This is a genomic window from Haloarcula halobia, from assembly GCF_029338255.1.
Lineage (GTDB): Archaea > Halobacteriota > Halobacteria > Halobacteriales > Haloarculaceae > Haloarcula > Haloarcula halobia.
Map to the genome: position 1 here is coordinate 1,922,470 of NZ_CP119787.1, position 113,698 is coordinate 2,036,167.

Genomic DNA, 113,698 nt, shown 5'->3' on the forward strand with positions numbered 1-113,698 from the left:
ATCGGTGGGTGCAGCCCCCGATGCAACGGCGTGTAACACACCCTCGGAGGTAGACGTCGGGACGAACGTGGTCGGCGCTCACGTCGAGCCAGTCGGACCGGTCTCGGGATCAAAAGGCGGCCAGGCGTTCGTCGACTCCGACATGGGAACCACCGACAGGAGCATGTCGCGTCTCGGGTGGGCGGCCATCGGCGAAGGTGACGACCCGCTCGACGACGCACAGATAGATCGCATCGACGACGAACTGCGGTTGCCATCGGACCTCTGGGCCGCCGGACGGAGCCTCGAGTCGGACGTTCCCGGTGGCGCCCACGGTCGTAGCGGCCGCGTCAGTCAGGCCCGACCGTGGCACTCTGTCAGCTCGGCGAGGCGACCCTGCACGTCGGTGTCGTCCAGGGCCTCGCCGGTAACCCGCCACGTCCAGTTGCCCTCGGCCGTCCCCGGGGTGTTGAAACGCGTCTCGCCGCCCAGCCCCAGGAGGTCCTGCATCGGCGCGACGGCGAACACCGACTCCGAGGCCCAGACGGCCTCGATGACGTCCCAGTGTATCGCCGTCCCGTCGGTGTCGAGAGCAAACTGGAGGCAGCCACGCTGGCGGTCGGAGGCGACGTCCTCGTACCACCCCACCACGGTGGTCGTGTCGTGGGTCGAGGTGTAGGCGACGGCGTCCTCCGGGTAGCGGTGGGGCAGGTACTCGTGGTCCTCGGCACACCAGTCGGCGTAGACGGCGACTTTCGTGCCTGGCAGCCCCAGGCGCTTCCGGAACGCGCGCAGCGCTTCCGTCACCCCGCCGAGGTCCTCGACCACGAGCGGGAGGTCACCCAGCGCGGACTCGACGGCCTCGAACAGGGCCTCCCCCGGTCCGTCGCGCCACTCGCCGTCGGCCGGACTCGTGGCGTCGGCCGGGATGGCCCAGTACTGTTCGTACCCCTTGAAGTGGTCGACGCGGACGACGTCGACCCGGTCCAGCAGCGACTCGAACCGACGAATCCACCAGGCGTAGCCGTCGGCCCGCATCGCGTCCCAGTCGTACAGCGGGTTCCCCCACCGCTGGCCCTCGCCGTGGCCGTCGGGGTTCGTCGGCATCCCCGCGACCGCGGCCGGTTCGTTGGCCTCGTCCAGGTCGAACAGGTCCGGATTCGCCCAGACGTCGGCGCTGTCGAGACCCATGTAGATCGGCATATCGCCCACGAGGGTGACGCCCCGCTCGCTGGCGCGTTCGTGGAGCGACTGCCACTGGCGGTCGAAGCAGAACTGACAGAACTTGCGGAACCGGATCTCCTCGGCGGGGTCGGCACGGTACCGGGACAGTTCCTCGGGGTCACGCTCCCTGACCCCCTTCGGCCAGCTCCGCCAGCCCTCGTCGTCGAACACCGTCTTTATCGCCCGGAAGAGTGCGTAGTCGTCGAGCCAGGCCGCGTTGTCCGCCGCGAACGCCTCGAGGGCTGCCCGGTCTTCGTCCGTCGCCGTCGTCCGGAACCGCTCGAACGCCCGTCGCAGGCGGTCAGTCTTGAACGCGTTCACCCGGTCGTACTCCACCCAGTGCTCGTCGAAGTCGGGACGCTCCGCGAGGTCGGCGTCGGTCAGCCAGCCGGCCGCCCGGAGCGCCTCGAGGTCGACCAGCAGCGGGTTGCCGGCGAACGCCGAGTAGGTCTGGTACGGCGAGTTGCCGAACCCGCCGGCGGTCGGGCCGAGCGGGCAGAACTGCCAGAGCGACTGGTCGGCGGCCGCGAGCGCGTCGACGAAGTCGTGGGCCGGAGCGCCCAGCGTCCCGACGCCGTCCGGACCAGGCAGTGCCGTGAGATGGAGGAAGACGCCGCTCGAACGGTCGAACGTCATTCGAAGGTGTTCGACAGCCCCGGGTAAGAATCCCGTGGCTCCCTAGAGGTCGAAGGCGTCGCCGACCTGGGTCTCGACGACGGTCTTCTCGGCGGCGTCGTAGGTGACGACCCCGTAGTCTGCCAGTTTGGGGAGGTGGTTGTGGTGGAGGGCGATCTTCAGGTTCTCGGGGCCCTGGCGCTGCATCTGTCCGTCTGCCGTCACCCAGATGGTGTGTGCGAGGTCCTGTAGTGTCAGTGGTGGCGCTGCCCGGCCAAGTACCGAAATCGTCTCGCGCCGCAGTTCGTCGGCGAGCAGTTCGTGGCGCTCGGTCTCCGTGAGTCTCAGTCGTTGGGTGCCGTTTGTATTGTCGCCGTTGACCATGATTCAGTCCTGCGGGATGTCTCTCCGGAGTCGCCGGGGCCCCGCATGTACCCTATCGAGGTTGCAGTGACCAATAAGAAAACAACCTAGATGTCTAGGCTCTCCGGTCGTCACTCGCCGAACCGCTCGACGACGGCGTCCCGGTCTATCTTCGAGGGGCCGGACGTCGGCATCGTCTCGACGAACGCCAGCGAGCGCGGGTGTTTGAACCGGGCGAGACGGCCATCGAGGAAGTCCCCGAGTTCCTCGACGGTCAGGTCCGGGTCGCCCTCGACGACGGCGCGCCCGACCTGGCCCCACCGGTCGTCGGACACCGCGACGACGACTACCTCGTCGACGTCCGGGTGGTCGGCGATAACGTCCTCGACCGCCGACGGATAGACGTTTTCGCCGCCGCTGACGAACATGTGTTTCTTGCGCCCCTCGATGTGGTAGTAGCCGTCGTCGTCGACGCGGGCGAGGTCACCCGTGGCGACCCACCCGTCGACCCCGAACGTCGCCGCCGTCTCCTCGGGGGCGTCCAGATAGCCGGCGGCGGCGTGGGGCGACCGCAGCTCCAGTTCGCCGACCTCACCGCGGTCGACGGGTGTGCCGTCGTCGACGACGCGCGCGTCGACGTGTATGGCCGGTCGCCCCACGCTGTCGGCCTTCTCCGGGGGCCACCCGTCCGGCATCGCGAAGTTGTTCGGTCCACACTCGGTGAGGCCGTATCCCTGCGAGAGGTCGACGCCGCGGTCCCACCAGGCGTCCATGACGGCCTGTCGGCACGGTCCTCCACCGGACTTGACGACCCGCAGCGTCGAGAGGCCGGTGTCCGACCAGGCCGCGTGCTCGGTCATCGCCCGCAGGACGGCAGGGACGGCCACGAGCACCGACCCGTCCTCCGCTTCGAGGACCCGGAGGACCCGCCCCGGGTCGAACTCCCGGGCGACGACGACGGTCCCTCCCATGTGCCAGATGGGGACGGTGACGACGTTCCACCCGCCGGTGTGGAACATCGGGAACACCATCGGCGACACGTCGTCGTCGCGCAGGCCCCAGGCGGTGATGGTGTTGACCGAGTTCCAGACGATGCCGCGGTGGGTGAGGACCGTCTCCTTGGGCGTGCCCGTCGACCCGCCGGTGTGCAACAGGAGGTGGGGGTCCGACGGCGCGACCGTCGCCGTCTCGACCGGATCGTCGTTCGGGGGGAGCGTGTCGGCGTAGGCCTCTGCGTCCGAGAACGGCCCGTCGGTCGACGTGGCCGCCTCGCGGTGGCCGACCGTCACCACGGGACACTCGACGTCTGTTCTCTCGAGCGCCTCGCTCGTCGGGTCGCGGAACGGCGTCTCGACGACGAGGAGGTCGGGGTCGACGCGCGCCAGCAGGGTCCCCAGTTCCGGCGGTGCCAGGCGGTGTGAGAGCGGCGCCAGCACGCACCCGGTCTTGCCAGTCGCGAAGAACAGGTCGACCAGTGCCGGTCGGTTCCGCGAGACGACGGCGACGGCGTCACCCTCGACGACGCCGCGGTCACGGAGCAGTCGTGCCGTCCGGTTCGCGCGCCGGTCGAGTTCGGCGTAGGTGAACCGCTCGCCGGTCGTCGCGTCGACGAGACCGGTCCGGTCGGGCGTGAGTGCGGCGCGCTTCTCGCTCCAGGCGCCGACCCACGCCTGCGGGAGACCGAACTCAGCCATCGGCGAGGAACTCCCGGAGGCGTTCGTTCACGCGGTCGGCCTCCTCGACGAAAAAGAGGTGCGGCGCGCCCTCGAACCGGACGAACTCCGCGTCCGGCAGGCCTTCGGCCAGCGACTCGCCGTTCTCGACCGGGACGACACGGTCGGCCGTGCCGTGCATGACCAGTACCGGGACGGTGACCGCCTCGAGGCGGTCGTGGGCGTCGAAGCCCTGGACGGCGGCGTTCTGCCAGGCAAGCGCCTGCTCGCCGGCGTCCGACTCGATGCGCCAGTCGACGATGCGCTCGACGAGGTCCTCGTTGTCGGCCATGAACGACTCGCGCATGGCTGCGGCCATCTTGTACCGACGCGACTCGCGTGCGTCGTAGTGTTCGGGCACCTCGAACATCCGGGCTCTGGTCGCCTCGGGAGTCGGCACCGCGTCGGGGCCGCCCGGCGACGTACACAGCAGCGTCAGCGAACGGACGCGGTCGTACTCCAGCGCGTACTGCTGGGCGACCATCCCGCCCATGCTCGCCCCGACGACGTGGGCCGACGCGACGCCGGCGTCCTCGAAGACCGCCTCCAGGTCGCCCGCGAACTGCGACATCGTGTAGGGTCCCTCCGGCGTGTCGGAGTCTCCCGTCCCGCGGTTGTCCCAGACGATGGTGTCGTACTCCTCGTCCAGGGCCTGCCGCTGCCAGCGCCACATCCACCGGCCGTAGCCGATGCCCTCGACGAACGCGACGGTCGGTGCGTCCGTCGGGCCGCGCCGCTCGTAGGCGAGGCGGACGCCGTCGTTGGTAGCGTACTCCATGCGTGGTGGCTGCTCAGTTGCCCGGATGGTCGGGTCCCGGAGGTAAAACCTTCGGGCCGGTGCCCCGTGACCGGGACGCCTCTGGGGACACTCGCGTCGCCCGTCGGCCACCCCGACGGCGCAGGCCCGTCGCCCGTCGATCCGGCGCGGGGTTTGTCATTATCGAACGCCCACCCCACCCCATTTCAATACAGTTTTACGCCTCGGATTGGGACGCAATGGTATGACTTTGCACGCCAGAGATATCAAACAGGACGTGCGGGAGCTGGGGGAGCTCCTCGGCGACGTCCTCGAGGCCCAGTCGTCGACCGAAGCCTTCGAGACCGTAGAGCAGATCCGGACGTCGTCTATCGAATATCGACGCGGCGACGCGGAGACGCGCAAAGACGTGGGCCGCACGCTCGACCGCCTCTCGCCCGCCGAGCAGGACATCGTCTCGCGGGCCTTCACGACGTACTTCGAGCTCATCAACCTCGCCGAGGAGCGCCACCGCGTGCGACAGATTCGCGAGGAGAGTCAGGAGGGGGTCCTGGAAGACAGCGTGGCCGAAGCCGTGCAGCTGCTCTCGGAACGGGGCGCCGACGCCGAGACCCTCGAGGACGTGCTCGAGGACGTGCTCATCCAGCCGACGTTCACCGCCCACCCGACCGAGGCCCGCCGGAAGACGGTGAAGGCCAAGCTTCGCGCCGTCGCTCGCGACCTGGAGACCTTAGACGAGGTCCGCCTGACCGACCGCGAGGAGGCCCTCGTCGAGCGCGACCTGGAGGCCGAGGTGACCAGCCTCTGGCAGACCCCACAGGTCCGTGACCGCCGCCCCGAGGTCACCGACGAGGCCCTGAACGTCCAGTGGTACTTGGAGAACGTCCTCTTCGACGTCATCGACCGCGTCTACGACGAACTCGAATACGCCATCGACGAGGAGTACGACGATGACGTCGACGTCTCGAAGCTCTACGAGTTCCGGTCCTGGGCCGGGTCCGACCGGGACGGGAACCCCTTCGTCACCCCCGAGGTCACCGAGGAGACGCTGGAACGCCAGCGCGACACCATCCTCCCGCTGTACCGTGACAAGCTCAAGGAACTCTCCGGCGTGCTGAGCCAGGACGCGGACAACATCGACACCGACGAGCGCTTCGACGAACGCCTCGAGGACCACAAGGCGCGTCTCCCCGGCGTCGCCAGCGAGGCCGAGGAGCGGTACCCCGACGAGCCCTACCGGCAAAAGCTCAAGCTGATGCGCGAGTCGGTCCTGCGCGTCGGCGACGTCCGACAGGGCGGCTACGATGGCCCACAGGAGCTGCTGACGGACCTGCGTGCCATCGCCGAGAGCCTGCGCGAGAACGAGGCCCAGGTCATCGCCGAGTCGCAGGTCGACCCGCTGGTCCGGAAGGTCGACACCTTCGGCTTCTCGCTGGCCAGCCTCGACCTGCGCGACCACCGCGCGATGCACACCAACGCCATCGCCGAGGCCGTCGACCGCCACGGCATCGACTACGACGGGATGGACGAGGACGAACGCGTCGAGTTCCTCACCGAGGCCATCCTCCAGGAGGACTCGGTCATCGACATGACGGAGACCGACGGCCTCTCGGAGGACTCCGAGCGCGTCATGCGGCGGTTCCGCGAGACCGCCGAGTGGCAAAAGGAGTTCGGCGTCGACGCCATCGACACCTACGCCATCAGCTGGTGTGAGGAGCCCAGCCACGCCCTGGAGGTCCTGTTCCTGGGCGACCAGGTCGGCATCGTCGACCTGCCGGGCTACTGCGGGCTGGACATCGTCCCGCTGCTGGAGTCCGAGTACGCCCTCTCGGGCGCCCGGCGCATCATGGGGACCCTGTTCGAGAACGAGGCCTACGAGATGGCCCTGGAGGCTCGAAACAACATCCAGGAGATAATGCTGGGGTACTCGGACTCCAACAAGGAAAACGGGTTCCTCGCGGCCAACTGGTCGCTGTACAACAACCAGAAGCGCCTGGCCAACATCACGAGCGACTTCGACGTCGAGATGCGCCTGTTCCACGGCCGTGGCGGCTCTATCTCCCGCGGGGGCGGCCCGATGAACGACGCGATGCTGGCACTGCCAAACGAGACGGTCACCGGCCAGATCAAGTTCACCGAGCAGGGCGAGGCCATCTCCGAGAAGTACGCCAACGAGGACATCGCCGAGCGCAACCTCGAACAGATGCTCAACGCCCAGGTCCGGGCCCGCTACAACGCCTTAGAGGAACCGGTCGAGGACATCCCCGAGGAGTGGTCCGAGGCGATGAAGACGGCGGCAGACGCCGCCCGCGACGAGTACCAGGACCTGCTCGAGACCGACGGCTTCGTCGAGTACTTCGAGCAGGCCACGCCCATCAGGGTCATCGAGAACCTCAACATGGGGTCGCGGCCGGCCTCCCGCAGCGAGGACCGCAGCGTCGACGACCTGCGCGCCATCCCGTGGGTGTTCTCCTGGACCCAGGCCCGCTGTATCATCCCCGGGTGGTACTCCATCGCCACCGGACTGGAGGCCTACCTGGAGGACGGTGGGGACATCGAATCCCTGCAGGAGATGTACCGGGAGTGGCCGTTCTTCCGGACGAAGATAGACAACGCCTCGCTCGCGCTGGCCCGGACCGACATGGAGATCGCCCGGGAGTACGCTGACCTCGCCGACGGGGACCTCCGCGACCGCATCTTCCCGCGCATCGAGGACGAGTACGAACGGACTGTCGACCTCGTCACGGAGATAACCGACCGCGAAGGGCTGCTCGACCGTGACTGGCTCGAGGAGAATCTCGATCGGCGCAACCCGTACGTCGACCCGCTGAACCTCCTGCAGGTCCGCCTGCTGGCCCAGTCACACCTCACCGAAACCGAGCAGCGCACCCTCCGGCTGACCGTCCAGGGCATCGCCGCCGGCATGAAAAACACGGGATAACCGGCCCAGGCACTTTCCGTCGGTGGAGAGCGGACGGATTACTACAGACGTAGTATTTATCGAAGCATTTACTGTTCAGCCGGGTGCAGGTGGCATATGGCACTGGAACGGATACTGCTCGCCGTCGGCCCGAACGACAAGGACCGCGTCGAAGAACTCGCTCGCACCGTCATCGACATCGCCGGTCCCACCGGCGCGGAGGTCACCGTCGCACACGTCTTCACCGAGGACCAGTACGAGGACGTCGTCGACCGCCTCGAGTTTGCCTCGACCGGCGAGGCCGACCCCGACGAAGTCGCCGACCGACACACCACGGTTCGCGATCTCAGCAAGCGGCTCGAGGAGGCCGGCATCGTCCACTCCGCCCGGGGTGCCGTCGGGAACCACGGCGACCAGATCGTCTCGCTCGCCGAGGATACCGGCGCCGGCCTCGTCGTCGTCGGCGGCCGCAAGCGATCCCCGACCGGGAAGGCCGTCTTCGGTTCGACCGCACAGGAGGTCATGCTGAACGCGCCGTGCCCGGTCACCTTCGTCCGCGGCGAGGATTGACATCCTCCCCGCGCTGAAGCGCGAGCATTCCCACGTTGGGATATTCTGGTCTACGGGACAACCTGTTCTTGTGGGGCTACTCGCCCCGTTGATTTGTCGAACAGGCGTACCGAGGGCTGTGCCAAACAGCCGTTACTCCTATCCTCTGCAGGACTCGGAGTTACCGTGGCTCGCATATTCTCCGCCGCGTTCAGGTCGCTATTGGCGACTAACTCGCAGTTCTCACAGACGTACAACCCGCGCTCGACACGATTCGAATCGGCTTCTGTCCCACACGCACAGCACGTTTTCGACGTTTTCAACGCTGCTTCGTCGACACGCTCGACGTCGATACCGTGCTCTTGGGCTTTGTGCTCGAGGTGGCCGAGCAACGCCTCGAATGCCCAGTCGTGCAACCGCTTGTTCCCGTGTCTGCCCCAGTCTTCATCCTCGCGGATATTCTAGGGGTGGCCCACCGCTTTCGTCCCCACGTCACGGGTAGCACACTGTTCTACGATGTCTTTTGAGAGGGCGTGTAGGAAGTGGTCCTGTCGCCGGGATTTCTTCTGCCGCGCCCACCCTGCGTGATCGCTTGGGCCATCAGTTCCTTCCGTCTCGTATTCCGCGCGACGGAAGTAGTGTGCGTCTTCTTTCAGGGCGTTGCCCGGATACAGGAGTGTCTCGTCACCGACAGAGACGGCCGCAGTGTTGCAGATGCCGAGGTCGATACCTGCAGTTTTCTCACCGGGCGTCCCGATCGTCTCGATCCGCAGTTTGCAGACGAAGTGGAGTTCCCACTGCTGACCAGTCCAGACAGCACGCACCGTCTGGACGCTCTCAACCGCTTCGAGTGTTTGATCGTCTGTCTGGAGCGTGTATTCACAGAGGATGTAGTCTGCGGCATACCGCGACTCCTTCATATTCGCCCCTTTGGAGAGACGGACACGGTTGTACTTGGTGTCGAGTTTGAAGCCCTGATTCTTCCACGTCACTGTCGAGCGTGGGTGGTCGTCGCCGTGTTTGCGGTAGCCGGGTGGATTCGCGTCTGGGTCGTCTTGTTCATACCACGAAACGAACGCTTCACCGAGTTCCTGAAGAACTCGTTGACTGGATTGTGAGTGCAAATCCACATAGCGGTCGTGAGTCTTGAGGTATGAACAGAGTTCGTCGGCGTCCGGAATGTGGCCGATAGCGTCCCAGACACGCGAGATCGTCCACCGCCCGACATTCCACAGTTTGCTGGCGGCGAAGCCATGCGAATCGAGGTCGTCAGCGACTTGCGAGTGATTCGTTACACTCGCTTTGAGTGTCCGAGTGACGACCAGATTCGCCATATGTAAGCATAGTCTGTTCACTTTCATAAATGTCGGGCGGCCGGTGTTGAATATCCAGTCGTGGCTACGTGCGTGGAATGTTCCTCAGTTGTCGGCTTCATCCCGCCCTAAAGGGCGAGGCTTTTGCCTCGAATCTTCCGTAAGCGCCGCTCTCTGCCTCCGCCGGCGAGCGGGACATCGACCACGGCGATTCACCCGCTCGAGTGACGACGCCACGTCTGCCGACCGCGACACTGGAGAACCCGTCGCGCCGCCCGCTCGAGGCCGCTGCCCCAGCAGGACGACCACTCCGAGTGACATCTGCCGACACCTCTTTGTACCGGCACTCGTCTACAAGCAAGAGTGACCGTGGCAAGTGACGGCACGATTCGGGTGCTCCACGTCGACGACGACCCGGAGTTCACCGAACTGACCGCGACGTTCCTCCAGCAGGAGGACGACCGGTTCGTCGTCGAATCGGCGTCCTCCGCGGCCGAGGGGCTCGACCACCTCGAAACCAGCGTGCCCGACTGTGTCGTCTCCGATTACGACATGCCCGGGGACAACGGGCTGGCGTTTCTCGAGACGGTCCGGAGCGAGCACGCCGACCTCCCTTTCATCCTGTATACCGGACGTGGGAGCGAAACGGTCGCGAGCGAGGCGATATCGGCCGGCGTGACGGAGTACCTCCAGAAGTCCGGCGGGACCGAACAGTACGCGATGCTGGCCAACAAGATATCCAACGCCGTCGAGCGCATGGAGGCAGAGGTGGCCCGGAAACGTCACCTCGCGGCCGTCGAGAGCGCACAGGAGGGCATCAGCATCCTCGACGAGGACGGCCGGTTCGTCTACGTCAACGAGGCCTACGCCGCCCTCTACGGGTACGACCCCGCGGCGATGGTGGGCGAGCACTGGGAGCTGGTCTACCCGGCCGGGGCAACTGACGTCGCGTACGAGGAGATACTCCCGGCGGTCGCCTCGGAGGGGTACTGGCACGGGGAGACGACTGGCCTCCGGGCCGACGGGTCGACGTTCCCGGAGGACCACGTCGTCTCACGGACCGAAACGGGCGACATGGTCTGTACCGTCCGGGACGTGAGCGACACGCGGGACCGCGAGGCCGAACTCGCCCTGAAAGACCGCGCCATGGACGAGGCCCCCGTCGGCATCACACTCACCGACCCCTCACAGGACGACAACCCCCTGGTCTACGTCAACGACCGCTTCGAGGAGATAACCGGCTACGACCGGGCGGGGATAGTCGGCCACAACTGCCGAATCCTTCAGGGCGAGAGGACCGACCCGGAACCGGTGGCCGAACTGCGGGCGGCGATCGACGCGGAGCGGCCGGTCACGGTCGAGCTGCGAAACTACCGCGCGGACGGCACCGAGTTCTGGAACCGGGTCACCGTCGCGCCCATCACGGACGGGACCGGCGAGGTGACGAACTTCGTCGGGTTCCAGGAGGAGGTCACCGAACGCACGGAGCGTGCGCTGACCCTCGAACGCAAGAACAAGCGCCTGGACGCGTTTACCGGGATGGTGAGCCACGACCTCCGGAACCCACTCCACGTCGCGGAGGGCAGTCTCGAACTGGCCCGCGAGGAGTGTGACAACGAACACGTCGACCGGGCCAGCGAGGCAGTCCAGCGGAGTCTGGCGCTCGTCGACGACCTGCTGACCCTGGCACGGGAGGGTCGCGATTTGGCCGACGTCGAACCCGTCTCTCTCGCCGACGTCTTCGAGGAGTGCTGGACGAACGTCGACACGGACGACGCGACGCTCGCGTTACAGGGAGACGTAACGATACGAGCCGACCGGAGCAGACTGGTACAACTGCTCGAGAACCTCGTCCGCAACGCCGTCGAACACGGCAGGCGGGACGTGACCGTCACCGCCGGTCCCCTCGACGGCGGCTTCTACGTCGCCGACGACGGCCCGGGCATCCCGGTCGAGGAGCGCCAGGCGGTGTTCGAACCGGGCCACTCGACGAGCGAGAACGGGACCGGTATCGGGCTGGCAATCGTCGAGCGCATCGCCGACGCCCACGGCTGGGACCTCGCGATTACGACGGGGCCCGAGGACGGCGCCCGCTTCGAGTTCACCGGCGTCGACACCGCCCGGTGATCGGCCGCCACATCGCTCGCAGGGTGGGGTGGGAGTCACGAACGCGGGCGACCCCGACGGTCCTCCGCCCGGCGTCGGTGCCGGGACGGCGGCCGTCTCACTCGACGAGGGCGGCCTCGAGCAGTTCAAGCGGGTGGCGGATCTCGTACCCGGAGCCGTGTTCCATCTGCATGGCACACGTGGGGCACTCGGTCATGCCCACCTCGCCCTGGGCGTGGGCCATGTGCTCGAACATCTCTTCGCCGATCGCCATTGACTTCTCGTACTTCTCCTCCTTCCAGCCGTAGGTGCCCGAGATGCCCGAGCAGGACTCGCCGACGTCCTCGATGCCCGCCCCGTCGAGGTCACGGAACAGCTCGACCGCCTGGCGGTCCAGGCCCTGGTTGCGGGCGTGACACGGCGCGTGGTAGGCGAACTCCTCGGCCAGGTCGCCCGAGACCTCCGCCTCCCGGACCGCCCCCGTCAGGTCCTCGTTGATGCGCAGGTACTCGAGGGCCTCGAAGGTGTTCGCCGCGACCGCCTCGATGCCGTCGATGTCGAACAGCTCGGGGTACTCCTGGCGCAGCGCCATCGAACAGGAGGTACAGGACGCGACGGCGTCGTAGCCCTGTTCGACCAGGTCCGACATCGAGGAGACGTTGACCGCCGCGTGCCGGCGGGCGTCGGCGAGCATCCCGTTTGCGAACATCGGCGTCCCGGAACACCGCTGTTCGGGCGCGACGACCTCGTAGCCGAAGTGCTCGTACACCCTGACCATCGCCTTCCCCACCTCCGGGGTGTTGTAGTTGGAGTAACAGCCGTGGAAGTACGCCACTTTCTTCTCGCTGTCGGTGGGTTCCCCGCGGCGCTGGCGGCTCTCGCGGGCGTTACTGCGGGAGGCGTCGGCCCCGCCGCGGGCCGCCCACCACTCGCGGAACGTCTCCCGGGCGAACTCGGGGAAGTCCCGCTCGCTGGTGACCCCAAGCGTCTTTTCCATCAGCCAGCGAGCCGGCCCGAAGTTCATCGCGACGTTCGCGAGGCGCGGGACCTTGCTCGCGAAGAACGCCGAGGTGCGGTAGTTCGCGAGGATGCGGTTGCGGACGTACTCGACCGAGAGCTTGTCCATCTGCTCGCTGACGTACTCGCCCCGTGCCGTGTTGTGCATCTGGCTGAGCGGGACGCCCGACGGACAGGCGTCGTCACAGCGCATACAGTTCGAACACGACATGATGGAGTCGTCGACGGTGTAGTCGTCGTCCGTCTGTTTCAGGCGCCACTGTTCCGGCCCCTGGAACTTCGGGCCGGGGAAATCGTCGTCGACCTCCGCCACCGGGCAGTTTGTGTCACAGGCGGCGCACTTGTAACAGGAGTCCGCACCGGGGCGCAGGTCGAAGTCGTCGCTGTCGGGGAAGACGTCGACCGGTTCGAACTCGTCTCCCGTGTTCGGTGCAACTGGCTCGAATGTAGGGCTCTCTTCTGCGTCGCTCATCGTACCTCCCGTGCGGCGTTCCGGCCCGCCGCGTAGCCTGTCGCGATCGATACCCCGGCACCGGACTTCTCGGCCGCGTAGTCGTACCCGCCGAGGACGCCCCCTGCGGCCCGGAGGTTGTCGAACTCCGGGGCACCGGACCCGTCCAGCGGCCGCAACGTCGCGTCCGTCACGACACCGAAGGCCGCGAACGCGTGGTCGCCGAAGACGTCGACGTCGAACCATTCGTAGCGGTCCGCGGGGTGGGGCACGTGGCAGTCGAAGGCCGGTTCGCGGACCGCCTCGCGGTCGGACTCGATGCCCTTCCCGACCAGGCCCCCCGTGGCGAGCACGTACTGGGCTGCCGAGATCGGGATCTTCGTACCGTACTTCTCGACGAAGACCCGCTCGATGGCCCCGTCGCCCTCGTAGTCGACGACGGGGTTGCCCGTCTCGAACCTCGCACCCGACTCGTCCAGGGCCTCGAACAGCGCGTCCTCGAGGCGCAGGCCGGGCAGCGACGGCGGGCCCGAGGGGACCTCGAAGACGTCGACGCCCATCTTCTCGGCCAGGGCCGCCCTGACCGCGTCGGCCCTGTCGTCGCCCAGCACCGCCGGGAAGCCGACCCGTTCCTCGCCCTCTAGCAGCGGGTTCACGCGCTCGGCGAGTGCGTCGCGGACGGGCCGGTTCCGGCCGCGGACGGCTACCTCGGCGTTCGTGTCCAGCTGTTTGGCGTACCGGGTCACCTTCGCGTCCGCGCGCAGGTCGCCGGGGAACTGGATGGTGACGCCCCGAACGGCGAACGGGACGCCGGCGGCGTCCAGGTGGGCGGCGGCGTGGGGTGCGTCGAAGTCGGTCATCGACTCCAGGCCCACCAGCAACATGTCGCGGTCGTCGCTCGCCACGCCGGCGGCGGCCCCGGGAGGATACCGCGCGGTCGGTTTCACCGTGCCGCCGTGGGTCGGGAGCAGGGCGTTGGTGTCGGTGTGGCCGCCCTGGTAGCCCGTCACCTCGTCGAACAGTGCCATCGCCTCCCGGACCGTCTCGACGCCCACGGTTCGGTAGGGGTGGTCGTCGTGGAGTGCTGCCATCGCCTCGTACGGATCGGTCAGCGGCCCCTCGCCGTCGGGCGTGTACCCGAGCAGGTCGACCAGTCCCGAGGCGTGCCGGAGCGTGCTCTGCTTGTAGGAGACCAGGCGCACGTCCGCGCCCTCGCGGGCGGCGGTGATGGCGCTCGTGAGCCCGGCCAGGCCGCCGCCGACGACGAGGACGTCCGACTCAATCGCCATGTCGCCCCCCGTCGGCGGCGACGTCCGTGGCGCCCGACCCGTCAGAGGGGGCGACGCCGTCGTCGAACGCGGCGAAGTCGACGGGGTCGCCGTCGGCGGGGTCGTGGTCCCGGTTCTGGGTCGTCGCGTGCAGCGAGTAGTTCAGGGCCGCCTGTGAGAGCTGCTGGCCCCACAGCGCGTGGCGCTGGCCCTTCCAGCGCTCCTGGAGGAGTTCGTCCCAGGCCTGGCGGACGACGTTCTGGTCGTACTCCTGGTGGAGCTCGTTCGCGAGTCGGTGACTGCAGATACCCCCCTGGCAGTTCCCCATCGTCGCCCGCGTGCGGATGCGGACGGCGTTGAGGTCCGAGCCGGACCCCGTGATGGCGTCCTTGACCTCCGCACGGGTCACCCCCTCGCACTCACAGACCGTCGGGTTCGGCCGGTCGGTCTTCAGAACCTCGTCGGCGCGCGAGCCGAGGCGCTCGACGCTACGGCGACCGATGGGCGAGCGCAGGCCGAATTCGGCCATGTAGTCCCGCAGGACCGAGAAGTCCTCGCTGCCCGGGAGCGGCACCGCCGCGGTCCGACAGTCGGCGTCGATACCGAACTTTCCGCAGACGTGGTCCGATATCTTCTCGCCCATCATCCGGTAGGTGGTGAACTTCCCGCCGACGATGCTGGTCATCCCCGACACGTCGTCGCGGTCCTCGTGGTCCAGCAGGAAGAAGTCGCGCGTGATATCCGTCGGATCGGTGCTGCCGACGTCCGGCGGTTCGTACAGCGGCCGGACGCCCCAGAACGAGCGGATGGTCCGGGCTTGCTCGAGCATCGGCACCAGCTCAGAGAGCGTGTCGATCATCATATCGACCTCCCACTGTTCCTCGGGGTAATCCTCGGGGTCCTCGACCTCCTCGTCGGTGGTCCCCAGGATGGCCGTCGTCTCGTGGGGGACGATGATGTCGGCGTCACCCTTGGGCTTACAGCGGTTGATGACCGTGTCGACCTGCCGGACGTTCATGATGGTCATGACGCCCTTCGACGGGCGGACCTCGATGTCCAGGCCCGCCATGTCGCCGATTCGCCCCGCCCAGGCGCCGGTGGCGTTGACGACGTAGTCGGCGTGTATCTCCTCCGTGCCGCCCTCGGTCCCGTGGACGCGTTTGCCCGGCCCCGAGGCGTGTTCGACCTCGACCCCGACGATCTCGCCGCCCTCGACGAGCAGGTCCGTGACCGTCGAGTGGGTCTCGATGCGAGCGCCGTGTTCCTGTGCGCTCGCGGCGTTGGCGACCACGAGACGGAAGGGGTCGACCGCGCCGTCGGGCACCGTGATGGCCTTGTCGATGTCCTTTGCCAGGTGGGGCTCCATCGCGCGAGCCTCCTCACGAGAGACTGCTTCCGCCGGAATGCCACACTCCGCACAGCCCTGCAGCTTCTCCTCGAAGTACTCCTCGGAGTCCTCGGGCCGTTTGACGAACAGGCCGCCGGTCATCTCGACGCAGTGACTGGCGATGTCCCGGAGGACGCGGTTCTCCTCGATACACTCGGTCGCACTCGCCTGATCCGAGACGGCGTAGCGTCCCCCGCTGTGGAGCAACCCGTGCATCCGCCCGGTCGTCCCGTGCGTGAGGTTCCCCTGTTCGAGGAGCGTCACGTCGAGCCCCCGCATCGCGAGGTCCCTGGCGATTCCCGCACCGGTCGAACCGCCTCCGAGGACGGCGATGTGTGGTGTCGATGCCATCTACCTTACCGCGACTTTGGATGCCACGCACTTTATTTTACCGTTGAACCCGATGGCGTCAGTAAATTTCAGTTCGAAACCGTGAACGAGCCCCAGGGCGGACGAGCGATAGCCGGTCCGGTTCGTTACTCCCGATCGCGGGCCCCGAGTGACGAAGCCGGCGATAGCCTCTGTTTCGTCGGTTCGCGCCGCTGTACACCGGTCTCGTCACCGTCGATGCGCAGCGTCGTCGCCAGGTTCCGGCCCGTCGTGGCCCGGACGCGGGCCGGGTCCTCGGGGCGTCTCGAACGCGACGACGTCCTCGCCCGGAGTAATCTTTATGCCCGTCACTGTAATGTTTACCGTCACGGTCCGGTCCCCGGTAAATATCAGGGCCGTCACTTCCGAACGATGGACCTCGAATCCCGCATCCAACGGCGACAGCGGCGTGAGAGCGACCAGGGTCTCGTCCGCGACTACGAGTCGCTGTCGCCGGTGTTCCACGCCGAGGAGCCCACGGACCGGGGCCCGGTCTTCGAGAAGTTGCTCGACCACCTCGATCCGGTCTTCGACGGCACCCTCCCGCCGAACGCGTACGTCCACGGGCCGATGGGGGCGGGCAAGTCGGCCGTCGTCACCGCCCTGTTCGCGAAGCTCGACGCCCTGCCTACGGACGGACGCTCGATAATCTACACGAGCACGCGGGCCGAACCCGCGACGTCGCCCGCCTTCGTCTACGTCGACACCCGGGCGACCGGGAGCGAGTTCGCCTTCTACCACGCCGTCCTCGACAGCCTCACCGAGGAGGCCGTTCCCGAACACGGCATCGGGACCGAGACGCTCAGGTCTCGCCTCATGGACCTGCTGGACGGGCGCCCCACCGGCGCCGTCGTCGCCGTCGACCACGTCGACGACCCGGACGGCACCGACCCGACGGCGCTCGTCGACCTGTTTGCCGGCCTCCCGAGTAACACGAGCTGGCTCGCCGTCGGCCAGTCCCCGCCGACGGAGGTCCGGCTTACCGACTACACCGCTCACGCCATCGCTATCGAACCGTACCGACAGCAGACGCTGGTCGACGTGTTGATGACGCGGGCCTCGGACGGCCTGACCCAGCAGGCGCTCGAGCACGCGGTCGCCCGTCGCATCGCCAGGTGGGCCGACGGGAACGCCCACCACGCGCTGGCGGTGCTCCTCGTCGCGGCGGCCACCGCCGAGTCGGCCGGCCGGGACCACATCACCGGGGGCGACGTAGCGGCGGCCATCGACGAGATGCCGTCGCCCTGCGTCGAACTGGGGCGGGTCCTCGCGCTCCCGGCGAACCGCCGGGCGGTGCTCAGAGAACTCATCGACCTCGACGACGACGCGACGGCGTCGGTCACGCGGACGACGACGGCCATCAGCGACCGCGACGCGGTCGACCTCTCGCCGGGGACGGTCAAGCGCTTCCTCTACGAGATGGCGGAAGCGGGCATCGTCGACCGCGTGAAGGCCGACGGCTGGAGCGGCCAGGGACGGCCGCCCAGTCGCGTCGAACCGCGGTTCCCGCCGACGGCGTTCCGCCGCCTCTACGACCTCGGGGTCTGAGCGCCCCGCTCATCGAAGCATGTCGCGGTCGCCGGTCCCGCGGGTCAGCGCCGAGGCCAGCGCGCCCCGGACCACGACGTCGTCGCCCATCGACGTCAGCTGGATGTCGGGGATGTTCGCCATGACCATGTCGTCGAGTCGGTTGCGAATCGGTTCGAGCACCTGGTCCGGGTTGTTGAGCGCGACGGCGCCGCCGACGTAGATGACGAGGGGCGCGTAGGAGTGGACCATGTTCGCGATACCGATGGTGTTCCAGTGACAGATCTGGTCTAAGACGTGGGAGGCGAAGTCGTCCTCGCCCGCGAACTCGAAGATATCCGCGGCCGAGAACTCCTCGGTCTCGATGGGCAGGGCCGTCTCGACGGGGTCCTCGCGGTGGAGTGCGATGGCGTATCTCGGGATGTTGTCGCCCGAGCAGTACGCCTCCCAGTGGCCGTCGTGGCCACACCCGCAGGTCATGAACCCGTGGGGGTCGATGGTCATGTGGCCGACCTCGCCGGCGTTGCCGTCCCACCCGCTGAGGATGTTGCCGTCCACGGCGACGCCCGCGCCGATACCCGAGGAGATGGTGAGATACACCATGTCGTCGGGGTTCCGATCGGAGTAGAAGCGTTCGCCGATGGCCCCGGCGTTCGCGTCGTTGTGCAGGAATACCTGTTCGCTCCCGACGAGGTTCGAGACGGGGCCGGTAAGCGGGATTCGGTCGATGGTGTCGGGGAGGTTCGCGGGGTTCTCGATGATGCCCTCCGCGAGGTCGAGCGGTCCGATGGCGGCGATCCCGGCCGCGGTGACGTCTCTCGGCTCGATTCCCGCGGCGTCCGCTGCCTGCCTGAGCGCGTCGAGGACCGCCTCCGTGACGGCGATTCCGGTGGGGCCACGCGGCGTGTTCGTCCTGTGTGACCCGAGAATCGTCCCGGACTGGTCGCCGATGACGGCGCGGATATGTGTCGCACCGAGGTCGACGCCTGCGTATGCGGCCATGTTGGTTGTGTGGTCGCCCCAGCAGTACTTAATTGCACATATTCGTTACCGGGGGCGGTCGCCGGCCCGGCCTCGGTCGGTCGCTTCCCGGTAGACGACGCCCCGCTCGGCGTCGAGCGTGACCGTCGTGCCGTCGGTCACTGAGTCCGGGAGGGTCGTCTCCGAGACCATCGGCACGCCCAGCTCGCGGGCGACGATGGCGGCGTAACTCGTCATCCCGTCGTGTTCGTCGATGATACCCCCGATGCGACTAATCTCGCCGACGAACTCGCCGTCGAAGTGCTCCGGGACGACGAGGACGGCACCGGTCGGCATCTCTCCGATGTCGCCCGAGGGGTCGATGCGGTGGGTCGGCCCCGTCGAGATGCCCTCGACGACCGAGCGACCGCGGGCGGCCGTCTCCGCGGCGACGTGGACCTTGAGCATGTTCGCCGTGTTCATCCCCTCGAGCTCGGTCATCATCCCGGAGATGACGACCACGGTGTCTCCGCCCGTCGCCGCTTCCGTATCGAGTGCCGACTGGACTGCACTCTGGATGACGGCATCGGCCCCTTCGGTCGTATAGTCCGTCGTGACCGGTGTGATACCCCAGGAGAGTGCGAGTCGCCGTTTGACTCGCGTGCTCGGCGTGGCGGCGACGATGGGAATCGACGGCCGGAACTTCGAGGCTTTCAGTGCGGTGTACCCGGACTCGGAGGCGGCCACGAGCGCCGAGGCGCCGACGTCGCGCGCGAGGTACCGGCCCGACCGGGCCAGGGCGTCGGTCCGGTTGCCGCCCGCGCCGGGGACCCACTGTTCGCGGGCCTCGTCGTACTCCTCGCTGGACTCGACGTCACGGACGATGCGGTCCATCGTCGTGACGACGCGGGTCGGGTGGTCGCCGATGGCCGTCTCGCCCGAGAGCATCACCGCGTCGGTGCCGTCGAGGACGGCGTTGGCGACGTCCGAAGCCTCCGCGCGGGTGGGCCGCCGGGAGTGGATCATCGAGTCGAGCATCTCCGTGGCCGTGATGACCGGCACGCCGGCCTGGCGGCACTTCCGGATGATGCGCTTCTGGATGATGGGGACGTCCTCGAGCGGGCACTCAACGCCCAGGTCCCCGCGGGCGACCATCACGCCGTAGGCCGCCTCGATGATGGACTCCAGGTTCTCGACGGCGCCGGTTCGCTCGATCTTCGCGATGACCGGGATGTCGACGCCGCGCTCCTCGAGCGCCTGGTTTATCTCGTAGATGGCCTCGCCGTCGCGGACGAACGACGCCGCCACGAAGTCCGGTTCCTTCTCGGCGGCGACGTCCAGTTCCTGCTCGTCGTTCTCGGTGATGGTCGGCAGGCCGAGCTCGACGCCGGGGACGTTGACGCCCTTGCGCGATTCGAGGTCGCCGCCGTTCTCGACGGTGGCGTAGACCACCTCGTCTTCGACCCGGTCGACAGTCGTCTCGATCCGGCCGTCGTCCAGCAACACGCGGTCGCCCGGGCCGGCCGCCGCGATGGACTTCGATAGCCCGACCTCCTCGGGGGTCGCGTCGTCCCCGACGACGAACCGGACTGTCGACCCCTCCTCGAGCCGTATCGGCGTTTCGAGCGGCGCGGTCCTGACCTCCGGCCCGGGCATGTCGAGCATCGCCGCGACGGGCTGGTCGACGATCTCGTCGACCTCCCGGATGCGATCTATCATCTCCCGGCGGTGTTCCGGCGACCCGTGGCTCGCGTTGAGCCGAGCGACCGACATCCCCGCCTGGGCGAGTTCGGCGATCGACTCGACCGACTCGGAGGCCGGGCCCAGCGTACAGACGATCTTCGCGTTACGCATCTACGGGTCCCTCCGTGCATATTGGTAGCGAAACGGGAGTAGACTGAGTCATACTCCAGCGTACCGAGCCAGGGGATAAGAAACTTGTCTGACGGCGTCGAACCGTCGCCCTTGGGCGATTGTGGCACCTCCCTACCGGGAGATCTCGGCCCTGTCGCCCTCCAGTACCCGTTCGACCTCGTGGGGGGAGAGGACGGCGATGTCGCCGGGGACCGACCGCTTGAGCGCCGCCGTCGCTGCTCCCCACCGGAGCGCCTCCGGAATCGGCTCGCCCGTGACGTACTGGGAGAGGAACCCACCGACGAAGGAGTCGCCCGAGCCGACCGGGTGCGCGTCGGTCGCCTCGTAGGCCGGCTGGTCGAACTGCTCGTCCGGGGTGGCTGCGACGGCGCCCTTCGCGCCCTGCGTGACCACGGTGACGTCGAACCCGTAGTCGTCGGTGAGCGACGACGCTATCTCGACGGCCGACCCCGTGCGGTCGAAGAGGTTCTCGGCGTCGCGCTTCGCGGTGAGCAACACGTCGACGTGGGGAAACAGGTCGGTCAGCACCGACCCGGCCTCCTCGGGCGGCCAGACCTTCGACCGGTAGTTGACGTCGAGGCTCGTCGTCGCGCCCGCCTCGTCTGCCGTCGCCAGCAGGTCCGCCGCCGTCTCTTCGAGCGTCTCCGAGAGGCCCGGGGTGATGCCCGACGTGTGGAACGCCGTCGTCTCCGCGAGCATGTCGGTCGGCAGCTCGGCCGTCTGGGCCGTCGTCACACTCGCGCCCGCGCGGTCGTAGATGACGTTGTTCCCCCGCGGGACCTCGCCTTGCTCCAGGTAGTAGGTCCCGACGCGGGCGCCCTCGGTGTCGTCCCAGACGATGTCGGTGTCGACGCCGTGGCCTCTGACCTCGTTGACGACCTTCCAGCCGGGCGGGGAGTCCGGGAGTTTCGAGACCCACGTGCTCTCGAGGCCGAGTCGCTGGGCCGCCACCGCGACGTTGGACTCCGTGCCAGCGACGTGGACGTCGTACTGGTCTGCGGTCTCGACTCGCTCCTGGGTTGGCGGAGAGAGTCGGAGCATCGTTTCGCCGAACGTGACCAGGTCAACCATACGCGTCCGTGGTAGCGGGGCCGGCATAAATCCCTGAGACTTCGGTGGCGGGTGTCCTACTCGGGCGACGCGGCCTCGCCGTCGACGGCGTCCGGTACTACCCACGGGAGGCGCATCGCGTTGCCCGTCACGCCGAGGGTCATCCCCGCGTCGCCGGCGAGGACGGCCAGCCAGATGGGGACGTAGCCGAAGGGGACCGCCAGCGCGAGGCCGGTTTCACCGCGAGGCTGGCGCCGATGTTCTGCCTGATGACGCTGTTTGTCTTCCGACGCCCGGTTATCAAGTTGGCCGCTCAAAACAGCCCAGATGTGCGTCTGATTATTTAAAACACGAGATGTGATTGTTAAACCGGGCGCCGTACCCTCGCAGTACTCGCTGCCATCGGTAGGGTTCGACGACTGGCGAGTCCGTCCTCGACGGTGAGGCAGTCACCACCCACTCGGACCGTCCCGGCGAGGGCGGCCACACGTGACAATCACAGCGCGTTGCTGGTCGCTGCGAGTCCGGCTTCGACGTCCACGTCGGCGCCCTGTTCGGTGAGGGCGTCGCCGAGTGCCGTCATGAGGTAGCTCACGTTCTTCGGTCGCGCCGAGTGGCCCATGCAGCCGATACGCCAGATATCGCCTTCGAGGGCACCCAGGCCGCTGGCGATCTCGAGGTCGTACTCGTCTAGGAGGTACTGGATGACGGCACCGTCGTCGACGCCCTCGGGCACGCGGACCGTGTTGAGACTGGGGAGCCAGTAGGCTTCGGGGGCGTTCAGTTCCAGCCCCATCGCCTCGACGCCGGCCTTCAGCGCGCTCGCGACGGCCCGGTGTCGCTCCCACCGCCGTTCGATCCCCTCCTCGGCGACCAGGCGCAACGCCTCCCGCAGGGCGTAGACGTTCGTGATCGGTGCGGTGTGGTGGTAGGCCCGCTCCTCGCCCCAGTACCCCTCCAGCAGCGAGAGGTCGAGATACCACGAGCGGGGCGCCCGCTCGCGTGAGAGTACCTTGTCCATCGCGTCGTCGTTCAGGGTGAGCGGGCTCGCACCCGGCGGACACGAGAGGCACTTCTGTGGACCCGAGTAGGCGACGTCGACGTCCCACTCGTCGGCACGGAACTCCACGCCGCCCAGTGAGGTCACGGTGTCAGCGACCACCAGCGCGTCGTTCCGGTGGGCGATGCTCGTGAGCTCGGGGACGGACGGCTGGAGGACACCGGTACTGGTCTCGGCGTGGACGAACCCGAACACGTCGGGGCTGTGTTCGTCGAAGGCGGTCTCGACGTCGGCGGGGTCCAGTGGTTCGCCCCAGGGTGCGTCGACGGTGACGACGTCGCCGCCGGCGCGGTCGGCCATGCTCGCCATCCGGTCGCCGAAGTACCCGTTGGTCGGAACGAGCATGGTGTCGCCTGGTTCGACGAGGTTCCCGATCGCGGCCTCCATCGACGCCGACCCGGTGCCTGAGACGGGGATCGTCCACTGGTTGTCGGTGCGGAACGTGTACCGCAGGAGGTCCTGAACCTCGTCCATAATCTCGATGAACGACGGGTCGAGGTGCCCGACAAGCGGGGTGCTCATTGCTCTGAGGACTCGGGGGTGGACGTCACTCGGTCCAGGCCCCATCAACGTGCGGTCCGGTGGCGTGAGTTCGCCGACGGCTGGTTTCTCGACCATGCCGAACCGTTTCGACACGATACAATAAAAAGTACGACTTCGTCGAACCGTCTGGCCGCCGCTATCGACGGCAGCGCGTAGACGGCAGTCTACCAGGTCTCTGTTTTCCTGCTGGAGCCAGCGCCCCGTCTTTCGGGGAACCGTGGTTACTCACCTGTTCTATCCGACGTTCCATCGTGTCCGGTCTCGCCCAACCGCACGACGAGTCGCTGGATACTCAACGCATAGACTGTCATCTCGGCACCACGTGAGGAGTACCACGTGTCCACACCCTCGACGAGACCTGCCTCACAGAGCTGGTCGAGGTGGTACTTTGTGTTCTGCAGGGACGCCCCGACTGCGTCAGCGAGTCCCGAGGCGGTACTTGGTTCGTCGTCCAGCGCCGCGAGGAGGTCCTGAGCCATCGCCGATGACATGGCCTGGATGATGTCACCGGTATCGTCGTCTCGGATCTCGACGTCAGTTCGGTCGGTCGGCGTGTAATCGACGGCCGGACGGTGGGGTAATGCGCTTGCCATATTGTATCACCTCGCGTGAATTTCGTCGTTGTGTTTCTACCGTACGTCGATCTCGATCGGTCCGCCGGGCTCGAGGTTCGAACTGGCGATCAGGTCTGGATCCGGTTCGGACACGAGTGTGACGGAGTACTCGTCAAGAATAGTTGCGAGAACGGTCTTCATCTCCATGCGCGCGAATCGCATCCCGATGCAGTGACGGGGTCCGCCGCCGAAGGGAAAGTATGCGTACTCCGGGCGGTCGGCGTCGTCGTCGAATCGCTCCGGTCGGAACGCTTCTGGGTCGTCCCACCACGCCGGGTCACGGTGGACGGCCCACTGTGGCACGACCAGCGTCGTGCCTGCCGGGATGTCGTATCCCTGTAGCGTCACGTCTCGCGTCGCTTCTCGGAAGAGCATGTACACGGGCGGATAGAGACGCAGCGCCTCGTCGATCGCGCGCTCCACCCGTTCGAGTTCCGGGAGGTCCACAGCGGTTACGCGCCCGTCACAGACGGCGTCGACCTCCGCCCGGAGGTCGGCCTGTCTGTCGGGGTGTCGCGCGAGACAGAGGAGCGTGTACGTCAGCCCCAGGGCTGTCGTCTCGTGTCCGGCAAAGAGGAACGTGACCATGTTGTCGCGGAGTTCTTCGACCGTCAGTTCGCTCGCTTCGACGAACCCCACGAGGATCGACAGCAGATCCTCGCCACGATTCTCGGGGTCTTGTCGACGCCGCTGTCGGGCCAGGTCGTCGACGAACTGCCTTAGTTCACCGAGCTTCCGTCTGTACCGCAGATTCGTCGGCGTCGGGAGGCGGTCCGGGAGGAACGACCAGACCCTGCTCGTATCGAACCGGGTGAGAATCGCGTCCGACGCCTCCGAGACGACCGGATTCTCCGTCACGTCCACACCGAACAGCGTTCGTCCGAGCACGTCCATCGTCGTCGCCGTCATCGTGTCGGTGACGTCGACGACCATCCCATCACGCCACTGCTCGACAGTCTCTTTTGCAGCGGACCGCATCTCGGGAACGTACCTGCACAACCGTTCTCGGTAGAAGGCCGGTTGCACCTGTGTCCGCTGATTCTGCCACTGATCACCACCCGTAACGAACAGGCCCTCGCCCATCGCGTCCGCGAGGTTCCGGGTCACCACCGCACCTTTCTCGAAGGCTTCGTGCTCGTCAAGAAGGATCCGCTGGATCGCGTCCGGATGGGCGATCATACACGCGTCGGTCCCGAAGACGTCGTAGCGTGCGACGCGACCGTGCTCGTCGCGCAGCGCTTCGAAAAACGCCAGGACATCGCGGCTCAAATCGAGTGTGCTGCCGAGAACTGGCAATCCGCGCGGACCGGGTGGGTCACTCACTTCCGAGCTCATACACGCGTGTTTCCGACACCGGGGCGCAAGCGTTCTGTCGGACCTGTCCGACCCTTTTTATATCCGACGGGCAATTCTCTCGCACAATGCGGTATCTCCAGTTACAGATCCGCTTCCCGCCGGCGGCCCGTCATCGGATGCACCAGTTCCTCGTCGAACAGGACTCGCTTCGTCGCGCGTACCTGCGCCACTGGAACTTCTCGAACCCCGAGTACGTCACCACCTTGCTCTATGTCGTCGGGGATGTCGCGGAGGGAAAAGCGGCGTACCTCGCCGCCCTCGACACCGTCGACGCTATCCGAGAGTACGATGTGACCCCAGTCGACGACCGCAGCTTCTACGTCTACATCCGGGAGATATCGCAGGGATTCGCCAGTCGCCTGCGTGCTCTCCTCACCGATACTGAACTGCTCGTCGTCCCACCGATCGAATACGGCAGCGATGGTGAGATGCTCTTCGAGATCGCTGGGAAACACGATGCCCTCCAGGGGTTGATCGCAGATCTTCCGGACCACCTTTCGGTATCGGTCAGCCGTCTCGGAGAGTACGATGCATACCGGGAGTTGCAAGTCACGGCGTTGACCAACCGGCAAGCGGAGGTGCTCGAGGTCGCACGGGAACAGGGATACTACGAGATTCCTCGCCAAGCAAGCGTTCGGGACGTTGCCGACGAGGTCGGGTGTTCGAAAAGTACCGCCGCAAACCATCTGCGAAAGGCAGAGGCGCGACTCGTGTCGCTCTACGAAGACCGTTCGACCACGAAGTGACATCCTCATACGGTCGTGCGAAAATATTTGCCAGTGTAGACTCAATTTGCGGTAATGAGGCGGTTGGACGATATCACTCTGGAAGAGCTACAGGATCTCCGTGAACGAACAGAGGGAGAGATTCCTCGGGAACGTGTTCTTGCTGCAATCGGTCGAAAGCAGGGCGATGAACTGGAGACACTGGCTGAACGACATGGTGTCGTGGAGAAGACGATTCGCAACTGGCTCGATCGGTTCGCTGAAGAACCGATCGAGCAAGCCCCCCTACGATGATCCCAGACCAGGTCGCCCCTCAAAAGCTCGACGAACACGAGCGTAAACAGTTCTTCGAACAGCTCCAGCAATCGCCGACGGAACTCGGCTACGAGCAACAAGCGTGGTCGCCGAAACTACTGCTCCACCACGTCAAAGAAGAGTACGGAGTCGAATACAGTGAAGGCCACGCTCGGAAACTCCTGGGAAAGGCCGGGCTGTCCTGCCGGACAGCACGGCCGCGCAATCACGAGGCTGACCCGGAAAAAGAAGCCGAGTTCCAAGACACGGTCGAAAAAAACGGCCGAAGCTGACCGAGAAAACTGTCGTTGTCGTCGATCAGTTCACCAAGCGCGTCGGCACAGTGCAACGACGTGGCTGGTACCCAATCGGATCAAATCCAACGATAGAGACCTCAAACTCGTGGGATAAAGTGACCGTGCTGGGCGCTGTCACCGACGACGGTGACAGCTTCTACTGCTGGACCGAAGAGAATCTCACCTCACAGCAAGGGATCTGGTTGCTCGGAGCGCTCCAAGAGAGGTTTGGAGAAGAGTTGGTAGTGTTTCTCGACCGTGCTGGGTACTTCTACAACAGAGATCTCTGGGAACACGTCAGTGGTGAGCGCGCGACCGAGACTGTCGGAGACAGTTCGGTCGCGTGCGTGCGCGGAGACGAAGAAGGTGAAGAGCATCTCGATGTGTGGTACTTTCCGCCGAAATTACCGGAGCTTAACCCAGTGGAAGGATGCTGGGACCGACTCAACGAATGGTTCAAGCACCGCCTCATCCCTGATCTTGCGACGCTGAAAGAGCAGATCCAACGAGGATTCCCTACGGTTGATGAACCGAATATCTGGAACTATCTCTGTCCGTAATCACCGGTAAAAACTAACGCACGACCGTATCATCCGCCATGAACGGGGGGCTTCCCACAGGGCCGGCGCGGGGGGCATGGGAACGGTCTCCCCGCCACAGAGTTGGGGCTTTCTGGTGATTGTGTCTGGTGTGTAACAGCAGCCGGGCGCTATGGGAGGTATGTTGCGAGGAAGTTCACGAGCCGATCGAGTGGTTTGTTGATTCTGTCGTCCTCCGATTCGTCGTCCTCGTCTTGGGCCATATGCTGACTTGCCGTTACTCGTGTAAGTACTTGGATCGAGCGTTCCCATCCTGTCCGGACCGACTCGCCGCAAACGGTGCTGCACAGAAACACGTCGATACGGCGCCGAACCGTTCGTTCGTGTCCAATCGTCGGATTGAAGCGCGATCTCCGATCTGTGACTGGTGGCTGAGTTCGCCCCATATCGATTCGATAACTGTACGAAGATTCGAGGGTTGGACGCCAACGACTTACTAAGACGGTCTTCACCCTCGGTTTGCAATGGCAGAACGCAACGACCGACACGTCGAAGCAAGCGGTTCTAAACCGAGGGACAGCTGATCATGCGCGTTCCCGTCCCGAAGAACAAACTCGTCGCCTTCACGCTCGTCGGTGCGATCCTCACAGCTGGTATCGCCGGGGCCCTTGCGCTGCCCGGTGGCGGCCTCGCGCAGGGTGGCGAGCAACCTGACTCACCCCGGTCAACGGCGTCGGATGCATCACAACAGGTCGCTTCGGATGCGCCGACTCCGAACCAGGACTTCACGCCGGCAGTCCAGACACAGTCCGGATACGAGGACGAAGAACACGAGGAGTATGAAGAGGACGACGAGGAAGAATACGAAGAGAACGACGAGGAAGAACACGAAGAGGACGAGTGACCGAGATGACAGGATCGCTCGCATCGGTGTACGAACGGTTCGGGGACACGCACCGCGAGTTCAGCTGTTGTGACACGACGTTTCGGATTCAGGCGACAGGCATCCGCGCCGGGGCTGCGGCAATCGCGGCCCGAGAAACGGCTGAATCACTCGAGGCACAGCTGAACGCATTCGATGAGGCGAGTGCCGTCAGCCGGCTCAACCGTGAGGGGGAGGTCGCGAACGAGCACATCGCGCGTATCGTCCGCCGTGGGCTGGAATACAACGACCGGACCGAGGGGGTCTTCGATATTCATCAGGGGCGTATCGAACACGACCTCAAAGCGTTCCTGCGTGGTGACAGTGACACTCCGCCAACGGAGTTTGATACCGGAACTGTCCAAACCAGCGGGTCTCACGTCACGACCGACGTCGAACTCGACCTGAATGGCCTCGCCAAGGGATACATCGTCGATCGAACCGCCGAGACGCTCGCGGGACTCGGCCGATGCGGATTCGTCAGTGGTGGTGGGGATATGTCTCCACCGCCCGGCCCGGTCGCCATCGAGAGCCCGTACGGCGACGACACGCCGCTGAAGATTTTAGACACGGACTGGTACGTCGCAACATCCGGCGGATACCGACGGTCTCGAAAAGGTACTGACCACGTCTACGATCCGACCACCGAATCGCTCGGCTCTCGCCATGAATCGGTCACCGTCGTGGCGCGTCGAGACTGTATGGAAGCCGACGCCCTGGCGACGACCCTCGCGGCACTCCCACTTGCCAAGGCACGCGAATTAGCATCGGAATGGGAGGGTCTAGAGGCACTCATCGTCCACGACGGCGTCTTCCATACGACGGATGGCTTCGAGAGACATGTCCTGGACACATAAGCAACGAATCACCGTCGTGGCGATCGTCGTCTTAGTGGTGGCTGTCCCTGCTCTCTGGCAGATCGGCGACGTGCGTGCCGCCCAAGCGACCGAAGAAAGACAAAGCGACCTCGTCGATCGAACCGTTCCGACGCGACAGGCCCCAGCCGATTACGATGGTGACGGCATCAACGACTCCACCGACGAGTGTCCGACACGACCGGAGACGAAAAACGGGTTCCAGGACGCGGACGGCTGTCCAGATGTCGTCGAAACGACAGGGGCATCGTAATGTCACAACTCGTTTGGCTCCTCGACCGCGGTGCCGCACTCGTGACGTATCCGGCGTTGTATCTGGCGGTTCTCACGGGCATTCTCTACAACACGGAGTCGTTCGGTGTGCTCCACGAGGCTGCCAGACGCATCCATGTCGAACTGTCCGTGTTCGCGATGATCGTCACGTTGCTACACGCGGGACTCGGTGTACTCGATACATGGTTCGTCGTCGCTGGACAGGTTCCGGCGCCGGCATACTCGATGCCGTACTTCCTCGGCGGCGTCGCCGTCGGCGCGGGGGCCCTACTCATGCTTGTCGTCGCGGTGCTGGGCTTTACTGACGCAAACCGGTTCCAGCGCCCCTGGGGCCCGCGCGTCGTCCACTCGTTCGCGTACGCAGGATTCGCCTTCGGAACGATCCATGCTGCAGCGATTGGCACCGACCTGACGGGACTCGTCCGTCCTCTGCTGGGCCCCTCGGTGGCGTTTCTCGTGTACGTACTCCTGTTGCGACTGCTGGTGCTCCGAGGGCTACCGTCGAACACAACGCCGGGTTAGTAGCTGTCCCAGAGGCCCAGAATACGGTCGACGACTCTGTCTGTAAACGACCGCCGGTGAACCGTATAGAGGTATCTGATCCGATCGGGATCGCTGACCTCGTAGACGACACTGCGGCCGTCGCGCTCTTTCGTGACGAGGTCGGCCTCGGCCAGCTTCGAAAGGTGCCACGAGACAGTCGACTGGGCTTTCTCGAGGCGGTCGCTGAGTTCGGTCGTCGAGAGCGGGCCGTCGGTGAGAAGGTGCGCGAGGATGCGACGGCTGTACTCCCGGCGAAGGGCGTTCATCACCGCCCGATCGGCTTCGTCGAACTCGGCAGCCGGATAGTACCGCGTGTACTTGCCGTCGTCCGAGACGTCGATCAGGCCCTCGTCGGCGAGCCACCGGAGCTGATACTGGAGTGTCCCCTGCGCGTACTCGAGGTCGTCGAGGAGCGCGCGAAAGTGAACCCCCGGCGTGTCGGCTATCCGCTGGTAGATTGTTCGCCGGGAGGTCAGTTCGAGATCCGGATCCGACATTGCTCAGTCCCGCGTCAAAGCGACGAAAAACGTCAGGAGGCCACCGAGAATCAGGATCGCACTCCCGTGTTCGAGCAATTCGAGCGTTGCGTACGGGAAATACGGGAGCAACGGATACTCGAGAAACACGATGAGTCCGTAGACGGCGAACATCCCGTACCCGAGCGTGACGATCCCCATACGGCCGTCGCGTTCCCGCCGCCATGCGAGGAAACTGAGGACGCTGAGCCCTGTAGCGAGGACGAGGATACCGAGACTGACGTACTGTTCGAGGAGTTGAGCGAGTGGCATACGTTACTATCTGTGCACACGGCCGGTGGGACGTGTTCGGCGATGGATACAGTTCAACCGAAGGGGGTGGCGGTGAAAACGATTGGCGTTCAACCGTCGAATCCACCGTTATACATTGAGACTGTTCGTCTCAATGGCTCTGTTGAAATCCCCAAATAGTGATAAGTCTCTACGATCGTGCTGCATACAGCGCGCGAATGCACCATCGGACAAACCCTCGATTCGGGTTTAGCCTATCGTTCGATACAGACGAGATACAATGTAGTCGGGACCGCGACGTTTCGTGATGGCTGTGTCAGGGCTCGACCTGGCGAAACCACAATCCGAGTCCAACCAGCAAGATACCCGTCACTACCCGCCAGCGACCGTCTATTGCTATGCCTGCCAACGACGCTGTGCTGCCTCCCGACCAATTCCAGTATAACTCAAGCAACAAGAGACTGATCGCCAACACTCCGGTCACGTAGGCGCTGGCTGCAATCGTCTTCTGTGCCGTCGGTCGGGTGTAGAGAAACACGGCCAACACCGCGGCGAACAAAATAGCAGTGGTTCCAAGAACGTTCTGCTCGTACAACAGCACTACGAACGCGATCGGAATTCCGACAACCACGACCAGACGCCGACGCTCAGTGGACCCAACGAATTCACTGATATCACCGACAACAGTTCGTGGATGCTTGTCCATCCCTCTACGAGGGTCTTGTCAGCCATACCTTTTCGGTACGTACGCGGGTCTACAGAACGTGTGATTCGGTTCTTTCCCTCTGAATTGAATCCACTCACCGTGCTGCACTCATCCTCTGCATCTTGCATGCCAGTCTTGTCAGAGTGAGTGGATTTCAACAGAGCCGTCTCAATGCATACGGCTGACACAGTATCAGACATTACACAAAGATCACTTCGTGTCCCCCTCCCTCTGCAATCAGGGGTGGGACAGGCATAAAATATTATAAAACCGACACTATAGAGTTATCCATGGATATCACCGAGATACTCTCGACGGAGTTCACCGAGTTCGACATCGGAACCCCCCTCTAAGGTCGCCGGGGCGTTCGAGAACCAGGAACTCGATGCCGTCGTCGTAACGATGGCGACGAGTATCGCGGCGTCGTCAGTCGCCGACAGCTGGCGTCCTCGTCCAACCAGCCGTCCCCGAAGGTCGGCTCACAGGCACAGCACGTCCCGACCGTCGAGCGCACCGCTCGACGAGGTCGTCGAGACGATGTTCGACCGAGCGATCTCCTCGCTCGTCGTCACGGCCGACGACACCGACGAGCCGGTCGGTATCGTCACGAAAACGGACGTCATCGAGGCGCTCACCCGGGAACGTGACGACCGGAACGCCGTGCAGGTGTTCGGGCTCGACCTGCTCGAGGGGATGACCTACGACGACGTCTCGGCGCGGATCGAGAACACGACCTCGAAGTACGGCGAGATGAGCGTGATCAAGGCCAGCATCGGACTACAGGAGCACAAAGAGCAATCGTGGGGCGTGCCGCTGGTGCTGGCACGGATCCGACCGGTCACCGACCGTGGCTATTTCACGGCCGATGGAGAGGGCTACGGTGCCTCTCATGCCCTCCGTCTCGCAGCGAACGCCGTCGAACGCCAGCTGCTCAAGGGGAAGACCTACGGCCAGTCGAAGAAGCAGGCGGCCACAGACGAGCAGGCACGACTGTACGGCTGGTGGCTCGGTGGGTGAAGTACCCGTCGGTGAACGTGCGGAGTGACTACTCGATTTCTAACTGGCCACTTCCGCTGCTCTCCTCACCGGCGTTCTCGTCCCACTCGAGCTCGAACTCGACACTCAACTCGGTCATATTGCCGGCCGGGCCTTCGCGTTCGGCTTTGACCTCGAAGGTCGGTCGAGCAGGGGGATTCAGCCTTACGGACTCCGAGCCTGCTTTCAGGGTGAGAGCGTTTCCGCTGTCGAGCGTGTCCGCGACGTTCCGGAGGTACGATGCAATCTCTGCTCGGCTCTGCTCGCTCTCCGATTTGAACAGGACTTCTTCAGGCATACAGGAGAGATTACACGGCCTACACCGATAAATGCGCCCACCGTGTTGAGTCGACGGGACTGTTCAGCGTGACACTGTTGCCGGGTCACGTCTCGCGCTCTGTGACGCCCAATCCGTGTCGCTGAACTCGTTGAATCACACACCTGGATGCGATTCGGAGTCGCGTTTGCACACCGACGCAGGCCCCGATGGGAGGCAATCGCCGTATCGGTATCCCGTGTGATGAGAACGGGCCGGTGTTCAGCGACGTATCCGGGCGGTTTCGGAACGCTGGCTTTCAGGTTCGGTTCTTCTAGACTCGATCCGCCAGTCAGAACGAACGGACGGTGAAGCATGCAGAGGACGTAGGTACCACGTGGATAGAGCTGTCTGCGGTGAGAGACTACTGTGGTCGATTGACTGGACACTCCGGGCTCTCGGTGCGTGCCTGTTCGAGCGTCCGTTCGATGGAGTCACCGAGGATCGTGACCGCTTCGTAGTGGGTACGTTTCGGCTTGTGGACACTTGATGGACACACCTCAAGCGTGTCGTACTTGGGATGGATACCCCGGTCCACGTCCTCGTTCTCCATCACATACTCCGAGATCTCCAGGAGGAGGGCGTGAACGTGGATGAACTCTTTCTTGCGCATGAGTACACTTCAATCGGATGTGGGTGGCCGGATCCCCGTGCAGGTAACCCGAGGCACGCTTCACCAGCCACCCGGTCAGCGGTTCGCAATCGGCGTTGACGCGTGGAGGAGACAGTCGTTGTGGTGGCACTCGATTTGGCGATCGTGATTGGGTGTGGGTATCTGCCTCCCACGACAACTATATGGGTGAAATGTCATCAAACCACACATTCACCCACATGATCACCTGTGATCGATTCAGTGACAAGCCAGCGCTACAGTCACTACACACCCGACCGCACGAAAGTCGTACCGCCGACATGAAAATGGGAGTCTCGTACTATGGCAGCGCGATAGCGGGCACGACTCCCCTCGCACTCCGAGTCTGTGTCACCCGGTTCCTCCTCAAACGACATTTGCGTGAAAAAGTCACACACCTATGCCCCGTCACGGCGTAGAGACCATAGAACGTGATTATAGAATGTCACTAGAGGTATCCACGATAGGCGACGAAGCACTCGAGGAACTTTCCGGGACACTGCGTGGGTCCCTCATGCGCCCAGACGACGAGGGCTACGACGAGGCACGGACGGTCTGGAACGCGATGATCGACGAACGCCAAGCGGTTACCGTTCGATGCGCCGGCGGGGCCGTCGAGGACGACGCGCTCACGATCGACCTCTCGCCGGTGAAATCCGTCCGGGTCGATCCGGATGCGAAGACGGCTCGCGTCGAACCGGCTGTCGTGCTCGAGGAACTGGACCACGAGACCCAGCAATTCGGACTTGCCAGGCCCGTGAGGTACAACTCCACGACCGGAATTGCCGGGCTGACGCTCGGCGGCGGCGGGGGGTGGCTCTCACGGAAGCACGGATTGACCGGTGACACTCTCATCTCGGCCCACGTCGTCACCGCGGACGGGGAACTGGGACACGCCAACCTCGTCCCCGAGGACGTCGGTGACCGGCAGGCTACCTACGGTGAGAACTACGACCGACTGGTCCAGGTGAAAAACGAGTGGGATCCCGAGAACCGGTTCCGGCTCACCCACAACGTCGAACCGAGGGCGGAAGCATGACTGCCGACGACGACCTTCCGGCTGATTGGGTGGTCGAAACCGAGCGGACGACACACGACGCCTTCATGGGTCGGGACTACACCAGGGTCCTCTATCGCCAGGAAGAGACCAGAGACGCGGTATACATCAACGAGGTCATCGACGGACGGAACGTCTGGGAATACATCGTGCACCACTCGGGGCGTGACGGTGACCTCGGCACGGTCGCTGACCTGGAAACCGCGAAGCAGGTCGCACACGCGTTCATGAACAAGTCCGCTGCCACCGAGTGATATCCGCCACACCGCCTGCGTCGGGATTCTCTCGCCGAGATGACGCAGCTGCTGAGTGACGGACGTCGGCTGTGTCCGATCACCGACCGTAGATCTGACCGGAACTCGACTGCGGTCGACGGACGAACTCATCGAGTTGGGCTTCGACGAGTGTCGCGACGCGCTCGCTGTCTCGCCAGAGTGCCGCGTTGCGTCGTTCTTCGCTCTCGTCGTCGAGTTCGTCGGGCCCACGGAGGACGGGGTCTTACGTGCTCTGTGGATGGTGTACGCGGACCAGGCCGAGCGAGCTATCCGAACTCGAGACGTCGGCCGTCTGAATGTCGTCCTGGTCGGTTCCCCAGACACCATCACCGCCTTCGCTCCAGTTCGGAGTCGGGCGCATCGAGCGATCGCACCTTCTCGGGGGAGCGGATGGGACCGTCACCTTCGGACAGTTCAGTGCACGCCGCCATCTAGGCACGCTTCGTCCACTGAGCCAGCCGGTACGCGCGCGAACGACGAGTTATCGTTCGTCTGTCAACTCGGGCAGACTCCTCCGTGAACGGCCGGGGCGATCAACGTTCGTACGACACGTCCGGTCGGCGGGAGTGACGGTGGCGCACCATCGCGGGCAGCACAGGTCGTCTCACACGCTGACTCCCCAGAAGAACGCGATACCGAGCGTGGTGACGATCGAGAGGAGGAACTGCAGTGGGGCCCCGACCCGGATGAAGTCAGTAAACGTGTACCCACCGGGTCCGTAGACGAAGAGATTCGTCTGGTAGCCCACCGGCGTCATGAACGCCGTCGAGGCTGCGAACGTGACCGCCAGCACGAACGCGAAGGCGTTCGCGCCGATCGACTGGGCGGCGTTGGCAGCCACCGGAATCATCAACACGACGCTCGCGTTGTTGCTGATGACACTCGTCAACAACCCTGTCGCGAGGTAGAAGACCCACAGGACGCCGAGCGGTGGCAAGAACACCGACGTCGCCGCGACGGCATCACCGAGCAGCGCCGCAGCGCCCGTCTGCTGTAAGGCGATACCGAGCGGGATGACGCCGGCGAGGAGGAAGATCACGTTCCACTCGACGGACGAGTAGAGTTCTGTCGGCTTGAGAACGCCGGTGAAGATCATCGCAACCACGCCAGCGAGTGCTGAGACGACGATCGGGAGGATATTCAACGCCGGCAGTGCGACCACGCCCGCGATGATGGCGACCGCGAACGGAATCTTCTCGCTCCGGTAGCTCACCTCGTCGAACTCGTGGGCGACGATGAAATCCTCGTTCTCGACGAGGCGGGTGAGGCTATCGGGCGGTGCCTGGACCAGGAGGGTATCGCCGACGCGAATGCGGATGTCCTCGAACCGGTCCCGGACGACGTCTCCGCGGGTGCGAAAGGCCAGCACGTTCGCGTCGTAGCGCTGTCGGAACGTCGAACTCGTCAGCGTCTCGCCGACGAGAAACGACCCCGACGGGACGACGACTTCGACGAGGACCGGCTCATCGGCCTCCGGACCCAGGTCGTCCTCGGTTTGGGGCCCGCCCGACAGTGTGAGCCCTTCCGCATCCATGATGTACTCGAGCGTCTCCCGGTTCGTCCTGAGTCTGAGCGTGTCGTTCTCGTGGATCTCTTTTCGAGCGAGGGGTTCGTCGAACCGCTCGCCGTATCGAATCAGCTGTAACACGTCGATATCGAGGTCCTCCTCGCCGAGCGCCTCCCCGACGGTGTGGCCGACCAGTGGTGAGTCCGCCGGGACGGTGACGTCAGCGAGGTACTCCTGGAGCGCGTACTCCTCGACGAGGTCCTCGTCAGCCGGGATCCGTTCGGGAAGGAGTCGCACGCCGATCGTCATGAGATAGAGGGCACCGACGGCGAAGACGACGACGCCGAGTTTGGTGAACTCGAACATCCCGAACGCGTGTAATCCGAGCTCGGGCGACTCGGCCCCGATCTGGGCTGCGATGTCGCTCGCGAGGATGTTCGTCGACGTCCCGATGAGTGTGAGCGTCCCCCCGAGCATCGACGCGAACGACAGCGGCATCAGGAGCTTCGACGGCGAGGTATTTCCCTCGTGTGCGAGATCGGCGATCACGGGGACCAGGATCGCGACGACCGGCGTGTTGTTGATGAACCCCGAGACTGGACCGGTGACGCCGACCGTCGCGGCGAGTTGCTTGCGACGGTCGGTCCCGGCGAACGCGGCCATCTTTCGCCCGATCAACTGGACGAGACCGGTCCGATTGATCCCCGTACTCAGAATGAGCATCGCCAGCACCGTGATCGTCGCCGGGTTCGCGAACCCCGAGATCCCTTCCCGCGGCGAGATCTGCGTCCACGGTTCGAGTACCATCAACAGAACCATGATCAAGATGGCGGTGACGTCGATCGGGAACCGCTCGGTCGCAAAGAGCACGAGCGCGAGGAGAATGAGAGCGAAGACGACGAGCATCTCGGCCGTTACGGGGGTAGCGGCCAGGCCTTGAACGACCAGAGGTGCCGAAAAGAACGCCATACCGGACGGAAGCGCCTCGGAGGGAAAAGGACTGGTTTCCCGGACAGACTCCTGTATCGCGTTCAGGTGTCCGTGGTCGCCGGTACCGGTGATCGTTGGGTGTGAGTCGTGTTCCCCACCTGCCGCTCTCCCATCGGCTACCGGGTCGACCGTTTACGTCCTGAATTGTGACTCCACCGTCGACGACGTACCCTCTGTCGCCTCGTCTCTCGAGGGACTGTTCCTGCCCAGCGATATCAAATTCGTCCCGGCTGTCGCCCACGACTGCTTCGGGGACATCGCCGCTGGTCGCGATTCCGTCGAATACGCTCTGGGTCAGATCGGCCTCAACGACGAGTCCACGACATCAGTCCTCGAATCCGCCGTCGTACTGTTCGTAGGTGATGGTCAGTCGCCCCGGCGATCGGCGCTTCGCTGCGTCTCGAAGCGTCCGGAACTCTTCTAAGAGTGCCTCGCCGTCGTCCGTCCCGTCTCGAACGCTCCGCGATTCTTCTCGAATGGTATCGAATACCTGCTCTAGCATGCGTAGCGCGGCGTAGGAATCGGTCTTCGAGTCTATCTCGAAGGACGCCTCGTAGTGAGACATACTCGTGGTTGGGTCTCCAACGGGATAACTTCCTGCCGTGGCTCACAGTCGAGTCCGGCCCGGTTGCACGGGATCGGGTTCCGTCCCCCCGATCTCTCCGGCTCGGATAGCAGTAAGGATACGCTCGCGATCGCCTCCATCGGGGAACGCGAGTGTAACTCACGTAATCAAAAATACACGCTAGTGTTAAAATTACCATAGTTTACCCCACTTCGGTAGAGATACAGCAGTATGACGAACCACGACCTCGACAGGTGCCTCCGGATCGTCGCCGACCAGCACCGACGTCAGATCATCCACCACCTGCGCCACGAGGCCGGTGGGAATACGACGTTCGACGACCTCGTCGAGCAACTGTTCACTCGAGCGTCAGACGCCAAAAACGGACCACTGCATGACCGTGAAGTCCTCGCTATTCAACTCCAACACACGCACCTGCCGAAGTTAGCGGACCACGGTGTCGTCGACTTCGACCATCGGACCGGGGCAGTCCGGTACCATCCCGACGAACGGGTCGAGACGGTACTCGACTCGCTCCCTGGAGACGTGTCACGCCGAAGCCCCGACGCCATTGACTCCCACCGGGAGACTCCGGGTCGTCCGGATCGGTGATTCAGTGATGGAACATTCCGCCCGTGTTACGCTGATTCGTGTCGCGACTCGGTAGGCTGGATGACGACGAGTCCGGTGTCTCGAACCGTTACATCATGCCCGGCGAACGCGAACGAAACAGTACTGACCCCGCCAGCCGCGTGGCGCCCGTCGGAACCGAAGAGTGCATTCAGCGCGTCCGTATCGACCGAGTGGTACATCGGTTCGAACCCCGTGGGCTCGCTGTTTCTCGCGATTGCGACGGTCTCGATGACCGCTGTGCTCGGGGTCACCGACGACCAGTCGTACTCGGCCCGAACGACACCGTCCGCGTCGGCCGTCGGGTCGTGCCCCGCTCCTCTATCGGAGTCGGTCATGCGTGTGACCGCCCGTGCGTTGCTGCGGGTCCCCGGCCACGTCGGCTGTGATGGTATGGAGTCATGTTGCTGGTCGATCTGCTGGTGTTGGATTCCGTCACGTCGGCTCCTCCACGTCGAGTCGGCCGGTGAATATCGCCTTCAAGACCACGACCAGGCTGTTCGTCTCACCCTCTCCCCAGATGGCGGTCTCCGACCGCGGATCGGACGGGCTCGCGTCCGCGCCGTTGACGAGCGCACTCACGAGGGTTTTCCGTCCGTCGACCATCATGAGCCGTCCCGCCGACGTATCCGACCAGACCCACAGCGACTGGAACATCGTCGCGCCGGGGATCTCGTCCTGGATGCGTTCCTGGACCTCCGTCGACACCCCACCGAGCTTGATCGAAACGCCCCGCTCTGTGGCCTCGCTTAATCCCTCGATCAGATCTTCGGTAAGTAATTCTTCGACGGTCATGTAGACGAGCTCCTCCTCCGCGTTGTCGAAGAAATCCAGCACACGGTCGGTGACCGCCGGCTGCCCGTTTACCGTCCAGACGCCACGCTGTTCGACCCGTCGGTCGACGGGTTCGAGTTCACTCAGCGCTGTCTGGAAGAGTTCCGTGCGGTGCTGGAGCTCGCGTTCGAACGTCCGACTCGCGGTTTCGGCGGATATCGCCCAGAACTCCTTGGGTGACGACTGGAGGATATCGACGAGTCCCCGGTCGTGTAACTCGTCGATCGCGTCGTAGACTCTGGTGCGGGGCACATCCGAGGCCTGGCTGACGTCTCTGGCAGTCCCCGTACCGAGGCTTGCGAGCGCGACGAACGTCCGTGCGGCGTATGCACTCAGCCCGAACCGTTCGAGTTGCTCTATCGCGACAGCCTGTGGGTCCTCTGTGGGGTCGTGGTTCATCGATCTGGCGGCATTGGGGCGGTATGTCCCGGCCAGGTGGAGTACCCCGGCCGGCACGCAGCAGTGGTGTGGGTGGGACAGAGTACTCGTTCGCGCGCCGAGTAACTGCTTGGCCTCTTCGCGGTAAATACTTTTTGTGATTAAACGGGTGACTTTACTGTTCGTTCGTCAGTCTGCATCTCTGCGCGACGATACGCATCTCCGGCCGTTGTAACTATAATAATTACAATGAGCCCAGGGATTAGTGTCCGGGCGGCTGTTTCAGGGCGCCATAGCGGCTGTATCACGTCCTTCCGGTAACCACCGTAACGAACTCAGTAACAAACCATATCCGTCTCGGGGGCAAACCTCAGTACGAGTCACTGGGGAACACCCCGTGAGGCTGGGACACATGACCACTAATGACAGTCTGGAAGAGGCAATCGAAGTCCTCCAGCAACTCGGCCTGAAGGAATACGAGGCGCGATGCTTCGTCGGCCTGTCCCGTCTCCACACGGGAACAGCAAAGCAACTGAGTGAGATGACGGAGGTGCCCCGCACGCGGGTCTACGATGCGATCCGAGTGCTGGAGGCACACGGCCTCGTCGAGATACAGCATTCGAGTCCACAGCAGTTCCGGGCAGTGCCGCTCGATGAGGCGACCGAGACCCTGCGCGACCAGTACGAGGACCGCGTCGAGCGCCTCCACGATGCGCTGGATACGGTCGAGGTCGTCGAGCAGGACGACGAGACTCCCATCCAGCAGATATGGGCGATGACCGGGCGTGACGCGATCGAAAATCGGATCGATCAACTCATCGAGGACGCATCGGAGGAAGTCGTGTTGGTCGTCGGCGACGAGTCACTGCTGACCGACGATCTCGTTACCAGCCTCAACGACGTCGGTAACGGGGTCGACCTTCTCATCGGCGCGCTGACGGAGTCCCTTCAAGAGCAGATCCAGACGGCCGTGCCGGACGCTACGACATTCATCTCTGGCCTGGAGTGGCTACATGGCGAGGCCGATAGCGAAAACGAGGCGGCGATCGGCCGGCTCCTTCTGATCGACCGATCGACGATCCTCGTGAGTTCGCTCATGCCCGGGACCAAGGAGGAACAGGCCATATTCGGGGAGGGATTCGGGAACGGACTGGTCGTCATTTCCCGGCGGCTCATGGCACAGGGGTTGCTGACCGCCCGTGATCCCAAGCAGTGATCTCCCGACGAGCGGCTACGTGCTACGCCGTCAGCGGACGAACCCGTCAGAGGGTTCCCGTGGGCGTTCGTCGGACAAACGGTCTTCGATCAACTGGAGCGTGAGATACTCACCATTGTCGATCGTGACGCAACAATCGTTGTAAACGAACGAGATGCGTCCGCCCGTCCGGGGAGTTCCGTCGTACAGCGGTTCGAACAGGGTATCTAACGCAGTCGGATCGACGACATCCGTCAGCGGTCGGAGTGCGCACGGTTGACGGCCATCGACTGCGCTCACCGCGCGTACGACGGCCGTGCTGACCGATTCGTTCGGCCCGATATCGTACTCCATAGTTGTATTTCATCCTAGACGTTCAAAAGCACCGACGGTTTTCACCCAGTTTATCAAAACAGGTTCGGACGGACGGGTCACCTGTGCATGATTGCACCGCTCGGTCGGTGGAGTCGAACGAGACCCGAGGATACGGCAACTTCCGGCCGGCGTCGAGCGAGTATTCTGTTCGAAGCAGGCGTATCGGATTCATCACGCCACCAGCTCGGCGATGGGACTATCGCTGATAGCTCGAACGACCGGGCTCGACGAAATTCGGCCATCTGGCCGGAAGCGTCCCAGGGATGGTCGTTCCGAGAGCGATCTGGGGAGTATCCACCCGTCGATTCGGCCAGACCCAGGCATCTTAGCCCCGGTAATCCCGCGGCAGTTTCGGCTTCCAGCGGATGGTGTTCTGTATAGCGATATGCGATTTACGCGGGCGAGAGCGAACGTCCCAGTACCTCTTCCGAAACGACACTTATCGCGATGCTGAGCTCCTGGCGGCCGCGGAACCCCCCGAAGAAGGGGGCCACGAGGCTAGGACTCGAACGTGTATCGCACGAGGTACCGGAGTAGATAGAGCGACCCGACGATCTGAGGACCATCACGACGAGGACGACCGCCACCATGAACAGGAGTTCCGGTTCAGATGCCATCGTCTGCCTCCCGTCCCGAACGTTGCCCTCGCCAGCCCCCGCTGTGAGCGCCGTTCATATGTCCGTCTAGCCGGTCAGAGAGTAAGAGGGTCTCTTCGGGAACCGGTAGTGAACTACCGGAAAGCGCCGATCTCGGCTTCTCGAGCCAGCTCAGCAGGCTGCCGTCCCCATCGAACAGCGTCACACTCGTCTCGTCGAAGGATGCTTTACGGTCCCGTCGACAGCGCGGTCCCGATGTGTGGGAGGGGGTGCAACGCTTTCTTCCGTGGGTAGCTCACCACCGAGCCCCAATTATCGTCAGGCGGGAGGCAAACGTCAAGTCTGCGAGCCATGCGTCACTGGGCCGCAGGCATCAGGATCGTCCCTGTCGGTGGTTCACTTGCGCCTGCGTTCGTTCCGCAGTCGGGACTGCAGATTCGGCTATACGCCCGCGTACGCCGCCTGAAGGTACCTGTTGGCAGTTACTGAGAGTCGCTTCGGGGTGGAGAGACTGGCGCTCCCGGTCGGGCAATCCGCCGAGAGTACCGGGGGAGGCCCTGCACTGCGTTGTCCGGTCAAGCGGTAGGCTGGTTACCTCGCTGCCACGAGTCTACGGGTTGGATCGATCTGCCGGCGCTGCAGGGACTGCCGGGCCGTTCGGAGGCCGAGTCGAACGGGTCACGATTGGCCGTCCAGCGGGACCACTCGGACGGCCGCGATGTGTTCCGCCCGACTACTCGGGAATCTGCAGCCCGGCCGACCGGAGGGACTGATCGCTCGACCCGGTGGCTCTCGCCTGGGGACCAGTCGGTCGTCGCCACACGCCGGGCCCACCAGAATTTATATTTGTGCTCGTAGTTTGTCGGTGTCGCACGCAAAACCACCCGATGACCGCTTATCTGTGTGGACAGTATCAAAAGACCCGCTGAGGCATACCCATATTTACGAATAAGTGTGTTTATCCGTGCGGATGGGAATACTTTGATAATGGTCGCGTGAGTGGGCCCTCACATGTCGAGTGACGACGGAACCGAGCGCGCGGTCGTCCGGACGTACGTTCCCGCCTACCAGAAAGCCCGCTGGCAGGACCACGCGGACGAACTCGACATGAGTCAAAGCGAGTTCGTCCGGACGATGGTGCAGGCGGGACGCAGCGGGTTCGAACCGCCCGAATCTAGTTCGCCGGACGACGGTCCAGAGCCTACTCCCGAGGAACCCCGTTCTCGGGACGCCACCCCTGGGGGTGAGGGCCTCGAAGACCGGGTCCTCCGGACGCTCTCTGACGGTGGGCACTACGACTGGGACGAGTTGCTCACCGAACTCACTGACGACATCGAGGCGCGCTTAGACGAGACGCTCCAGGAACTGCAGTCGCGGGGGGAGGTCAGGTACAGTGGTCGCCACGGGGGGTACGTCCGCGACCGATGAGTTCCGAGACTGCCGGTCCCGGCCCCGACGAGGACGCAGTCGGGTACTTCCTCGACGACATCACGTTCCACGGGAAGACCGACCGGACTCGGACGTTTTACGAGCGAGTGCTCCGTGACTTCGAATCCTTCCTCGCCGCAGGTGGCCGTCCGGTGTCGATCGGGGACGCCAGCCATCGGGACTGCATGGCATACGTTCACAGCCTCCGCGGCGACAAGAGCGAGAGCACGGTCGCGACGTACGCGTCGTACCTCCACCGATTTTTCGCCTACATGACCCAGGTCGGAACCTTCGAAAGCAACCCGATGACCCTGGTCATGGAGGAGATGGACGAGTCTATCAACACCGATCCGACGCGCCGCGAGATCGACGTCCAGGCGATGCGAGCATTCGTCGCCGACGTCGGTCATCCGCTGGAGCGGTCGGTCGTCGTCACGCTCTTGAAGACCGGGATGCGTGTCGGCGAACTCTGTAACCTCGATGTCCGGGACCTGAACCTCGAAGACCCCGGGCCCCGGCCCTCCGTGCCAGCCAGGGCCGCTCTCGACGGTCGTCCAGACTCGCTGTACGTGTCTGCGGGGCCGGCGCGCGGGAGTGTGGTCAACGGCGAGGAACGGACGGCGTCGAACAAGCGAAAGCGCGACACGACGGTGCCCGTCGACGACGAACTGGCTGCCGTGCTGCGCCGGTGGCTGGCCATTCGACCCGATCCGAGATCCGATGCTGAGCCACTCTTCCTCTCGACGAGCGGCAGCTGGGGGCAGCGTCTCACGCCGGACATGGTCCATCACATCGTGGAGACACACGCGAGGGAGCGCGGATGGTACCGTGATGGTGGCGGCGCCGAGGAGAACGTCACTCCACATTACTTCCGACACTTCTTCACCACGCACCTGCGTGACCGGACCGGCGACAGGGGCGTCGTGAAGTACCTCAGGGGCGACGTCGCCCAGGACGTGATCGACACCTACACCCACGAGTGGGGTAACCGCATCAGGGCAGTCTACGAATCCAATATCTACCGTCTGCTACCCTGAAAATCAGATATTCTATAATTCTTGAACGACACAAACTGTTCGGTATCGAACTCATAAATCATATACCGCTATATCGAAATTGGGGCCTGATGTTGCGAATGCCCCGCTGAGCGTTCACGGATTCACCCAGTTCTGACGCTCTACCCCTGGATTCTCACCCCCGACCTACCACCGAGACCTATCAGAAAATGCGACTACCCACGAAAATACCCTGAAACTGACCGAAAAATAGCTGCGGTGCCTACTGATGGCTCTCACGAAGCGCGAACCCGGAACGAGGATTAAACGAGTGTGACCAACTCCTTCTCGAGCCAGTCCAAAAACCGCCTGAGACGGATGCGCGGTTTCTTCCGCGTTTCAAGCACCCCAAGGCGTTCCTGTGTGAGGAAATCCACCAGGAGCCACATATTGTAGACGAGGCAACCGAACGCGAAATGGAACCGCCGCACTTCGAACTCTTTCGACGTCGTCCACGCAGCAGCTTCCTTGATCGACGAATACGAATTCTCGATCGCACCACGGTCCGAGTACTCGTTCATCTTCTTGGTCGCCCACCGTCGCTCGTGCGGCAGCTCATCACTCACGTCGAGATTCGTTAGGAACGGTTGCGGTGACCCGTCCTCATGCGTTTCATCGTCCTCGTTTGGCGGGAGTATCACCACATTCGTCGTCACCCGCGTGTTCGTCGTCTTGTCCTTCACTTTCCCGTAGATTGCGTGGTCTTCCTTCACGTACAACGGCGTGTCTTTCTCCTCATCGTACCCACTCTTCAGGTCAGGAAAATCGTCACACATCGGCCCGATTCGGTGCTGTCCTTTCTTTGCCGGAATCACGTACTTCAGGCCTTTCTGCTCCAGCGTGTAGATCACGTCCGCAGCGTGGAACTCGCGGTCCGCGTACACCGTGCGGACGTTGACATACTCGTCAGCAATCGAGAGTAGCCGTCGCGCCACGTCACCGACATTGTAGGACTTATCCGCATCCGTGTACGCTTCGTTGTCAGCCCACTCTGGGCTCCCAAGCGGCGTCACACCGACCACGTAGTGCGTGTTCTCACCGACGATGACTACCGTGGCGAACTGGTGGCACCACCGGTATTCCTTGTCTTCAGGTGCACCTTGCACCCACACGAGTTCGTCACGATTACCGTAGTAGGCGACGTACGTGATATCCAGCGCAATCTTCGCTCGAACACCGAACACCGAACCGTGATCATACGGCGTCGACGCAATCCTGTGGTTGTAAATGGAAGGGTGTTGTTTCCGAAACTTCCGAATTGTTTCTGAAACTGGTTAGAGAATATGACCAGAATTGTGCTTCCGGTGTATTCGTCTGTCTGAGAGGGACACACTGGTTGCCAAGTGGGCGGTTTTGATTGTCGGACATACAGCGACTCTCCTGCAAGGATGTTCCGATTGGTTTGCTCAAAAGGCTTGGTTGCCGCCTCACACAACAAGTTCTGACGGGTTCAACCAGAGCGTGAATTCGTCGTCCTCGGTAATGAGTCCCCAAAGGAGGTCAGTGTCTTCGACCGCTTCAGTATCAATCACCTCCTGGGTGACGGTTTTCACTTCGTGAACGTCAGAGACGACCCATCCAACCGGGGACGAAGTATCGACTGCTTTCGAGTCGAGGACGATGATTCGGTGGTTGTTGCTTCCGCCATCAGTAACTAGTGCTGTCCTGTCGGTGTCCAGAATCGTGTCCGGATTGATGATCGTTGTGGTGCGACCCCGGAGATCCATGACCCCCTCAACATGTTCTTCGGAGTCCGGGAGAGTCGTTATCTCCTCACCATCAACGATTTCTTCCACGTATTCGATGGCGAGACAGTAGGTTGCATCACCGAGCGTGAACGTCAGTACCTGTGACTCCTCGATAGTTGGCGTGTCCCGCCCCGCGTCTGTGGTACTCATCGAGTTGTCTCCGAGAGGTTTGCGTTCTCGTCGGCAGCCACTTTGAACACGCCAACACGGTCATGCAGTTGATTACTCATCGCCGAGAGCTGTTGGGCGTTCGCTGCCACCTCCTGCATCGCCGCGGACTGTTCGTCAATCCCGCTCGAAATCTGTTGGATCGACGCCGTGATCTCCTCGCTCATACCGGCAGCATCCTCGATGACGTGGCTAACCGTTTCGGCGTTTTCGGCCTGCGATTCGACGGCTCCGGTGATCTCCTCAAGTCCATCACTGGTCTGGGTGGCCCGCTCGTCAATTGCCTCAAGCCGCTCGACAAGCGCTTCCACTTCGTCGGCTCCGTCTGCGACTTCACCATTGGCCTCGGTGATACTCTCGACGAGGTCTGTCGTCTGGTCCTGGACATCTGTGATGATGCCGGTGATCTCGTCGGCCGATTCCTGTGACTCTTCGGCGAGCGTTTTGACCTCGTTAGCCACGACAGCGAACCCTTCGCCAGCATCCCCCGCGCGAGCCGCCTCGATATTCGCGTTCAACGCGAGCATGTTCGTCTGGTCCGCAATATCCGCGATCATGTCGATGATATCGCCGACCTCCGCCATACTCTCTTCAAGCGAGTTGATGCGCTGCGCGACTGTCGAAGTTGCGTCTGTCGCGTCTCGAATCTGATCAACAGCTTCTGACGCGTCATCGACACCCTTCGAAGCGATATCCGCAACCTCTTCGGACTGTGAATCGATCTGCTGGATGGTGGCCGTGATTTCCTCGATTGACGCCGAGAGGTCATCGATATTCTTACTGGCGTGCTGGGTCTCTCCGGCAAGATCGTCTGAACCGTCCGCCAGTTCGGTCGAGGACGCATCGATCTGCTGGATCGAGGCGGTCACTTCCTCGCTGCTAGCGCTAAGCGACTCGCTGGTATCGCTCAATTCGTCGGCATTCTCGGTGAGCGTTGCCACGATGTCGCGGATATTATCCGTGGCTCTATTGAGGTGATCATTCAGACGCGTGTACTCCTCGTAGACCTCTTCGGCCTCTTCGTAGTCTTCCTCAGGCTGTGGGACCGTCGGGTCAATCGTGAGATCGCCCTCTGCGAACCGGGCGAGTTTGTCCTGAAGATCGTCAAGAACGTCCTGCTGGTATTGTTCGAGAAATTGTGTTTTCTGGCGCTGACGGTGACGGTCGGTCACGTCCTTCTCAATGAGCATCGCGCCAGCGAACGCGTCATCGTCGGTGTACAGCAGTGTCGCTGTCCGTTCGAGTGGTGTTTCCTGACCGGCGACGAGCATCGTCTCCTCGCGTTGCTGAATATCCTCGCCGCGCTCAAGTGCCTCGGAGACGATATCGCTGGCTGGACTCCCATCGGCCTGTAATGCATGAGAGGCGGTTCCGACCGCCTCACGCTCGGTCACGTCGTACAGGTCCAGCGCCTGCGAGTTGATATGGGTGATCTGGCCGTCAGCATCAACCACAATCGTCGGTTCCTGTAACCCGTTGAGGATACTTCGGACGAGCGCCTGCGCGTCATCCGAGCGGGTTGCTTCGGTGTTGCTCTGCTCGGCTTTAGCCGGCGGTTCTGCCGTTTCATCTTCTGGATCGACAGTCTCCGACTCGTCGTCGTTACTGCCGAGGAGGCTGCCAACGATGGTACCGGATGTTTCAGAGAGATCGTTCCATCCGGTGCTCCCGGCCTGTTCATCAGCACGGCCGTCTCGCTCGGTTTGCTTGCTCACTCCTAGAGGTCGTCAATTATGGTATTAGTATCTTCACCCGAATTATCAAAACATGATTTTGGACACTGGCTCAGGTGCTTCTAGTCCTCCTTTCGTTCAATCTGAAATGACGTATTCAGCGACGTCTGGGAGTTAGATTTCGGAAGATCGAGCCGAGTTCTCTGACAGAAGATACGTCTGTTCGAGATAATCAATAACCGAATCGACTATCGGCGGGTCGTATGTCCACACCCCGTAGAAGCTATCCTCGGAACGCTCCTCAGCGAGGAGCGCACTACGTTGGCTCTCATCAGTACCACCGTCGAAGACAACGAACCACATCTCGGCAATTTCGTCCGTTGTAGTCGTGTGTATCTGTGCACCCTCAATGTCCGGCGGTGCGACATCAGCGATGCCGTATGCATGAATATCAAGGCCTCGTCGGGAGAGATCCGCGTAGATAGCGCGCTGATCAGCCATAACGGAACAGCGTTGAAACCCCGCATGAATCGTTCCCTCGCCGACCCGGCGGGCACGATCTTCGATTTCCCGAGATGCGTACAGCATCTGCTCGGTGTCGTACGAGGTGAACGTCGTCTCCTTGAGGTGCCCGAGAATATCGCCGTATTCCGCATCCGAAATACCGACAGTACCTGACTGAGACGGGGAGTGATCAACAAGATTGCGTAGTGTCTCAACATCAAATCTACCGAGGACCTCATCGTGATTACTGAGAACAGCAACACCGGCTGGGTGTCCTGACGCAGTCCGGGTGGTTGTGATTTGGACGTTCTGTGTTTCGAAGTAGCCGGCGAGACGCTCCCCGATCTGGTCAGTCGAATCGACATTGAACAGTACCAGATCTTTTTCGAGCTGTTGAACCTGTTCGATCAGATCGTGAAGGCTCATTACCCTGCTGCTACGATGGCTGGAGTAGTTAACCATCACTCTCTCTTTATCAGTCGTGATTATACCCTTATTCGGGAAAGAAACTTCGTCCGAATTATTCTATACACTACTCTGCTGATGAGACAACTCAAATTATTTTCTAGTCATTATACTCTGTATCTATCCCGTGAACGTTTCGTGTCGTTCGCACCTCAACTGGGGCCTGTCGGTGCGAATATCACCCGCTTTGCTGAACGGGATGCCTGCCCTCGTACGCTCATCTCGACTCCATCGCCGACTCGCACTCACGAACTCACCACGACCGACTCACATCACCGAAGTACAACCGTTCCGAGCATGTCCGTAGTCAGTGTACAAACCGGAACGCGAGAAAACCCGCTCCGAGGATTCCAGTCAATAGACCGAATAGCAAGGCCCCACCACCGTTCGGTAGCTCGTCGAGCGGTCGTTCTGAGAGATACAGTACAGACTCCGCTGTGCGTGTCAGCACGAGATCTGCCGGGCGACTCGCGGAGTCCATCCCGTCACGTCGAGGTCGAGCGTAGCCACGGACACTGACGGTATCTCCTGGGCTGAGCGTCTGTTCGAAGTACGTCCGCTTACTCGAATCAACGACGTACTCACCGGCGGTGGTCGTCATCGGATCTACCGACAATCCGTCGGTCTGATCTACGAATTCTTTGACCCGCTCTGGTGGAGATTCGCCGTAATCGGTTTCTACGTGAACATCGAACGTCTCGAACTCACACTGGAGACCCTCGACAGATACCCCTTCTACAGACAGGATGGTTTCTGGTGTGAACACGTCGTCTGTTTCGTTCCCGACGACTACGTCGTCTATGTCGACGAGTATCTCCGCATCATCGTTCGAAAGGAAAAACGGGACTGCTCTGACACCCCACGCAGATCGCTCCCACGAGTTCGTCTTGGGAGTATCATACTTCTCTTTGATCTCCCACGCCGATAGAACACACTTCTCGTCGCTTTTGATCGGGGACGTGAACGTATCCTGCTCAACCTTGGGGGTGATTTCACCCCGAATCCGAACGACTCCAGGTGATCGAACTTCACCGATCGCTTGCCGAGGGGCTTTGGCAACGACTGAGGCCAGTTTCCGCTTGTTCCACCCCCAGTAGAACGACAGGCCGCTGGCGAGCACCAAGAGGACGCCACCCCACAGGGCGATCTCCCGGATGAGAGTAGCGAGAAGATCGCTGACCAGTCTACCGGGCATCACCATAGAGGGTACGAACGAATCGTGGATAAACGATTGGGTCTCTCTCTCCGAATCAGTACAGCAATCCTGCCGTTCGCAACGAGAGGGGGCTGGGTTCGAGACGAAGAGCAGAGATAGGTCCACCGCGATCGGGTCTGCCGACCACGGGCGTTCGGTAGCAGTTCCCGATCGTGTGCCCGTCGACGTACAAACGTAAAGTGTCTCTGTCGCGGACACCTCTGTATGGTTGACACAGCCATCGACGACGTCGACAAAGCGATACTGTACGCGCTTCAGGAGGACGCCCGGAACATGTCGTCCGGTGACATCGCGGAGCGAACCGGAACCTCCGACAGCACGGTTCGCAAGCGCATCCAGCGACTCGAGTCCGAAGGTGTCATCAAGGGATACCGCGCCAGCGTCGATTACCAGAAGTCCGGGTACCCGCTCCGGATGCTGCTCTACTGCACCGCGTCGATACCGGACCGGGGTGACATCGTCCCCGAGATTCTCGAGATAGACGGTGTCATTTCGGTCCAGGAACTGGTCACCGGTGAACAGAATCTCCTCGTCACCGCCGTCGGCGAGACGGACAGCGACATCACCCCGGTGGCTCAGGAACTTCTCGACATGGGTCTCACAGTCGCCGACGAAGTGCTCGTCCGGAGCCACGTGACGACCCCCTTCGGCAGGTTCGACACCCGGACAGCGGACGACCAGTGAGCCCAGGCCCGGGGTGGGCCCAAACTCGCAGGCGGCTCCCTGCGTGGACTCTCCCGGCCGTCCAGCAACCAACGTGCTCGAATCACCGTATTGGTCGGGAGTGCTGTTCTGTTGCTCGGTGACGTCGCCACAGCACCCTCTCCCGGTCGTGGCTGTCGTTCCGTCGACGGGACTCTTCCGTGACGCACCCGCCAAGTGCGGTGTGGCACTGTGCTGTCCTTCCCGTCTCGTCGGCCCTGCTCTGTGTAGCCCGTAGCCGTCTGGGCGCGGTCGACGTGTCCGTCCGTTCGAGACTGCTTTGAACTATAATGTTCGTTCGATACCAATATTCGAACAGTCTGGTAATATAGACAGTTTTAATAGACAGTTTGTTACACATTGGGGTGAAGACGACCAGTACCGGTACCACGACGCTGCGTGGACACCGGGAAAGGTCGCAGACCGAACGATGTCAGGACACAACCAGAACCCGACGGTCGGAGCGCTCCCGGACACGACGGCGGAGTCGCCGCTCGTGCCCGTCGCAGTACGTGGCTCGTGTGGTCGCTGTTCGCCGCGAGCATCGCCGTCCTGAGCGCTCGAATCCTGTTCGGCGAGGCCTGGGAGGTACCGGGCGTGGCCGTCGTCGACGGCCTGACGGTCCTGCTGTGGGTGGTCGTCACGTTCGTCAGCGGCATCGTCCACAGTTACTCGCGCCGCTACATGGCCGGCAACGCCGTCGAGACGGAATTCTTCGCCATTGTGTTCGGCTTCACGGTGGTCGTGCTGGGGCTCGTCGCCGCCGACCACGTCGCCCTGTTTGGCGCGTTGTGGCTGACGATGGGGCTGCTGATGGCGAGGCTCGTCGGGGTCGTCGACGAATGGAGGCAGGCACAGGCGGCCGCGAGGGTCGCCCGCTCGTACTTCCTCGCGAGCAGCGCCTTGCTCGGCGTCGCCGTGACGACGCTGTGGTGGGCGACGGGGGCGACGACGATCTCGGGCATCGCTGCGGCGACGGACTCACTCGGCGGCACGGTCCTGGTCGTCGCCGCCGGTACGCTCGTCCTCGCGGCGATGATACAGTCGGCCCTGGTGCCTTTCCACACCTGGCTGCTCTCCTCGATGACCGCGCCGACGCCGGCGTCGGCGCTCATGCACGCGGGGTTCGTCAACGCGGGCGGCATCCTGCTGGCTCGCTTCGCCCCCGTCGTCAGCGTCGACCCCTCGATACTGCTGGCCGTCGTCGTCGTCGGCGCCGTCAGTGCACTGGGAGGGAAGCTGCTCAAATCCGTCCAGTCGGACGTCAAGGGCGAACTCGGTTGCTCGACGGTCGGCCAGATGGGGTTCATGATACTGCAGGCCGGCCTCGGGTTCTTCGGAGCGGCGATAACTCACCTCGTGCTACACGGCTTCTACAAGGCCTACCAGTTCCTCGGTGCGGGCGGCCAGGTCCGGCGTCGCGCTCCGGGAACGCCCGCGACGGAGGGTCCCGATCTGACCACCGTCGCAGCGACGCTCGTGACCGCCCTCGCAGGCGGCGCGCTCTTCGCACTCTTGACCGGGAAGGGCACGAGCCTCGACAGCGGCCTCTTGCTCGCCCTCTTCGTGGTCCTCACCACGCTCCACGCGGCGAGAAGCGCCGTCCGGCACAGCGCCCTCTCGGCGACGGTCCGTTACGGGGCCGTTCCGCTGGTCTTCCTTCCAGCCATCACCGTCTACGCGCTCGTCTACACCGCCATCTCGGCGCTCCTCTCGGGACTGCCGGTCGTTACTGCGGCGACCGAACTGACCGGACTCCACGTCCTCGTGGCCGTCGCCTTCGTCGGCGTCTATCTCGCCATGGAGGCCGGCGTCCACGAGCGCAGTCAGCGCCTCTACGTCGCGCTGGTGAACGCGAGCCAACCACCACAGCCCACCGTCACGACCACCTCGGAGGACTACCATGACCACTGAGACGACGATTCGAGACAGCATCGACAAGGCAGCGACCATCGTCGGGTCGGTCTGGCCGATCCACTCGTTCGTGACGGCCAACCCTCTCTCGGGGTTCGAGGACCTCCCGTTCGACCAGGCCGTGACCCAGGCAGCCGACCTGCTCGGGGGTCGCGGCTACCCGCGCCCAGAGACCTACCGCGCCGCCCTCGAAGACGGGCAGATAGACCCCGGGATACTCGAGGCAGAGCTCGCGGAGCGCGGCTTCGAGGCCGACCCCGAGACGCTGCTCGGCCGCATGGACACCGACGTCGAGCACGACGCCCCGGACACCGCCACCGAGCGCGTCGACCACGTCCTGACGAAGTGGCTGGCGGCCTTCCTCGACGAGGGGCGCGCCGAGTGGGAAATGCCGAACGGCGAAGCCGGGTTCTACGTCGCTTTCCGGACGGTGGCCGAGCACGACGGCGACATCCCCGACGAGGGGATCGTCGGGAACCTGCCCGACACGCCGCTGGCGGCCCTCGAGACGCTGCTGGAACCGTACCCGGAGAGCCAGTGGGTCCCGATCTTCGAGGAGCAACTGGCCGCGCTTCCGGGCTGGACCGGGTTCGTCAAACAGCGTGCCGAGGACGGCGAGGACTGGCAGTCTGCCTCCCCGATCACGCTCGCGGGCTACCTCGCTGCCCGCCTCTCGTTGTACGACGCGTTCGACGTCGATGTCGAGCCCTCGACCGGCCCCGATAGCGCCGACGCCTACGCCGTCGACGAACTCGCCGACGCGTTCCTGACCGCCTGGGAGGCGAGTTACCGCAACGACGTCGTCGAACACGTCGCCGACGGGAGCGAGTCCCTCGCCGAGCGTGGGTCGTCGGGGCGCCCCGACGCGCAACTGGTCTTTTGCATCGACACCCGGTCTGAGGTCATCCGCCGTCACGTCGAGGCCGCAGGCGACTACGAGACCCACGGCTACGCCGGGTTCTTCGGTATCCCGATGGAGTACCAGGGCTACGACGCCGACGTGGCCGTCGACGCCTGCCCACCAATCCTCGAGCCACAGCACCGCATCTCCGAGGTACCGACCGACGACGACAGACGGGCGAGTCACGCGAAGTGGACCAGCCTCCGCGAGGCCGCGCGTTCGATCATCAAGGCGCTGAAGACGAACCCCGCGACGGCCTTCGGCTTCGTCGAGCACGCCGGGAGCGGGTACGGGTTGGCACTCGCCGCCCGGACGCTCGTCCCCGGCCGCGTCGCCGATCTGTTCGACGCTGCCGACGCGGTCCCCGACGAACACGCGTTCTGCGACCAGACCGTCCACCACCAGCACACCTACGCCGGCGACCTCCCGGTGGGACTGACCCACGAGGAGCAAGTCGAGTACGCCGCGACCGCCTTCGAGTTGATGGGCTGGGAGGCGTTCGGTCGCCTGGTCGTCGTCACCGGCCACGCCAGCGAGACGGCGAACAACCCCTACGACGCGAGCCTCGACTGCGGGGCCTGTGCCGGTAACCCCGGCGGCCCGAACGCGCGCGTGCTCGCGTCAATCTGCAACGACCCGGACGTCCAGGCGTCGCTGCGCGAACGCGGCATCGACGTGCCGGAAGACACCGTCTTCCTCGCCGGCGAACACAACACGACGACCGACGAGGTCGACCTGTTCGACGGCCACGTCCCCGAGAGCCACGCCGACGAGCTCGAACAGTTGCGCGCGGACCTCGCGACCGCCCGCGCGAACGCGACAGCCGAGCGCGCTGCGTCGATGGGCGCGGACGCCACGACGGGCCTCAGCGAGACGGAACGCCGCGCTGCCGACTGGGCCGAGTCCCGCCCCGAGTGGGGGCTGGCCGGCAACGCCGGGTTCGTCGTGGGCCCACGCGAGCTGACACGCGACCTGGACCTGGACGGCCGTTCGTTCCTCCACTCCTACGACTGGTCGACAGACCCCGAGGGCGACGCGCTCGAAGCGATACTCACGGGCCCGATGGTCGTCACGCAGTGGATCAACGCCCAGTACTACTTCTCGACGGTCGACAACGCCGTCTACGGCAGCGGGTCGAAGGTGACCCACAACCCCGTCGGGAACGTCGGGGTCTACCAGGGCAACGGCGGCGACCTGATGACCGGCCTCCCGTTCGAGTCCCTGATGGCCGCGGACGGCGACCCGTATCACCAGCCGCTCCGCCTCTCGACGGTCGTCCACGCCCCGGTCGAGCGCACCACCGAGGTCCTGGCCGACCACGACGGACTGACCGAACTGCTGGACAACGACTGGCTCTCGCTGACGGTCGTCGACCCCACCCGGGACCACCGCGCGTTCCACTACGAGGCGGACCTGGAGTGGACCCCGGTGGCCGGAGAGTCGGAGGTCCCGTCGGCGGAAGCGAGCGCGCCGACGGTCGCGGACGACTGAACCCAGGCTTCGAGTCCTCTACTGCCGGCGGTACCGGCCAGCACCCTCCGCCCGCCGGAACGGCCCCGCTGGCGCGTGGCCGCCTTCTGGCCCACTCCGACCGGACCGTGCCTCCGTCTCCCGCTTTAGGCGGTCCTAAATATCGAAAGAGGTTTTATGTTTTAGGTAGGCCTACGATATGCACGACGACCCAGACGGTTCCGACCGCGCGACGCGACGAGCGTATCTCCAGTACGGTGGCGCCCTCCTCGCCAGCGGGCTCCTGGCCGGCTGTTCCGGCGGGAACGACGGCGACGGCGGCGGTTCCACCGCCTCCGAGACGCCGACGGCCACGGCGACGCCGGAACCTACGGAGTCCGCGGACGCGGAGGCGACGGCGTCCGGGGGCGATTCCTACGCCGTCGAGATGGCGCCCGCCGGCCGCGTCGAGTTCGACGCGCCGCCCGAGACGGTCACGCACTACTTCCTCGACTACGCCGACATGGCGGTCGCACTCGGCCACGGCGACACGATTCTCTCGATGGGGCTGCCCTCCAGATTCCACACCAGCCACTACGACGAACTCGAGGGCGTGAGCGTCGACGTCGACTCTATCACGGCCCTGAACGGCGACAGCGGCATCGACGAGGAGATATTCTACGAACTGGACGCCGACCTCCACCTCATCGACCCGCAGTGGCTCGTCAACAACTCCTTCTTCGGGCTCGAGGCGTCCGACGTCGACGAGATAGCCGAGAACGTCGCGCCCTTCCTCGGGAACACCAGAACGTCCTCCTGCTGGGCGAGAAGACGGCGAGCTCGCTCGGCATGAACGTCGAGCGGGTCCGCTTTGCCCTCTCGGGAATCGCCGTCCTCGCCGCGGCGGCCAGCATCGCCGTCGCCGGCGTCGTCGGTTTCGTCGGCCTCATCGTCCCCCACGTGGTCCGCAACCTCGTCGGCAGCGAGTACAAGAAACTCGTCGTGGGGTGTCTCTTCGCCGGGCCGGCGTTGCTGGTCGCCGCCGACGTCGGCGCCCGTCTCGCGCTGAGTCCGATACAGATACCGGTCGGCATCGTCACGGGACTCGTCGGCGGGCCGTACTTCCTCTACCTGATGCGGAAACAGGACGCGATGGGTGATATCTGATGGTCGACGAGAGCGTCTTCGACGAGGAACGACCGAAGCGCGTCCGAAACAACGGCGCGGGTGACTCGCAGACCGCGGCCGGTACCACCGGGGCAACCGGAGCGTCGGCCGCGAGCGAACTCGTCGGCGAGGACCTCGCCATCGGCTATCCGACCACGGACGACCCGGTCGTCGAGTGCGAGAGCGTCGTCATCCCCGCCGGCGAGGTGACGGCCCTCGTCGGCCCAAACGGGAGCGGCAAGAGCACGCTCCTGAAGGCGATGGCCGACCAGGTCGCGCCCGAACGGGGGCAGATACTCCTCGACGGCGAGGCTGTCCAGTCGCTGGACTCGAAGGCCCTCGCGACCCGCCTGGGCCTGCTCTCCCAGGAGAACGAGTCACCGGGCTCGATAACGGTCGAGGACCTGGTCTACCACGGGCGGTACCCCCACCGCGGGTTCTTCGAGTCCGTCACGGCGGACGACGAGTCGGCCGTCGACCGGGCCATCGACCTCGCGGGCGTCGACCACCTCCGGGACGCCGAACTCGGGACCCTGAGCGGCGGACAGAAACAACTCGCCTGGATCGCGATGGTACTGGCCCAGGAGACGGACGTGCTGTTGCTGGACGAACCGACGACCTACCTCGACTTGCACCACCAGCTCCGCGTCATGGAGGTGGTGCAGACGCTCAACCGCGAGGAGGGAGCGACTGTCGGCATCGTCCTGCACGACATCGGCCAGGCCGCCCGGTTCGTGGACAACCTCATCGCGATGAAAGACGGCGAACCGTACGACTGGGGCCCGCCGAACGAGGTGGTGACCGAGTCGCTGCTGGCCGACGTGTTCCAGGTCGAGGCCGACGTCGACAGCGAGAGTTCCACCGGCCCACACATCGCCCCTCACCGGGCGATAGAGGAGTGAGCGCGACGCGGACCCGACGGACGCGCGCTGGTGGAGTTCTGTCATCGGGTCGCTGCGGGCGTGTTCGAGTCGCTGTATCAGTTCGGTTACCGCGACGTCGAGACGGCGGTGATGGGCGTCTACCTCGACCTCGCGGAGAGCGTCGGGGACCCGGACGAACTGTGCCTGTGCCTCCTCGAGAGCAGGGCCGCGAGCTGGACCGCAGACTCGCCCCCGCCGCGGCCACCGGCGTCCTCGTGGGGGTCGCCACACGACTCCCGTCAGCCGATTCCAGTCTCGATCCGGTCTTTCGACGCTGGAGACGCTCGACCGGGGTGGTCTGCTCTCGGGGTACACCTGCCGCACGGAGGCGGCCGACCCCGACGACGCGTCGCAATCGACGGTCCCCTCGGCGCTGCTTATTCGCGCTGGAGGTTCGGTCCCGGCTTCCAGGTGTTGCCCTCGAGGACGACCAGGTCGTAGCGTTCGAGCACCTGGAGGGTATCGACGACGGCCTGTGCGTCGAAGTTCACGGACATCGTGTCGGGCAATCGGTCCGCGATGGCGCTTCGCGTGCCCCCGTCCATCTGGACGACCGTCTCGAGCAGCGTCTCCAGGTCGGCCATGAGCGGTTCGAGCCCCGGGCTTCCGTCGGTCGGCGACTGGAGTCTGTCCATGACGTCGTCGTAGTTACCGGTGATTTCGAGTGATACGGCCACAGTATCGTTTTCCGGTTCGGAATCGTCGGACATATCGATGAGATTCACAGAGAAATCCTAAAAGTGTTTCCATCGATGGTTGTTCTGCGACCGTATCGATTCCAGATACGGGCACCACCTGGCTGCCCTCGGGGTCCGATACACCGGTCACGGACGCGTGGTTCCGCCAGACTCCCTCACGGCGTGAGGTCGGGTCATGAGTCGCGTTCGCAGTCACAGCCGCGCTGTTCGAACAGTTCCGTGACCGAGTACTGCGAGCCACACTCCTGGCAGAGCACCTGGGCGTCGAGGAACACCTCGAACTCCCCGAGGTCGAACCGGCCCGAGTTGCGCAGCTTCTCGATGCGCTCCTCCGTGACCGACATCGTCCTGGTCATCAGTCGCTGAATGCTCTCCAGGTCCTTCTGTATCTTCTCGTCGTCTGACGGTCCCTCGTAGGCCGCGCCCCGCCACTCCTTGAGATACGAGCGTATCGCCTGATACGTGACGAAGTCGCTCAACAGCTCGTCGACGTCGACACCGTTTCGCTCCAGTCGACTGCGCGTGTCGGTCTGCACACCGGTACTCACCTCCTCGTCTGTGAGGTTCCGGTAGGTCATGTCCACGTTCGTCTCGAGCGCGCTCATGCCGGCGTCGAGGAGCCGCTGTTCCAGGAGGCGCTTGTTGAACAGCGTCGCGAGGTCGCGAAGACTCATCCGCTCTTCGCCCGTGCCGGTCCAGCGTGCTTCCAGTTCCGCGCCGAGTCCGTCGAGGTCGTAGCCGTCGATGAGCCGAGCTACTTTGCTCGACGGACGGTCTTCAGTCGCGTCAGCCATCTAGTGTTCGAACCGTGGGGCGAGACCAGTAAAAGCGTGTCGCCCTCAGATGTCTGTGATTCTGTGGTAGTCGTCGTCGAGCGCCTGGGCGTCCTCGGGGAGGAGCGCCACGACGAGGTACTCGGCGTAATCGCTGAAGTAATCGACCAGCGCCGCGATGCGGTCTGCGTCGATTGCTTCGAGGGAGTCGAGCAGCATGAACGGGACCACCTCGTGGAGGTCGTGGACGAGATAGCCCGCCAGCGCGAAGATGAGTCCCGTCACCTTCCGCTCGCTCTCGCTGAGGTGATCGATGGTGTCCTCGTATGCCGCGCCGTTCTCGGTGGTCCGGACGATGTGCAGTTCGAACATCGCGCGGTCGACTGTGCGACGCCCCTCGCGGACGGAGCGCTCGACCCGCTCGATCCAGATGCGGTCCAGGTTGTCGTACTCGAGGGTCTCGAGCAGCGCGTCCATGTGCTGGTTGAACTCCTCGACGGCCTGGCTCTCGATCTGGTCGATCTTCGTCCGGAGGTCCGTGAGCTGGTCACCCAGCTCCTCGCGCTCGGCTCTGAGCTCGTCGGCGTCCTCGAGCATCCCCTCGATGGTTTCTATCTCCTCTGTCACGTCTTCGAGGTCTGACTCGAGGCGGTCGATCTCGAACTCGAGCTGGTTGGCCTCCGTGTGGAGAGAGAGGATCTCCTCGAAGTCCTCCGACTCGAGGTCCTCGACGTCGGACTCGAGGCTCTCGACCGTCTCTGTCAGCGACTGGCGCTGTTCCTTGAGCGACTCGACCTGTTCGGTCCGCCGGTCGATTTCTGCCGCGATGTCGTCGAGCTTCTCGTCTAAGTGCTCTCGCCGGCGCTGTTTGCGCTCGGCCTCCGACTGCTCGTCCTTGAGGTCTTCCAGTTCCGTCTTGAGGTCGTTCAGTTCGGCGACTTTCTCCTGGCGCAGCGACTGGAGCCGCTCGACGGTCGCCTCTATCTGTTCGCGGTCGACGGTCGACCCACAGGTCCAGCAGACCAGGTCCTCCTCGTCGTCGGCGAGCAGCTTGTCCGTCACCTCGCCACTCGTCGACGTGTCCTCGAGTGTCTGCAGGACCTCGTAGTCGTCGTCCTCGAGGCGCTCCTCGTTGTACTGGATGAGACTCTGGAGGTCGGAGATCTCCGTGCTGAGCGACTGCCGCCGCTCCCTGAGTCGGACGATCTCGTCCTCGAGGTTCGCGTGTTCGCCCATCGGGGCCGACGGGAGGTCCTCGCGTTCGGCCTCGAGGTCGCTCCGTTCCGATCTCAGCGAGGCGATGCTCTCCTCCTGGGTCTCGATCTTCCGACGGATGGACTCGATCTCCGAGCGCGTCTCGCGGAGCTCGTCGAGCTTCGACTCGAGCTTCTGTTGCTCGCGACGACTCTCCTCGATGTTCTGGCTGTTCTCGTCGATCTCCGCCTCGAGTTCGGCGAGCTCGTCGCGCTTGGCCTCGATCTGTTCGCGCAGCTCGGTCCGGCGCTGTTCGAGCCGGGGGAGGTCCGTCTTCCGGTTCTCGATCGTGGCGAGCTCTTCGTTTATCTCCTCTTTCTCGGCTTCGAGACTGCGTATCTCCTCCTTGATAGCCGCCGTATCCACGGGGCGCATGATGATCTCCCGGAGGTCGTCCCCACGGGCGACGGACTGCCGTGGTTCGTTGGTCTCGAGCAGGAACGCGAAGAGATCCGCCACTTCGGGCTCCTCGAGGAACGGGTCGCCCGAGAACTTCACGGCGTCTCCCGTGTGAGTGAGCGTTCGCTCGTACGTTTCGCCGCCGAACTCGAGTCGGATGTGCCCCTCGTCGGCGTCGCCCTTGAGCGTTACCTCCCGACTGCCCATCGCACCCATGATGGACTGGAGGAAGGAGGTCCTGTTCGTCGCGTTCTTCCCCGTCAGGACGGTTACCCCGGGTGGGATGTCGACCTGTGCGCTATCGATTCCGCCGATGTTCTCGACGTCGAATCGGGCGACTTCGGAGACCTGACTCGATGAACTCATTGCTACCCGATTGGCACGTCCATTATAAAAATCAACTGGTCGAAGTGACACGTACGGCCCGTAGCGGCTGTAATAATGAATGTACAATTGTTACTCATCATCGCATGTCACGTTCCTCACTTTGACATCCACCCCCGAGGAGGGCGCGGGGGTGTCATACCGCCCTGCCGGCGCTGCCACGCCGTAGCGATGCCAGACCGGACTGGCGACGGCTTCCCGTTGCTGTGTGGCAGCGTCGCCACCGGCCCGATCAACCACCGCGGTGGGCCCGTGTCGTGGGATTCCTTTGGGGCCAAATCGCCGGAGTTCTGTTCAAACAAATCACATTTGGATGCGAATATCTCAATTTCACGTCGAGTGGGTCTAGGAGTATCCCTGACTCTCTCTCTCTCTCTCTCTCTGTATCGCTCACCTGGACCTCCGGACCGGGGGCCACCGGGCCGAATCCAGACGCTGAGTGGCGCTCCGTGCCGATAGGACTACATCCGTCCGTGACGGGCAGGTCCGCGTTCTTATAAAGCCACGCGCGTGACCCGGCGGTATCGGTGGGTAAGTAAAACATTTATTGTTCTTAACACGGTACAGACACCCATGTCAACTTCCCCCGCCCGCGAAAACCCCCACTGGTTCCTCGACTCGCTCAACGAGTACGTCGCGGAACCACTCGAGACGGCGACAGCGTCTCTGGAGCGCGAACGGCGGGAACTCACAGCGGAGTGTGACGCCCTCGAGTCGTTCCGTGACACGGTAGCGGACGTGCGTCCAGAAGTCATGACCGGACGCGGGCAGTTTCTGGTCGGGGCCAACGGGGGGTCGAGCGACGGAACGGACACCGTCCGGCGGGCCTACGAGGAGACGTTCTACGCGGTCGACCACCAGGACGAGGTCTACGATGACACGCTGGTCGAGAGCATCGCGAGCGAGTTCGGCTGGGACTTCGCCGCCGTGTTGCGCCCGGGCAGCGACGTCCAGTTCTCCCGGACGCTCAAGGAGGCCCTGCTCGGCGGCGTCGAACGGGCCATCGACGAGCGCCAGTCGCTTCTCTCCTGCGTCGAGTCCGAAGAGGCCTCGGTCGAACGAGCGGCCGCCGACCTCGCCGACCTCCTCGAGCCGATCGATAGCAGCGTCCTGCCCGAGTGGTACCGGAGCACCTTCGAGAACGAACTGCGGGCCATCACCGACACCAGACAGCAAACGCTCCACGACCGGACCAAGACGTTCGACAACCACGACTTCTGTTCGTACCTCTACGAGGAGCCCGAGTGGACCTACCCCGTCCTGACGAGCGTCGCCCGCCTGCGGGAATCGGTGTCGATCCAGTAGGTCCACACACTGGGGCATCCGTCGCGTTGCTGGCCCGGTGGGCGCGTCGATACTACGTGGTGGTCCGCTCGCCGCGTATCCTCCGAGTAATCGCTACTTATCGGCTTCGTCCGTTCACGCCGTCCCGAGCTCGCCGCGTAGCGACGCTCTACCAGGCACGTGGTACTGCCGCCGGGGACGCCGAGCGTGCCATTTCACCTGGCGAAACCGGCGATAGGAAGACATTTACAATGTCAGATCGCACCGGGACCGGGTATGCCGGACACGGGCGGAGCGTCGGCCGAAGCCTGCTGGCCCCGACGTCGGAACTGGCTACACTCGCGTGAGACGCCTCCCGCGTCGACGTGAGAGCGGCCCCGGCCGACTTCCTCATTTCGGCCGGCGTACGCGGGCACGAGGACCCCCGCTCTGTGTCGTCAGTCGCCTGCCGCTGTATCTCCGCACGGTCGGCGCAATCCGCTATTACTCCCGGATAACTCGGTTATAACAATAGTACTGTACCGCCTGGTATCTCTCGGGGAGAGGAGTTATAGAGACTAGCTGGCCGACATCCCTTGCCATCCCACCCGACCCCACCCACCCCCAGGCCACGCACCGGGACGATTGCCGGGCCGTTTTCGGCACTCGCACCCCGCATCTCTCCCCGAAAACTCTCATCCAGTGTGTCTCTCGAGCCAGGTCTCTCGGTGGCGACGCTGTAGCGTACGTGCTCCCACCAGACCCCTCCAGGGGCTCTGACTGCGTCGGGGGAGTGGGACACTCGTCGACTGCGACGCACCGCCGCGATTACACTCCCACCATCCGGCGGTGAGGGGGAACGAAGGCCCGGGGATCGGAATTACCGACGTCTCAGAAAGGGACCACGGACGGCACGGAGTCGTCCGGCCCCGGTTCACTCGACGGTCACGCTCCTCGCGAGGTTTCGGGGCCTGTCTATCGCCCTGTCGAGCGTGTCGGCGACGCAGTACGCGAACAGCTGGAGGTTCCCGAGGACGCCGGTCAGTTCCGGGGCGGTGTCCGGGACGGGCAGCCTTTCGTCGAACCCGCCGTCGACCAGGTGACCGACCACGTCGGTGTCCGTCTCGCTCGCGAACCGGTGGCCACGCGCGACCAGTTCGGTCTGCAGGCCCTCGTGGTTCTCGATGATGCCGTTGTGGACCACCGCCACCCGACCGCTACAGTCCGTGTGCGGGTGGGCGTTCGCATCGGTCGGCGGTCCGTGGATGCTCCATCGGGTGTGCCCGATGGCCCCACGTCCGATCGGGGAGTTCACCGCAGACGTCGTCGAGGAGGCCCGAGATCTGCCCGGCGTGCTTGCAGACGGCAGGCGAGTCCCCCAGGCCGACGGCGACTTCCGCGGAGTCGTAGCCCCGATACTCGAGGTTCTGCAGTCCACGCAGGACGCTCTCGAGGTCCGGGTCGGTGCCGTTGGCCGCGATAATACCACACATCGCTACCTCCGGTGAGTCGTGCTGCCTGGCGGTCGGAGCGTGGTCGCGATGTCCGGGTGTGTTCACGTCTGAGGGCGACTCCGGCGTGCTGCGTCGTATCATAGCACTGGCTGCTGGTAGACACTGGTCTGGAGACGTCGCCGCTGCACCGTAATCGGAGTCTTGCTGGAGAGTATCCACAGTCTACTCCGAGCGCTGCTGCCGCCGAAAACGAAGCCTCAGACGTCGCGGTTCTCGGCCGCCCAGTGCAGCGCGGAGGTGGCGCCGGCGATGCCGACGACGAGTGCGAGCATCGCCATGACCGCCCAGCCGGGAACCGGTGCGAGGACCGAAAGCGCCAGGACGAGGACCCCGACGACGGAGACGCCCGCGTAGTACTTGTACCAGCGCCGGGCGGGTCCCTCGTCGGCGTGATCCAGGTACTTCTCGAAGTGGACGGCTTCGTCGGTGAGTTCGACGTGGCCGCGGTTCTGGTTGAACTCGACGACACCGATGTCGTCCATCTTCGGTAGGTGACACTGGTAGAGGCCGACGTAGACCCGCTTGCGCTGGCTCGAACTGAGTTCGGCCGTCGTGATCCCGTTCTCGACGGCCGCGACGTGTTCGGCGAGGTCCGACAGCGAGACTCGTTCGTCGCGCTCGCGGAGGTACTTGATGACCTCGCGGCGGCGGCTGTTCTTCAGAATCTCGAAGATGAGGTCGAGCGACGGCTCCGGCAGGGCGTCCGACGCCTCGTCGCTTTCTGACTCCGGCGTAGCCGGTTCTGAAGTGCTAGTAGTGACTGATTGCTCGTCCACGTCCCGTTCCGATTGCGACATTTGTTGGTCCTTGACTCCCATAGTTTCCCTTTCCCGATACCGTGGCCGATTCACGAAGCCTTACGAGGGTGAGTCGGCTCTCCCCCCGTGGCCGTTGTAGCCACCCGATTGTACTCGGTGTAACTGTTATTCTATTGGAAAGTACTTAATCCTTTGCAACTGCTGAGTAGGCGATACTAATTCGATAATATCATCTTATACAGATAGTAGGGAAGCCGTTGCTGTGGCCGACCGGGTCCCTGGGACGCTCTTGGGGCCGTGCTGTCGGCGGTCGTATCGGGCTCGGTAGGGTACTCGTTTCCGGTGTTGAGGTTTGCTGGTGCCTCGCCGTCTCCGGAGACGCGGCCGCTATTACGTCGGGTCTGTGGTAGCGAGGGACCCCCTGGGTCCTTCGTGGAAACAGCCGTCAAAACCACCCGGCGCTGCGCGAGCTATCTCGACATTTGGCTCCGAATACATGAGGTATGGCCCAGGTAACAAAGGCCTTTATAGGCCAAATCCTGCACTGTGATTTACGAATACCACCTGACTCGGACCCCGTACGAAAGACACTGGGAGTAACAGCCGATGATAGGCTCTGACTCTGCAGTGATACCACGCGACGACGCCTACGAGGTGCTCAGCAACCCTCGCCGTCGGGCGATACTCCACATCCTCCGGACCGCAGAGACACCGGTAGAAGTGACCACGCTGGCTGCGAAGGTCGCCGGGTGGGAGGAGGGCGTTGCGCCCGTCGACCTCACGAGTCGACAGCGAAAGCGTGTCTACGTTTCGATGTACCAAACGCACATTCCGAAGCTCGAGTCGGTGGGGCTCGTTGCCCACGAAGGCGAGTCGGTTCGCCCGACAGATCGGATTCACGAGATAGACGGCTACCTCTCGAAAGAGAGCCGGTGGGTCCCCTGGTACTACCTGACGACGGCGACCTCCGCGTTCGCGGTGGTCCTGTTCGGCGTCGCCCCACTGGTGCCGTCGTTGACCCTGTCGCTGGCTTACTTCGCCGTGTTCTTGCTCGTGGCCGCCATCGGGCTCAGCGCCGTCGGCGGCTTCGTCGAACACAGGAACCGTACCCGTAAACTCCCGGCCGAGCTTTCGACCTACCCGCCGTCGATACAGGTGACCACCAGTGACTGACGCCAACCGTCCGGGAAGGGTCGCGGAGACGCGCCCCTCCCGTGCGCAAGAGTTATCCGCGAACCGCGTGAAACAGATAGCAGTCGGTGTGACAACAAACCGCAGGGACCGGCGTGAGCGCGCCGTCGGCTCCTGGACTACAGCGCCGAACTACGCATAATGGCAGACTTCGATCAGTGGGACAAGGTAAGTTACGTGATCAGTTCACGGTATCGCGTGGAGACGATTCGACGGTTGTCGGAGGGTCCGGCGACACCGTCACTCATCGCGAGTGACCGCGAGCTCAGCATCGCGCACGTCTCACGGGCACTACAGGAGCTTCGGGAGATGGACCTCGTCGACCTCCTGGTTTCGGAAGATCGGAAGAAAGGGCGCGTCTACGGTATCACGGACGGGGGGTTGCAGGTCTGGGAGACCATCGAACGAAAGAACATGGCCTGACCGTCTCCCGTTTGGACCGACCGTCCCACGTCGTTTCTCGTCTTGGTATCCGGGTCAGTCGTGTGCACTGTCGAGCCTATCGACCTGGATGCCCGTCCGGTCGAGCTCGATGTGACAGCCCGCGTGTGTGAACTCGAACCGGAAGTCGTCGCCTGCGCTCTGCCGGACCAGGCGGTTCAGCGCGTCGGTGTCGATCTGATCCCCGATCGGCTCGATGTCCGTGACGCTCTTCTCGAGTGTCTCGGAGAGCTTGATAGCGATCTCGGTGCTCGGTGCCCGGTCGACGGAGTCCGTGACGCTACTCTCTTCAGTTCTCAGTTTCTCGTCCGTCCACATACCTCCGCTTTCGTGAGTGGTTATATATATCTACTGAACTCGATGGAAGCGACGTGTCCTCGCGTCCGGCGACTGACCCGCCGGCCACCACCGAAACCGAGCGACGGAAGCCCTTCCTAATCGGATCGTTCTAGGCGGCTTACCGGGGCCGTTCGATGTCCCAACTCGAACTGGCACGTACCCGGGTGCCATTACAATCTATCTAACAATATCTCCGTATTCGGTCTACTGTGACATGGCTATCAGCCACAGACAGCTGATTCTGATCGGCTTCGCAGTCGTCGGAATCGTCACGGTCGGCGCCGTGACGGGAGGGTTTAGTGAACCACTCTCTGCACAGGAACAATCACTCGAGACAACGGACGTCGGCTTCGCGGTCGACGACGTGAACGACTCCGATCGCGTCCTCCCGGGCGAGGACCTGACCGTCTGGGCGACGGTCCAGAACCCCGAATCGTCCGAGCAGTCGCGGCAAGTCGAACTCCGTGTGGACACGGACGGTGACGGCGTCCTCGACACGACGGTGGCACAGCAGGAGGTTACGCTCGGTGCGGACGCGTCCAGGACAGTCGAACTGACCGTCCCGAGCGAGGGGCTGGCCCCGGGCACCTACACGTACGGGGTCACGACTGGCGACGACGACCCGCTCGAGACGAACGAGTTCGTCGTCCTCCGACCGACGACGTTCACCTTCGACGACGCCAGCGCGTCCTCCCCGGTCATCCAGGGCGACAGTACGACCATCACGGCCACCATCACGAACGACGGCGAGACGAGCGGTGTCCAGGACGTCGAACTCTACCTGACCGACGGGAGCGGCTTCGGCGAGGACGACCTCGAGACGAGCAAGTCACTCTCGCTCGGCCCGAACGAGTCCGGGACCGTCTCCTTCTCGGTCGGGACTGCCGACCGCTCGGCCGGGTGGTACCGCTACGAACTGCGCACCGAGGACGACGAGCGGACCGGTAGCCTCGTCGTCCACCAGCCGGCCACGTTCGAGGTGACCGACGTGAACGGCTCACTCGACGTCGTTCGCGGTGAGACGGCCAACGTCACCTGGACTGTGACGAACGTCGGCGACGTGAACGGCACGCAGACGGTCACGTTCGCTCACGACGGCGAAGCCATCGAGAACAGAACGCTGACGCTCGGCGCCCGTGAGTCCGCGGACCTCAAGTTCAGCGTCGACACAACCAACCACACGCGCGGGAACTACACCTACTCACTGGCTTCGACTGACCACGAGGCGTCGGCCGACCTGCGCGTCCGCGATAGCGAGTTCACTGTGGTCGAACTCCGGGGGAACGACACCCTCTACATCGGCGACCCGATGGTGTTTACCGCCACGATCCAGAACACCGGCGACGCGAACGAAACGCAGACCGTCGAGTTCAAGGTCGACGTCGACGGCGACGACCAGCCCGAGTCCTACGGCATCACGAAGAACGTAACCCTCGCGCCAAACGAGACCAGGGCCGTCGCGTTCGAGGTGCCCTACATGGAGGACCCCGACCCGTTCAACACCGTCGAGGACTGGGTCCGCGGGACCTACATCTACGGCGTCTACACCGAGGACACGGAGATGAAATCCGTCTTCGTCGCCAAGAACAAGGGCTCCGGTGGCTCCGGTGGCGGTAGCGGCGACGCCTCCACGGAGTCCAGCGACTCCAGCAGCGAGGACATCCTCTACCCGACGCTCGACGAGATCTCGGTCGCCAAGACCGGACACCACTACGACGATCTCAGCGCGGAGACCACCCCCCAGATCGAGGAGATCTTCGCCCGCCAACCGTTCGCCGACGGCCTCGACATCACGCAGGTCTACACGCGCGAAGAGTTCGCGCGCAAGGTCTACGACGTCCCGGTCCCCCGGAGCGCCGACTTCGAGTTCAGCGAACTCGACATGGACCTCCAGCAGACGATAGAGGCCGAGTACGACGCCCAGTTCCTCACCGAGGAGGGTGACACGGTCGAATCCTGGGACGAACTCGCCCAGGCGAAACACGGGACCGACTACGAGAGCCTGAACGACACCGAACAGGCTGCCATCCGCGACGCGTACCTGGCGCAGTTCGACTGAACCACGGTCGCGGCTCGTTCTTACGCACGGTATCGCAGTTCGGTCACCCCGAGACTCGCTCGGAGTCCCCAGAGCGTCCCCGTTCGCTCGTCGTCTCCAGACAGTGTGTCCGCACGCTCGCTCACGGCGGTCGCGGGACCGCCCGGCGGGTCGCCACCGGCCACGCGCCGTCGTCGGGCCTGTCCGGACATGTCCCATCCTGGTATCGAGTTGCCCCGAATACCGTCACTACCGACTGAAAGCAAGGAATAACAATGCGACTTTCAGGGCAAGGAGAGGGTGGGAACGGGATGGTCGACACGGGGTCGACGTCACCGGTACCGACGCAGCATGAGATTTACTGAACGTACCCACGCACGAACCGACGACGGTCGCTCTGATGGTCACCCGCAGGACGTGTGCCTCCAGCACAGACGACGAGCGGTCGGTACGTCGACCGGGACTCGACTGTCCACCGGCGGAGGTGGCTGAGATGTACAGAGGATCCTCGGTCGGGGTCGTCATCCCCGTCTACAACGAGGCGGCGTTCATCGGCGAGGTGCTGGAGACGATACCCGGATTCGTCGACAAGGTGTTCGTTGTCGACGACAAATCGACCGACGAGACGTGGTCTGTCATCAACGAGTACGTCGCCGAGATGCCGCTGGAGACAGACCGGGCGCTCGAGTCGACCACCGACGGAATCGCCGCCCTCACCGACGGTTCTGGGGAGGAGTTCGCGTCGCCGTCCCCGGTCGAGGGCCGCATCGTCCCGGTCAGGCACCAGACAAACAGTGGGCGAGGCGCCGCGGTCAAGACCGGCTATCGACTCGCCCTGATAAACGACCTCGACGTCGTCGCCGTCATGGACGGGGACGGACAGATGGATCCGGACATCCTCGACCGTATCATCGACCCGGTCGTCGAGGGGACCGCCGATTACGCGAAGGGGAACCGCCTGGTCTCGCTCGAGCACTGCCGGCAGATGTCCAACTGGCGGCTCTTCGGGAACACGCTGTTGAGCGTCCTCACGATGGTCGCCAGCGGCCACTGGACCATCCGAGACCCACAGAACGGCTACACGGCCATCTCCGGGAAGGCGCTGGACCGACTGTCGCTCGACGACCTCTACGACGATTACGGGTTCCTCAACGACGTCCTCATCAAGATGAACGTCCACGACTTCACCGTCGTCGACGTCCCGATGGACGCCCTGTACGGCGACGAGGAGAGCGGCATCCGCTACGGTTCCTTCGTTCCCAAGCTCTCCCTGCTCCTGTTGCGCGGCCTCATGTGGCGGCTGTGGACGAAGTACGTCGAGCGACCGAGCCGCTCTGCCACGACTGCCTGAAAACCACGCGGCGCGAGGCGGGGCGATTTTCGGTACCGATGGCCAGTCCAGTGAGCTGCTGCACTGGCTGGTGGCAGCTCACAGTGGTGGTCGTCATCGAGCGAGCCGTCCCAATAGAACACGAGCGGCGCCGATCGAGTTCGTTCCCGGGAGTGGATCGATGACGTGATCGAGATCGACGACGACCGGTCGGTCCGGGCGTCTCCAGCTCGGTCCGCCCACAACGACAGGCGGTGGTGCGGAGGCGGTGATGCGGGCGTGGCGTCGTGAACCGGGACTCATCGGTGTACTCATCGCGTCCTGCCGGTCGGCCCTTTCGCCCCCCGAGACACGTCGCCGTGGCTTCGACCGTCTGAACCTACGTCGGGCATGCTCGAGTCGGAGGTGTACAGAAATCTCTCAGAGCTCCTCTCGCACCTGGACGACTGCGGTCCCGAAAACCTTCGTTACAGCTGTTCGACGTCCATGCCGTGTTCGGCCCACTCCTCGGCGTCGAGGACCCACTTCGTGTCGATGACGAGGGTGCCCCGCATCCGGTCGCGGAGGTCGTCCGGGGAGAGGTCGGCGAACTCGTCGTGGTCCGTGGTGATGACCACGGCGTCGGCGTCGGCGAGTGCGCTCTCGTAGTCCGAGAGCTCGAACTCGGAGTCCGTGACGTACGGGTCGTAGACGCGGACCTCGAGGCTCTGCTCACCCCCGTCGGTGGTGATGAGCGGCGGTTCCTCGAACAGGGTCCTGGCGAAGCGCTCGCCGGGGCTGTTGCGGGCGTCGTCGACGTTTCCCTTGTACGCCAGACCGAAGACGGCGACGGTGGCGCCGGCGAGGCTACCCAGTTCGTCCGTGAGCATATCGGAGACGTACTCGACCATCCCGTCGTTGACCTCGCGGGCACACTCGATGAGGTCCACGGAGTCGGAGTTCTGGCCCAGGTAGTGGGGGTCGACAGGCAGGCAATGGCCCCCGACGCCCGGCCCGGGGGTGAGCAACGAGACGCGCGGATGTGTGTTGGCGAGGTCGAAGCTCGAGCGCACGTCGACGCCGTAGTCCCGTGCAACCTTCGCGAGCTCGTTGGCCAGCGCGATGTTCGTGTCCCGGAAGGTGTTCTGCGTGAGTTTCACGAACTCCGCCGTGGTCGGGTCGGGAGCGCGGTGGACGCGGCTCTCGGTCACGGACTCGAACAGCCACGCGGCCGACTCGGTGGAGGCGTCGTCGATACCGCCGACGATGCGGTCGTTGTGCTTGATCTCGTGGAGGATGTTCCCGGGGAGGATGGTCTCGGGACAGTGTGCCAGGTGGAAGTCCCGGCCGGCGCGGAGGCCACCTATCTCGAGTGCGGGGCCGACGACGTTCTCGGTCGTCCCCGGGGGCGACGTGGAGGTGAGGATGACCGTGTCGCCCTCGCGGAGGTGGGGTTCGACGTTCCGGGCGGCCTGCTCGACGTACGTGAGCACGGCCCGCTCGGCGTCCTCGTCGAACGGCGTCGGGACGCAGATGAGGTGGTAGTCACTCGCCGCGGGCGTCGTCTGGAGCGACAGCCGCCCCGAGTCCAGCGCCTGCTGGACGTACGCCTCGAGTTCGACCTCGTTGTACGGCGGTGCGCTCTCACGCAGCATCTCGATGCGCTCGCGGTCGGTGTCGACGCCGACGACGGAGAAGCCCTCGTTCGCAAAGAGCGCGGCGGTCGGCAGGCCGACGTACCCGAGTCCGTGGACGGCGACGCTCGTCATGCCCGCACCTCCGAGGTGACAGCCGTCTCGACGCCACACCCTTCCAGGATGCGGGCCGCGGCGTGGCCGTCGCCGAAGGGGAGGTCCCAGTCGGTGTCCCGGGTCTGCATCTCGAAGGCGTTGACCACGATGCTCTCCGGTTCTGGGCCGGCGAGCACGTTCGACCCGACCTCGAGCGTCTCGGGGCGTTCGGTGTTCTCCCTGAGCGTGACACAGGGGGTCCCGAGGATGCAGGTCTCTTCCTGGACGCCGCCGGAGTCCGTGAACACGAGCGAGGCGGTGTCCTCGAGGTGGAGGAACTCGAGGAAGTTCAGCGGTTCGATACACCGGATGTGTTCGGGCACCGTCAGGCCGAACTCCTCGAGCTTCGCCTCGGAGCGGGGGTGAATCGGGTAGAGGACGGTCTTGTCGGTCAGCTCCGCGTACCGGTTCACGCCCTCGAGTAGCTGGGCGAACCGCTCCGGGTCGTCGACGTTGCCCGGCCGGTGGGCGGTAAGCAGGACGAACTCGCCGGCGGCCACGCCCAGGTCCTCGAGGACGGTGCTACGGTCCGCGGCGATGTCCCTGTTCTGGAGGACCGCGTCGACGACGGTGTTGCCGGTGACGCTGACTCTGTCGGCGGGGATGCCCTCCTCCCGGAGGTGCTCGGCCGAATCGCCGGTCGGTGGAAAGAGGAGGTCTGCGGCGTGGTCGACGAGGATGCGGTTGTGTTCCTCGGGCATGTCGCGGTCGAAGCTGCGGAGGCCCGCCTCGACGTGTCCGAGCTGGACGTCGAGTTTCATCGCCGCGATGCCGCCGGCCAGTGCGGAGTTCGTATCGCCCTGGACCAGCACGACGTCCGGGTCCTCGTCGAGGAGAATCTGCTCGATCTCGATGAGCATCTGCCCGGTCTGCTCGCCGTGGGTTCCGGAACCCACACCGAGATTGTAGTCGGGCTCGGGGAGCTGGAGGTCGGTAAAGAACACGTCGTCGAGCTTCTCGGAGTAGTGCTGTCCGGTGTGGACGACCGTGAAGGGCACGTCTCCGTCGACACACGCTCTGATTACCGGGGCGAGTTTGATTATCTCGGGTCTGGTCCCGAGGACGAACGCGATGTGTGTGCTCACAGGCCAGAAAACCCGGTATATCCGCTTTGTAAATCGTTTCTTATCGCGACGGCTGTGTGAAACTCGTGGCCGGAAGTAACTGCTTTCGTCGGTTTGGTCCCTTTACTACCTGGTCACGGACTCACTGTTCAAATTCCGGCTATTACGCCGAGGGTAGCGTAGGGTTGCTCTCCGAGTGATGGGTGTTTTGCCAGGCGGCGACGGGTGCCGTCCTGCAAACCCGTCGCATCAAGGATGTGGCGGCCCGTCGAGGACCGCCGCGTCTCCCCCGACGTCTGGTGGACCCGTTGCGCGTTAGTAACCCGCTTCTGGCCGTCGGTCCCGATAAGGGCCTCCTTCTCTCGCTGCTGTACCGCGCCGAAGTCGGGGCAACGGTCAGTCGGTCACCTGGACATCGACGGTGACCCGGCCGGGTCGGGCGTCGTCCCCGGTCACGAGACGGTCGTACGTCTCGAGGAGCTGGTCGGTGATGTGGTCCCACGTGTACTCGTCCTCGATGGTCGCCCTGTTCGTCCGGGCCATCGCAGTCCGCCGGTCGTCGTCGCGGACGAGCGACTCCATGGCTTCACCGAGCTCGTCGACGTCGACGGGCGCCACCAGGATGCCGTTCTCCGGGCCGACGACCTCGGGGATGCTCCCCACGGTCGTCGAGACGATGGCGTTCCCGCCGGCCATCCCCTCGAGCAGCGAGATGGGGAGTCCCTCCGCGTACGTGGGGAGGACGTATATCGACCCCTCGTTCAGGAGTTCGAGCTTGCGCGGTTCGCTCACGAACCCGTGGTACTCGACGGCGTCGAACTCGCTCGCCAGGTCCGTCACGAGGTCCGATCGCGGCCCCTTCCCGGCGATGCTGACCGTGAAGGCGAGGTCCGCCCAGTCCAGGAGGCGGCGCACCGCCGTCACGAACTCCTCGACGCCTTTGCGATCGATGAGGTTCGAGACGTAGACGATCCGTGGGGGGTCGACGTCGTAGACAGGGGCGAAATCCTCGGCCCGGACCGGGTTCGGGAGCACGCTGACGGACTCGAGGGCCAGCTCCTGCTCGAGGACCGTCGCCCAGTACTCCGAGAGGACGATGACCTCGGTGCAGCGGTCGAAGATGAACTGGATGTACGCCCGCCTGAGCGATCCGGCCTCCGCGAGGAAGTCGTCGAAGTCCGACCCGTGGATGTGGACGACGATGGGGACGTCACGGAGGAGCGCCACCAGCACGATGTATATCGACTTCCGGTAGAACGAGACGCGGGAGGACGCGTGGACGTGGACGACGTCGGCGTCGAGATACAGCGGGAAGAGGAGCACTCGCGAGAGCGCCGAGAGCGCCGCGAGGAACAGCCAGCGGACCTTCGCGAACCCGCCGGCGTCCAGGGCGTCGGTCCCGGCAGGGACGCTCGTGTTGTAGACGGTCACGTCCAGATGATCGCCTAGCTCGTCTGCCTGCCCTCGGAGGAACTGTGATACGCCGCCGGTCTCTTGCCGACACGGTCCGACGATGAGCAGCGACTCGGGCGATGGATCGGTCATTGCGGAGCAGTTCCCGAAGCCGACGTATTGTTAATCACATCATGTCGCCGGCCGCCCCGACCGGGACGGCGGGGATTTCAGGGTGGAAAGGGACGTATAATAAATACTGATAGTGGCGAGCTTCCGGACGAAGATTTCAATGGTTTCGGTAAGCGTCGTCGTGGCGACGTTACAATCCTACGACGAGTTAGACGTCGTGGACTATCTCGAACGGGGGACGTACGACGACTACGAGGTGGTCGTTCGTGACGACTATCCAGTCTGTAGAGCGCGAAACGAGGGGATACGACAGGCCAGCGCCGACAAAATCGTCTTCCTCGACGACGACTCGCTCCCGCGTGAGGACTATCTCGAGCGGGCCGTCGAGACGCTCGAGCAAGAGCCGGCGTTCTCCGGGCGGACGGTCCACCCCCGGGCGGACGTCTTCGGCCGTCACTTCACGGCCCACTACAACCGGGGCGAGGAGCCCCGTTACGTCGATACGTTCTGGGGAAACAACATGGGCGTCCGCAGGGAGGTCTTCGAGACAGTCGGCGGCTGGGACGAGAACATGGGCTGGGGCCACGAGGAGAAAGAGCTCGCCGCGCGGGTGCGGACGCAGTTCGACATCCTCTATGACCCCGACCTGGTGGTCTCACACTCCTACGCCGACAGCGTCCCCGGCTACTGGCGGAAGATGTACAACCTCGAGACACAGCACCCGTACTACTGGCGCAAGGTCGGCTACTCGATGCGCGAGGTCGTCTCGATGACGGTGTTCGGCGCGTTGAACCCGAAGTACTACGTCGTGCGGGGGCTCAAGGGGTCGCTTGTCAAGGCCGGAGCCCAGCTCGCCGGGACCGCGGGGCGCATCAGGGGCGTCCTCGACCTGCTGGGGACGGACTCGCCCGATTTCGACTCGGGGATCCCGTCATTCGAGAGTCGAACCGCCCGCCAGAATCCGACGACGTCGACAGAATAGGGGTCCGTCTACCGGTCAGTTCTCGTTGTACCAGACGTCGACGTGGTGGTCCGGCGCGTAGGACTTCCCGACGATGTCCATCCGGCCGTCCCCTGTCATGTCGACGGCGACGGCCTCGTGAGTCTCGATACCACGGGACGCGACCTCCTTATCGAAGGTCCCGTCGCCGCGGTTCCTGAACAGGAGGTGGACCGGGTCGTCGTTCTGGCCCAGTCCCATCTCGGCGACGTATATGTCGGGGTTCCCGTCGCCGTCGAAGTCCGCGACTTGCAGCGTGTGGGGGCAAAAGAGGCCGTCTTCGAGGATCGTTCCGGTCCACTCCGGCCCGTCGAAGACCGCGACGCGCCCGGGATGGGTCCCGTAGTGGGGCGAGTCTCCCTCGGAGAATATCACCTCGAGGTCGCCGTCGCCGTCGAGGTCGGCCAGCTCGACGCGCGTGTCGTCCCACCCGGTCACGACGGGGTCGCGCCGCCACCCGGTCGCGGCGCCGCTGTCGCGGTGGTAGACGTAGGTGCCGGCGATGATCTCGCTCTGTCCGTCGTGGTCGATGTCCCTGATGCGGAGCCCCTCGATCTCGATGCCTCGGTCGACGATGTGGAGACACGATTCGGGCCACGGCACGACGGTCGGGTCCTCCGGGATGTCGTAGTAGAATACGGTCTCGGACTCCTGGGAGAGGCCGACGAGCTCGTCGGCCCCGTCGCCGTCGACGTCGCCGGCCGCCAGGTCGTGGTACTTCTCGAAGGTGTCGGTGACCAGGTGGGGCGTCCACGGCTCGCGCGGATCGTCGGGCATCTCGAACCAGTAGACGTCGGTGTTGTTGATGCCCTGTCCGGCGACGACGTTTTGCCGCCCGTCGCCGGTCACGTCACACAGCGTCGCGCCGACGTCGAGGTTCGGGACGAAGGCCACGTCGTGGCGCTCCCACCCGGGGTTTTCGTACCAGAAGAGGTTGGTGTGTTCTATCCCGACCACATCGAGAATCGCCTCCACCGGAAGTGGGGTGTCTCGATCGAGCTGATAGGCGAGGTCGCGGGCGGGGAACCCCTGCCCGGCGCCGCCGACGATGACGTCGGGCAGGCCGTTCCCCGTCAGGTCTGTCGTGAGACAGAACCCGAGGCGGGAACACGGCGGGTTCGCGTCGATCTGTTCGTGTCTGAACTGCGTCCGGGACTGCTGTCGTTCGGTCTCGCTCATGGTTCGTGGCCGGGACCGCGGACCGACGCTCGCGCCAGCGCGTGCGGACAGTCCGGCTGGGTCCCGTCTCGTACTGGTCGTGGGTGCCGGGACAGATAATTAGCCAGCGCGTACCGCCCGGTATCGCCGGTCCCGGCGCTCGTCTCCCCTCGCTGTGACCCGATCGCGAGAACGCACTCACTCACCCCTGCCGGAGTACGGCCGAGACACGAGGGCGGCCGCCAGTACGCGGTTTCTAACCTTGTGAACTCGGCCACACAGGTTCACCGATGACCTACAAGGTTGCAATCGTGGGGACCGGTGCGGACCCGGACAATCCAGACAGCGACGGGTTCGCCATGGCGTACCGCCACGCCGGCGCGTACGCCCGACTGGACTCGTGTGAGCTGGTCGGCTGTGCCGACATCGTCCGGGAGAACGCCGAACGGTTCGCCCAGCGCTGGGACATCCCGGCCGAGAACGTCTTCGAAGACGCGAGGGAGATGCTGGCGGGCGTCGAGCCCGACATCGTCAGCGTCTGTGTCCCGCCACACGTCCACGCGCCCGTCGTGATGGAAGTCGCCCGGGGTGAGAGCGTCCGGGCCATCCACTGCGAGAAACCGATGGCGACGACGTGGGAGGACTGCCGGGAGATGGTCGAGACCTGCGAACAGCGAGGGGTGACCCTGACCTTCAACCACCAGCGACGCTTCGCCGGCCCGTTCACGAAGGCGAAAGACGAGCTCGAGGACGGGACCATCGGGACGCTCGAGCGCATCGAGCTCGGCGGGGACAACCTCTTTGACTTCGGGTCGCACCTCTTTGACCTCTGTGGCTACTTCACCGACCAGGCCCGGGCCGAGTGGGTGCTTTCCGGCCTCGACTACTCCGAGGAGAACGTCCAGTTCGGCGCCCACAACGAGAACATGGCCATCGCGCAGTGGCGCTACGAGAACGGCGTCTACGGACTCGCCGCGACCGGCGACGACAGCATGCTCTCGTGTCTGATTCGCCTGGTCGGCAGCGACGGCGTCATCGAAATCGGCGGGGACGAGGCTCCCCTCCGGGTCCGAAGCGACGGCGCGTGGCGCACGCGCGATACCGGTGGCGACACCGTCCACGGCCCGAAGGGGTCGCTGGTGGAGGCCGCGAAACAGCGCGTCGCCGCTCGGCTACCGATGGTGAGCGCCGAGCGAGCTCGCACCCCGACGCTCATCGACCGGGCCATCGCCGACGTCGTCGACGCCGTCGACACCGACAGCGAATCGGGCCTCTCGGCGTCGAACGCGCTCCAGGCGACGGAGCTCATCTTCGCCTGCTGGGAGTCCTCGCGGCGCCGCACGTGCGTCCACCTGCCGCTCGAGATCGCCGACAACCCACTCGAGTCGATGGTCGAAGACGGCGAACTGCTGGCCGACTGATCCTCTGGCATTCGCTTCATCGCGTCGTCGGAAACGACACACGACAGCTGATCTCCAGTCGTCGAGACCAGCGTCTCGGTGTCGAAAATAGTCTCAATCGCCCCTTCACCGGTCACCGGACCGTCACATGGGTTCGGTGACGTCGATCGACAGCGACAGGTAGCGGTAGGCGTTGTCGGTCGTCGGATTCTCCGGTGGCGTCCCGGCGTAAACGAGGTAGACGACACGCAGGTCCTCGCCGAACAGCGTGGGCGTGACGGTGTGGTCGTAGTCCCAGGACTCGCCGCTCTCGACGCGCTGGACGTCACGGAGGAGTTCGGACCGCTCGGTGACCGCCCGTGCACCCTCGCCCTCCGCCCCGAGGCGCTGTATCTGCACCACGACGGTGTAGACTACGGCTTGCCCCTCGTTGTTCGACACGCGCAACACGAGGTCGGCCCGTCCGTCGGGGCCGAGCTCGGTGGGGTAGTTGCCTGCCACCAGCTCCCCGTCGGGTGACTCCGTCAGGAGCGACGTCTCCGTGTACTTGACACCGTCCTGGGGGGTCGTCAGCGCCACGGCGAAGGTGCTCATCGCCGCGATGACCACCACGGCCAGCCCGACGTTGAGCACGGCGTCGAGGGTGTTGCCCTGGAGCCCCCGATACCCCTCGCCCAGCCAGTACCAGAACGGTGCCTCGTAGCGTGCGTCCGCCGGCGTCCGGAGCCGTCGGATCGTGCCGCCGGCCAGGGCGGCAACGACGAACGCCGTCACCACGAGCAGGATGTTCTGTAACGTGAGAGGGAGAGCGGCGAAGGCCATGCCCATGCCGAACAGCGGGAGCAGCGCGACGCTGAGACCGAGGGAGAGAGCGGCCCGCTCGCCCTCGCCGAGGACGCCGTCGTTCAAGTTCTGCCTGAACGGGTTCGCCGTCTGCCGCCCGCGCCGTGCCGGGAACACGAGCGTCGTGAGCGCGTAGCCCGGCAGCAGACACAGGAAGACGCCGGCGAGTACCAGTCGAACGGGCGAAGGGAGCAAGAGCAACGCGACGTTGGCCACTGCGAGCAGGCCCACGATCAGCCAGACGTCCGCCAGTTGCGCGACGAGGGACCGGATGCTATCGCCCACGGTACCCCCCTCGCGCGTCGGCGTCGGAACCAGCCACGGGGCCCGACTCGTCGGTCCGCTCCGGGCCCCCACCGGCCCGCACGTAATCTACGATAGCCATCTTGTAACGCCACTTTGTGGATATTCGTCTTTGTTATGGTCGTACTATGATTCCGCACACAGGCCAGTGCGAGCGGTCGGTCGGCATCGCATCGCCCGGACGGCCTCGATCCGACATACTCGTTGCAGGTCGTCGGACGGCGCTGGAACCGTCACCGTGTCCGCCGGACTGTCAGTCCCCGATAGCACAATAGGCGTCTCCTACTGGAGAGTAGTAGGGTCAGTACAAACCGTCCGGGGAGACATCCGATACCAAATGAACGGCCCTCCCATCTCGAGGCGTACTGCCATCAAGGCCGGCGCGGTAGCGCTGACAGGGCTCGCGGGCTGTCTGGTCCGGCCGGCGAACTCGAACCCGGGTGCGGGTAGCGACGACCGGGAACCGACCGACGGCGACGCTCGTGACGGCCCCGTCGGCACGGACGACGACTGCTCGCCGGCGACGGGGTCCGGGCCGACCGGTCCCCTGACCGTCGAGTTCGACAGCCGCGAGCGGTCCCGCTGTCAGGGACGCCTCCTCGAGGACTTCAGCAACCTCAGTTACTGGGAGGTCTTCGACGGGTCGCTGGCCGGCGGCGAGTCGCCGTATCCCGGCCAGTCGGCCCGACTGACGGCGTCCGAATCGGAGGTGCGGACGTGGATCGGCCGGTCGTTCGATGACGGTCTCGACCTGCGCGACTGGGACCTCTCGATGGCCGTCCACCCGGGTACCGGTGAGACGCGCGTCTCGAACGTCCGCCTGCAACTCCTGGCCCCGAACCGCCAGAACCGCCTCGACATGTGGCGCCCGCTGGACGAGACCGACGGCTGGTTGCGACTCGACTTCGGTGCGACAAGCGAGATCGGGTCGCCGGACCTGACCGACGTGCGGGAGATCCGCGTCCAGTCGTGGGTCGGCGACGAGCGGGCCGCCGACTTCCGCATCGACGAACTGCGCGTCACGCCGAAGCTCGACGAGGGGGGCGTCCTCATCACGTTCGACGACATGTCGCTGTCGCAGTACGAGAACGCGTTCCCGGTGATGCAGGAGTACGATTTCCCCGGCGTCGCGGGTGTCATCCCGCGCCTCGTCGGCGCTGAGCAACGTATCGACCTCACACAGCTCCAGGCGCTGCAGGGCGCGGGGTGGGACGTCGTGAGTTACCCGCAGGGCGAGACCTCCCTCTCTGAGTTCGTCCGGTCGGAACAGGCCGCGATGATACGCGAGGCAAAGCAGTGGCTCGTCGACAACGGCTTCGAGTCCGGCGCCCGGTTCGCCGCGTTCCCGTTCAGGCGCGTGACACAGACGACGTTCGACATCGTCTCGAAGTACCACTACCTCGGCCTCTGGAGTGGTCGGTGCCCGAGCGGCCAGCTGACCGGGCCCCTGTCTGTCAGCCGGGTCAACGGCGCGGATCCGGAGACGACGAGACGGACGGTCGAACTCGCACAGAAGTACCGCCAGGTCGTCCCGATCATGTACCGCACGGTCGGCGATTCGACGGACCACGTCACGACGGCGGCCTTCGAGGAGACGGTGCAGCTCATCGACGACCTCGGGGTCCCCGTCCTCACGATGTCGGACCTCTGGGACATGCAGTCCATCTCGGACGGTGCGCCACCGGCCGAGTGAGCGGACCAATGCGACAGACGGTGCGGAACAGACGTATCATAACAAAGTGGTTCGTAGCGAACCGACGTGTGATGGAGACCGACACCGAGTCACCGCTGGTCAGCGTCGTCATCCCGACGTACGGCCGCCCGGAGTTTCTCATCGACGCCGTCCAGAGCGTCGTCGACCAGACCTATCCCGAGGTCGAACTCGTGGTCGTCGACGACCACTCCCCCGATCCCGTCGAACCGTCTCTCGCGGACATCCCGTTCGACGAGCTGGCCCGCGCCGAAGTCGTCCGCCACGAGGAGAACCGGGGCGGGAACGCCGCTCGCCGGACCGGCATCGAGCGGTCCAGCGGCGAGTTCGTCGCCTTCCTGGACGACGACGATCACTGGGACCCGACGCTCGTCGAGCGCGTGGTCTCGGTGTTCCAGGCGGCAGGCCCCGACGTCGGCGTCGTCATGGCCGGGACGCGCATCGTCGACGAGGACGGTGACGAGATCGGCAGGGTCGTCCCGGACGCCGAGGGGGACGTGACCGAGGGGATTCTCCGCGGGACGGTCCGGGCGGGGTCGTTCTCCCGATTTACCGTCCGTCGGAGCGTCGTCGACGCGACGGGCCTCCCGGACGAGCGATTGCCCAGCTGGCAGGACCTAGAGTGGCACATCCGCCTCTCGGCCCGGTGTGAGTACGCGTCGCTCAGGGACGCCGTCGTCACGCGACGGGTCACCTCACACGACCAGATCACCGACGATTTCGAGGCGAAGCGAGACGTCTCTTACCCGCTCTTGCTCGAGAAACACCGACCCCTGGCCGCCGAGTTCGGTCGGGGGACCGAGCGGCGGTTCGTCGCGACGCTGACGCTCACGCTCGGGTTCTCCGCGCTGCGAAACGGCTATTACGCGACGGCCGTCCGGACGTTCGGCCGGGCGATCAGGTACGACCCGCTCGCCCCGAAGGCGTACCTGTACCTCCTGCTGGCGCTGGGCGGGCCGTTGACGTACAAGCCGGCCAAGGGACTCCGGCGAAAACTCAAGGCCTCGATGGGCTAGGCGTCGAGCGACCGTTCACTCGGCCGTGCCGGCGCTGGCACCGTGTCGGGCTGGCGTTTCGCTGTCGGTCGACTTCGTATCGAGGTGCAACTGGAACCAGCGTTCGACCGTCGAGAGCGCCGCGAGCGGTCCGAGGTTGTTGGCCTCGCCGTTCCAGTGGTCCGTCCGCAGCGCCTCGATGGCGTCCGCGTCGAACACCGCTCGCTCGCAGGCGTCGTCGAGGAGACCGTCTATCAGGTCGCGCATCTCGTCGTGTTCCTCGTACCACATCTGCTGGAGCCGTCGTCCGCCGTAGGCGTTCTTGCCGAGCAGTCGCTTGGTGGCCGTGTCGGCGACGAACCCGACGACGTGGAGCCAGAGCGGTCGGCTCGGGGGCATCTTGGTCCGCTCGTAGGGGATGCCGTTCAGCCCGTAATCCAGCCGTCGCGCGAGTTCGAGCTTCCCGCGCGACGTGCCGGCCGGAATCGTCCCGCCGGTGAACGGGATCGTATCACCCCTGTACTCCAGAGGGAGCTTGCTCACGGCGTCGAGGAAGCCGCTGGTGCAGATGGGAATCCGGCTCCCGACCTGACTCCGTGCCAGCGGGTTGCTGGCGAACTCGCCGCGTGCCATGTAGTTCCGGTAGTAACAGTCGAGGGCCTTGCCGACCGAGTCCGGCGCCGTCGAGTCGGCGACGACGGACCGGTAGGTCGCCATCGGGTCGACCTCGTCGGTCAGCAGGCGTCGCACGTCGCGTCGGCTGCTCTGGTGTTTCTCCTGGTAGAGCGACTCTTCGGGGGTGTCGTAGCGCCTGAGCACGTCCTGGCTGAGGCCGCCGCCGAGCATCGTCCCCTGGCCACAGCCCTCGAGGACGACGTCGGCCGGGTCCTCGATGTTGAACACGGCGGTGAGGTTGAGGAACGTCCGCCAGGTCAGCATGCCGCTGGTGAGTGTGACCGCCTCGTCGAAGACGTCCACGAACCGGTCGGGCGTGAGCGGGACCTCCTCGTTCCTGGCGCCCAGGCGCTCGGAGATCTGGCGCGCAATACGCCTGTTGCCCCCGTCCGAGGGGTTGGCGTTGTAGGTGTAGGTGGTGATGGTGTCGAAGTGTTCGCACAGCGCGCCGGCGAGGGTCCGGCTGTCGAGGCCGCCCGACAGCCAGAGGCCGATTGACCCGTCCATGGTGGCGGACGTGTCCGCGACGGCCTGCCGGTACGCCTCGACGATGGGACTCATGGGGTCGTCCTGCGGACCGGTCTCGAACTCGAACTGCCAGTACTGGCGGACGTCACGGCTCCCACCCTCGTACTCGAGGACGGAGGCCGCGGGGAGCGCCGAGATCTCCTCGATGAGGGTCTTCTCGCCCCACACCTGTCCGATGAGCAGCATGTCGCTGAGGCCCTGGACGTCGATGGTCGGCCCGTCTACCGCCGCGAGCGGTGTCGCGAGGTTCGAACCGAACGCGAACGGGCCCTCGCTGGTGTAGAAGCACTGTCGCGTCCCGAGCTTGTCCGTCCCGACGACCAGTCGGTCGGCGTCCCGGTCGAGCGCGACGAGCAGGAACGGCCCGTCGAGTGCAGCCAGCGTCTCGTCGGGCCGTGAGAGCACCGCCTCGAAGAGGTCCTCGCTGGAGAATTCGAGGGCCTCGAGGTTCGTGATGGCCCCGTAGACGACGCCTGCGCGGTGCTGGTCGTGCCACGTGCGACCGCCGCCGGGGTCTCTCTGTCCGTGGTGGACGAGCGCGACGCCCAGGTCGGCGAAGTCGACGGCGTCGACCTCGTACCACGATTCCTCGTGCATCGGCTCGAGGAGGGACTCGAGCGGCGTCGAACGTGTCACCCCGCCGGCGACGCCGGTCATCGGTCGCTCACCGTCCAGCAGTGACTCGCCGGGGACACGGCCGACGGACGCCACCGCGTCGTTGGCGCGTCGGGCTGTGGTACCGTCGGGGCAAGCAGTATCGGTAGTAACGTCCGTCGTCGTATCATGGCAGAGTAGTCCCGAGGAACGGGTCTTCGAGTCGGCCCGCTGGGGGGATATCGAAAGTACTGCCGTCGTCAGGCATTGTTATCGGTAGACTAAACCGCCACACCGTCGGTCTCGGGGGTGTATCGAGACAATAACAATGCGTAGATACCGGGAAGGACGCCCATGTACGATTTGCAGCAATTGCTACGCGGGATTGCCAACCCTGGCCTGGCCGTCCGTGAGGTGAACCGCCTCTATCACACCCGGCTGGGTCGCCAGAACGGGAATCCCCGCGGCATCGACGTCTTCGAGGAGGACTGGGACAACCTCCTCATCCTCGACGCGTGCCGGTACGACATGTTCGAGGAACAACACTCTCTCCCCGGCACTCTCGAGTCCCGGATCTCGAAGAGCTCTCACACCAGCGAGTTCCTGCAATCGAACTTCGCCGACCGCGACCTCCGGGACACCGTCTACGTCACGGCGAGTCCGATGTACTACCGCAACAGGGACCGCCTGAACGCCCGACTGCACGACGTCGTCAACGTCTGGCAGGACTTCGGGTGGCACGAGGAGTACCGGACGGTGCTGCCCGAGACGGTCCGCGAGTTCGCGATCGACGCCGCCGAGACGTACCCGGACAAGCGACTCGTCGTCCACTTCCTCCAGCCCCACTACCCCTTCATCGGGCCGACCGGCCGGCATCACTTCGACCTCGACCAGCTGAACTTCGAGTGGGACAGCGCACTGACTGGCGATCTTGGCATCTCCGACGAGGTGCTGTGGGCGGCCTTCCGCGAGAACCTCGACGTGGCGCTGCCACACGTCGAGGCGCTCATGACCGAGTTACGGGGCAGGACGGTCGTGACGGCGGACCACGGGCAGATGATCGGGGACCGCTCCGCACCGCTGCCGGTGACCGACTACGGACACCCGCCGGGGCTGTACACCGAACAGCTGGTGAAGGTCCCGTGGTTGATCTACGAGAACGGGCCGCGCAGGGAGATCACCGCCGACGCGGCTGCCAGCGAGGACGCCGACGTCAGCGAGGAGGCGGTCCAGGACCGCCTCGCGGACCTCGGATACCTCTGAGCGCGCCGGTTCGAAAAGCGATGGAGAACGGAGACGGGGCTGTTGCAACGAGAGTCACGCCGTCCCGGGTGCAGGGCTGACTCGGCCGGCGGTGGCGGTTACGACGAGACGACCGTCTGGTCGGTGACGGAGTTGCCCGCCAGGTCGGTCACGGTGATCGACACCGTGTAGTCGACCCCGCCGCCCTTCTTGAATCGATACTCGTCGGTGTCCGACGCCCTGCTCGTGCCGTTGAACGTCCAGGACGTGCTGCGGACGACGGACCCGGAGTCGTCGGCGATCTCGAGCGAGACAGTGTCGAGGTCCCCGTCGACGTCGGAGACGTCCCAGTTGACCGTGATCTCGGCGTGTGGGTTGTTCCGACCGGCCTCGGAGACGTTGAACCGGTTTATCACCGGCGGCGAGTCCGTCGTGGCCTCGCCGGAGGTGAACGTCTTCGTGCCGCCGGTCGCCGCGTCGCCGTCCGACGCGGCCGCCGTCGCCCGGTACTCGTAGTCCGTGCTGTCGCTCAGCCCGGAAATCGACTGCGAGAACGACCCGGCGGCAGACAGCGTCTGGGACGCGGTGGCGGTCCAGGACCCGCCGACGGGCCGGTACTCGAAGGCGACGTCGACGGAACTTGCCCCACCCAGGTCGCTGAGCGTGCCGTCGAGCGTCGCCGACGTGCTGCCGACGTCGCTGACGGCGTCGGTGGTCACGGTCAGCGCGGGTTCGGTCGTGGTGCCGTCGAAATTGGCGGGGTCTATCTGGGACCCGTTCAGGTAGACGGTGGTTCCGCCCTCGACGAACTCGATGGACTCCAGCTGGCCGGAGAACTGGAGGCCGTCCATCTCGTCGGTGACCCAGCCGTCGACGGTGTCCCCGTCGACCGTGTCGTACTGGCTGAGCGAGGTGCCGAAGGCCGGATGGTCGACGATTTCGCCGGAGACTGAGGCCACGTAGTTCGTGGTCGTCCCGTCCCCGACGATCTGGAGCGTGTTGGGGTACGCCGAGTTCGCACTCAACGTCGCCGGCTCTACCTGTACGCCGTTGACCGACACCTCGGCCTCGCCCTCGACGAACTCGACGCTCCCGAGCGCCTTCGAGTAGGTGTAGGTGTCGTTGGTGCCGTCGCTCGTGATCCAGGCGTCGACGGACGACTCGTTGACCGTGTCCCAGTCCTCGATGTCGCTGGTCGCCTCGACGGTCCCGCTGACCGCGTACCGGTAGTTGGTGGTCGTTCCCGTGCCGGTGACCGTGACCTGGTTGTCCAGCGTCGTGGTCTCCTCCTCGGTCGTGGTGGTCGTGTCGTCGGTCGACTCGGCGGGTGCAGAGGTGTCCGGAATCTCGCAGGCGTCCCGCGAGACGTTGTCGTAGACCTCGACGCCCGAGACCGGCGACGAGAGACAGCCGCCGTCCATGATGGCGGGCCGCCCGCCGACGACTTCCAGTTCGCCCGCGCCGGAGAACTGGCTGTCGATGACGTCGATGCTCTGGTCGGGCGCCGGGTCACCCCACCGCGGGTCCGTCCGTGCGTAGACGGCGTTGACCGCCGACACCTCGGAGCGAACGCGGCTGTTCCTGACCTCGAGGGGACCCGCGTTACCGTCGACGAAGATGCACCGGCCGCGGTCCGGGCCGCTCTTGTACATGAACTCGCAGTTCTCGACGAGGATGGGCCCGGGCGTCACGCGCTTGGTCTCACAGATGACGCCGTGGGGGTTGATGAACTCGCCGCCGATGTCCTGGTGTGCGTTCTCCGTGTCGATGAGGAACGTACAGTCCCGGATCGTGTTCTGGTCGCCACCGCCACCGCCGATGCGGATGGACGTCTGGTTGTTGTTCTCGAACAGGCAGCTGTCGTAGTGGACCGTCCCGGGCGTCCGGGAGGCGTAGACGGCGTTCGTGCCCGTGTTCGCGAAGTGGCAGTTCCGGAAGAGGATCGACCCCTCGTGGCGCTCGCCCAGCCAGACGGGGCCCTCGTTGGAGTTGCCGTCGAGGTGGCCGTGCGAGACGATGTCCGTCGGGCCGGTGCGCTCGACGCCGTCGATGACGGCCGAGCCGTTCGGGTCGGTGGCCATCGGGACGAGGTTGTTGACGGCGCCTGCCTCGTTGGTCGGATTGAACCCGACGTAGTGGACGTCCTGGACCCGGATGGCGTCGGGACCCCGGATGATCATCCCGAGACTCCCGTCGTGGTCCGAGCTGTAGTCGAGGGTGACGTTCTCGACGAGCTGGCCGCTGCCGCCGTTGGTCTTCAGGAAGAACTTTCCTTCGCCGGCGTCGGTGAAAAAGCGGACGTCGCCGGGGGTCGACCCGAGCCCGCGGATCCCCCAGTTGTCCGGCGATCCGAAGGTGTTCGTGCTCTCGAAGTAGTAGTCGCCGGCCGGGAACTCGATGAGGACGTTGCCGTCGCTCAGCGTGTTCTCGAGGGCCGAGTCGATAGCGGCGTCTCCGTTCGGGTCCATCCCCAGGTCGTCGACGGCGTTGACGACCGTCCCGAACTGGATGCCGTAGCGTTCTGTCGCGGCGGTGGCGCTCCCGACGATGCCCGTCGAACTGACCGCGACCGCGGCGGCGCCGAGTCGGAGGTAGTCACGCCGGTTAAGGTCTGGTTTCCAGCGACCGTCGGCCCCCTCGTCCGTCCTTTCGCTCCCCTCATCCTCGGGGGGTGTCGCCTCTCGTTCACGAGCCTCGCGGGGCGTTGCATCGGATCGTTCCGCCCCGGTAGGGGCATCTTTCTGCGGTTGGGTTTTGTCGTCCATCGCTGTATCTGAGACTTAATCTGCCCTTAATTAGCCGTTCTTCCCACTTTACTCTAGTAAACAGCTCACCGGCTGAATGATTGTAGGCCGGGTAACATCGTTTACGTACCAGTTAGTGCAATATCAACCAAGATTGTTGCTGTAATGGGCATCAGGGGGTGGGACTCTCGGCCCAGCTCGTCCCGTAGTAAGCGCGTCCTACTGGCCCGAACTGCCACCAACGGGCAGTGCGTCGCCCTCGTCTCGCCTTCGGACCGCCCTCAGAGATAGCCGAGATCCCTGAGCTGGCGCTCCATGTTCCGCGAGAACGCCGCTTCCCCCTCGGAGACGCGAGTCCGTGAGTGCTCGTCGAGCCACTCGGTACAGCGTGCCTGCATCCGCTCGAGTTCGTCGGGGTGGGCCCCGGAGACGTCCACCACCTCGTCGGGGAGTCGGAACAGCCCCTCCCCGGAGTCGCTTCGCTGGTACCGGAAGTCCCGGGTCCTGATGCTGGTCAGGTCGCCCTCCGGGAACGCCGACTCGTCGTAGTCCGGCCGCTGGTCTTTGAGCTGGCGAACTTTCTTGGCCGCTCGCTTCCCGCCGCGCTGGGTGACCGCGAACGGACGCTCGCTGTCCCTGAGGTCGAACCCCGCCGGGACCGGTATCTCCACGCCACACTCGTGTAGCGCCATCCGCATCGCGTCGGCGTGCTGGACGAGTTCGTCGCTGCCTGCCAGGCCGTCGACGCCGTAGACGACCATCGGGACGTTCGACACCGCCGTGTTGGCCACGAGCATGTGCGCGAGGAGGCCCTGTTCGCCGAGGAGCTCACCGTGGTCGGCGGTGACGACGATTATCGGGTCGTCGAGGCGCTTCCGTGCCGCCTCGACGATGATCCCGGCGAGGTGGTCGACGTACAGGAGACACTGATCGTACATGACCTCGATGGCGTTCCACTCGGCCTCGCTGAACGACGCTCCGTTCGCGATGTGTTCGACCAACCGGTCGGACATGTCGAGCGAGACGGCGAGCGCGTCCTCGAGTGGGAGCTCGAGGTCGTCCTCGAACTGGGTGCGCCACCCCTTGGGCGGGTAGTAGGCGTGGTGGCTGTCACCGATGTGCGTATAGAGGAAGAGCGGGTCCTCCGACGTCTCTGCCTGCCGGATGTGCCGCTTGGCGATCTCGGTTCCGAGGTAGCCGATGCAGTGTTTCTTCGTGTCGGTCGTCAGCCCGGCCGAGTGGCGGTTGAGGTTGAGTAGGAACTTCGCCATCGTCAGCGGGCCGGCCTCCTGCAGGAGGGTGTCGTAGTTGAGGTAGTGGAAGTCGTCGAACCCTCTGTCCAGGCCAGTCGCCTCGCTCACCTGCGCGATGGGGGAGACACAGGCCGTGTGGTAGCCGGCCGCGGCCAGCTGTTCCGGTATCGTCGCCACCTCCGGGCTGAGCTTGGAGTCGAACGCGAGGACGCCGTGGTCGGCCGGCGCCCGTCCGGTGAGTATCGACGTGCTCGACGTCCGGGTCCAGATGCCGTGGGAGAAGCAGTTCCCGAACGCCGCCCCGCGCGGGTCGGCCGCGAGTCGCGCCAGGTTCGGCGTCGTGTCTCTGTCGTGTCCACCGAGGGTGGTGTGGTCCTGTCGGACGCTCTCGAGGGAGATCCAGACGATATCTCGCTGTACCATTGACTCTCACGTGACCGCCGATCGGTTTAATTCAATGGTGACTACCGCCGCTTTCAGGGAGGGGAGCGCCCGAGATCAGGCCTTGATACTCGTGATCACGGTCTGGACGTTCTGCCGGACGCCCCAGTTGAACTGGGTCTCGAGGACGATGACCGCGGCGCCGTAGACGACGACGCCCAGCACGATGAGAAGCGGGAGTTCGAAGACCGGGCGCAGGTCCAGCATCGAGGCAGTGTACCAGCCGACGGCGGCCATCGTGCCGCTCGCGGCGAGCGGGTAGAACAGCTCGCGGAGCACCTGCGTGAAGGTGCCGTCGATGGCCTTGACGGTCAGGTACATGTCCATCGGCATCATCGGGAAGATGAAGATGCCGGTCACCACGAGGGCCGTGCCGACGATACCGTATGCCTCGGTCGCCGGCCAGATGAATATGGCGAGCAGCACCACGCGGATGAAGCTCAGCTTGGTGATGTAGTCCGGCCGGCCGATGGCCTTCCAGAGTGGACCGAAGGTCTTCGAGACGGCCCGGAGGAGGCCGAAGATGGCCAGAACCTGCATCACGGGGATCATCCGCTCCCACTCGGGACCCAGGAACACCTGGACGAAGCTCGGGGCGATTATCATGATGCCCATCGCGGCCGGGAACGAGACGAACGCGGTGACCCGAAGCGTCTGCAAGTACCCCTCACGGAGTTTGCTGGTGTCTTCCTTGAGCTTCGAGAGCGCCGGGAACATCACGCTCGAGACGACCTGGGCGATCTCGGTCGCCGGGGCGTTCGAGAACTGGTACGCGTACTGGTAGAAGCCGAGTGCGGCAGGGGTCAGCAACCAGCCGATGAACGCGTCGTCGCCCTCGCTGTACAGCCAGTACAGGATCGACGAGGCGGTGAGCCACTTCCCGTAGTCGATGAGTTCGCCCGCCTTCGACCGGTCGAACGAGGGCCACGGGCGGTAGTCGTGGAGGACGTACGACAGCACGAGCTTCATCACGTCGCCGCTGACGAACCCGAAGATGAACGCCCAGGCCGTCGGTTCGTAGAGCGCGTAGCCGACGGCGACGGCCAGCTGGAGGATCTGTCCCGACAGGTAGTAGACGAACCGCTTGTGGAAATCGAGGTTCTTCGAGAAGTACACCACGCCCGGGTTCTGGAGGCCAAGGACGAGCGGCGACAGCCCGATGACACGGACCATGTCCGCTGCACGCGGGGTACCGAAGAACTGTGCGATGAACGGTGCGGCGGCGAACAGCACGGTGAAGATGATCACACCGCGGGCGATCTCGAGGAGCCACGTCGTGTTGAGATAGCTGTCGACGTTCGAGTCGACCTGCTGAATCAGCTGGGAGTTCAGCCCCATCTTGGTGAACTTCCGGACCCCGCTCAGCGTCAGCAGTGCGATACCCATCAGTCCCACCTCGGAGGGGCCGATGAGGCGCGCGAGGACGATGAGCATGACAAGCTGCAGCGCCCGGCCGAACGCGTTCTGGCCGGCCATCCAGATGCCGCTCTTGACGGCGCGCTCGGCGACACCGCCGCTGGGAATCAGGCGGTCGATGAGGTTTCTGACCTTCGAACGGAGGCTCATATCAGTCCCTCCCCGGAGCGGGGCCCGTTCCCGGCGAGAGCCGGTCGGCCGGGCGGCGGCCGGCAGCGACACCCGTCGACGACCGATACCGAACACCGGCGACGGACTGGGACACACACCAGTTCGCGTGCGTCAACGACCCGTTCGCCGGGCGACCCTGCGAGCGGGTCGCCGGAGGACAGGCAGACGACCCGCTCGGTCTGGGGTTTGCTTCCATGTGGGACTCACTTTCGATGACCGGGCTATTGTTATGGTCGGGATAATGGAGTCACAGACCGGTGTGGCAACCGGCATCCGGTCGCCCTCCCGGGAAACTGGGGTCCCAGCGCTCCGACTGGTCCCGCCACAGGCCCGCTGTCGTCGGCGCTGACACGTTCCACGGTCACCCGGTCCCCGAAAGCGCCGATTACCGTCCCTCGACGGCGCGGCAGGACCCTGCCGGCGGCTCGGGCGTTCGCCACCGCCGCTGTGGATGATGGGTCAGGGACCGCCGACGGTCGACGAAACTCACCGAACGGGTCGATTCCGGCCGCTGACGGGCTCTGCTTCCGGTCCCCGTCCCGACGATGTGCCACAACACCGGTCGGACGGGGCAGCTGTCCGACAGGTTCTGCAGGGACAGGCCGGCCATAACAAAGCCCACAGACGGTTCCTGTCGACATATCCGAGACATGAGAGCGAACAGGCACGACGGAAGCCGAGAACGTCGGGTAGAGCGCGTCCCAGTCAGACCGCCGTGCGTCGCAGAGTCGGCGGCCCGAAGCGGTGTGAGCGGCCGGGCCGGCCGGAGGCCGGCCGGTGGAGGTGCACATGGCGACTGAGGCGAGCGTCGGGTCGTCCGTCCCCCGGGAGTCCCACACGTGGGTTGACCTCGTGAGTCCCTCCCACCCGTTTTTCTTCCGTGCACTGGTCGACGGCCTCGACCCGATGGCGACGACGGTGACTGTCCGCAAGAAGACGGAGACGGTCCCACTCGCCCGGGAGGTCGGGTTCGACGTCCGGACGGTGGGCCGTGACTTCGACAACCCGACGGTCCGCAAACTCGGGATTCCGCTCCGGACGGCACAGCTGAGCCTCCGGGCGCCTGACGCTGACGTCGCGCTCTGTTCGCGAAACGCAATGTGCATCCTCGCGGCGAAGGCGCGTGGCATCCCTTCCATCCACTTCACCGACAACGACATCACGGCCCACGTCGACGGCCTCCGGGCCGAGGAACTGTACAACCGCCTCGAGGCGATGGCGACGCACAACGTGGTGCCCGCCGCGTTCGACACCTGGGAACTCAAGCGGTGGGGGGCCAGCAGCGGGTCGATTCACACCTACGACGGCCTCAAGGAACACGTCTACGTCGCTGACTTCGAACCGAATCCGCAGTTCCTCGAGAAACTCCCGTTCGACGAGTACGTCGTGGTCCGTCCCGAGGCGATGACCGCGGCCTACGTCGACGTCGACCAGTCTATCGTCCCGCGACTGCTGGCCGAGGTGGTCGACCGTGGCTACAACGTGGTTTACCTGCCCCGCTCGCGCGGTGACGAGACGTACGCGGACGCCTTCGCCGACGACAGGGTGTACACGCCGCCGAACGCGCTGAACGGCCTGGACCTGGCCTGGCACGCCCGGTGTGTCATGACCGGGTCGGGGACGATGGCCCGCGAGGCGGCCTGTATGGAGACGCCCGCGGTGTCGTTCTTCCCGAACTCGCTGCTCTCGGTCGACCAGCAGCTGGTCGACGAGGGCAAGGTGTTCCACTCGCGGGACGTGCCCGACATCGGCGAGTACCTCACGGGCCTCGACGCCGCCGACGCCGAGCCGAGTCGAGAGCGCGCCCGGACGGTCCGAGACGACGTCGTCTCGCTCACCCAGAGTCTCATCGACGACCTGGAGGGTGATCGATGAGCGGGGAGGGACTGGCGGCCCAGGGCCGCTCCAACGGCGACCGGTGGGTCCAGGACACGGGACACGCCATGGACCGGGACGACCTCCCGGCCGACGAGGCGTTCCTGCTCCAGGTGATGCTCGATACACTCGCGTACGCCCGGGAGCGGGACTACACCGGGTGGGACTACTTCGACGGGATGAGCAGCCGCGTCCTCGAGGGGCTCCCCGCCGACAACAAGTGGGTCAACATCGCCGTCCAGGAGAGCATCAAACGCGCGCCGGTGAACGTCAGGCCCCTCCTGCTGGTCGAACAGCGCCAGAACTTCAAGGGGACCGCGCTGTTCGCGATGGCAAACGAGACGGCCTACGCGCTCACCAGCGGCGAGCGCTACCGCGAGGAGTCGCGGGCCCTCGTCGACTGGCTGGTCGACAACAAGGCCGACGGCTACGCCGGGTTCTGTGGCGGCCACACCCACGAGATGCAGCAACTGGACGAGCGGCGGCCGGCCAACACGCCCAACGTCGTCCCGACGTCCTACGGCGTCAAGGCGCTCCTCCGTGCAGCGGAGTACGACGACGAGTACGGCGCCGTCGCGCGCTCGGCGGCGTCGTTCGTCGCGGAGGACCTGAAGTACACCGAGTTCGACGGCGGCGCGCGCATCGTCTACCAACCGCTCTTCGACGGGGAGTTCTACACGCTGAACGGCGGCGCCCTCGGGGCACGCATCCACGTCGACCTCTACGAGGCGTTCGACGACCCCGTCTACCTCGAACGAGCACAGAAACTCCTGGACTACATCGCGACCAAACAGGCCGACATCGGGGGCTGGAAGTACCGCGATCCGCCCTCGGCGTCACACCTCTCGATGGACAACCACCACAACGGCTTCGTCCTCGAGGCCTACCAGCGGTACCAGGAGGTCGTCGGCGACGACCGGTACAGCGAGACCATCGAGCGGGCGCTCGACTTCCACCGGGAGTACCTGTTCGACGCCAACGGCGCGCCAAACTGGGACGAGACGAAGGCCTACCCGAAGGACATCCACGCGGCCACGCAGGGCATCATCGTGTTCTCGAAGGCCGGCGAGTTCACCTTCGCCCGGAAGATACTCGACTGGGTCTTCGCCAACCTCTATGCCGGCGAAGGGCAGTTCTACTACCAGAAACGGCGCTTCTACACGAAGCGGTTCACGCTGATGCGCTGGTGTCAGGCGTGGATGGCCTACGCGATATCGGTGTACCTCGAGGAACGTCACCTCGACGGGGGGACCTGAATGGACGTCGACGTCGTCCGGGCGAACCTCCGGAACCACTGGAACGACCCGAAGTGGTGGCGCGAGATAGCGATGCCCTTCGCCGTCCGTGCCACGATCGTCCAGCCGTACTTCCGGTACGTCCACGACAACGACGGTATCGACGTCATGGACGAGGAGTGGGACAACCTCCTCATCCTCGATGCGTGTCGCTACGACATGTTCGCCGCGCACAACACACTGGCGGGCGACCTGCAGCGCCGGGTCTCGAAGGGGTCCAACACCGCCGAGTTCCTGCAGCGGAACTTCGCCGGGCAGACGTTCGACGACACGGTCTACGTCACGGCGAACCCCCAGGTCGACGTCCGCCTGGACGCACCGTTCTACGAGACGGTGTCGGTCTGGAAGGACGCCTGGGACGAGGCATTCAACACCGTCCGCCCCGAGGCGATGGTCGAGGCGACCCTCGAGGCCCAGGAGCGGTTCCCCGAGAAGCGCATCATCGCCCACTTCGTCCAGCCCCACTACCCGTTCATCGGCGAGTTCGGGCGGACGCTCGTCGACGACCAGGCCGGCATCGAGCTCTCGAAGCGGCAGGCGACCGGCGAGACGGCCGAGAGCGACCACTACAACGTCTGGGACCTCCTCCAGCGCGGCGTCGTCTCGGAGGCCGACGTCTGGAAGGGGTACAACGAGAACCTCCAGCTGACCCTCGAGCACGTCGAGGACCTGCTCGAGGAGCTCTTCGGCCGCACGGTGGTGACCTCGGACCACGGGAACCTCGTGGGCGAACGGCCCACGCCGTGTCCGGTCCCGTTCCGGATGTACGGGCATCCGCCGTCGGTCTACGCGGACGCGCTCGTCACCGTCCCGTGGCTGGTCGTCGAGAGCGAAACGCGCCGGGACATCGTCGAGGGCGTCCCCACGGACGAACGGGGGGACGAGCCCGTCGAGGACGAGGACGCCGAGGAACGTCTCCGTGCGCTGGGTTACCTGTAACCGCGTCGACACGGCGTCGGGGATCGACCCGGTGTCGGGGCGTTATTCTGACGATAACTATCTGGGAACGACCTATAGCAGGAGCAAGATGGCATCATGAATGTGAGTGGGAACCGTCCGTCCAACCGGCGGGTGTACGCGCTCAAAGCCGCCCTGATAGTCGGGTTCGGAGCGCTCGCTTTCGCCTTCATCACCGCGCACACCAGTCCCACCACCGGGTACGAGGTGTCGATATACACGGACACCCCACTGGCCTACTGGGTCGCCCTCTCGATTGCGCTCCTCATTGCGATCGGCGTGGCCATCGTGGCCTACGACAACCGACTGGGGACGCTCGCACTCCTGCTCGCCGCCCTCGGCGTGCTGAGCGTCTTCGCGCTCCCGATCATCCGTGGCTACCTGTTTTACGGTCACGGTGACTCGCTCCACCACCTCGGCTGGGCGCGCGACATCGCCGGCGGGATGCTCGCCCCACAGGAGATGATCTACCCCGGGTTCCACATGATCTCGGTGTTCCTCTCGGCCTTGGGGGGTGTTGCGATGACGCAGTCGATGCTGTACGTGACGCTCCTGGTGAAACTGCTGTTTGTCGTGTTCATCCCGCTGGCCCTCTACATGCTGTACTCGAACCGGAAGGCGATCTTCATCGGTGTGTTCTCCGGGTTCCTGATGCTGCCGATAAACCACATCAGTACCCACGAGAGCTTCCACACCTTCTCGATGACGATTCTGTTCACTGCGTTCATCTACTACCTGCTGTTCGCGCACGTCACGAAGAAACACGTCGACGAGGCTCTGCCGCGGTTCCTGTCGCCGACGGGGCTCGTCCTCCCCGTCGCCCTCGTGGCGGTCGTCTTCTTGCACCCCCAGGCCGCGTTCAACGTGTTGCTCCTGTTTGGGACCATCACGCTGGTGCAGTTCGTCTACCGGCGCCGCTCCAAGGAGCACGCCGTCTCCCAGATGCGGGGCATCTACGGCCAGTTCGTCCTGCTTGCCGTCGTGTTCGCGCTCTGGGCCGGGCAGTTCGAGAACACGTACCGCGTCCTCGACCTGATGATAACCGGCGTCCAGGAGACCATCACCGGCAACGAGGAGGCCGGGCAGGTCGTCCAGCAGCACGGCGATTCGACGACTGCGGTCGGTGCAAGCCTCGCCGAGATATTCGTGAAGCTGTTCGGCGTGAGCACCGTCTACTCGCTGCTCGCGGGCGGCCTGGTCCTCAGCGTGCTCTCCTCGCGCTTCCAGGCCCGGTCGGAGAAGACCGACGGCGTCGTCATCTACTTCGCGTACGGCGGCCTCGTGCTCATCCCGTTCCTGGGCGTCCACTTCCTGGGCGACATCGACGCCTACCTCTTCAGGCAGGTGGGATTCGGGATGGTGCTGGTGACTATCCTCGGCGCCATCGCGCTCTTCCACATCGCCTCGACCCCACTACGTCGCGACCTGCGGCCAGTCCTGGGCGTCGCGACGGTGGTCGTCCTCGCGGCCGGGCTGCTCGTCGCGTTCTCGTCGCCGTTCATCCTCCTGCCGAACGCGCAGGTGACCGAGACGGAGATGAACGGGTACGACACACTGCTCGAGAACCAGGACAAGGAGGTGCGCATCTTCGGCGGGGTGCGGATGGGCGCCGGGCGCTTCATCAACGCCCTCCAGTACAGCGAGGAGGGGCGCGACCGCGGCCCGGAGGTGTTCAATGAGACGGTGTTCAACGAGGGGGTGACGGGGGTCTACGACAGTGACAAGTATCTCGTCATCAGTCAGTACGACCGGACCCGCGACATCGAGGTGTACAACGGCTTCCGGTACTCCGAGGCGGGCTTCGAGCGGATAGGGACCACCGACAGCGTCCATCGCGTCCAGTCGAACGGCGACGTGAACGTCTACTACATCGACGAGTGAGAGGCGTTGCAACACGCCCCTGGCGCCCGGCCCGCATCACCCTCCGTTTTCAGGCACGGGCCGGGTCCGTGCAGACGGAACGCGCGGTAGGCTATCAATAACCTTGCACGCACGGGCCAACCGTCAGCCAACGTGAAGCGACGCGACTTTCTCACTACGAGTGTTACACTCGCCGGGGCGGGGGTGCTGGCCGGCTGTTCGTCCCTGCTGTCGGACGACGACGGGGAGACAGAGCCGACGCCCTCGAATCGGACCGAGGAGCCACCCACCAGTGAGACCAAGACGCCCGAGCCCTCCGATTCGCTGAACCCGCGTCACGGAATCTCTTTCGAGACGGTGGTCCACGCAGTCAAAGACCTCGGGATGGACCCGAATGGCAAGAAGCCCATCGACGACCAACTGCTCGCCAGCTTCAAGCAGGGGAACGTCCTCATCACGTTCCCGCCGGGAACCTACCGCTTCGAGACCGAACCGCCGGCCGAACCGGTCACCAACTGGGGCGTGCTCGGCCTCGGCAAGAAACCCCGCGACGTGCGCTTCGTCACGACGCCCGGCAAGGGCCGGCGGTTCGTGAACTCCGACGGCGGCAGCGGCCAGCTCGTCGAGAACGTGGCGTTCGACTACAGCCAGTCGAGGGAAGGAAGCCTCGGCCTGGTCATGCGGGCCAACGACAAGGTCCACGTCCAGGACGTCGAGTTCATCGGCTTCAACCCGGTCGTCGACGATGGGGCCATCGACAACGTGGTGCCGATGGCCCTGAAGCCCGACGGCACGGCGGTCGTCGACGGACTGGTCCGAACCGGCCCCACCGAAATCGTCTCCCACGGCCACAAAGACGACAACGCGAACGCGGGCTGTATCTGGCTCGGCCAACGGCACGTCGGCGACCTGCACATCCGGAACTGCCACATCTCGAACACGGGCACCAACGCGATCTACGCCTCCCGGACCCGGGGTTCCGTCCGCATCTCCGACTGCCTCTTCGAGAACAACAACCAGACCAGCCTGCGCATCGGCGGCGAGGGGGCGCTCGTGGAGAACAGCCGGTTCGTCATCGACGCCGAGAACCTGCATCCGGACAGTCGCGGCTCGCTCATCAACCCCAACGGCATCATCTGGGAGACGGGCAAGCTCGGGAAGTCTGGCGGGCGCATCGAGAACTGCGAGTTCATCGTCAGGAACACGCCACAGCGGACGAAGGCAGCCGTGTGGGCCGACGGGTCGGCCGGTGCCTTCGAGGTCGTCGGGTGCCGGTTCGAAATCGACGCCAACGGCGTCCAGGCGCTGAAGATCGACGACCCGCGGGACCCTCGCCTCGGCGTCACGGCGGACCGCCCGTGGGACGTGACGATACGCGACATCGTCGCGATGGGCAACTCCTTCGGCAGACCCGTCATCGAGATCAACGGACGGCCCGGGTCGCTCATCGACGGCGGGTGCATCCTCTGGAACCAGTTCCGCGACGCCATCCTCATCAACGACTCCGACAACACCACGATTCGAAACCTCAACATCGACGTCCAGGGGGCAGATATCACGAACATCGCCTCGACGGTCGACGTCCAGGAGTTGACCAGTATCAGCGAGTGTACCGACCTGCCCATCGAAGCCTCACAGCAGGGGAGCCGTGGGAACGTCTCGGTCGGTGACGGTGATACCTCGACGTAGGCCGGAACTCGTGGCCGGAGTAGAATCCTCAGCGACGGCCCGGTTCCGTTACGGTGTCTGTGCGGTGGCCGACTGTAACCGGCGTTCGGCCTCGTCGCGGTCCTCGGGGTAGCCGACGTCGATGCGCCAGCCCTCTATCGGGATCGCGTCGATGGTCCGCCCGGAGTCCAACAGGAGGTCGATGGCGTCAGACAGCTCGTACTCGCCACGGGCCGATGGCTGGACGAGGTGGCAGGCGTGGAAGATGGCCGGCGAGAACGTGTAGAACCCGGTCATCACCAGGTTCGAGGGCGGATCGGCCGGTTTCTCGACGACGGCGGTTATCTCGCCGTACTCGTTCGTGTCACAGACGCCATAGCGGCTCGCCTCGTCCCAGGCGATCTCCTCGACGAGGAACGCCGCGTCCGCCCTGGCCTCGCGCTGGCGGGTGACGACGTCCTCCAGGTTCGCCCGGAAGACGTTGTCGCCCAGTATCAGCATGAAGTCGTCGTCGATGCGGTCCTCGACGGTCAGCAGGGCGTGGGCGAGGCCCGCCTGCTCGCGCTGGTGGGCGTACGTTATCGGGATGTCGGCGTACTCGTCGCCGAAGTGACTGATGATGTCCTCCTTTCGATAGCCGACGACGACGTGAAACGCCGTCGCACCCAGGTCGCGCAGCTGTTCGAAGCAATCGGTCAGAATCGGACGACCGTCGACCTCGACCATTCCCTTGGGCTTGTCGTCGGTCAACGGGCGGAGCCTGGTCCCCTCACCGGCCGCGAGAATGACAGCGTCCATGGGCTGGATACCAGCAGCCCGATATAAAGTATACGTCCGCTTACGACTCAGACGCTGATGTCGCGCTGCTGGTCGCCGAGCGAGATGAGGTCTCTCGCCACCTCGAACGTGGCAAACGAGCGCTGGGAGTGGAAGACGAGTTCGCCGACCCGCTGGACGAGCTGGGCGTTGTCCTGTACCGGGGTCTCGCGGTCGAGGTAGAGGTTGTCCTCCATTCCGGTCCGCACGTGTGCGCCGTAGAACGCGGCGATGGTAGTCAGGGGGTACTGGTTGGGGCCGCTCGCACTCACGAGGACGTTGGCCTGGTCGGGGGCGGCATCGAGCAGCGCCAGCAGCATCTGTGGCGTCGCCACCGTCCCGTCGCGCGCACCGAGCTTGAGCGTCAGGAGCGGGTTGGACTCGACGACGTTCGACCGAACGAGCCGGTGCACCTCGTTGAGGTCCCGTCCGCTGGTGACAAGCAGGTTCGGTTTGACCCCCCGGTCGCGGAGTTCTTCGAGGAACCGGTCGACGTCGCGGCGGTTCACGGTGCTGACCCCGCGGTGGCCGTACTGCTCCGGACCGACCCGCACCTCCGCGATGTCTGGCCGCGGTCCCTTGTCGATGACGTCGAGGTAGTCACCCAGCTCGGTGTCCGGGCCGACGCCGTACTCGACCAGGGCGTCGGTCGTCTGGGCCCTGATGGCCCGTGTGACCGCGGGCAGGCGCTTTGGCTCCGGAGTCCCGTCGTCGCGCCGGCCGTGGACGTGTGCGATGCTGACCCCCTGCAGCTGGCCCTCGTAGACGGCCGTCGCGATGTCCTCGGGCGTCGCGGGTACGTAACTCGTCTGTTCGTCGGGTTCTCGATAGCCGGTCGGAGCGAGGCTGAGAATCAGGTCGTCGCCTCGCAGATAGTCGTGGTAAGTCATCGTTTCGTCGAGTCCCCCAGGCAGGAACTGATACCGGTGGCTAAGCCAGTACGAGGTATTGTTATTAGGTGCGTATCCGCCGGCGCGCGGTCCTCGACGGCGCGTTACTGTTCTAGTTCACAGAGCGCGCGTTTTCCGACGACGATGAACTCCTCTTCGCCGAGCTGGGACTCGTCGGCCGGGAGGAAGATGTACTTCGAGTCCGTGGCCGATTCGATGACCGTGAGCTCCTCCATCTCGTACCCGAGGTGCTTCTCGGGGTGCGGGTCGTCGGGGACGTCGTCCCAGTCTGTCTCCTCACCGAGTTGTTCCATCTCTTCAGGCCTCCCTGGCATCGGCCCGCCAGGGCCGCCGTTCGATGCGAGTAAGTCCAACTTTACGCCGCCCACCGGTTCGTCCACGTCGGTCCATATCTCGGAAAGAACATACTACCCGAAAAGGATTTGCGTCAGACTGCCAGCCATCTGCTGGCAATATACCATCATGTACGTACCAGTTACGTACCAGCCTTGGACTCGGTGGTCGGTCGCCGGTGCGCGCTTCGTCCGACATACGAGCTGTCTCCAACCATCGATAACGCGGTAATCCGATGTTAATAGTCCTGAAAAGACAGAGCAGGGGAGGCTGGACAGTCCCGGTCGGCGAGGCGGTCACGCTCGCCGGCCGAGCGCTGATCGGCAAGACCGGTGTCGAGGCTCCCGTCCAATCCAGATAAGCTCGTACTTATCGTGCCCGGACGGCCGACGCCGAGCGGGTGTCACGACCCCCCGCGAGCAACCGTCGAGTAGTTCGAATCAACCCGCGTGAACGGTCACGAAACACCGTCGTTACCGTCGAAACGGTCTGCTACAGTTTTATCGATACCCTGGAAACTAGTCGAGCGAGACGAATGGACAACTACAGCGGCACAGAATCACCCATCGGAGCGTATCTGCCAACCCCGGGATCGGAGAGTCGCATCGAGTTTTTCGTCCAGACGCTCGCTCCGGTCGAGAACCACGGGTCACAGAACCGCCTCGTCGACACGCTCACCGAACTCCGGGCGAACGAGCAACTGGGTGACGTGTGTGTGACGGTGTGGGGGACGCGGATCTGCACGGAGGGTCCGCTCGCCTCGCTCGACAGCGGCAAACACATCGTCGAAACCATCGCCGACTTCTTCGCGTTCGCGGCGGAGGAAGACGTGAAGATCTCTCCACACTTCCGTATCAAGGACGTCGACTCGTCGATGACCGGCCAGTCGTTCAGGAGTATCGTCCCGCCGAGTCAGTGCATCGCGATGTACGAGGCAGACGAACTCGTGGGCGTCTTCCCCTGTCACATCGACGGCGAGTGCTACACAGTCAGAGACGCCCTCGCGGCCCTGCAGGCCCGGGCGGATCAGTCAACCGAACACGTCGCCGAGACGCCGGCGACGGAGTGAGTCCCCCGCTCGGGTGACACGCTTCTCAGACGCAGGCTGCCGCGTGATTGATAAAGAGCATCGTGTTGAGCACCGTAGCGGTCAGTTGTGGGATTGTAAACCCCACGAGTGCCGCGAGCGTGTATCTCACCGGGAGCCGCTCGACGACGCCGTAGAGGACGACCAGGGCACCCCCCTTCAGCAGTATCAGCCCTAGCCCGCCCATCCGTTCGATCGCCCACGCGGCCACCGGGTTCGCCTCCACGAAACAGAGCTGGAGGCCCACGAGTGTGAGGACGGTGTCTGCCGTGGCCGTCCCGAGCACCAGGGCCCAGAGTCCCCGTTCGAGGGACGAGACCAATCCCACGGACGGCCGAACGTAGAACCAGCCGACGTTCACTGACCCTCGCTGGTCGGACATACACGTATGTCGACATGACACTACAAGGTAACGAGCTCAGTACCGACGGAATCAAACCGTAACTTTGGATTACCGACGTTCTACCGGGCGAGGAGCACAGGTGGGCAGGATAGGGCGTTAACTGCGGGTGATGACCACGGACCGGTCGCCGGCGACCTCGGCCGTGTACCCGTCGATGGAGAAGGTGATGCGAAAGTCTTCGTCGGTGCTCTGCGCGACCAGTTTGTTCAGCGCGTCCGTGTCGATGCTGTCGGCCAGCGGGCCGACGTCCAGCGGGCTACACCCCTCTATTTCCGCGAGCAGTCCGGCGATAGTCTGCGTCGCGGGTCGTTCGTTCGTGATGTAACTCCGGTACGTGTCGTGCTCGCTGTCGATTCGCTCTGAGTCGGGCTTGGTTTCGGCCATGATGCTAAACTACTGGGTCCGCCAGTACTGGAGAGTAGTGTCTGTGGATATATAATCTTTGAGTAACCTGATACTGAGTGGATAGTATCCGGCTGCTACCGCGAGGGCGTGTTCTCGTCCGCGGTGCGTCGACGGCCACGCGTTGGGAGGCCCGGATGCCCGTCCCGCAGCCACAGGACCAGCGCCGTCCCCAGCAACAGCGCCTCGAACACGACGTAGACGGCCCCGGCACTGCCGGTCAGCTCGCCGGCGAAGTACGTCAGCAGCTCGAGCGTCCGGCCGAGCACCGTCACCGGTTCAGACTCGGGCGCGGGGACGATCGGCCAGAGGAGGAACCGGTAGGCCACGTCGCCACCCAGCAGCGCGGGGTAGGCCATGTCCCCCGGGAGGTGCAACAGGTAGCCGACGCCGAACGCTTCCCCGACGTCCCGTCTGCCGAGGTGTCGCGCGACCAGATACCCGACGACAACCACCGGCACGACGAAAAAAAGGGAGTGGCCGAGCGACCGCCCGCCGGGCAGCACACCGAGCCCCCATCCCAGCAGTTTGTCGACGAGGTCCGGCAGCTGGGTCCCCACCGCGAGGGTGACGGCCGCCGACGTCCCGACGCCCCGGCCGCCGCGTGCTCGCTGGAGAAGCGAGAACGCGATGTACCCAACGGCGAGATGTTCCCACGGCCACATCAGGCGATCACGTCCCCTCGTGACGACCGTCCTGGCTCGTTCACAGGCCTGCTACTACCGAGTCGACAGTTGTTATAGTGAGACTACGCGTCGGAATGGTGTATTCGTCCCTTTCCGAACGGTCTCACGTCTCTTTACTCGGGAACAAATAAACTACCATGCTCGAAGAACACGGCCACTACTCGGATATACGGACTCAATTACTATCCCTTCGGCTATCGTGTACCCGTCTAATGCCAGAGTTCATTTCTGAAAGCGAGATGGAACGGATCGCCGAGTTCGCGAAGACGCCGGTCTACATGCGGAAACCGGAACAGCTCATGCCCGAACAGAGCGCGGACGACGAGGAGTGAGGGGCGCGACGCGGTGACCGGCGACGGCGGTAACGCGAACTTACATTTCTTCGAAGCCGCCAGAAGTCCCGGATTGCTCCCGGTAATGCATGGCGGCGTGCACCGCAGTGAGCACCAGGAACGAGGCGACGACGACGAACGCGACGACTGTCTCGCCGATGCCCAGGAAGCCCAGGCTCGTGGACGCGAGCAGAGCGACGTTCGCGGCCGCGAGCACCATGTAGTAGAGGTACCAGGGCCGCTCGTCGTTCTCGGTCCCCAGGTAGGGATCGATCTCCGCCGCCTGGTTCGAGAGCGCCACGTCTCCTGACTCGGAGTCGTACTCGATGAGCCCCGCTTCCGAGAGCTTGGGGATATGTGTTTGATACAGCGATACGTACACACGTTTCCGGTCCTGCGACGATAGTTTCTCTACGGTCGTGTCGTTTTCCCAGGCCGCGACCTCTTCGGCGAGTGCCGTCAGCTCGATGGGGCTCTCCTCGGTTCGCAGGTAGTGGAGCACGTAGCGGCGTCTCGGACTACTGAGGATGTCGAAGACACGGTCCCGCGAGAGTTCCGGTTTATCAGTTGACATTGGTTCCGTTCAAGTTCTCCTTGCCGTCCAGAGGCTGTCACTGGTCTGTCAGTGGCTATCCGTACCCACCTCCGGGTAACGCATTGTTACAACTACGTTACCTGTGACCCTATGGGTAAATACGAATTAACGCTCGAGTGGCCAAACACTAACGGGATTACCGGTCGGTAACGTCGTGTCGAACAACTGAAAAGCAAACGTGTCTGTCGCGCTCGAAAACGGCATGACCTCCCGCGCCGCGTACTGCGGCGCGGTAATCCCCGCACAGTCCACTGACCGACAGACCGACCTGCCGACCCCGAGCATCCCTTCGTGACACGTGAGTCCCGGAGCCCGGGCTTATCGTATCAGCTCCGAGAACACGAACGAGCCCTCCGTCGCGGACAGCCAGCGCGTCGTGCTCATCCTCCCGCTCGAATCGGTGTCGAATATCGTACACCGGTCGGGACGCTGCCGGGACCGTTCGATGACGGTCCGGCAGACCGCTTTGTCGTCGAGCATCCCTTCCGAGTTGCCATCCGTGTCAAACCGTGCCATTCTTCTTCGCAAGGGAATCTCCCCGTTGGCGACAAGGTTATTGACATACTGACACTCGTTAGGGCCGGTTTACGATACGATCCCCTGGAAGGCCATGTGTGGGGGTCGCGGTCGGCGCGTGCCGCTCGCCTTGATGTCTTCTCCCCGTGTGGGCGTGTCCTGCACCGTTCGGACCCACCGAGGGAGTTTTTTCGATTGTTTTGACACTTCCTGGCTCATATGAAGAAAATATGTTCTTAAAAAAAGTATACGTAGATATCCTTGTGGGAACCGTAGATCGAATCGAGTGCGATAGTTCTATACTGGCGAAAAGCCGGCACGGGTTCCGTGCGCCTGTAGCTTTCGAGGGTGTCGACACGGACCGAGCACAACGCCTCGTGCGCCGCCGGCGCAGTCGGTGCGCTGTCCGGTGCGTGAGGGTCCACAGAAGGACCCCCGAAGACGCTCCTCGGGGGGTGTATTGAATCGCCCCCGAACGTGTTCGGGTGGGTTCCCGACTAGTGAAAGCCCGGTTCCCTGTATATAGGGGAGTCTCCCTTTCGTCGAACTGTGAGAAAACATGAAAACGCGTAGAGCGTTCATCCGTGGACTCGCCGTATCGGCGGTCGGCGCCGGAATCGCCGGGTGCTCCTCTTCCGGACAGTCGAGCGGTTCCAGCGGCGGCGGCTCCGGCGGTTCGACGGAGACGGACGGGGGGTCCGGTTCCGGCAGCGATGACGGGAGCGGCTCCGAGTTCGTCGAGGCGACCACTGTCGAGATGACCGACGAGCTCGCCTACGAACCGAAGCAGGTCGAAGTCGAGGCCGGGACGACGCTCACCTTCGAGAACGTCGGCAGCATCGGCCACACGGTGACGGCCTACGAGGACGAGATTCCGGACGGCGCGTCCTACTTCGCCTCCGGCGGGTACGACTCCGAGCAGGCGGCCAAGGACGCCTACGGCAACGATCAGGGTGGCAACGTCCCGAAAGGGGAGTCCTACGAGGTCACCCTCGAGACGACCGGTACGTACGAGTACTACTGCATCCCCCACGAGATGAACGGGATGGTCGGTACCATCAAGGTGGTCTAATCTATGTCACAGCATACCAACGACGACGAGCATCGAGAATCGAACGACGTCATCGACGAGTACGAACAGACCTTAGACGAGGTGCTGGCCGACGTCGAGGCACCGGAGTCCACCGACGACGGCGTCTCGCTGGACCTCCCCGGACTCAGCCTGAACCGCCGGGACTTCATGAAGGCCGGCGCGGCGGTCGGCGCGATGGGCGCCGTCGCCGGCTGTTCCGGACTCTCGAACGGCGACGGTGGGGGCGGGGGCTCCCAGTCCGGCGGCGAGTCCGGCGCGGGCCACCTGGTCGAACCCGGCGAGCACGACGAGTACTACGGGTTCTGGTCCGGGGGCCACTCCGGCGAACTGCGCGTCGTCGGTATCCCGTCGATGCGCGAACTGACCCGTATCCCCGTGTTCAACACCGACTGTGCGAGCGGGTACGGCTACACCGACCGCTCGACGGAGATGCTCGAAGAAGGCGGCGGGTACACCTGGGGTGACAACCACCACCCGAACCTCTCGGAGACCGGTGGCGACTACGACGGCGAGTACCTCTACGTCAACGACAAGGCCAACGGCCGCATCGCCCGTGTCAATCTGACGTACTTCGAGACGGACGCCATCACGGACGTCCCGAACATGCAGGCCATCCACGGCTGTACGGTGCTCTCGCCGGACACCAAGTACGTCCTGGGCAACGGGGAGTTCCGTGCGCCCCTGCCCAACGACGGCCGTGACGTGCACGACCCGGACGAGTACACGTCCCTGCTCGTCGCTGTGGACCCAGAATCCATGGAGACCCAGTGGCAGGTCAAGGTCGACGGCAACCTCGACATCAACGACACTGGGAAGGAGGGACGCTGGATCATCGCCTCCTGTTACAACAGCGAGGAGGCGACCGCCATCCAGGGCATGACCAAGGACGACCGGGACAACGTCAAGGCCTTCGACGTGCCGGCCATCGAGCAGGCCGTCGAGAACGGCAACTACGAGGAGGTCAACGGCGTTCCCGTCGTCGACGGCACCCAGTCCAGTTCCCTCAACCAGGGCGACCGTCCCATCGTGAAGTACATCCCGACGCCCAAGAGCCCCCACTGTGTCGAGGTCGGGCCCAACGGTGACTACGCGTTCATCGCCGGCAAGCTCTCGCCGACGGTGACGATGCTCGACCTCAACAAGCTCGCCGACTCCAGCGACCCCGAAGAGGTCGTCGCCGGGCGGCCGCGGGTCGGGCTCGGACCGCTGCACACCACCTTCGACGGCAACGGCCACGCCTACACGTCCCTGTTCATCGACTCTCAGGTCGCGAAGTGGGACATCCAGCAGGCGGTGGAGGCCGAGACCGGGTCCGAGGACCCCATCATCGAGAAGCAGGACGTCCACTACAACCCCGGCCACATCCAGGCCCTGGAGGCGATGACCACCGACCCCGACGGGGAGTGGCTCGTCTGCCTGAACAAGCTCTCGAAGGACCGCTTCCTGCCGGTCGGGCCCATCATGCCCGACAACGACCAGCTCATCCACATCGGCGACGGTGAAAAGTCGATGGAACTGGTCGCCGACCACCCGGCCTATCCCGAACCGCACGATTGTGTGTTCGCACACAAGGACAAGATCGACGCCAAGAAGGTCTACGACAAGAACGACTACGAGGAAACCTACATCGAAGAGGGCGATACCGGCGTCGAGCGTACGGGCGAGAACAGCGTCGAGGTCAAGATGATCACCAAGCGCTCGGAGTACGGCCTGCCGGATTTCACCGTCAAGCAGGGCGACGAGGTCACGCTGAAGACGACCAACATCGAGAGCGTCCAGGACATCATCCACGGCGTCGCCATCCCCGGACACGACATCAACTACGCGGTGGCCCCGCAGGACACCCAGCACGTCACGTTCACCGCGGACGACCCCGGCGTGTACTGGATCTACTGCACGTACTTCTGCAGCGCCCTGCACCTGGAGATGCGCAGTCGGATGATCGTCGAACCGGCGGAGGAGTAACCCCTCTCCCACCGGAGGTGTCCAGATATGCAACGACCCACCCTCGACGACTTCCGTGAGGTCAGGCGCGGCCTCCCCGTGGTAGCGGCGCTGCTGTTCGTGGCGGCGCTGGCCTTCCCCATGTGGGAGATCAGCGTTAAGGCGGTGCAGTACCCCGACACGATCCTTCGCCTCCAGCTGTACGCGTACCCGCACCTGAGCGGCGACTTCACGGAGATGGCACGGCTGAACCACTACATCGGGTTCTACTACCCGGACCCGGTGTTCATCGAGCCGAACTTCCCGGTCGAGGAGCGGGCCATCGACGTTCCCGAGTGGTCGCTGGGACCGTTCGCGTTCGTCGCCGTCTCGCTGCTGTCGGTGTTCGTGGCCATCGCGCCGACCATCGAGAAGCTCAAGCGTGGGCTCACCTACCAGTTCGCCGGCACCGTCACGGTGTTCACCGTCATGGTCGCCGACATCCAGTACCGGCTCTGGCAGGCCGGCCACACCCTCGACCCCGACGCGCCCGTGATGGGCGTCAGCGGGTTCACCCCGCCCCTGTGGGGTCGCTACGAGGTGGCGAACATCACCAGCGTCTCCCGGTTCGGCCTCGGGGCGTACATGGCGATGACCGCCGTCGGGATGCTCGCCGTGGCGTTCTACTACCGGAACGCCGACGTGCGGTTCGGTGACCTCCCGGGGCGAATCCGTGGCGGGGTCGCACGACTGCCCGGCGTCGGCCCGCGCCCGAACGACGAGCGTGCGGACGAACCGACCGAATCGGCGGCGCCACCCGTCGAAACCGGCACGAGGGATCCCTGACCATGGTCCGGACCCACCGCGCGGAACGCGCGTTCGTCCTCGCTACAGTCGTGGTACTCGTCCTGTCGGTCGTCGCGGCGGCCGCCGTCGCCGGCCAGGACCGACCCGAGGACGACCTGGCGTTCGACCCTGCCGTCCCGGAGACCGACGCCTTCAGCGCCCCCCGGGCCGACGGCACGGCCACCGTCAGCGGAGAGACCTACGCTAGTCTCCAGCGGGCCGTCGACGCGGCCGAAGCGGGCCAGACCGTCCGTGTCGAGGGCCGGTTCGACGAGACGGTCACCGTCGAGACACCGAACCTGACTGTCGTCGGCGAGGGGCCGGGGTCGGCCCTGCTCCACGGCGACGGCGAGGGCGACGTGCTCACCGTCGAGGCAACCGGCGTCACCGTCCGCGGCCTGTGGGTCCGGAACAGCGGGTACAGCACCGCAGAGAACGACGCGGCGGTCCGGGTCAACGCCAGTCACGTCACGATACGGGACAGCCGTATCACCGAGATGACCTTCGGCGTCTGGCTGAACGGCGTCAGCGACGCGACGGTCGCGAACAACACCATCGTCGGCCGCGAGGAGATCACCCGCCTGACCGACCGTGGCAACGGCATCCAGATCTGGAAGACCGAGGACTCGACCATCAGGAACAACGACATCACCACCGTCCGCGACGGCCTCTACTACAACTGGGCGGAAGACGTCGTCGCCAGCAACAATACCCTGTGGGACCTCCGCTACGGGGTCCACTACATGTACTCCGACGACAGCGCCCTCTATAACAACACGGCGTTCGACAACGACGTCGGGTACGCGCTGATGGTCTCGAAGCACCTGGTCGTCCAGGACAACGTCGCGGTCAACAACACCGGTCAGTCCGGCCACGGCCTGCTGGTCAAGAGCATCGACGATACGGCGATCCGCGGGAACCACCTGGTCGGCAACGACAACGGCCTGTTCGTCTACAACTCCGTCGGCAACGAGCTAGCGAGCAACCTCGTCGTCGGCAACGACGTCGGCGTCCACATCGCGGCCGGCAGCACGGACGAGACGGTGTTCAACAACAGCTTCGTCCGGAACGACCGCGCGGTGCTGGCCGTGATGAGCGAACAGGTCACCTGGAACGAGAGCGTCGGGAACTACTGGTCGGGCGCGAACCCGACCGACCTGGACGACGACGGCGTCGGCGAGACGCGCTACCAGCCCGCCGGCGTCGTCCAGCAGGTGACCGCCGAGACGCCGGCCGCCCGCGTCTTCGCGAGCAGTCCGGCGTTCGACGCCGTCCGCCTCGCCCAGTCTGCCGTGCCGGTCATCGAGTCGCCCGGCGTGGTCGACGCCCGCCCACTTACCGAACCGCCCCACGACAACTGGAGGACCTACTATGAACGCGATTGACATCGAGGACGTGACGAAGCGATACGGCGACGTGCAGGCCCTCGACGGGCTCAGTCTGTCCGTTGAGCGGGGGACGACCCTGGGCGTGTTCGGCACCAACGGCGCCGGCAAGACCACGCTGTTCAAGCTGCTCGTTGGCCTGAACCGGCCCGACGACGGGACCGTCCGCGTCGCGGGCCTGGACCCGGCCGACGGGACGGCGGTCCGCGAGCGGGTGCGCTACCTCCCGGAACACGCGGGCTTCCCGCCGAACCTCACCGGCCGCGAGATACTTCGCTTCCACGCCCGGATGCGGTCGGTGCCCGGCGAGCAGCGGGCCCATCACGTCGAGCGCATCCTCCACACCGTCGGGCTGGCCGAGGCGGCCGACCGCCCTGTCAGTGGCTACTCCAACGGGATGAACCGCCGCCTCGGCCTGGGGACGACCCTGGTCGGCGATCCGGCGGTGCTGATCCTCGACGAACCGACCGCCGGCCTCGACCCCGAGGGCATCCAGGCCTTCCACGACATCGTCGAGTCGCTGGCGGCCGAAACCGAGGTGACGATCGTCTTCTCATCGCACGCGCTGAGTGAAATCGAACAGCTCTGCGACCAGGCCGTCGTCGTCGCCGACGGCAGGGTCGCGATGCGCGGCCCGGTCGAGACGCTCCGGCGGGCGGCCGGCGACGAGGTGACGATCCGCCTCACGCTGGCCGACGCCGACGAGGCCCAGCGAGCGACGGCGACGCTCCGCGACGACCCACACGCCGAGAACGTCGCCTGGAACGGCCCGCGTCTCGAAGCGACCTGCCACCCCGACGCCGCCTACGATCTGTTGACGGGCGTCCAGAGCCGGTACGACGTCGACCGCTTCGAGGTGCGTGAACCCGGACTGGAGGCTGCCTTCCACGAGGCCGTGGGGACCGCATCGAGGGCCCCCCGGCCCGAGACCGGACGTGACGACGTCCAGGGAGGTGAGACGGCGTGACCTCCGACGACCACAGCGACGGGAGCCGATCCGACCCGGCGGTCGAATCCGACGGCGGGTACACCTCGGCGGCGGCCACCGGCGAACTGCGAGCGGACGGCGGCCGTCTCCGACTGCCCGACTGGCCGGTGCTCACCGTCGCCGCCCGCGAGTACCGCCTCGCGGTGCGGAGTCGCTGGGCGCTCGGCGTCGTCTTGCTGTTCGGGCTGTTCAGCGGCGCGGTCGTCCAGTTCGGGGCCACGTCCGTCGGTCCCGGCCGCTTCGACGCCGTCGTCGCGACGCTGGCCGAACTGGGCGTCTACCTGGTACCGCTGGCCGCGCTCGCCTTCGGCTACGATACGATCGTCGGGGCCGACGAGCAGGGGTCGCTCGAACTCCTGCTGTCGCTCCCGGTGTCCCAGGGTCGGGTCGTCACCGGGGCGTACCTCGGCCGGTCGGCGGTGCTGGGCGGCGCGATGTTGCTCGGGTTCGTCCCCGGCGCGCTGCTCACCGTCAGGTACCTGGGACTCGGGAGCCTCGGGACGTACGCGGCCGTCGCCCTGACGGCGGTGCTGATGGCCTGCGCGGTGCTCGCCGTCGCCGTCCTCGTCTCGACGCTCGTCGCCGAGAAGGCCCACGCGCTCGGCGTCGCGCTGGCGCTGTGGCTGTGGATGGCCCTGTTGCACGACCTGGTGGCGCTGGGCGTGGTCGCCACGCTTGACGCAGGCGGAACCGCCGTCGCCGCGGCCGTCCTGCTCAATCCCGTCGACTGCTTCCGGGTCCTGGCGCTCTCGCAGGTCGACGTCGTCGCCGGCGGGTTCGGTGCCGTCATGGCCCAGGCCGGCCTCTCGGTGCCCGTCGTCGGCGCGGCGCTGCTCGGCTGGACCGTCGTGCCGATGGCCCTGGCGAGTCGGGCCATCTCCCGGCGCCGACTCTGAAGGCTCGCGGTCAGCGTTCCGCCCCTTCTGTCCGCTGGAGACAGACGAAGTAGGTCGACGCCGAGCACGTCGTGACCGCGGCGCGCGAGAAACAGCGCGAGTTCGCCGGTGCCACAGCCGGCGTCGAGGACCGGATCCCGGACCAGCCCCTGTTCTTCCAGGTAGACGAACGCCCGCTGTGGACGGTCGATGTCCCAGTGCTGGACGCCCGTGTGGGCCGCGTCGTAGACGTGCCGGAGCGGGCACTCCAGGCCGGGGACCATGCCCGGACTAGTATCGAGATTTTGACAGTAGGGTGGCCTCGACGGCGTCTCAGACCGACTGGAGCGCCGTCGCCTCGGGTCGCTCGAACAGTCGCGCGACCCGCTCGGTGGTCGGCGTGCGCTCGTGTTCGTTCTCGAGCAGCACCGTCTCGCTCGGGAACAGGCGCTCGCCCAGCTCCAGGCCGTGGTCGCGGGCAGTCGACCCCGAGACGGTGAGGTAGACGCCCAGGCCCGCCGCCGCGATGTCGGCTTCCTCCTCGCGGCCGCCGTCCGGGTAGGTGAACGAGACGTCCTGGAGGGCCTCCGTCCCGAGGACGGCCTCGACGAGTCGCTCGTAGCGCGGCGAGATACACAGGTCGCCCGTGTACGCCGAGACGAACGCCCGGTCGAGCGACCGGTCCTGTGAGTCGACGACCTCCGGCGTCGCGAGCAGCGTGTGGTACACCGTATCGCCCAGGCCGGTGACGACGCGCACGTCGGTGTCGAGCGGGTCGATGCGGTCGTTTATCTCCGCGATGCTGGTCAGGGGGTCCGCACGCAGCTGGACGACCTCCTCCAGGACGAGGTCGGCGCTGTCGAAGCCAAGTGCGAACTCGTGGGTCCGCAGTGCCCGGAAGGGCTCCTCGCGGCCGACCAGTTGCACGTCGCCGTGATCGGTCGGGACGGTGACGCTGTCGAAGACGACGCGCCGGGGCATCCCGTCCCGGTCGTCCCGGAGCAGGGTGAACTCCGGTTCCGTCGGGTCCTCGAGCGAGGAGTAGTCGGCGAGTCGCTGGTAGACCTGCTCGTCGGCGGTCTGGCGTCCCTTGGTGACGGCCTTCTCGTACTGCAGGGTGGAGATGATGTCGTCGGCCAGCTCGGTCGTCCCGGTCCGAGTGGCGAGCCGTTCGAGCACGGCTTCGAGGGGGCGTCCCTTCCGCGGGACGGCCACTCTTGTCGTCGTCATTGTCGGGACGAGAGCGGGCGACGGTAAAACGAGTTCGGTTGCTAGTTGCCGCCGATGACCGAGGAGAGCTGCTCGCGCCACTCGTTGAGCTCTTCGATGTCTGACTCGAGACCCGAGAGCCGGTCGTCGATTTCGCCGTCACCGAGCTCGTCGCGGACCGCCTCGACGTCGGCCTCCACAGACTCCACCCAGTCCTGCAGGTCCGCCAGCGACGCCTCGACGTCGTCGACCTCGTTCGAGGCCGCTTGGGCCGTCGACTTGGCCGTCTGGATGTCGGCCTCGTAGGCGTCCAGTTCGGCCTCGTAGGCGTCCAGTTCGGCCTCGAAGGCGTCGAGGCGCTCGCTGAACTCCTCGATGAGCTCCTCGCCGGTCCCGTGTTCGTCGAGGAACTCCTCGAGTGCGTCGGTGTACGCGCGCAGGTCCGCGATGTCGGACTGGATGCGATTGATGCGGGCCGCGTCCGCTCCGCTCCCGTCCGCGTCGTCGGAGACGGCGTCGAGTGCCCGCTTGAGCATCTCGACGTCCTCCTCCGAGACCTCGTTCTGGCGAATCTCGGCGGCCATCGCGGCGACGACGCTCCCCTCCGCGACGGCGGCCTCGGGGGACTGGACCTGGGCGTCGGCGTTGTCGTCGGTCTCCTCGTCGTCGGGGTCGCTCTCGGCATCGGCGATGTCAGCCTCGGGGGCTTTGCCGCCGCTGCTCGGGTCCTTCAGGTCCAGGGTCTCGACGTCCTCGTCCTCGCTGTCCTCGTCGTCTTCCAGTCCCGGCATGCTGTCGGCCTCGCCGGAGATGACGTCCTTGATGGCGTCGTCGGTGCTGCCGACGATGTCGTCCTCGTCGCCCTCGAACGGCGGGTCGACATCCTCGATGATGGGTTCGGTGAGGAACTTCTCGATGTCGTCGGTGCCCGTCGCCCGGATGCCGTAGACCGTCGTGTACTCGGACTCGGGTTCCAGTTCCCGCTCGAAGGTGATCTGCTCGTCCGTGATGTCCCAGTACTCGCTGCCGTACTCGGGGTGAAAGCCCAGGTCCTCGACAGCGACGTCGTCCGGGACGCTGTCGACGAGTCGAAGGGTGACGGCCTCCGTCCGCTGCGATACGACGTTGAATGCGATAGCAGGCACGGGGAAATCGTCCTCCTCGAACCGCTTCGTGACGGTCACGCCGTCGGCGGAAGCGGTGACAGTCTCGTAGGCCTGTGAGTCGCTCATGTATCCTATTGCGTCAGTCAACGCTCTTAAAGATACGTGCCAGTTCTCGTGACTGGGAGCGAGAATCTAGTGTAATTTGAACTACAGGTCGACGCGGTCCCCGATCTCGACGATCTCCAGCGAACGGGGATACTCGAAGCTGTTCGCGTGGTTGTGCAGCACGGTCGGCTCTGTCGTCATCCCTTTCCACATGTCCCAGTGGGCCGGCAGGAGGGCGTCGAGCTGGAGCTCGTTGGCCGCCTCGATTATCATGTTCTCGTCGCTGTACCACCGCGTTCGCGCCGGTTCGCCGGTCTCGCTGTCGGCTATCATGCCGACGGTCCCGAACGCGAGTGCGCCGAGGTCGATATCGTAGGCCTCGCCGACCGGCCCGAACTCGCCGGGCCGGGCGTCGCCGCCGTGGAAGAAGGTCCCCGCCTCGTGCTCGAAGACGAACGACACGGGGTGTTCGGCGTCGGGGTCGTTGGCCGGTTCGACGTGTATCGTGAGGTCGCCCAGTTCGACGGTGTCGCCCTCGCTGACCTCGTGGAGCTGGTCGTCCGTGAC

The 113,698-nt window shown here is 64.7% G+C and carries 102 protein-coding genes and 6 pseudogenes (1 of these 108 cut by a window edge); 48 read left to right on the plus strand and 60 right to left on the minus strand.

Annotated features, from left to right (window positions below; translation table 11 throughout):
• Positions 1–333: 333 nt before the first annotated feature.
• The 4 genes from malQ to P1K88_RS10280 all read right to left on the minus strand — a co-directional run bounded on the left by malQ (position 334) and on the right by P1K88_RS10280 (position 4,671).
• Positions 334–1,839 carry a 4-alpha-glucanotransferase gene (gene malQ, locus P1K88_RS10265; protein WP_276410083.1) on the minus strand — a complete coding sequence of 502 codons (1,506 nt, stop codon included), beginning with the start codon at positions 1,837–1,839 and terminating at the stop codon, positions 334–336.
• Positions 1,840–1,881: 42 nt separating this feature from the next.
• The gene (locus tag P1K88_RS10270) at positions 1,882–2,202 is read right to left on the minus strand and encodes a DUF7344 domain-containing protein (protein WP_276410084.1); all 321 of its coding nucleotides are present in this window, start codon (positions 2,200–2,202) and stop codon (positions 1,882–1,884) included.
• Positions 2,203–2,312: 110 nt separating this feature from the next.
• Positions 2,313–3,875, minus strand: coding sequence for an AMP-binding protein (locus P1K88_RS10275; RefSeq protein WP_276410085.1), 1,563 nt, complete (start codon positions 3,873–3,875; stop codon positions 2,313–2,315).
• Positions 3,868–4,671 (minus strand): alpha/beta fold hydrolase, encoded by an 804-nt coding sequence (locus tag P1K88_RS10280; RefSeq protein ID WP_276410086.1) that lies wholly within the window; start codon positions 4,669–4,671, stop codon positions 3,868–3,870. Before P1K88_RS10280 ends, P1K88_RS10275 begins: the two co-directional genes overlap by 8 nt.
• Before the next feature lie 223 nt (positions 4,672–4,894).
• Here P1K88_RS10280 and ppc point away from each other — a divergent pair, with 223 nt between their 5' ends.
• A complete protein-coding gene (gene ppc / locus P1K88_RS10285) occupies positions 4,895–7,591 on the plus strand; it encodes a phosphoenolpyruvate carboxylase (protein WP_276410087.1) in 2,697 nt (898 codons plus the stop codon).
• Between the two features lie 96 nt (positions 7,592–7,687).
• Complete coding sequence (locus P1K88_RS10290) at positions 7,688–8,140, plus strand: universal stress protein (protein WP_276410088.1); 453 nt, start codon at positions 7,688–7,690, stop codon at positions 8,138–8,140.
• 50 nt (positions 8,141–8,190) lie between these two features.
• Here the strand turns inward: P1K88_RS10290 and P1K88_RS10295 are convergent.
• A pseudogene (locus P1K88_RS10295) lies at positions 8,191–9,453 on the minus strand (RNA-guided endonuclease InsQ/TnpB family protein).
• Positions 9,454–9,795: 342 nt separating this feature from the next.
• On the opposite strand from P1K88_RS10295, the gene P1K88_RS10300 reads away from it, so the two are divergent.
• Entirely contained in the window at positions 9,796–11,559 is a 1,764-nt protein-coding gene (locus tag P1K88_RS10300) for a PAS domain S-box protein (protein WP_276410089.1), read from the plus strand.
• Positions 11,560–11,656: 97 nt separating this feature from the next.
• On the opposite strand, the gene P1K88_RS10305 is transcribed toward P1K88_RS10300, so the two are convergent.
• From P1K88_RS10305 to glpA, 3 genes are read right to left on the minus strand one after another with little or no spacing between them, the layout of a single operon-like run.
• Complete coding sequence (locus P1K88_RS10305; RefSeq protein WP_276410090.1) at positions 11,657–13,027, minus strand: anaerobic glycerol-3-phosphate dehydrogenase subunit C; 1,371 nt, start codon at positions 13,025–13,027, stop codon at positions 11,657–11,659.
• Positions 13,024–14,295, minus strand: coding sequence for a glycerol-3-phosphate dehydrogenase subunit GlpB (gene glpB, locus P1K88_RS10310; protein WP_276410091.1), 1,272 nt, complete (start codon positions 14,293–14,295; stop codon positions 13,024–13,026). Before glpB ends, P1K88_RS10305 begins: the two co-directional genes overlap by 4 nt.
• Positions 14,285–16,012 (minus strand): anaerobic glycerol-3-phosphate dehydrogenase subunit GlpA, encoded by a 1,728-nt coding sequence (gene glpA, locus P1K88_RS10315; protein ID WP_276410092.1) that lies wholly within the window; start codon positions 16,010–16,012, stop codon positions 14,285–14,287. The genes glpB and glpA overlap by 11 nt, the downstream gene beginning before the upstream one ends.
• Before the next feature lie 390 nt (positions 16,013–16,402).
• On the opposite strand from glpA, the gene P1K88_RS10320 reads away from it, so the two are divergent.
• On the plus strand, positions 16,403–17,578 hold the full coding sequence (locus P1K88_RS10320; RefSeq protein WP_276410093.1) for a Cdc6/Cdc18 family protein: 1,176 nt from the start codon (positions 16,403–16,405) through the stop codon (positions 17,576–17,578).
• A gap of 9 nt (positions 17,579–17,587) precedes the next feature.
• Here the strand turns inward: P1K88_RS10320 and P1K88_RS10325 are convergent, their stop codons facing one another.
• The 7 genes and pseudogenes from P1K88_RS10325 to P1K88_RS10355 form a co-directional block, all read right to left on the minus strand.
• Positions 17,588–18,559, minus strand: a complete 972-nt coding sequence (locus P1K88_RS10325) for an ROK family protein (RefSeq protein ID WP_276410094.1) — start codon at positions 18,557–18,559, stop codon at positions 17,588–17,590.
• A gap of 45 nt (positions 18,560–18,604) precedes the next feature.
• On the minus strand, positions 18,605–20,371 hold the full coding sequence (pyk, locus tag P1K88_RS10330; RefSeq protein WP_276410095.1) for a pyruvate kinase: 1,767 nt from the start codon (positions 20,369–20,371) through the stop codon (positions 18,605–18,607).
• A gap of 132 nt (positions 20,372–20,503) precedes the next feature.
• A complete protein-coding gene (gene kdgK1 / locus P1K88_RS10335; RefSeq protein ID WP_276410096.1) occupies positions 20,504–21,463 on the minus strand; it encodes a bifunctional 2-dehydro-3-deoxygluconokinase/2-dehydro-3-deoxygalactonokinase in 960 nt (319 codons plus the stop codon).
• A 56-nt stretch (positions 21,464–21,519) separates the two neighbouring features.
• Positions 21,520–21,722, minus strand: a pseudogene (locus P1K88_RS10340) (hypothetical protein); the annotation flags it as partial.
• Between the two features lie 216 nt (positions 21,723–21,938).
• Positions 21,939–23,120, minus strand: coding sequence for a pyridoxal-phosphate-dependent aminotransferase family protein (locus P1K88_RS10345; RefSeq protein ID WP_276410098.1), 1,182 nt, complete (start codon positions 23,118–23,120; stop codon positions 21,939–21,941).
• A 146-nt stretch (positions 23,121–23,266) separates the two neighbouring features.
• Positions 23,267–23,638, minus strand: a complete 372-nt coding sequence (locus P1K88_RS10350) for an ArsR/SmtB family transcription factor (RefSeq protein ID WP_276410099.1) — start codon at positions 23,636–23,638, stop codon at positions 23,267–23,269.
• 36 nt (positions 23,639–23,674) lie between these two features.
• Positions 23,675–24,994 (minus strand): cytochrome P450, encoded by a 1,320-nt coding sequence (locus P1K88_RS10355; protein ID WP_276410100.1) that lies wholly within the window; start codon positions 24,992–24,994, stop codon positions 23,675–23,677.
• Between the two features lie 86 nt (positions 24,995–25,080).
• Here P1K88_RS10355 and P1K88_RS10360 point away from each other — a divergent pair, with 86 nt between their 5' ends.
• The 8 genes from P1K88_RS10360 (at position 25,081) to P1K88_RS10395 (ending at position 29,461) form a co-directional block, all read left to right on the plus strand.
• Entirely contained in the window at positions 25,081–25,761 is a 681-nt protein-coding gene (locus P1K88_RS10360; protein ID WP_276410101.1) for a helix-turn-helix domain-containing protein, read from the plus strand.
• Between the two features lie 54 nt (positions 25,762–25,815).
• Positions 25,816–26,034 (plus strand): COG3415 family protein, encoded by a 219-nt coding sequence (locus P1K88_RS10365; protein ID WP_276410102.1) that lies wholly within the window; start codon positions 25,816–25,818, stop codon positions 26,032–26,034.
• Positions 26,031–26,327: a winged helix-turn-helix domain-containing protein gene (locus P1K88_RS10370; RefSeq protein WP_276410103.1), complete on the plus strand. Its 297-nt coding sequence runs from the start codon at positions 26,031–26,033 to the stop codon at positions 26,325–26,327. The genes P1K88_RS10365 and P1K88_RS10370 overlap by 4 nt, the downstream gene beginning before the upstream one ends.
• 50 nt (positions 26,328–26,377) lie before the next feature.
• A complete protein-coding gene (locus tag P1K88_RS10375) occupies positions 26,378–26,890 on the plus strand; it encodes a transposase (protein ID WP_276410104.1) in 513 nt (170 codons plus the stop codon).
• Positions 26,891–27,455: 565 nt separating this feature from the next.
• Positions 27,456–27,773, plus strand: a complete 318-nt coding sequence (locus P1K88_RS10380; RefSeq protein ID WP_276410105.1) for a hypothetical protein — start codon at positions 27,456–27,458, stop codon at positions 27,771–27,773.
• A gap of 5 nt (positions 27,774–27,778) precedes the next feature.
• On the plus strand, positions 27,779–28,648 hold the full coding sequence (locus tag P1K88_RS10385; RefSeq protein ID WP_276410106.1) for an FAD:protein FMN transferase: 870 nt from the start codon (positions 27,779–27,781) through the stop codon (positions 28,646–28,648).
• Entirely contained in the window at positions 28,632–28,919 is a 288-nt protein-coding gene (locus P1K88_RS10390; protein WP_379786808.1) for a hypothetical protein, read from the plus strand. Before P1K88_RS10385 ends, P1K88_RS10390 begins: the two co-directional genes overlap by 17 nt.
• Entirely contained in the window at positions 28,919–29,461 is a 543-nt protein-coding gene (locus P1K88_RS10395) for a ferric reductase-like transmembrane domain-containing protein (protein ID WP_276410108.1), read from the plus strand. The genes P1K88_RS10390 and P1K88_RS10395 overlap by 1 nt, the downstream gene beginning before the upstream one ends.
• On the opposite strand, the gene P1K88_RS10400 is transcribed toward P1K88_RS10395, so the two are convergent.
• The 3 genes from P1K88_RS10400 to P1K88_RS10410 form a co-directional block, all read right to left on the minus strand.
• Positions 29,458–29,979: a winged helix-turn-helix transcriptional regulator gene (locus tag P1K88_RS10400; RefSeq protein ID WP_276410109.1), complete on the minus strand. Its 522-nt coding sequence runs from the start codon at positions 29,977–29,979 to the stop codon at positions 29,458–29,460. The genes P1K88_RS10395 and P1K88_RS10400 overlap by 4 nt on opposite strands.
• 3 nt (positions 29,980–29,982) lie before the next feature.
• Positions 29,983–30,270: a hypothetical protein gene (locus P1K88_RS10405; RefSeq protein WP_276410110.1), complete on the minus strand. Its 288-nt coding sequence runs from the start codon at positions 30,268–30,270 to the stop codon at positions 29,983–29,985.
• Positions 30,271–30,565: 295 nt separating this feature from the next.
• Positions 30,566–30,955 carry a hypothetical protein gene (locus P1K88_RS10410; RefSeq protein ID WP_276410111.1) on the minus strand — a complete coding sequence of 130 codons (390 nt, stop codon included), beginning with the start codon at positions 30,953–30,955 and terminating at the stop codon, positions 30,566–30,568.
• Between the two features lie 290 nt (positions 30,956–31,245).
• Here P1K88_RS10410 and P1K88_RS10415 point away from each other — a divergent pair.
• Positions 31,246–31,972 (plus strand): annotated as a pseudogene (locus tag P1K88_RS10415) (CBS domain-containing protein).
• Between the two features lie 28 nt (positions 31,973–32,000).
• Here P1K88_RS10415 and P1K88_RS10420 read toward each other — a convergent pair.
• Together P1K88_RS10420 and P1K88_RS10425 are read right to left on the minus strand one after the other, a co-directional pair.
• Positions 32,001–32,288, minus strand: a complete 288-nt coding sequence (locus P1K88_RS10420) for an amphi-Trp domain-containing protein (protein WP_276410113.1) — start codon at positions 32,286–32,288, stop codon at positions 32,001–32,003.
• Positions 32,289–32,670: 382 nt separating this feature from the next.
• The gene (locus P1K88_RS10425; RefSeq protein ID WP_276410114.1) at positions 32,671–32,919 is read right to left on the minus strand and encodes a UPF0058 family protein; all 249 of its coding nucleotides are present in this window, start codon (positions 32,917–32,919) and stop codon (positions 32,671–32,673) included.
• Between the two features lie 532 nt (positions 32,920–33,451).
• Here P1K88_RS10425 and P1K88_RS10430 point away from each other — a divergent pair.
• The gene (locus P1K88_RS10430) at positions 33,452–33,976 is read left to right on the plus strand and encodes an FAD-binding protein (RefSeq protein ID WP_276410115.1); all 525 of its coding nucleotides are present in this window, start codon (positions 33,452–33,454) and stop codon (positions 33,974–33,976) included.
• Positions 33,973–34,248 carry a hypothetical protein gene (locus tag P1K88_RS10435; RefSeq protein ID WP_276410116.1) on the plus strand — a complete coding sequence of 92 codons (276 nt, stop codon included), beginning with the start codon at positions 33,973–33,975 and terminating at the stop codon, positions 34,246–34,248. The genes P1K88_RS10430 and P1K88_RS10435 overlap by 4 nt, the downstream gene beginning before the upstream one ends.
• A gap of 79 nt (positions 34,249–34,327) precedes the next feature.
• Here P1K88_RS10435 and P1K88_RS18450 read toward each other — a convergent pair.
• The 3 genes and pseudogenes from P1K88_RS18450 to P1K88_RS10445 all read right to left on the minus strand — a co-directional run bounded on the left by P1K88_RS18450 (position 34,328) and on the right by P1K88_RS10445 (position 37,331).
• A pseudogene (locus P1K88_RS18450) lies at positions 34,328–34,630 on the minus strand (DUF7539 family protein).
• A 243-nt stretch (positions 34,631–34,873) separates the two neighbouring features.
• Positions 34,874–36,682, minus strand: a complete 1,809-nt coding sequence (locus P1K88_RS10440) for an SLC13 family permease (RefSeq protein ID WP_276414138.1) — start codon at positions 36,680–36,682, stop codon at positions 34,874–34,876.
• A 409-nt stretch (positions 36,683–37,091) separates the two neighbouring features.
• The gene (locus tag P1K88_RS10445; protein ID WP_276410117.1) at positions 37,092–37,331 is read right to left on the minus strand and encodes a hypothetical protein; all 240 of its coding nucleotides are present in this window, start codon (positions 37,329–37,331) and stop codon (positions 37,092–37,094) included.
• 231 nt (positions 37,332–37,562) lie between these two features.
• On the opposite strand from P1K88_RS10445, the gene P1K88_RS10450 reads away from it, so the two are divergent.
• Positions 37,563–37,943, plus strand: coding sequence for a DUF7344 domain-containing protein (locus P1K88_RS10450; protein WP_276410118.1), 381 nt, complete (start codon positions 37,563–37,565; stop codon positions 37,941–37,943).
• Between the two features lie 26 nt (positions 37,944–37,969).
• Here the strand turns inward: P1K88_RS10450 and P1K88_RS10455 are convergent, their stop codons facing one another.
• On the minus strand, positions 37,970–38,299 hold the full coding sequence (locus P1K88_RS10455) for a HalOD1 output domain-containing protein (RefSeq protein ID WP_276410119.1): 330 nt from the start codon (positions 38,297–38,299) through the stop codon (positions 37,970–37,972).
• A gap of 97 nt (positions 38,300–38,396) precedes the next feature.
• Complete coding sequence (locus P1K88_RS10460; protein ID WP_276410120.1) at positions 38,397–39,194, minus strand: TrmB family transcriptional regulator; 798 nt, start codon at positions 39,192–39,194, stop codon at positions 38,397–38,399.
• 391 nt (positions 39,195–39,585) lie between these two features.
• Between P1K88_RS10460 and P1K88_RS10465 the strand changes: the two genes are divergently transcribed.
• Positions 39,586–40,389: a TrmB family transcriptional regulator gene (locus P1K88_RS10465; RefSeq protein WP_276410121.1), complete on the plus strand. Its 804-nt coding sequence runs from the start codon at positions 39,586–39,588 to the stop codon at positions 40,387–40,389.
• Positions 40,390–40,419: 30 nt separating this feature from the next.
• On the opposite strand, the gene P1K88_RS10470 is transcribed toward P1K88_RS10465, so the two are convergent.
• A complete protein-coding gene (locus P1K88_RS10470) occupies positions 40,420–40,722 on the minus strand; it encodes a HalOD1 output domain-containing protein (RefSeq protein ID WP_276410122.1) in 303 nt (100 codons plus the stop codon).
• A 413-nt stretch (positions 40,723–41,135) separates the two neighbouring features.
• The gene (locus P1K88_RS10475; RefSeq protein ID WP_276410123.1) at positions 41,136–41,360 is read right to left on the minus strand and encodes a hypothetical protein; all 225 of its coding nucleotides are present in this window, start codon (positions 41,358–41,360) and stop codon (positions 41,136–41,138) included.
• A gap of 990 nt (positions 41,361–42,350) precedes the next feature.
• Between P1K88_RS10475 and P1K88_RS10480 the strand changes: the two genes are divergently transcribed.
• A complete protein-coding gene (locus P1K88_RS10480; RefSeq protein WP_276410124.1) occupies positions 42,351–42,767 on the plus strand; it encodes a DUF5805 domain-containing protein in 417 nt (138 codons plus the stop codon).
• A complete protein-coding gene (locus tag P1K88_RS10485) occupies positions 42,764–43,804 on the plus strand; it encodes a tyrosine-type recombinase/integrase (RefSeq protein WP_276410125.1) in 1,041 nt (346 codons plus the stop codon). Before P1K88_RS10480 ends, P1K88_RS10485 begins: the two co-directional genes overlap by 4 nt.
• Positions 43,805–44,085: 281 nt before the next feature.
• Here the strand turns inward: P1K88_RS10485 and P1K88_RS10490 are convergent, their stop codons facing one another.
• From P1K88_RS10490 to P1K88_RS10510, 5 genes are all read right to left on the minus strand, one after another.
• The gene (locus tag P1K88_RS10490) at positions 44,086–45,006 is read right to left on the minus strand and encodes a transposase (RefSeq protein ID WP_276410126.1); all 921 of its coding nucleotides are present in this window, start codon (positions 45,004–45,006) and stop codon (positions 44,086–44,088) included.
• Between the two features lie 243 nt (positions 45,007–45,249).
• Positions 45,250–45,720, minus strand: coding sequence for a chemotaxis protein CheW (locus P1K88_RS10495; RefSeq protein ID WP_276410127.1), 471 nt, complete (start codon positions 45,718–45,720; stop codon positions 45,250–45,252).
• On the minus strand, positions 45,717–47,453 hold the full coding sequence (locus tag P1K88_RS10500; RefSeq protein WP_276410128.1) for a methyl-accepting chemotaxis protein: 1,737 nt from the start codon (positions 47,451–47,453) through the stop codon (positions 45,717–45,719). Before P1K88_RS10500 ends, P1K88_RS10495 begins: the two co-directional genes overlap by 4 nt.
• Before the next feature lie 132 nt (positions 47,454–47,585).
• Positions 47,586–48,341 carry a DICT sensory domain-containing protein gene (locus P1K88_RS10505; RefSeq protein ID WP_276410129.1) on the minus strand — a complete coding sequence of 252 codons (756 nt, stop codon included), beginning with the start codon at positions 48,339–48,341 and terminating at the stop codon, positions 47,586–47,588.
• A 346-nt stretch (positions 48,342–48,687) separates the two neighbouring features.
• Positions 48,688–49,575, minus strand: coding sequence for a hypothetical protein (locus P1K88_RS10510; protein ID WP_276410130.1), 888 nt, complete (start codon positions 49,573–49,575; stop codon positions 48,688–48,690).
• 225 nt (positions 49,576–49,800) lie between these two features.
• Here P1K88_RS10510 and P1K88_RS10515 point away from each other — a divergent pair, with 225 nt between their 5' ends.
• The 7 genes and pseudogenes from P1K88_RS10515 (at position 49,801) to P1K88_RS18455 (ending at position 57,093) form a co-directional block, all read left to right on the plus strand.
• Complete coding sequence (locus P1K88_RS10515; protein WP_276410131.1) at positions 49,801–50,280, plus strand: Lrp/AsnC family transcriptional regulator; 480 nt, start codon at positions 49,801–49,803, stop codon at positions 50,278–50,280.
• Positions 50,281–50,728: 448 nt separating this feature from the next.
• Positions 50,729–52,212, plus strand: a pseudogene (locus P1K88_RS10520) (proton-conducting transporter transmembrane domain-containing protein).
• Positions 52,202–54,604 carry a DUF2309 domain-containing protein gene (locus P1K88_RS10525; protein WP_276410133.1) on the plus strand — a complete coding sequence of 801 codons (2,403 nt, stop codon included), beginning with the start codon at positions 52,202–52,204 and terminating at the stop codon, positions 54,602–54,604. Before P1K88_RS10520 ends, P1K88_RS10525 begins: the two are co-directional and overlap by 11 nt.
• Before the next feature lie 178 nt (positions 54,605–54,782).
• A complete protein-coding gene (locus tag P1K88_RS10530; RefSeq protein WP_276410134.1) occupies positions 54,783–55,415 on the plus strand; it encodes a hypothetical protein in 633 nt (210 codons plus the stop codon).
• Positions 55,370–55,729 (plus strand): annotated as a pseudogene (locus P1K88_RS10535) (FecCD family ABC transporter permease); the annotation flags it as partial. The gene P1K88_RS10530 and the pseudogene P1K88_RS10535, both read left to right, overlap by 46 nt.
• Entirely contained in the window at positions 55,729–56,631 is a 903-nt protein-coding gene (locus tag P1K88_RS10540; RefSeq protein ID WP_276410135.1) for an ABC transporter ATP-binding protein, read from the plus strand. The pseudogene P1K88_RS10535 and the gene P1K88_RS10540, both read left to right, overlap by 1 nt.
• A 30-nt stretch (positions 56,632–56,661) precedes the next feature.
• The gene (locus P1K88_RS18455; RefSeq protein WP_419181072.1) at positions 56,662–57,093 is read left to right on the plus strand and encodes a DUF7551 domain-containing protein; all 432 of its coding nucleotides are present in this window, start codon (positions 56,662–56,664) and stop codon (positions 57,091–57,093) included.
• On the opposite strand, the gene P1K88_RS10545 is transcribed toward P1K88_RS18455, so the two are convergent.
• From P1K88_RS10545 to P1K88_RS10555, 3 genes are all read right to left on the minus strand, one after another.
• Positions 57,030–57,362 carry a hypothetical protein gene (locus P1K88_RS10545; protein WP_276410136.1) on the minus strand — a complete coding sequence of 111 codons (333 nt, stop codon included), beginning with the start codon at positions 57,360–57,362 and terminating at the stop codon, positions 57,030–57,032. The two genes, P1K88_RS18455 and P1K88_RS10545, sit on opposite strands and share 64 nt — an antisense overlap.
• A 161-nt stretch (positions 57,363–57,523) precedes the next feature.
• On the minus strand, positions 57,524–58,144 hold the full coding sequence (gene rdfA / locus P1K88_RS10550) for a rod-determining factor RdfA (protein ID WP_276410137.1): 621 nt from the start codon (positions 58,142–58,144) through the stop codon (positions 57,524–57,526).
• A 45-nt stretch (positions 58,145–58,189) separates the two neighbouring features.
• Positions 58,190–60,142 (minus strand): archaea-specific SMC-related protein, encoded by a 1,953-nt coding sequence (locus P1K88_RS10555; protein WP_276410138.1) that lies wholly within the window; start codon positions 60,140–60,142, stop codon positions 58,190–58,192.
• Positions 60,143–60,733: 591 nt separating this feature from the next.
• Between P1K88_RS10555 and P1K88_RS10560 the strand changes: the two genes are divergently transcribed.
• On the plus strand, positions 60,734–61,465 hold the full coding sequence (locus tag P1K88_RS10560; RefSeq protein WP_276410139.1) for a DUF7260 family protein: 732 nt from the start codon (positions 60,734–60,736) through the stop codon (positions 61,463–61,465).
• 892 nt (positions 61,466–62,357) lie between these two features.
• Here the strand turns inward: P1K88_RS10560 and P1K88_RS18460 are convergent.
• From P1K88_RS18460 to P1K88_RS10570, 3 genes are all read right to left on the minus strand, one after another.
• Positions 62,358–62,738 carry a hypothetical protein gene (locus P1K88_RS18460; protein ID WP_379786806.1) on the minus strand — a complete coding sequence of 127 codons (381 nt, stop codon included), beginning with the start codon at positions 62,736–62,738 and terminating at the stop codon, positions 62,358–62,360.
• The gene (locus tag P1K88_RS10565; RefSeq protein WP_379786805.1) at positions 62,641–62,916 is read right to left on the minus strand and encodes a hypothetical protein; all 276 of its coding nucleotides are present in this window, start codon (positions 62,914–62,916) and stop codon (positions 62,641–62,643) included. The genes P1K88_RS18460 and P1K88_RS10565 overlap by 98 nt, the downstream gene beginning before the upstream one ends.
• A 218-nt stretch (positions 62,917–63,134) precedes the next feature.
• A complete protein-coding gene (locus tag P1K88_RS10570) occupies positions 63,135–63,734 on the minus strand; it encodes a DUF7344 domain-containing protein (RefSeq protein WP_336407537.1) in 600 nt (199 codons plus the stop codon).
• A gap of 588 nt (positions 63,735–64,322) precedes the next feature.
• Between P1K88_RS10570 and P1K88_RS10575 the strand changes: the two genes are divergently transcribed.
• The gene (locus P1K88_RS10575) at positions 64,323–64,868 is read left to right on the plus strand and encodes a DUF7344 domain-containing protein (RefSeq protein ID WP_276410141.1); all 546 of its coding nucleotides are present in this window, start codon (positions 64,323–64,325) and stop codon (positions 64,866–64,868) included.
• A gap of 159 nt (positions 64,869–65,027) precedes the next feature.
• Positions 65,028–65,309, plus strand: a complete 282-nt coding sequence (locus P1K88_RS10580; RefSeq protein ID WP_276410142.1) for a winged helix-turn-helix domain-containing protein — start codon at positions 65,028–65,030, stop codon at positions 65,307–65,309.
• Positions 65,310–65,363: 54 nt separating this feature from the next.
• On the opposite strand, the gene P1K88_RS10585 is transcribed toward P1K88_RS10580, so the two are convergent.
• Positions 65,364–65,645 carry a HalOD1 output domain-containing protein gene (locus P1K88_RS10585; protein ID WP_276410143.1) on the minus strand — a complete coding sequence of 94 codons (282 nt, stop codon included), beginning with the start codon at positions 65,643–65,645 and terminating at the stop codon, positions 65,364–65,366.
• Positions 65,646–65,880: 235 nt separating this feature from the next.
• Here P1K88_RS10585 and P1K88_RS10590 point away from each other — a divergent pair, with 235 nt between their 5' ends.
• Complete coding sequence (locus tag P1K88_RS10590) at positions 65,881–67,725, plus strand: COG1361 family protein (RefSeq protein WP_276410144.1); 1,845 nt, start codon at positions 65,881–65,883, stop codon at positions 67,723–67,725.
• A 20-nt stretch (positions 67,726–67,745) separates the two neighbouring features.
• Here the strand turns inward: P1K88_RS10590 and P1K88_RS10595 are convergent, their stop codons facing one another.
• Complete coding sequence (locus tag P1K88_RS10595) at positions 67,746–67,916, minus strand: hypothetical protein (protein WP_276410145.1); 171 nt, start codon at positions 67,914–67,916, stop codon at positions 67,746–67,748.
• Between the two features lie 281 nt (positions 67,917–68,197).
• Between P1K88_RS10595 and P1K88_RS10600 the strand changes: the two genes are divergently transcribed.
• Positions 68,198–69,055 (plus strand): glycosyltransferase family 2 protein, encoded by an 858-nt coding sequence (locus tag P1K88_RS10600; RefSeq protein WP_276410146.1) that lies wholly within the window; start codon positions 68,198–68,200, stop codon positions 69,053–69,055.
• A 446-nt stretch (positions 69,056–69,501) separates the two neighbouring features.
• Here P1K88_RS10600 and P1K88_RS10605 read toward each other — a convergent pair whose 3' ends face one another.
• The 3 genes from P1K88_RS10605 to P1K88_RS10615 form a co-directional block, all read right to left on the minus strand.
• Positions 69,502–70,782 (minus strand): nucleotide sugar dehydrogenase, encoded by a 1,281-nt coding sequence (locus P1K88_RS10605; protein ID WP_276410147.1) that lies wholly within the window; start codon positions 70,780–70,782, stop codon positions 69,502–69,504.
• On the minus strand, positions 70,779–71,888 hold the full coding sequence (gene wecB, locus P1K88_RS10610) for a non-hydrolyzing UDP-N-acetylglucosamine 2-epimerase (RefSeq protein ID WP_276410148.1): 1,110 nt from the start codon (positions 71,886–71,888) through the stop codon (positions 70,779–70,781). The genes P1K88_RS10605 and wecB overlap by 4 nt, the downstream gene beginning before the upstream one ends.
• A 375-nt stretch (positions 71,889–72,263) precedes the next feature.
• A complete protein-coding gene (locus tag P1K88_RS10615; protein WP_276410149.1) occupies positions 72,264–73,412 on the minus strand; it encodes a glycosyltransferase family 4 protein in 1,149 nt (382 codons plus the stop codon).
• A gap of 139 nt (positions 73,413–73,551) precedes the next feature.
• Between P1K88_RS10615 and P1K88_RS10620 the strand changes: the two genes are divergently transcribed.
• Positions 73,552–74,373 (plus strand): glycosyltransferase family 2 protein, encoded by an 822-nt coding sequence (locus P1K88_RS10620; RefSeq protein WP_276410150.1) that lies wholly within the window; start codon positions 73,552–73,554, stop codon positions 74,371–74,373.
• 15 nt (positions 74,374–74,388) lie between these two features.
• Here the strand turns inward: P1K88_RS10620 and P1K88_RS10625 are convergent, their stop codons facing one another.
• Positions 74,389–75,570, minus strand: a complete 1,182-nt coding sequence (locus tag P1K88_RS10625; RefSeq protein WP_276410151.1) for an FG-GAP repeat domain-containing protein — start codon at positions 75,568–75,570, stop codon at positions 74,389–74,391.
• 269 nt (positions 75,571–75,839) lie between these two features.
• Between P1K88_RS10625 and P1K88_RS10630 the strand changes: the two genes are divergently transcribed.
• Entirely contained in the window at positions 75,840–76,970 is a 1,131-nt protein-coding gene (locus P1K88_RS10630; RefSeq protein WP_276410152.1) for a Gfo/Idh/MocA family protein, read from the plus strand.
• Positions 76,971–77,093: 123 nt separating this feature from the next.
• Here P1K88_RS10630 and P1K88_RS10635 read toward each other — a convergent pair whose 3' ends face one another.
• Complete coding sequence (locus P1K88_RS10635; protein WP_276410153.1) at positions 77,094–78,077, minus strand: DUF1616 domain-containing protein; 984 nt, start codon at positions 78,075–78,077, stop codon at positions 77,094–77,096.
• Positions 78,078–78,432: 355 nt separating this feature from the next.
• On the opposite strand from P1K88_RS10635, the gene P1K88_RS10640 reads away from it, so the two are divergent.
• On the plus strand, positions 78,433–79,788 hold the full coding sequence (locus tag P1K88_RS10640) for a polysaccharide deacetylase family protein (RefSeq protein WP_276410154.1): 1,356 nt from the start codon (positions 78,433–78,435) through the stop codon (positions 79,786–79,788).
• Positions 79,789–79,859: 71 nt separating this feature from the next.
• Positions 79,860–80,822 (plus strand): glycosyltransferase family 2 protein, encoded by a 963-nt coding sequence (locus P1K88_RS10645; RefSeq protein ID WP_276410155.1) that lies wholly within the window; start codon positions 79,860–79,862, stop codon positions 80,820–80,822.
• Positions 80,823–80,837: 15 nt separating this feature from the next.
• Here the strand turns inward: P1K88_RS10645 and P1K88_RS10650 are convergent, their stop codons facing one another.
• The gene (locus P1K88_RS10650; protein WP_276410156.1) at positions 80,838–82,715 is read right to left on the minus strand and encodes an asparagine synthase-related protein; all 1,878 of its coding nucleotides are present in this window, start codon (positions 82,713–82,715) and stop codon (positions 80,838–80,840) included.
• A 237-nt stretch (positions 82,716–82,952) separates the two neighbouring features.
• On the opposite strand from P1K88_RS10650, the gene P1K88_RS10655 reads away from it, so the two are divergent.
• Entirely contained in the window at positions 82,953–83,861 is a 909-nt protein-coding gene (locus P1K88_RS10655) for a hypothetical protein (protein WP_276410157.1), read from the plus strand.
• Between the two features lie 98 nt (positions 83,862–83,959).
• On the opposite strand, the gene P1K88_RS10660 is transcribed toward P1K88_RS10655, so the two are convergent.
• The 3 genes from P1K88_RS10660 to P1K88_RS10670 form a co-directional block, all read right to left on the minus strand.
• Positions 83,960–86,605 carry a hypothetical protein gene (locus P1K88_RS10660; RefSeq protein ID WP_276410158.1) on the minus strand — a complete coding sequence of 882 codons (2,646 nt, stop codon included), beginning with the start codon at positions 86,603–86,605 and terminating at the stop codon, positions 83,960–83,962.
• Positions 86,606–86,865: 260 nt separating this feature from the next.
• Positions 86,866–88,260: a sulfatase gene (locus P1K88_RS10665; RefSeq protein ID WP_276410159.1), complete on the minus strand. Its 1,395-nt coding sequence runs from the start codon at positions 88,258–88,260 to the stop codon at positions 86,866–86,868.
• A gap of 75 nt (positions 88,261–88,335) precedes the next feature.
• The gene (locus P1K88_RS10670; RefSeq protein ID WP_276410160.1) at positions 88,336–89,844 is read right to left on the minus strand and encodes a lipopolysaccharide biosynthesis protein; all 1,509 of its coding nucleotides are present in this window, start codon (positions 89,842–89,844) and stop codon (positions 88,336–88,338) included.
• 810 nt (positions 89,845–90,654) lie between these two features.
• Between P1K88_RS10670 and P1K88_RS10675 the strand changes: the two genes are divergently transcribed.
• The 5 genes from P1K88_RS10675 (at position 90,655) to P1K88_RS10695 (ending at position 97,541) form a co-directional block, all read left to right on the plus strand.
• Positions 90,655–91,740 (plus strand): DUF354 domain-containing protein, encoded by a 1,086-nt coding sequence (locus P1K88_RS10675; protein ID WP_276410161.1) that lies wholly within the window; start codon positions 90,655–90,657, stop codon positions 91,738–91,740.
• The gene (locus P1K88_RS10680; RefSeq protein ID WP_336407538.1) at positions 91,737–92,996 is read left to right on the plus strand and encodes a YyaL domain-containing protein; all 1,260 of its coding nucleotides are present in this window, start codon (positions 91,737–91,739) and stop codon (positions 92,994–92,996) included. The genes P1K88_RS10675 and P1K88_RS10680 overlap by 4 nt, the downstream gene beginning before the upstream one ends.
• Entirely contained in the window at positions 92,997–93,974 is a 978-nt protein-coding gene (locus tag P1K88_RS10685) for a hypothetical protein (RefSeq protein ID WP_276410162.1), read from the plus strand.
• A gap of 102 nt (positions 93,975–94,076) precedes the next feature.
• On the plus strand, positions 94,077–95,873 hold the full coding sequence (locus P1K88_RS10690; RefSeq protein ID WP_276410163.1) for a hypothetical protein: 1,797 nt from the start codon (positions 94,077–94,079) through the stop codon (positions 95,871–95,873).
• Between the two features lie 132 nt (positions 95,874–96,005).
• Positions 96,006–97,541 (plus strand): right-handed parallel beta-helix repeat-containing protein, encoded by a 1,536-nt coding sequence (locus P1K88_RS10695; protein ID WP_276410164.1) that lies wholly within the window; start codon positions 96,006–96,008, stop codon positions 97,539–97,541.
• A gap of 48 nt (positions 97,542–97,589) precedes the next feature.
• On the opposite strand, the gene aglF is transcribed toward P1K88_RS10695, so the two are convergent.
• The 3 genes from aglF to P1K88_RS10710 form a co-directional block, all read right to left on the minus strand.
• A complete protein-coding gene (gene aglF, locus P1K88_RS10700) occupies positions 97,590–98,318 on the minus strand; it encodes a UTP--glucose-1-phosphate uridylyltransferase AglF (protein WP_276410165.1) in 729 nt (242 codons plus the stop codon).
• A 47-nt stretch (positions 98,319–98,365) separates the two neighbouring features.
• Complete coding sequence (locus P1K88_RS10705) at positions 98,366–99,226, minus strand: beta-keto acid cleavage family enzyme (protein WP_276410166.1); 861 nt, start codon at positions 99,224–99,226, stop codon at positions 98,366–98,368.
• Positions 99,227–99,330: 104 nt separating this feature from the next.
• Entirely contained in the window at positions 99,331–99,540 is a 210-nt protein-coding gene (locus tag P1K88_RS10710) for a hypothetical protein (protein ID WP_276410167.1), read from the minus strand.
• A 575-nt stretch (positions 99,541–100,115) separates the two neighbouring features.
• Between P1K88_RS10710 and P1K88_RS10715 the strand changes: the two genes are divergently transcribed.
• Positions 100,116–100,649: an HTH domain-containing protein gene (locus P1K88_RS10715; protein WP_276410168.1), complete on the plus strand. Its 534-nt coding sequence runs from the start codon at positions 100,116–100,118 to the stop codon at positions 100,647–100,649.
• A gap of 25 nt (positions 100,650–100,674) precedes the next feature.
• Here P1K88_RS10715 and P1K88_RS10720 read toward each other — a convergent pair whose 3' ends face one another.
• The 5 genes from P1K88_RS10720 to P1K88_RS10740 form a co-directional block, all read right to left on the minus strand.
• Complete coding sequence (locus P1K88_RS10720; RefSeq protein ID WP_276410169.1) at positions 100,675–101,049, minus strand: DUF5658 family protein; 375 nt, start codon at positions 101,047–101,049, stop codon at positions 100,675–100,677.
• Between the two features lie 117 nt (positions 101,050–101,166).
• Complete coding sequence (locus P1K88_RS10725; RefSeq protein WP_276410170.1) at positions 101,167–101,454, minus strand: HalOD1 output domain-containing protein; 288 nt, start codon at positions 101,452–101,454, stop codon at positions 101,167–101,169.
• A 95-nt stretch (positions 101,455–101,549) separates the two neighbouring features.
• The gene (locus P1K88_RS10730) at positions 101,550–102,137 is read right to left on the minus strand and encodes a metal-dependent hydrolase (protein ID WP_276410171.1); all 588 of its coding nucleotides are present in this window, start codon (positions 102,135–102,137) and stop codon (positions 101,550–101,552) included.
• Between the two features lie 393 nt (positions 102,138–102,530).
• Positions 102,531–103,064, minus strand: a complete 534-nt coding sequence (locus P1K88_RS10735; protein ID WP_276410172.1) for a DUF7344 domain-containing protein — start codon at positions 103,062–103,064, stop codon at positions 102,531–102,533.
• Positions 103,065–103,403: 339 nt separating this feature from the next.
• Complete coding sequence (locus tag P1K88_RS10740) at positions 103,404–103,601, minus strand: DUF7511 domain-containing protein (protein ID WP_276410173.1); 198 nt, start codon at positions 103,599–103,601, stop codon at positions 103,404–103,406.
• 559 nt (positions 103,602–104,160) lie between these two features.
• Here P1K88_RS10740 and P1K88_RS10745 point away from each other — a divergent pair.
• From P1K88_RS10745 to P1K88_RS10770, 6 genes are read left to right on the plus strand one after another with little or no spacing between them, the layout of a single operon-like run.
• Positions 104,161–104,673 (plus strand): plastocyanin/azurin family copper-binding protein, encoded by a 513-nt coding sequence (locus P1K88_RS10745; protein ID WP_276410174.1) that lies wholly within the window; start codon positions 104,161–104,163, stop codon positions 104,671–104,673.
• A 3-nt stretch (positions 104,674–104,676) separates the two neighbouring features.
• On the plus strand, positions 104,677–106,659 hold the full coding sequence (nosZ, locus tag P1K88_RS10750; RefSeq protein ID WP_276410175.1) for a TAT-dependent nitrous-oxide reductase: 1,983 nt from the start codon (positions 104,677–104,679) through the stop codon (positions 106,657–106,659).
• Positions 106,660–106,686: 27 nt separating this feature from the next.
• Positions 106,687–107,463: a hypothetical protein gene (locus tag P1K88_RS10755; RefSeq protein ID WP_276410176.1), complete on the plus strand. Its 777-nt coding sequence runs from the start codon at positions 106,687–106,689 to the stop codon at positions 107,461–107,463.
• A 2-nt stretch (positions 107,464–107,465) separates the two neighbouring features.
• Positions 107,466–108,848: a nitrous oxide reductase family maturation protein NosD gene (gene nosD, locus P1K88_RS10760; RefSeq protein ID WP_276410177.1), complete on the plus strand. Its 1,383-nt coding sequence runs from the start codon at positions 107,466–107,468 to the stop codon at positions 108,846–108,848.
• Complete coding sequence (locus P1K88_RS10765; RefSeq protein ID WP_276410178.1) at positions 108,835–109,815, plus strand: ABC transporter ATP-binding protein; 981 nt, start codon at positions 108,835–108,837, stop codon at positions 109,813–109,815. The genes nosD and P1K88_RS10765 overlap by 14 nt, the downstream gene beginning before the upstream one ends.
• Positions 109,812–110,732: an ABC transporter permease gene (locus tag P1K88_RS10770; RefSeq protein ID WP_276410179.1), complete on the plus strand. Its 921-nt coding sequence runs from the start codon at positions 109,812–109,814 to the stop codon at positions 110,730–110,732. Before P1K88_RS10765 ends, P1K88_RS10770 begins: the two co-directional genes overlap by 4 nt.
• A 312-nt stretch (positions 110,733–111,044) precedes the next feature.
• On the opposite strand, the gene P1K88_RS10775 is transcribed toward P1K88_RS10770, so the two are convergent.
• From P1K88_RS10775 to P1K88_RS10785, 3 genes are all read right to left on the minus strand, one after another.
• Complete coding sequence (locus tag P1K88_RS10775) at positions 111,045–111,941, minus strand: phosphoribosyltransferase HisG-related protein (RefSeq protein WP_276410180.1); 897 nt, start codon at positions 111,939–111,941, stop codon at positions 111,045–111,047.
• Between the two features lie 41 nt (positions 111,942–111,982).
• Positions 111,983–113,152, minus strand: a complete 1,170-nt coding sequence (locus P1K88_RS10780) for a hypothetical protein (RefSeq protein ID WP_276410181.1) — start codon at positions 113,150–113,152, stop codon at positions 111,983–111,985.
• 81 nt (positions 113,153–113,233) lie between these two features.
• Positions 113,234–113,698: the 3' portion of an MBL fold metallo-hydrolase gene (locus P1K88_RS10785; protein ID WP_276410182.1), read on the minus strand. Its footprint extends 366 nt past the window's final position; 465 of the gene's 831 nt are visible here — the last part of the coding sequence; its start codon lies off the right edge, out of view; its stop codon occupies positions 113,234–113,236.

What these genes read in the sequence shown, in the direction of transcription:
- P1K88_RS10420 (WP_276410113.1), bottom strand. Translation starts at nt 32,288, where the DNA reads ATGCCTGAAGAAGTCCTGTTCAAATCGGAGAGCGAGCAGAGCCGAGCA.
- P1K88_RS10630 (WP_276410152.1), top strand. Translation starts at nt 75,840, where the DNA reads ATGACCTACAAGGTTGCAATCGTGGGGACCGGTGCGGACCCGGACAAT.
- P1K88_RS10740 (WP_276410173.1), bottom strand. Translation starts at nt 103,601, where the DNA reads ATGGCACGGTTTGACACGGATGGCAACTCGGAAGGGATGCTCGACGAC.
- P1K88_RS10560 (WP_276410139.1), top strand. Translation starts at nt 60,734, where the DNA reads ATGTCAACTTCCCCCGCCCGCGAAAACCCCCACTGGTTCCTCGACTCG.
- P1K88_RS10530 (WP_276410134.1), top strand. Translation starts at nt 54,783, where the DNA reads ATGCACGACGACCCAGACGGTTCCGACCGCGCGACGCGACGAGCGTAT.
- P1K88_RS10600 (WP_276410146.1), top strand. Translation starts at nt 68,198, where the DNA reads ATGTACAGAGGATCCTCGGTCGGGGTCGTCATCCCCGTCTACAACGAG.
- P1K88_RS10655 (WP_276410157.1), top strand. Translation starts at nt 82,953, where the DNA reads ATGTACGATTTGCAGCAATTGCTACGCGGGATTGCCAACCCTGGCCTG.
- glpA (WP_276410092.1), bottom strand. Translation starts at nt 16,012, where the DNA reads ATGGCATCGACACCACACATCGCCGTCCTCGGAGGCGGTTCGACCGGT.
- P1K88_RS10645 (WP_276410155.1), top strand. Translation starts at nt 79,860, where the DNA reads ATGGAGACCGACACCGAGTCACCGCTGGTCAGCGTCGTCATCCCGACG.
- P1K88_RS10275 (WP_276410085.1), bottom strand. Translation starts at nt 3,875, where the DNA reads ATGGCTGAGTTCGGTCTCCCGCAGGCGTGGGTCGGCGCCTGGAGCGAG.
- P1K88_RS10705 (WP_276410166.1), bottom strand. Translation starts at nt 99,226, where the DNA reads ATGACTTACCACGACTATCTGCGAGGCGACGACCTGATTCTCAGCCTC.
- P1K88_RS10780 (WP_276410181.1), bottom strand. Translation starts at nt 113,152, where the DNA reads ATGAGCGACTCACAGGCCTACGAGACTGTCACCGCTTCCGCCGACGGC.
- P1K88_RS10775 (WP_276410180.1), bottom strand. Translation starts at nt 111,941, where the DNA reads ATGACGACGACAAGAGTGGCCGTCCCGCGGAAGGGACGCCCCCTCGAA.
- P1K88_RS10515 (WP_276410131.1), top strand. Translation starts at nt 49,801, where the DNA reads ATGGTTGACACAGCCATCGACGACGTCGACAAAGCGATACTGTACGCG.
- P1K88_RS10470 (WP_276410122.1), bottom strand. Translation starts at nt 40,722, where the DNA reads ATGGAGTACGATATCGGGCCGAACGAATCGGTCAGCACGGCCGTCGTA.
- P1K88_RS10675 (WP_276410161.1), top strand. Translation starts at nt 90,655, where the DNA reads ATGGCGACTGAGGCGAGCGTCGGGTCGTCCGTCCCCCGGGAGTCCCAC.
- P1K88_RS10360 (WP_276410101.1), top strand. Translation starts at nt 25,081, where the DNA reads ATGCGGTATCTCCAGTTACAGATCCGCTTCCCGCCGGCGGCCCGTCAT.
- aglF (WP_276410165.1), bottom strand. Translation starts at nt 98,318, where the DNA reads ATGGACGCTGTCATTCTCGCGGCCGGTGAGGGGACCAGGCTCCGCCCG.
- P1K88_RS10570 (WP_336407537.1), bottom strand. Translation starts at nt 63,734, where the DNA reads ATGTCGCAATCGGAACGGGACGTGGACGAGCAATCAGTCACTACTAGC.
- P1K88_RS10345 (WP_276410098.1), bottom strand. Translation starts at nt 23,120, where the DNA reads ATGGTCGAGAAACCAGCCGTCGGCGAACTCACGCCACCGGACCGCACG.
- P1K88_RS10445 (WP_276410117.1), bottom strand. Translation starts at nt 37,331, where the DNA reads ATGTCTCACTACGAGGCGTCCTTCGAGATAGACTCGAAGACCGATTCC.
- P1K88_RS10325 (WP_276410094.1), bottom strand. Translation starts at nt 18,559, where the DNA reads ATGGCCGCATACGCAGGCGTCGACCTCGGTGCGACACATATCCGCGCC.
- P1K88_RS10735 (WP_276410172.1), bottom strand. Translation starts at nt 103,064, where the DNA reads ATGTCAACTGATAAACCGGAACTCTCGCGGGACCGTGTCTTCGACATC.
- P1K88_RS10320 (WP_276410093.1), top strand. Translation starts at nt 16,403, where the DNA reads ATGGACCTCGAATCCCGCATCCAACGGCGACAGCGGCGTGAGAGCGAC.
- P1K88_RS10660 (WP_276410158.1), bottom strand. Translation starts at nt 86,605, where the DNA reads ATGGACGACAAAACCCAACCGCAGAAAGATGCCCCTACCGGGGCGGAA.
- P1K88_RS10495 (WP_276410127.1), bottom strand. Translation starts at nt 45,720, where the DNA reads ATGAGTACCACAGACGCGGGGCGGGACACGCCAACTATCGAGGAGTCA.
- P1K88_RS10475 (WP_276410123.1), bottom strand. Translation starts at nt 41,360, where the DNA reads ATGGCATCTGAACCGGAACTCCTGTTCATGGTGGCGGTCGTCCTCGTC.
- P1K88_RS10460 (WP_276410120.1), bottom strand. Translation starts at nt 39,194, where the DNA reads ATGAACCACGACCCCACAGAGGACCCACAGGCTGTCGCGATAGAGCAA.
- P1K88_RS10455 (WP_276410119.1), bottom strand. Translation starts at nt 38,299, where the DNA reads ATGACCGACTCCGATAGAGGAGCGGGGCACGACCCGACGGCCGACGCG.
- P1K88_RS10580 (WP_276410142.1), top strand. Translation starts at nt 65,028, where the DNA reads ATGGCAGACTTCGATCAGTGGGACAAGGTAAGTTACGTGATCAGTTCA.
- P1K88_RS10715 (WP_276410168.1), top strand. Translation starts at nt 100,116, where the DNA reads ATGGACAACTACAGCGGCACAGAATCACCCATCGGAGCGTATCTGCCA.
- P1K88_RS10410 (WP_276410111.1), bottom strand. Translation starts at nt 30,955, where the DNA reads ATGGACAAGCATCCACGAACTGTTGTCGGTGATATCAGTGAATTCGTT.
- P1K88_RS10480 (WP_276410124.1), top strand. Translation starts at nt 42,351, where the DNA reads ATGTCGAGTGACGACGGAACCGAGCGCGCGGTCGTCCGGACGTACGTT.
- nosZ (WP_276410175.1), top strand. Translation starts at nt 104,677, where the DNA reads ATGTCACAGCATACCAACGACGACGAGCATCGAGAATCGAACGACGTC.
- P1K88_RS10395 (WP_276410108.1), top strand. Translation starts at nt 28,919, where the DNA reads ATGTCACAACTCGTTTGGCTCCTCGACCGCGGTGCCGCACTCGTGACG.
- P1K88_RS10555 (WP_276410138.1), bottom strand. Translation starts at nt 60,142, where the DNA reads ATGAGTTCATCGAGTCAGGTCTCCGAAGTCGCCCGATTCGACGTCGAG.
- P1K88_RS10365 (WP_276410102.1), top strand. Translation starts at nt 25,816, where the DNA reads ATGAGGCGGTTGGACGATATCACTCTGGAAGAGCTACAGGATCTCCGT.
- P1K88_RS10730 (WP_276410171.1), bottom strand. Translation starts at nt 102,137, where the DNA reads ATGTGGCCGTGGGAACATCTCGCCGTTGGGTACATCGCGTTCTCGCTT.
- P1K88_RS10765 (WP_276410178.1), top strand. Translation starts at nt 108,835, where the DNA reads ATGAACGCGATTGACATCGAGGACGTGACGAAGCGATACGGCGACGTG.
- P1K88_RS10525 (WP_276410133.1), top strand. Translation starts at nt 52,202, where the DNA reads ATGACCACTGAGACGACGATTCGAGACAGCATCGACAAGGCAGCGACC.
- P1K88_RS10565 (WP_379786805.1), bottom strand. Translation starts at nt 62,916, where the DNA reads ATGTGTGGTATTATCGCGGCCAACGGCACCGACCCGGACCTCGAGAGC.
- P1K88_RS10670 (WP_276410160.1), bottom strand. Translation starts at nt 89,844, where the DNA reads ATGAGCCTCCGTTCGAAGGTCAGAAACCTCATCGACCGCCTGATTCCC.
- rdfA (WP_276410137.1), bottom strand. Translation starts at nt 58,144, where the DNA reads ATGGCTGACGCGACTGAAGACCGTCCGTCGAGCAAAGTAGCTCGGCTC.
- P1K88_RS10510 (WP_276410130.1), bottom strand. Translation starts at nt 49,575, where the DNA reads ATGCCCGGTAGACTGGTCAGCGATCTTCTCGCTACTCTCATCCGGGAG.
- P1K88_RS10505 (WP_276410129.1), bottom strand. Translation starts at nt 48,341, where the DNA reads ATGAGCCTTCACGATCTGATCGAACAGGTTCAACAGCTCGAAAAAGAT.
- pyk (WP_276410095.1), bottom strand. Translation starts at nt 20,371, where the DNA reads ATGCGTAACGCGAAGATCGTCTGTACGCTGGGCCCGGCCTCCGAGTCG.
- P1K88_RS10305 (WP_276410090.1), bottom strand. Translation starts at nt 13,027, where the DNA reads ATGAGCGACGCAGAAGAGAGCCCTACATTCGAGCCAGTTGCACCGAAC.
- P1K88_RS10680 (WP_336407538.1), top strand. Translation starts at nt 91,737, where the DNA reads ATGAGCGGGGAGGGACTGGCGGCCCAGGGCCGCTCCAACGGCGACCGG.
- P1K88_RS10545 (WP_276410136.1), bottom strand. Translation starts at nt 57,362, where the DNA reads ATGTCCGACGATTCCGAACCGGAAAACGATACTGTGGCCGTATCACTC.
- P1K88_RS10665 (WP_276410159.1), bottom strand. Translation starts at nt 88,260, where the DNA reads ATGGTACAGCGAGATATCGTCTGGATCTCCCTCGAGAGCGTCCGACAG.
- P1K88_RS10605 (WP_276410147.1), bottom strand. Translation starts at nt 70,782, where the DNA reads ATGACGAGCGTCGCCGTCCACGGACTCGGGTACGTCGGCCTGCCGACC.
- glpB (WP_276410091.1), bottom strand. Translation starts at nt 14,295, where the DNA reads ATGGCGATTGAGTCGGACGTCCTCGTCGTCGGCGGCGGCCTGGCCGGG.
- malQ (WP_276410083.1), bottom strand. Translation starts at nt 1,839, where the DNA reads ATGACGTTCGACCGTTCGAGCGGCGTCTTCCTCCATCTCACGGCACTG.
- P1K88_RS10385 (WP_276410106.1), top strand. Translation starts at nt 27,779, where the DNA reads ATGACAGGATCGCTCGCATCGGTGTACGAACGGTTCGGGGACACGCAC.
- P1K88_RS10615 (WP_276410149.1), bottom strand. Translation starts at nt 73,412, where the DNA reads ATGACCGATCCATCGCCCGAGTCGCTGCTCATCGTCGGACCGTGTCGG.
- P1K88_RS10585 (WP_276410143.1), bottom strand. Translation starts at nt 65,645, where the DNA reads ATGTGGACGGACGAGAAACTGAGAACTGAAGAGAGTAGCGTCACGGAC.
- P1K88_RS10465 (WP_276410121.1), top strand. Translation starts at nt 39,586, where the DNA reads ATGACCACTAATGACAGTCTGGAAGAGGCAATCGAAGTCCTCCAGCAA.
- P1K88_RS10625 (WP_276410151.1), bottom strand. Translation starts at nt 75,570, where the DNA reads ATGAGCGAGACCGAACGACAGCAGTCCCGGACGCAGTTCAGACACGAA.
- P1K88_RS10745 (WP_276410174.1), top strand. Translation starts at nt 104,161, where the DNA reads ATGAAAACGCGTAGAGCGTTCATCCGTGGACTCGCCGTATCGGCGGTC.
- P1K88_RS10380 (WP_276410105.1), top strand. Translation starts at nt 27,456, where the DNA reads ATGCGCGTTCCCGTCCCGAAGAACAAACTCGTCGCCTTCACGCTCGTC.
- P1K88_RS10370 (WP_276410103.1), top strand. Translation starts at nt 26,031, where the DNA reads ATGATCCCAGACCAGGTCGCCCCTCAAAAGCTCGACGAACACGAGCGT.
- P1K88_RS10280 (WP_276410086.1), bottom strand. Translation starts at nt 4,671, where the DNA reads ATGGAGTACGCTACCAACGACGGCGTCCGCCTCGCCTACGAGCGGCGC.
- P1K88_RS10425 (WP_276410114.1), bottom strand. Translation starts at nt 32,919, where the DNA reads ATGCGCAAGAAAGAGTTCATCCACGTTCACGCCCTCCTCCTGGAGATC.
- P1K88_RS10440 (WP_276414138.1), bottom strand. Translation starts at nt 36,682, where the DNA reads ATGCTCGTCGTCTTCGCTCTCATTCTCCTCGCGCTCGTGCTCTTTGCG.
- P1K88_RS10540 (WP_276410135.1), top strand. Translation starts at nt 55,729, where the DNA reads ATGGTCGACGAGAGCGTCTTCGACGAGGAACGACCGAAGCGCGTCCGA.
- P1K88_RS10710 (WP_276410167.1), bottom strand. Translation starts at nt 99,540, where the DNA reads ATGGAACAACTCGGTGAGGAGACAGACTGGGACGACGTCCCCGACGAC.
- P1K88_RS10620 (WP_276410150.1), top strand. Translation starts at nt 73,552, where the DNA reads ATGGTTTCGGTAAGCGTCGTCGTGGCGACGTTACAATCCTACGACGAG.
- P1K88_RS10725 (WP_276410170.1), bottom strand. Translation starts at nt 101,454, where the DNA reads ATGGCCGAAACCAAGCCCGACTCAGAGCGAATCGACAGCGAGCACGAC.
- P1K88_RS10430 (WP_276410115.1), top strand. Translation starts at nt 33,452, where the DNA reads ATGCGCCCAGACGACGAGGGCTACGACGAGGCACGGACGGTCTGGAAC.
- P1K88_RS10270 (WP_276410084.1), bottom strand. Translation starts at nt 2,202, where the DNA reads ATGGTCAACGGCGACAATACAAACGGCACCCAACGACTGAGACTCACG.
- P1K88_RS10685 (WP_276410162.1), top strand. Translation starts at nt 92,997, where the DNA reads ATGGACGTCGACGTCGTCCGGGCGAACCTCCGGAACCACTGGAACGAC.
- kdgK1 (WP_276410096.1), bottom strand. Translation starts at nt 21,463, where the DNA reads ATGGTTGACCTGGTCACGTTCGGCGAAACGATGCTCCGACTCTCTCCG.
- P1K88_RS10350 (WP_276410099.1), bottom strand. Translation starts at nt 23,638, where the DNA reads ATGGCAAGCGCATTACCCCACCGTCCGGCCGTCGATTACACGCCGACC.
- P1K88_RS10405 (WP_276410110.1), bottom strand. Translation starts at nt 30,270, where the DNA reads ATGCCACTCGCTCAACTCCTCGAACAGTACGTCAGTCTCGGTATCCTC.
- P1K88_RS10595 (WP_276410145.1), bottom strand. Translation starts at nt 67,916, where the DNA reads ATGTCCGGACAGGCCCGACGACGGCGCGTGGCCGGTGGCGACCCGCCG.
- P1K88_RS10590 (WP_276410144.1), top strand. Translation starts at nt 65,881, where the DNA reads ATGGCTATCAGCCACAGACAGCTGATTCTGATCGGCTTCGCAGTCGTC.
- P1K88_RS10435 (WP_276410116.1), top strand. Translation starts at nt 33,973, where the DNA reads ATGACTGCCGACGACGACCTTCCGGCTGATTGGGTGGTCGAAACCGAG.
- nosD (WP_276410177.1), top strand. Translation starts at nt 107,466, where the DNA reads ATGGTCCGGACCCACCGCGCGGAACGCGCGTTCGTCCTCGCTACAGTC.
- P1K88_RS10390 (WP_379786808.1), top strand. Translation starts at nt 28,632, where the DNA reads ATGTCCTGGACACATAAGCAACGAATCACCGTCGTGGCGATCGTCGTC.
- P1K88_RS10450 (WP_276410118.1), top strand. Translation starts at nt 37,563, where the DNA reads ATGACGAACCACGACCTCGACAGGTGCCTCCGGATCGTCGCCGACCAG.
- P1K88_RS10755 (WP_276410176.1), top strand. Translation starts at nt 106,687, where the DNA reads ATGCAACGACCCACCCTCGACGACTTCCGTGAGGTCAGGCGCGGCCTC.
- P1K88_RS10720 (WP_276410169.1), bottom strand. Translation starts at nt 101,049, where the DNA reads ATGTCCGACCAGCGAGGGTCAGTGAACGTCGGCTGGTTCTACGTTCGG.
- P1K88_RS10400 (WP_276410109.1), bottom strand. Translation starts at nt 29,979, where the DNA reads ATGTCGGATCCGGATCTCGAACTGACCTCCCGGCGAACAATCTACCAG.
- P1K88_RS10290 (WP_276410088.1), top strand. Translation starts at nt 7,688, where the DNA reads ATGGCACTGGAACGGATACTGCTCGCCGTCGGCCCGAACGACAAGGAC.
- P1K88_RS10640 (WP_276410154.1), top strand. Translation starts at nt 78,433, where the DNA reads ATGAACGGCCCTCCCATCTCGAGGCGTACTGCCATCAAGGCCGGCGCG.
- P1K88_RS10485 (WP_276410125.1), top strand. Translation starts at nt 42,764, where the DNA reads ATGAGTTCCGAGACTGCCGGTCCCGGCCCCGACGAGGACGCAGTCGGG.
- P1K88_RS10355 (WP_276410100.1), bottom strand. Translation starts at nt 24,994, where the DNA reads ATGAGCTCGGAAGTGAGTGACCCACCCGGTCCGCGCGGATTGCCAGTT.
- ppc (WP_276410087.1), top strand. Translation starts at nt 4,895, where the DNA reads ATGACTTTGCACGCCAGAGATATCAAACAGGACGTGCGGGAGCTGGGG.